At 48.4% G+C, this 115,343-nt stretch carries 105 protein-coding genes, 1 pseudogene and 4 riboswitches (2 of these 110 only partly in view); of the genes and pseudogenes, 80 read left to right on the top strand and 26 right to left on the bottom strand.

The window, feature by feature from the left end; genetic code table 11:
- From ACKKE8_RS30200 to ACKKE8_RS30150, 11 genes are all read left to right on the top strand, one after another.
- Positions 1 to 41, top strand: the 3' end of a protein-coding gene (locus tag ACKKE8_RS30200) for a formate--tetrahydrofolate ligase (RefSeq protein ID WP_409176235.1). The gene continues 1,588 nt to the left of window position 1, outside the view; only the last 41 of its 1,629 coding nucleotides appear in the window; its start codon lies beyond the left edge, outside the window; the stop codon is at positions 39 to 41.
- A 139-nt stretch (positions 42 to 180) separates the two neighbouring features.
- A riboswitch (cyclic di-GMP riboswitch) is annotated at positions 181 to 281 on the top strand.
- A gap of 72 nt (positions 282 to 353) precedes the next feature.
- Positions 354 to 2,327, top strand: coding sequence for a methyl-accepting chemotaxis protein (locus ACKKE8_RS30195; RefSeq protein WP_409176234.1), 1,974 nt, complete (start codon positions 354 to 356; stop codon positions 2,325 to 2,327).
- 116 nt (positions 2,328 to 2,443) lie between these two features.
- A complete protein-coding gene (locus tag ACKKE8_RS30190; protein ID WP_409176233.1) occupies positions 2,444 to 3,301 on the top strand; it encodes a transporter substrate-binding domain-containing protein in 858 nt (285 codons plus the stop codon).
- Positions 3,302 to 3,554: 253 nt separating this feature from the next.
- Positions 3,555 to 5,093 (top strand): DEAD/DEAH box helicase, encoded by a 1,539-nt coding sequence (locus tag ACKKE8_RS30185; protein ID WP_409176232.1) that lies wholly within the window; start codon positions 3,555 to 3,557, stop codon positions 5,091 to 5,093.
- Positions 5,094 to 5,241: 148 nt separating this feature from the next.
- Positions 5,242 to 5,427, top strand: coding sequence for a hypothetical protein (locus tag ACKKE8_RS30180; protein WP_409176231.1), 186 nt, complete (start codon positions 5,242 to 5,244; stop codon positions 5,425 to 5,427).
- Positions 5,428 to 5,618: 191 nt separating this feature from the next.
- Positions 5,619 to 7,049, top strand: coding sequence for a PTS mannitol transporter subunit IICB (locus ACKKE8_RS30175; protein WP_409176230.1), 1,431 nt, complete (start codon positions 5,619 to 5,621; stop codon positions 7,047 to 7,049).
- Between the two features lie 63 nt (positions 7,050 to 7,112).
- Positions 7,113 to 9,218, top strand: a complete 2,106-nt coding sequence (locus tag ACKKE8_RS30170) for a BglG family transcription antiterminator (protein ID WP_409176229.1) — start codon at positions 7,113 to 7,115, stop codon at positions 9,216 to 9,218.
- Positions 9,215 to 9,649, top strand: coding sequence for a PTS sugar transporter subunit IIA (locus ACKKE8_RS30165; RefSeq protein WP_409176228.1), 435 nt, complete (start codon positions 9,215 to 9,217; stop codon positions 9,647 to 9,649). Before ACKKE8_RS30170 ends, ACKKE8_RS30165 begins: the two co-directional genes overlap by 4 nt.
- Positions 9,650 to 9,655: 6 nt before the next feature.
- Complete coding sequence (locus ACKKE8_RS30160; RefSeq protein ID WP_409176227.1) at positions 9,656 to 10,816, top strand: mannitol-1-phosphate 5-dehydrogenase; 1,161 nt, start codon at positions 9,656 to 9,658, stop codon at positions 10,814 to 10,816.
- Positions 10,817 to 10,833: 17 nt separating this feature from the next.
- Positions 10,834 to 12,555, top strand: a complete 1,722-nt coding sequence (gene ptsP, locus ACKKE8_RS30155; RefSeq protein ID WP_409176226.1) for a phosphoenolpyruvate--protein phosphotransferase — start codon at positions 10,834 to 10,836, stop codon at positions 12,553 to 12,555.
- A gap of 18 nt (positions 12,556 to 12,573) precedes the next feature.
- A complete protein-coding gene (locus tag ACKKE8_RS30150) occupies positions 12,574 to 12,831 on the top strand; it encodes an HPr family phosphocarrier protein (RefSeq protein WP_015893797.1) in 258 nt (85 codons plus the stop codon).
- A 66-nt stretch (positions 12,832 to 12,897) separates the two neighbouring features.
- On the opposite strand, the pseudogene ACKKE8_RS30145 reads toward ACKKE8_RS30150, so the two are convergent.
- Positions 12,898 to 14,573, bottom strand: a pseudogene (locus tag ACKKE8_RS30145) (sulfatase-like hydrolase/transferase).
- A 136-nt stretch (positions 14,574 to 14,709) separates the two neighbouring features.
- Complete coding sequence (locus ACKKE8_RS30140) at positions 14,710 to 15,777, bottom strand: YeiH family protein (protein WP_409176225.1); 1,068 nt, start codon at positions 15,775 to 15,777, stop codon at positions 14,710 to 14,712.
- Positions 15,778 to 15,905: 128 nt separating this feature from the next.
- Here ACKKE8_RS30140 and ACKKE8_RS30135 point away from each other — a divergent pair, with 128 nt between their 5' ends.
- Complete coding sequence (locus tag ACKKE8_RS30135; RefSeq protein ID WP_409176224.1) at positions 15,906 to 16,802, top strand: LysR family transcriptional regulator; 897 nt, start codon at positions 15,906 to 15,908, stop codon at positions 16,800 to 16,802.
- A 46-nt stretch (positions 16,803 to 16,848) separates the two neighbouring features.
- Here ACKKE8_RS30135 and ACKKE8_RS30130 read toward each other — a convergent pair whose 3' ends face one another.
- The 3 genes from ACKKE8_RS30130 to ACKKE8_RS30120 all read right to left on the bottom strand — a co-directional run bounded on the left by ACKKE8_RS30130 (position 16,849) and on the right by ACKKE8_RS30120 (position 19,972).
- Positions 16,849 to 18,411: an ATP-binding protein gene (locus tag ACKKE8_RS30130; RefSeq protein WP_409176223.1), complete on the bottom strand. Its 1,563-nt coding sequence runs from the start codon at positions 18,409 to 18,411 to the stop codon at positions 16,849 to 16,851.
- Entirely contained in the window at positions 18,401 to 19,078 is a 678-nt protein-coding gene (locus tag ACKKE8_RS30125) for a response regulator transcription factor (protein ID WP_409176222.1), read from the bottom strand. The genes ACKKE8_RS30130 and ACKKE8_RS30125 overlap by 11 nt, the downstream gene beginning before the upstream one ends.
- A 207-nt stretch (positions 19,079 to 19,285) precedes the next feature.
- The gene (locus ACKKE8_RS30120) at positions 19,286 to 19,972 is read right to left on the bottom strand and encodes a hypothetical protein (RefSeq protein ID WP_409176221.1); all 687 of its coding nucleotides are present in this window, start codon (positions 19,970 to 19,972) and stop codon (positions 19,286 to 19,288) included.
- Positions 19,973 to 20,301: 329 nt separating this feature from the next.
- On the opposite strand from ACKKE8_RS30120, the gene eutL reads away from it, so the two are divergent.
- From eutL to ACKKE8_RS30005, 23 genes are all read left to right on the top strand, one after another.
- A complete protein-coding gene (eutL, locus tag ACKKE8_RS30115; RefSeq protein WP_409176220.1) occupies positions 20,302 to 20,952 on the top strand; it encodes an ethanolamine utilization microcompartment protein EutL in 651 nt (216 codons plus the stop codon).
- A gap of 35 nt (positions 20,953 to 20,987) precedes the next feature.
- The gene (locus ACKKE8_RS30110) at positions 20,988 to 21,473 is read left to right on the top strand and encodes a BMC domain-containing protein (RefSeq protein ID WP_409176219.1); all 486 of its coding nucleotides are present in this window, start codon (positions 20,988 to 20,990) and stop codon (positions 21,471 to 21,473) included.
- Complete coding sequence (locus ACKKE8_RS30105; RefSeq protein WP_409176218.1) at positions 21,473 to 22,966, top strand: acetaldehyde dehydrogenase (acetylating); 1,494 nt, start codon at positions 21,473 to 21,475, stop codon at positions 22,964 to 22,966. Before ACKKE8_RS30110 ends, ACKKE8_RS30105 begins: the two co-directional genes overlap by 1 nt.
- Before the next feature lie 49 nt (positions 22,967 to 23,015).
- On the top strand, positions 23,016 to 23,303 hold the full coding sequence (gene eutM / locus ACKKE8_RS30100) for an ethanolamine utilization microcompartment protein EutM (RefSeq protein WP_007720104.1): 288 nt from the start codon (positions 23,016 to 23,018) through the stop codon (positions 23,301 to 23,303).
- Positions 23,304 to 23,312: 9 nt separating this feature from the next.
- The gene (gene pduL, locus ACKKE8_RS30095; protein ID WP_041749711.1) at positions 23,313 to 24,089 is read left to right on the top strand and encodes a phosphate propanoyltransferase; all 777 of its coding nucleotides are present in this window, start codon (positions 23,313 to 23,315) and stop codon (positions 24,087 to 24,089) included.
- Between the two features lie 15 nt (positions 24,090 to 24,104).
- Positions 24,105 to 24,929 (top strand): hypothetical protein, encoded by an 825-nt coding sequence (locus tag ACKKE8_RS30090; protein WP_173619837.1) that lies wholly within the window; start codon positions 24,105 to 24,107, stop codon positions 24,927 to 24,929.
- A 4-nt stretch (positions 24,930 to 24,933) separates the two neighbouring features.
- Entirely contained in the window at positions 24,934 to 25,221 is a 288-nt protein-coding gene (locus tag ACKKE8_RS30085; protein ID WP_007720099.1) for a EutN/CcmL family microcompartment protein, read from the top strand.
- A gap of 2 nt (positions 25,222 to 25,223) precedes the next feature.
- Positions 25,224 to 25,565, top strand: coding sequence for an ethanolamine utilization microcompartment protein EutS (gene eutS, locus ACKKE8_RS30080; protein WP_088909882.1), 342 nt, complete (start codon positions 25,224 to 25,226; stop codon positions 25,563 to 25,565).
- Complete coding sequence (locus ACKKE8_RS30075) at positions 25,562 to 26,005, top strand: EutP/PduV family microcompartment system protein (RefSeq protein WP_409176217.1); 444 nt, start codon at positions 25,562 to 25,564, stop codon at positions 26,003 to 26,005. The genes eutS and ACKKE8_RS30075 overlap by 4 nt, the downstream gene beginning before the upstream one ends.
- Before the next feature lie 93 nt (positions 26,006 to 26,098).
- Positions 26,099 to 27,559, top strand: a complete 1,461-nt coding sequence (locus ACKKE8_RS30070; RefSeq protein WP_007720095.1) for a sensor histidine kinase — start codon at positions 26,099 to 26,101, stop codon at positions 27,557 to 27,559.
- Complete coding sequence (locus ACKKE8_RS30065) at positions 27,531 to 28,121, top strand: ANTAR domain-containing response regulator (RefSeq protein ID WP_047069979.1); 591 nt, start codon at positions 27,531 to 27,533, stop codon at positions 28,119 to 28,121. Before ACKKE8_RS30070 ends, ACKKE8_RS30065 begins: the two co-directional genes overlap by 29 nt.
- A gap of 141 nt (positions 28,122 to 28,262) precedes the next feature.
- A complete protein-coding gene (locus ACKKE8_RS30060; protein WP_409176216.1) occupies positions 28,263 to 29,723 on the top strand; it encodes an ethanolamine ammonia-lyase reactivating factor EutA in 1,461 nt (486 codons plus the stop codon).
- Positions 29,724 to 29,743: 20 nt separating this feature from the next.
- The gene (locus tag ACKKE8_RS30055; protein WP_409176215.1) at positions 29,744 to 31,105 is read left to right on the top strand and encodes an ethanolamine ammonia-lyase subunit EutB; all 1,362 of its coding nucleotides are present in this window, start codon (positions 29,744 to 29,746) and stop codon (positions 31,103 to 31,105) included.
- Positions 31,106 to 31,125: 20 nt separating this feature from the next.
- Positions 31,126 to 32,067, top strand: coding sequence for an ethanolamine ammonia-lyase subunit EutC (eutC, locus tag ACKKE8_RS30050; RefSeq protein ID WP_409176214.1), 942 nt, complete (start codon positions 31,126 to 31,128; stop codon positions 32,065 to 32,067).
- Between the two features lie 20 nt (positions 32,068 to 32,087).
- Positions 32,088 to 33,029 (top strand): malate dehydrogenase, encoded by a 942-nt coding sequence (mdh, locus tag ACKKE8_RS30045; RefSeq protein WP_015893779.1) that lies wholly within the window; start codon positions 32,088 to 32,090, stop codon positions 33,027 to 33,029.
- Positions 33,030 to 33,457: 428 nt separating this feature from the next.
- On the top strand, positions 33,458 to 34,843 hold the full coding sequence (locus ACKKE8_RS30040; protein WP_409176213.1) for a helix-turn-helix domain-containing protein: 1,386 nt from the start codon (positions 33,458 to 33,460) through the stop codon (positions 34,841 to 34,843).
- Positions 34,844 to 35,193: 350 nt separating this feature from the next.
- Positions 35,194 to 35,484 (top strand): aspartyl-phosphate phosphatase Spo0E family protein, encoded by a 291-nt coding sequence (locus ACKKE8_RS30035; RefSeq protein WP_047069967.1) that lies wholly within the window; start codon positions 35,194 to 35,196, stop codon positions 35,482 to 35,484.
- 170 nt (positions 35,485 to 35,654) lie between these two features.
- Entirely contained in the window at positions 35,655 to 37,016 is a 1,362-nt protein-coding gene (locus ACKKE8_RS30030; RefSeq protein ID WP_409176212.1) for a helix-turn-helix domain-containing protein, read from the top strand.
- A 162-nt stretch (positions 37,017 to 37,178) separates the two neighbouring features.
- Positions 37,179 to 38,540: a helix-turn-helix domain-containing protein gene (locus ACKKE8_RS30025; RefSeq protein WP_409176211.1), complete on the top strand. Its 1,362-nt coding sequence runs from the start codon at positions 37,179 to 37,181 to the stop codon at positions 38,538 to 38,540.
- Between the two features lie 363 nt (positions 38,541 to 38,903).
- On the top strand, positions 38,904 to 39,098 hold the full coding sequence (locus tag ACKKE8_RS30020; protein WP_409176210.1) for a Spo0E family sporulation regulatory protein-aspartic acid phosphatase: 195 nt from the start codon (positions 38,904 to 38,906) through the stop codon (positions 39,096 to 39,098).
- 21 nt (positions 39,099 to 39,119) lie between these two features.
- A complete protein-coding gene (locus tag ACKKE8_RS30015) occupies positions 39,120 to 40,079 on the top strand; it encodes a hypothetical protein (protein ID WP_409176209.1) in 960 nt (319 codons plus the stop codon).
- Between the two features lie 66 nt (positions 40,080 to 40,145).
- Positions 40,146 to 40,544, top strand: coding sequence for a hypothetical protein (locus ACKKE8_RS30010; protein WP_144618637.1), 399 nt, complete (start codon positions 40,146 to 40,148; stop codon positions 40,542 to 40,544).
- A gap of 298 nt (positions 40,545 to 40,842) precedes the next feature.
- Positions 40,843 to 41,394 (top strand): DUF4309 domain-containing protein, encoded by a 552-nt coding sequence (locus tag ACKKE8_RS30005; RefSeq protein ID WP_409176208.1) that lies wholly within the window; start codon positions 40,843 to 40,845, stop codon positions 41,392 to 41,394.
- A gap of 113 nt (positions 41,395 to 41,507) precedes the next feature.
- Here the strand turns inward: ACKKE8_RS30005 and ACKKE8_RS30000 are convergent, their stop codons facing one another.
- Positions 41,508 to 42,470 (bottom strand): hypothetical protein, encoded by a 963-nt coding sequence (locus tag ACKKE8_RS30000; RefSeq protein WP_409176207.1) that lies wholly within the window; start codon positions 42,468 to 42,470, stop codon positions 41,508 to 41,510.
- Positions 42,471 to 42,773: 303 nt separating this feature from the next.
- On the opposite strand from ACKKE8_RS30000, the gene ACKKE8_RS29995 reads away from it, so the two are divergent.
- From ACKKE8_RS29995 to ACKKE8_RS29980, 4 genes are all read left to right on the top strand, one after another.
- Positions 42,774 to 43,496: a hypothetical protein gene (locus tag ACKKE8_RS29995; RefSeq protein WP_409176206.1), complete on the top strand. Its 723-nt coding sequence runs from the start codon at positions 42,774 to 42,776 to the stop codon at positions 43,494 to 43,496.
- Positions 43,497 to 43,919: 423 nt separating this feature from the next.
- Complete coding sequence (locus ACKKE8_RS29990) at positions 43,920 to 44,327, top strand: hypothetical protein (protein WP_409176205.1); 408 nt, start codon at positions 43,920 to 43,922, stop codon at positions 44,325 to 44,327.
- Positions 44,328 to 44,471: 144 nt separating this feature from the next.
- Complete coding sequence (locus ACKKE8_RS29985) at positions 44,472 to 45,044, top strand: RNA polymerase sigma factor (RefSeq protein WP_409176204.1); 573 nt, start codon at positions 44,472 to 44,474, stop codon at positions 45,042 to 45,044.
- Complete coding sequence (locus ACKKE8_RS29980; RefSeq protein ID WP_409176203.1) at positions 45,037 to 46,500, top strand: DUF4179 domain-containing protein; 1,464 nt, start codon at positions 45,037 to 45,039, stop codon at positions 46,498 to 46,500. The genes ACKKE8_RS29985 and ACKKE8_RS29980 overlap by 8 nt, the downstream gene beginning before the upstream one ends.
- Positions 46,501 to 46,538: 38 nt before the next feature.
- Here ACKKE8_RS29980 and ACKKE8_RS29975 read toward each other — a convergent pair whose 3' ends face one another.
- Positions 46,539 to 47,822: a haloacid dehalogenase-like hydrolase gene (locus ACKKE8_RS29975; RefSeq protein ID WP_409176202.1), complete on the bottom strand. Its 1,284-nt coding sequence runs from the start codon at positions 47,820 to 47,822 to the stop codon at positions 46,539 to 46,541.
- Between the two features lie 293 nt (positions 47,823 to 48,115).
- Here ACKKE8_RS29975 and ACKKE8_RS29970 point away from each other — a divergent pair, with 293 nt between their 5' ends.
- Both ACKKE8_RS29970 and cls read left to right on the top strand, forming a co-directional pair.
- The gene (locus tag ACKKE8_RS29970) at positions 48,116 to 49,060 is read left to right on the top strand and encodes an aminopeptidase (RefSeq protein WP_064200296.1); all 945 of its coding nucleotides are present in this window, start codon (positions 48,116 to 48,118) and stop codon (positions 49,058 to 49,060) included.
- Positions 49,061 to 49,142: 82 nt separating this feature from the next.
- Entirely contained in the window at positions 49,143 to 50,591 is a 1,449-nt protein-coding gene (gene cls / locus ACKKE8_RS29965) for a cardiolipin synthase (protein ID WP_409176201.1), read from the top strand.
- Positions 50,592 to 50,670: 79 nt separating this feature from the next.
- Here the strand turns inward: cls and ACKKE8_RS29960 are convergent, their stop codons facing one another.
- Positions 50,671 to 51,651 (bottom strand): Rieske 2Fe-2S domain-containing protein, encoded by a 981-nt coding sequence (locus tag ACKKE8_RS29960; protein WP_409176200.1) that lies wholly within the window; start codon positions 51,649 to 51,651, stop codon positions 50,671 to 50,673.
- A 206-nt stretch (positions 51,652 to 51,857) separates the two neighbouring features.
- On the opposite strand from ACKKE8_RS29960, the gene ACKKE8_RS29955 reads away from it, so the two are divergent.
- Entirely contained in the window at positions 51,858 to 53,207 is a 1,350-nt protein-coding gene (locus tag ACKKE8_RS29955) for a uracil-xanthine permease family protein (protein WP_409176199.1), read from the top strand.
- 77 nt (positions 53,208 to 53,284) lie between these two features.
- Here the strand turns inward: ACKKE8_RS29955 and ACKKE8_RS29950 are convergent, their stop codons facing one another.
- From ACKKE8_RS29950 to ACKKE8_RS29940, 3 genes are all read right to left on the bottom strand, one after another.
- Positions 53,285 to 53,668 carry an OsmC family protein gene (locus tag ACKKE8_RS29950; RefSeq protein WP_007720051.1) on the bottom strand — a complete coding sequence of 128 codons (384 nt, stop codon included), beginning with the start codon at positions 53,666 to 53,668 and terminating at the stop codon, positions 53,285 to 53,287.
- A gap of 94 nt (positions 53,669 to 53,762) precedes the next feature.
- Entirely contained in the window at positions 53,763 to 55,400 is a 1,638-nt protein-coding gene (locus tag ACKKE8_RS29945) for a M20/M25/M40 family metallo-hydrolase (RefSeq protein ID WP_409176198.1), read from the bottom strand.
- Positions 55,401 to 55,458: 58 nt separating this feature from the next.
- Positions 55,459 to 56,199 carry an IclR family transcriptional regulator gene (locus tag ACKKE8_RS29940; RefSeq protein ID WP_409176197.1) on the bottom strand — a complete coding sequence of 247 codons (741 nt, stop codon included), beginning with the start codon at positions 56,197 to 56,199 and terminating at the stop codon, positions 55,459 to 55,461.
- Positions 56,200 to 56,551: 352 nt separating this feature from the next.
- On the opposite strand from ACKKE8_RS29940, the gene ACKKE8_RS29935 reads away from it, so the two are divergent.
- Positions 56,552 to 57,316, top strand: coding sequence for a dimethylarginine dimethylaminohydrolase family protein (locus tag ACKKE8_RS29935; RefSeq protein ID WP_409176196.1), 765 nt, complete (start codon positions 56,552 to 56,554; stop codon positions 57,314 to 57,316).
- A 72-nt stretch (positions 57,317 to 57,388) separates the two neighbouring features.
- Entirely contained in the window at positions 57,389 to 58,798 is a 1,410-nt protein-coding gene (locus tag ACKKE8_RS29930) for an amino acid permease (RefSeq protein WP_409176195.1), read from the top strand.
- 76 nt (positions 58,799 to 58,874) lie between these two features.
- On the opposite strand, the gene ACKKE8_RS29925 is transcribed toward ACKKE8_RS29930, so the two are convergent.
- Together ACKKE8_RS29925 and ACKKE8_RS29920 are read right to left on the bottom strand one after the other, a co-directional pair.
- On the bottom strand, positions 58,875 to 60,191 hold the full coding sequence (locus tag ACKKE8_RS29925) for a D-arabinono-1,4-lactone oxidase (RefSeq protein ID WP_409176194.1): 1,317 nt from the start codon (positions 60,189 to 60,191) through the stop codon (positions 58,875 to 58,877).
- Positions 60,179 to 61,366, bottom strand: coding sequence for an amino acid deaminase/aldolase (locus ACKKE8_RS29920; protein WP_409176193.1), 1,188 nt, complete (start codon positions 61,364 to 61,366; stop codon positions 60,179 to 60,181). Before ACKKE8_RS29920 ends, ACKKE8_RS29925 begins: the two co-directional genes overlap by 13 nt.
- 292 nt (positions 61,367 to 61,658) lie before the next feature.
- A riboswitch (purine riboswitch) is annotated at positions 61,659 to 61,758 on the top strand.
- Positions 61,759 to 61,810: 52 nt separating this feature from the next.
- Between ACKKE8_RS29920 and ACKKE8_RS29915 the strand changes: the two genes are divergently transcribed.
- The 3 genes from ACKKE8_RS29915 to ACKKE8_RS29905 all read left to right on the top strand — a co-directional run bounded on the left by ACKKE8_RS29915 (position 61,811) and on the right by ACKKE8_RS29905 (position 64,015).
- The gene (locus ACKKE8_RS29915) at positions 61,811 to 63,244 is read left to right on the top strand and encodes an NAD(P)/FAD-dependent oxidoreductase (protein ID WP_409176192.1); all 1,434 of its coding nucleotides are present in this window, start codon (positions 61,811 to 61,813) and stop codon (positions 63,242 to 63,244) included.
- 182 nt (positions 63,245 to 63,426) lie between these two features.
- A complete protein-coding gene (locus tag ACKKE8_RS29910) occupies positions 63,427 to 63,765 on the top strand; it encodes a hypothetical protein (RefSeq protein WP_409176191.1) in 339 nt (112 codons plus the stop codon).
- Positions 63,740 to 64,015, top strand: coding sequence for a hypothetical protein (locus tag ACKKE8_RS29905; protein WP_409176190.1), 276 nt, complete (start codon positions 63,740 to 63,742; stop codon positions 64,013 to 64,015). Before ACKKE8_RS29910 ends, ACKKE8_RS29905 begins: the two co-directional genes overlap by 26 nt.
- 49 nt (positions 64,016 to 64,064) lie before the next feature.
- Here ACKKE8_RS29905 and ACKKE8_RS29900 read toward each other — a convergent pair whose 3' ends face one another.
- The gene (locus ACKKE8_RS29900) at positions 64,065 to 64,478 is read right to left on the bottom strand and encodes a MarR family winged helix-turn-helix transcriptional regulator (protein WP_142065830.1); all 414 of its coding nucleotides are present in this window, start codon (positions 64,476 to 64,478) and stop codon (positions 64,065 to 64,067) included.
- Positions 64,479 to 64,679: 201 nt separating this feature from the next.
- A complete protein-coding gene (locus ACKKE8_RS29895; RefSeq protein ID WP_409176189.1) occupies positions 64,680 to 65,297 on the bottom strand; it encodes a DUF3298 domain-containing protein in 618 nt (205 codons plus the stop codon).
- A gap of 155 nt (positions 65,298 to 65,452) precedes the next feature.
- On the opposite strand from ACKKE8_RS29895, the gene ACKKE8_RS29890 reads away from it, so the two are divergent.
- The 14 genes from ACKKE8_RS29890 (at position 65,453) to ACKKE8_RS29825 (ending at position 80,329) form a co-directional block, all read left to right on the top strand.
- On the top strand, positions 65,453 to 66,928 hold the full coding sequence (locus ACKKE8_RS29890; RefSeq protein WP_409176188.1) for a methyl-accepting chemotaxis protein: 1,476 nt from the start codon (positions 65,453 to 65,455) through the stop codon (positions 66,926 to 66,928).
- Positions 66,929 to 67,202: 274 nt separating this feature from the next.
- Positions 67,203 to 67,325: riboswitch (SAM riboswitch) on the top strand.
- 200 nt (positions 67,326 to 67,525) lie between these two features.
- Positions 67,526 to 68,554 (top strand): BMP family protein, encoded by a 1,029-nt coding sequence (locus ACKKE8_RS29885; RefSeq protein ID WP_409176187.1) that lies wholly within the window; start codon positions 67,526 to 67,528, stop codon positions 68,552 to 68,554.
- A gap of 104 nt (positions 68,555 to 68,658) precedes the next feature.
- Positions 68,659 to 70,188, top strand: a complete 1,530-nt coding sequence (locus ACKKE8_RS29880; protein ID WP_409176186.1) for an ABC transporter ATP-binding protein — start codon at positions 68,659 to 68,661, stop codon at positions 70,186 to 70,188.
- Positions 70,163 to 71,233: an ABC transporter permease gene (locus tag ACKKE8_RS29875; RefSeq protein ID WP_409176185.1), complete on the top strand. Its 1,071-nt coding sequence runs from the start codon at positions 70,163 to 70,165 to the stop codon at positions 71,231 to 71,233. Before ACKKE8_RS29880 ends, ACKKE8_RS29875 begins: the two co-directional genes overlap by 26 nt.
- Complete coding sequence (locus tag ACKKE8_RS29870) at positions 71,220 to 72,134, top strand: ABC transporter permease (protein WP_409176184.1); 915 nt, start codon at positions 71,220 to 71,222, stop codon at positions 72,132 to 72,134. Before ACKKE8_RS29875 ends, ACKKE8_RS29870 begins: the two co-directional genes overlap by 14 nt.
- A gap of 41 nt (positions 72,135 to 72,175) precedes the next feature.
- Positions 72,176 to 72,841, top strand: a complete 666-nt coding sequence (locus ACKKE8_RS29865; protein ID WP_251252568.1) for a sulfite oxidase-like oxidoreductase — start codon at positions 72,176 to 72,178, stop codon at positions 72,839 to 72,841.
- Position 72,842: 1 nt separating this feature from the next.
- Positions 72,843 to 73,565, top strand: coding sequence for a nucleoside phosphorylase (locus ACKKE8_RS29860; protein ID WP_409176183.1), 723 nt, complete (start codon positions 72,843 to 72,845; stop codon positions 73,563 to 73,565).
- Between the two features lie 529 nt (positions 73,566 to 74,094).
- The gene (locus ACKKE8_RS29855; RefSeq protein ID WP_409176182.1) at positions 74,095 to 74,694 is read left to right on the top strand and encodes a glycerol-3-phosphate responsive antiterminator; all 600 of its coding nucleotides are present in this window, start codon (positions 74,095 to 74,097) and stop codon (positions 74,692 to 74,694) included.
- Entirely contained in the window at positions 74,672 to 75,334 is a 663-nt protein-coding gene (locus ACKKE8_RS29850) for an HAD family hydrolase (RefSeq protein WP_409176181.1), read from the top strand. Before ACKKE8_RS29855 ends, ACKKE8_RS29850 begins: the two co-directional genes overlap by 23 nt.
- Positions 75,335 to 75,340: 6 nt before the next feature.
- Positions 75,341 to 76,408: an ABC transporter ATP-binding protein gene (locus ACKKE8_RS29845; protein WP_409176180.1), complete on the top strand. Its 1,068-nt coding sequence runs from the start codon at positions 75,341 to 75,343 to the stop codon at positions 76,406 to 76,408.
- A complete protein-coding gene (locus tag ACKKE8_RS29840) occupies positions 76,408 to 77,364 on the top strand; it encodes a carbohydrate ABC transporter permease (protein WP_409176179.1) in 957 nt (318 codons plus the stop codon). Before ACKKE8_RS29845 ends, ACKKE8_RS29840 begins: the two co-directional genes overlap by 1 nt.
- A gap of 26 nt (positions 77,365 to 77,390) precedes the next feature.
- Complete coding sequence (locus tag ACKKE8_RS29835; RefSeq protein ID WP_409176178.1) at positions 77,391 to 78,218, top strand: carbohydrate ABC transporter permease; 828 nt, start codon at positions 77,391 to 77,393, stop codon at positions 78,216 to 78,218.
- 32 nt (positions 78,219 to 78,250) lie between these two features.
- The gene (locus tag ACKKE8_RS29830; RefSeq protein WP_409176177.1) at positions 78,251 to 79,579 is read left to right on the top strand and encodes an ABC transporter substrate-binding protein; all 1,329 of its coding nucleotides are present in this window, start codon (positions 78,251 to 78,253) and stop codon (positions 79,577 to 79,579) included.
- A 30-nt stretch (positions 79,580 to 79,609) separates the two neighbouring features.
- Complete coding sequence (locus ACKKE8_RS29825) at positions 79,610 to 80,329, top strand: glycerophosphodiester phosphodiesterase (protein WP_409176176.1); 720 nt, start codon at positions 79,610 to 79,612, stop codon at positions 80,327 to 80,329.
- Positions 80,330 to 80,393: 64 nt separating this feature from the next.
- On the opposite strand, the gene ACKKE8_RS29820 is transcribed toward ACKKE8_RS29825, so the two are convergent.
- Both ACKKE8_RS29820 and ggt read right to left on the bottom strand, forming a co-directional pair.
- On the bottom strand, positions 80,394 to 82,382 hold the full coding sequence (locus tag ACKKE8_RS29820) for a methyl-accepting chemotaxis protein (protein WP_409176175.1): 1,989 nt from the start codon (positions 82,380 to 82,382) through the stop codon (positions 80,394 to 80,396).
- 80 nt (positions 82,383 to 82,462) lie between these two features.
- Positions 82,463 to 84,181 carry a gamma-glutamyltransferase gene (ggt, locus tag ACKKE8_RS29815; RefSeq protein WP_409176174.1) on the bottom strand — a complete coding sequence of 573 codons (1,719 nt, stop codon included), beginning with the start codon at positions 84,179 to 84,181 and terminating at the stop codon, positions 82,463 to 82,465.
- A 182-nt stretch (positions 84,182 to 84,363) separates the two neighbouring features.
- Positions 84,364 to 84,452: riboswitch (cyclic di-GMP riboswitch) on the bottom strand.
- 247 nt (positions 84,453 to 84,699) lie between these two features.
- On the opposite strand from ggt, the gene ACKKE8_RS29810 reads away from it, so the two are divergent.
- The 8 genes from ACKKE8_RS29810 (at position 84,700) to ACKKE8_RS29775 (ending at position 92,968) form a co-directional block, all read left to right on the top strand.
- On the top strand, positions 84,700 to 85,317 hold the full coding sequence (locus tag ACKKE8_RS29810) for an SET domain-containing protein (RefSeq protein WP_409176173.1): 618 nt from the start codon (positions 84,700 to 84,702) through the stop codon (positions 85,315 to 85,317).
- Positions 85,318 to 85,396: 79 nt separating this feature from the next.
- Complete coding sequence (locus tag ACKKE8_RS29805; RefSeq protein ID WP_409176172.1) at positions 85,397 to 87,064, top strand: glutamine--tRNA ligase/YqeY domain fusion protein; 1,668 nt, start codon at positions 85,397 to 85,399, stop codon at positions 87,062 to 87,064.
- Positions 87,065 to 87,185: 121 nt separating this feature from the next.
- Positions 87,186 to 88,520 carry an APC family permease gene (locus tag ACKKE8_RS29800; RefSeq protein WP_409176171.1) on the top strand — a complete coding sequence of 445 codons (1,335 nt, stop codon included), beginning with the start codon at positions 87,186 to 87,188 and terminating at the stop codon, positions 88,518 to 88,520.
- 536 nt (positions 88,521 to 89,056) lie between these two features.
- Positions 89,057 to 89,662 (top strand): QueT transporter family protein, encoded by a 606-nt coding sequence (locus ACKKE8_RS29795; protein WP_409176170.1) that lies wholly within the window; start codon positions 89,057 to 89,059, stop codon positions 89,660 to 89,662.
- Positions 89,659 to 90,501 carry an energy-coupling factor ABC transporter ATP-binding protein gene (locus tag ACKKE8_RS29790; protein WP_409176169.1) on the top strand — a complete coding sequence of 281 codons (843 nt, stop codon included), beginning with the start codon at positions 89,659 to 89,661 and terminating at the stop codon, positions 90,499 to 90,501. The genes ACKKE8_RS29795 and ACKKE8_RS29790 overlap by 4 nt, the downstream gene beginning before the upstream one ends.
- The gene (locus ACKKE8_RS29785; RefSeq protein ID WP_409176168.1) at positions 90,498 to 91,313 is read left to right on the top strand and encodes an energy-coupling factor ABC transporter ATP-binding protein; all 816 of its coding nucleotides are present in this window, start codon (positions 90,498 to 90,500) and stop codon (positions 91,311 to 91,313) included. Before ACKKE8_RS29790 ends, ACKKE8_RS29785 begins: the two co-directional genes overlap by 4 nt.
- Before the next feature lies 1 nt (position 91,314).
- The gene (locus tag ACKKE8_RS29780; RefSeq protein WP_409176167.1) at positions 91,315 to 92,103 is read left to right on the top strand and encodes an energy-coupling factor transporter transmembrane component T; all 789 of its coding nucleotides are present in this window, start codon (positions 91,315 to 91,317) and stop codon (positions 92,101 to 92,103) included.
- Between the two features lie 16 nt (positions 92,104 to 92,119).
- Positions 92,120 to 92,968, top strand: coding sequence for an alpha/beta fold hydrolase (locus ACKKE8_RS29775; protein ID WP_409176166.1), 849 nt, complete (start codon positions 92,120 to 92,122; stop codon positions 92,966 to 92,968).
- Positions 92,969 to 93,007: 39 nt separating this feature from the next.
- Here ACKKE8_RS29775 and ACKKE8_RS29770 read toward each other — a convergent pair whose 3' ends face one another.
- Complete coding sequence (locus tag ACKKE8_RS29770) at positions 93,008 to 93,703, bottom strand: hypothetical protein (protein ID WP_409176165.1); 696 nt, start codon at positions 93,701 to 93,703, stop codon at positions 93,008 to 93,010.
- Positions 93,704 to 93,859: 156 nt separating this feature from the next.
- Here ACKKE8_RS29770 and ACKKE8_RS29765 point away from each other — a divergent pair, with 156 nt between their 5' ends.
- From ACKKE8_RS29765 to ACKKE8_RS29750, 4 genes are all read left to right on the top strand, one after another.
- A complete protein-coding gene (locus ACKKE8_RS29765) occupies positions 93,860 to 94,606 on the top strand; it encodes a gluconate 2-dehydrogenase subunit 3 family protein (protein ID WP_409176164.1) in 747 nt (248 codons plus the stop codon).
- Positions 94,607 to 94,620: 14 nt separating this feature from the next.
- Entirely contained in the window at positions 94,621 to 96,342 is a 1,722-nt protein-coding gene (locus tag ACKKE8_RS29760) for a GMC family oxidoreductase (protein WP_409176163.1), read from the top strand.
- 220 nt (positions 96,343 to 96,562) lie between these two features.
- Entirely contained in the window at positions 96,563 to 97,771 is a 1,209-nt protein-coding gene (locus tag ACKKE8_RS29755) for a trans-sulfuration enzyme family protein (protein WP_409176162.1), read from the top strand.
- A gap of 26 nt (positions 97,772 to 97,797) precedes the next feature.
- The gene (locus ACKKE8_RS29750; RefSeq protein WP_409176161.1) at positions 97,798 to 99,252 is read left to right on the top strand and encodes a sigma-54 interaction domain-containing protein; all 1,455 of its coding nucleotides are present in this window, start codon (positions 97,798 to 97,800) and stop codon (positions 99,250 to 99,252) included.
- A gap of 65 nt (positions 99,253 to 99,317) precedes the next feature.
- Here the strand turns inward: ACKKE8_RS29750 and ACKKE8_RS29745 are convergent, their stop codons facing one another.
- The 3 genes from ACKKE8_RS29745 to ACKKE8_RS29735 all read right to left on the bottom strand — a co-directional run bounded on the left by ACKKE8_RS29745 (position 99,318) and on the right by ACKKE8_RS29735 (position 101,329).
- Complete coding sequence (locus ACKKE8_RS29745; protein ID WP_409176160.1) at positions 99,318 to 99,641, bottom strand: antibiotic biosynthesis monooxygenase family protein; 324 nt, start codon at positions 99,639 to 99,641, stop codon at positions 99,318 to 99,320.
- Between the two features lie 76 nt (positions 99,642 to 99,717).
- Complete coding sequence (locus ACKKE8_RS29740) at positions 99,718 to 100,611, bottom strand: arylamine N-acetyltransferase (protein ID WP_409176159.1); 894 nt, start codon at positions 100,609 to 100,611, stop codon at positions 99,718 to 99,720.
- A gap of 202 nt (positions 100,612 to 100,813) precedes the next feature.
- Entirely contained in the window at positions 100,814 to 101,329 is a 516-nt protein-coding gene (locus tag ACKKE8_RS29735; protein ID WP_409176158.1) for a stalk domain-containing protein, read from the bottom strand.
- A 223-nt stretch (positions 101,330 to 101,552) separates the two neighbouring features.
- On the opposite strand from ACKKE8_RS29735, the gene ACKKE8_RS29730 reads away from it, so the two are divergent.
- Complete coding sequence (locus ACKKE8_RS29730) at positions 101,553 to 102,242, top strand: uracil-DNA glycosylase (RefSeq protein ID WP_409176157.1); 690 nt, start codon at positions 101,553 to 101,555, stop codon at positions 102,240 to 102,242.
- Positions 102,243 to 102,320: 78 nt separating this feature from the next.
- Here ACKKE8_RS29730 and ACKKE8_RS29725 read toward each other — a convergent pair whose 3' ends face one another.
- Both ACKKE8_RS29725 and ACKKE8_RS29720 read right to left on the bottom strand, forming a co-directional pair.
- Positions 102,321 to 102,962, bottom strand: a complete 642-nt coding sequence (locus ACKKE8_RS29725; protein ID WP_409176156.1) for a thiamine diphosphokinase — start codon at positions 102,960 to 102,962, stop codon at positions 102,321 to 102,323.
- A 33-nt stretch (positions 102,963 to 102,995) separates the two neighbouring features.
- Entirely contained in the window at positions 102,996 to 103,400 is a 405-nt protein-coding gene (locus ACKKE8_RS29720) for a 2Fe-2S iron-sulfur cluster-binding protein (RefSeq protein ID WP_409176155.1), read from the bottom strand.
- Between the two features lie 142 nt (positions 103,401 to 103,542).
- Between ACKKE8_RS29720 and ACKKE8_RS29715 the strand changes: the two genes are divergently transcribed.
- The gene (locus ACKKE8_RS29715; RefSeq protein ID WP_409176154.1) at positions 103,543 to 104,451 is read left to right on the top strand and encodes a GNAT family N-acetyltransferase; all 909 of its coding nucleotides are present in this window, start codon (positions 103,543 to 103,545) and stop codon (positions 104,449 to 104,451) included.
- 16 nt (positions 104,452 to 104,467) lie between these two features.
- Here ACKKE8_RS29715 and ACKKE8_RS29710 read toward each other — a convergent pair whose 3' ends face one another.
- On the bottom strand, positions 104,468 to 105,274 hold the full coding sequence (locus ACKKE8_RS29710; RefSeq protein WP_409176153.1) for an Fpg/Nei family DNA glycosylase: 807 nt from the start codon (positions 105,272 to 105,274) through the stop codon (positions 104,468 to 104,470).
- 204 nt (positions 105,275 to 105,478) lie between these two features.
- Between ACKKE8_RS29710 and ACKKE8_RS29705 the strand changes: the two genes are divergently transcribed.
- Both ACKKE8_RS29705 and ACKKE8_RS29700 read left to right on the top strand, forming a co-directional pair.
- Positions 105,479 to 106,636, top strand: coding sequence for a class I SAM-dependent RNA methyltransferase (locus tag ACKKE8_RS29705; RefSeq protein ID WP_409176152.1), 1,158 nt, complete (start codon positions 105,479 to 105,481; stop codon positions 106,634 to 106,636).
- 36 nt (positions 106,637 to 106,672) lie between these two features.
- Complete coding sequence (locus ACKKE8_RS29700; protein WP_409176151.1) at positions 106,673 to 109,408, top strand: DUF4855 domain-containing protein; 2,736 nt, start codon at positions 106,673 to 106,675, stop codon at positions 109,406 to 109,408.
- 54 nt (positions 109,409 to 109,462) lie between these two features.
- Here ACKKE8_RS29700 and ACKKE8_RS29695 read toward each other — a convergent pair whose 3' ends face one another.
- Both ACKKE8_RS29695 and ACKKE8_RS29690 read right to left on the bottom strand, forming a co-directional pair.
- Positions 109,463 to 110,110, bottom strand: a complete 648-nt coding sequence (locus tag ACKKE8_RS29695) for a hypothetical protein (RefSeq protein ID WP_409176150.1) — start codon at positions 110,108 to 110,110, stop codon at positions 109,463 to 109,465.
- Between the two features lie 79 nt (positions 110,111 to 110,189).
- Positions 110,190 to 111,437, bottom strand: a complete 1,248-nt coding sequence (locus tag ACKKE8_RS29690; protein ID WP_409176149.1) for an MDR family MFS transporter — start codon at positions 111,435 to 111,437, stop codon at positions 110,190 to 110,192.
- A 572-nt stretch (positions 111,438 to 112,009) separates the two neighbouring features.
- Between ACKKE8_RS29690 and ACKKE8_RS29685 the strand changes: the two genes are divergently transcribed.
- The 3 genes from ACKKE8_RS29685 to ACKKE8_RS29675 all read left to right on the top strand — a co-directional run.
- Positions 112,010 to 113,122, top strand: coding sequence for an aminopeptidase (locus ACKKE8_RS29685; RefSeq protein ID WP_409176148.1), 1,113 nt, complete (start codon positions 112,010 to 112,012; stop codon positions 113,120 to 113,122).
- Positions 113,123 to 113,687: 565 nt separating this feature from the next.
- Positions 113,688 to 114,620 (top strand): RluA family pseudouridine synthase, encoded by a 933-nt coding sequence (locus tag ACKKE8_RS29680; protein WP_409176147.1) that lies wholly within the window; start codon positions 113,688 to 113,690, stop codon positions 114,618 to 114,620.
- 126 nt (positions 114,621 to 114,746) lie between these two features.
- On the top strand, positions 114,747 to 115,343 hold the 5' portion of the coding sequence (locus ACKKE8_RS29675) for a YhbD family protein (RefSeq protein ID WP_409176146.1). 27 nt of this gene lie beyond the right edge of the window; only the first 597 of its 624 coding nucleotides appear in the window; the start codon lies at positions 114,747 to 114,749; its stop codon lies off the right edge, out of view.

Below are 115,343 nucleotides of genomic sequence, written 5' to 3'. Positions count from 1 at the left end.
TATATGTAGACGAGGATGGGCAAGTGATCGGATTAAGCTAATCAAAAAAGTTTGACAAAAAGCTGACAACTGTAAAAGGTTGTTAGCTTTTTTTCCATTTTGAGGTTTATTAGCGGAAAGTTATGGGAAATGAAAGGTGAGATTGAAAAAAAAGTGGACTTTCATTGAAAAAACAACAAGGAATGACAAAGGCAAACCTGCTGAAAGGCAGGGACGCAAAGCCACGGGTCTAAGGACGAAAGTCAAATGACTTTCGCAGCTAGGACAGCCGGGTTGCCATACCGTAGTCATAATGGGCTGTCGGTAGGCAGTCTTTTTTTTGTTGAAAAAAGAGAAGGGAGTAGGGATTCGGTATGAAAAATAGTTTGAAGAATAAGCTAATTATCGTTTTGTGCCTGCTGTTGGTTATTAGTTTGGGTACGGTTTGCGGTGCAAGCTATTGGAGTGCTTCCAATCTTTTGGCAGATAGTCTGGACAAAGAAGCTGAGTTGTCAGCTAGCAATCTCTCGATTCGTATCGATGGTTTCTTTCAAGAAAAAATTGAGATTGTAAGAGCGGTGGGAGGGTTGATGTCGGCTGATCAAAATGTCGAACAGGACCTGAAACTCATTCAAGAAGCCCAAAAGAAAAACCCCGAGTTTGAGACGTTCTTCTTTTCGCATGACTTAAGCGGTAAGAAAGTAATCAATTTCAAGGGTGAAGTGACCGATATCTCGGATCGTCCGCATATTAAGGAAGCTAGCAAAGGGGAAGGGAAGGTTGTTGTCTCCGAGCCAGTCATTTCGAAGCGGACAGGGAATAACATCGTGACCCTTGTCGTTCCAGTGATGAAGGACAATCGTCAATACGGTTATATCGGTTCTACTATTCCTATCAATGAGATCCAAAAGAAGGTGTCCGAAGAGAAATTTGGCCAATCTGGCTACGCCTTTTTAGTAAGCAAAACAGGAACATTTATTTATCATCCGACGAGCGAGTACATTCTGAAGGAATCGATTCTCAACATGGGTGTTCTTGAACTTCAGACTGCTTTTGAAAATATCAAGCAAGGGAATCATGGAATCGCCCAATATAAATACGAGAATACAGAGCGATTTGCTTCCTATGTTCCTACCAGTTTGAACTGGGGCATATACATCACTGCACCCGTTGCGGAGCTGCATGCGCCTGTCGATCAACTGTCAGCCCGATTGATGGTGATTTCCCTCATCGTGTTGGCTATCGGGGTTGTGCTCGTTTATTTCTTAGCTGTACGCATGGTGAAACCAATTGAGCGTCTGAATCACGCAGTAAATGTAGTGGCGCAGGGGAACTTGAAAGAGACCGTAACGGTTGACGGGAAAGACGAGATTGCCGTTCTGTCACGTGACTTTAACCAGACGGTATCGCACTTGAAAAATTTGATCGAAGACGTATCTCTGTCGTCTGATCAAGTACAGCGTTTTAGTCAGGAAGTATCCGAAGGCATTAAACAAGCGACGCAAAACATCAACCAAATCGGCTTGTCAATTGCACAGATTTCTGAGGGAGCAGAGGCGCAGGCCACCAGCTCGCAGGATATCGCGTTGTCTATGAATGACATGGCAGCAGGCATCGTGAAAATCGCGGAGACGTCTGCACATGTTTCAGAGGCTGCCCAGATAGCAACAGAGCAGGCTGAGCAAGGGACTGCCGTAGTAGAACAGGCAGTTCGCCAGATGGGAAGCATTGGCGAGGGGACATCGAAGGCGACAGTAGCCATCGAGCAGCTCAACAATCGCTCCAAAGAAATCGAAGGCATTCTTGATACGATCAGTCAGTTGACCTCGCAAATCAACTTGCTTGCCTTGAACGCTTCGATTGAGGCAGCACGTGCCGGCGAGCATGGACGTGGGTTCGCTGTAGTTGCCGGAGAGGTAAAGAAACTGGCGAATCAATCCGAAGAATCCGCATCCAAGATCGCGATGCTGATCGGAGAAATTCAGGAGGATACTCGTCACGCGGTAGAGGTCATGACCGCAGGTAACCAAGACGCACAGCAAGGTATCCAACTGGTCGAAGAGGTTCGAGAAATCTTCGGGCATATTCTGGAATCTTCCCGTAACGTTGCCGCGCACATTTTGGAAGTATCCGCAGCATCTGAACAAATGTCAGCAGGCTCTGAGCAAGTGAGTGCTTCTGTGGATGAAATGCATAACATTGCGAAACATGCTTCACTCGACGCGCAAACAGTGGCAAGGGCAACCGAAGAGCAGCTTCAAGCCATCCAGGAAATTGGCCAGTCTGTCGAGCGTTTGAACGCAGTAGCAGAAGAATTACAGCAAGGAATCGGCAGGTTTACTGTGTAAGAGGCAGCTCAACAGGTTGTAAGTCCTCTTCTTTGAAAGGGGGGATGCCATTAGGGGATGATGGAGTTTGTTTCTGATAACTAAATTCATTACCGAACAACAGGAGGAGAAACCAAATGAAAAAATTTACAAAAACAATTTTGGCAAGCACACTCGCTGCTACTATGCTCATGACTGGAGGAACAGGTGCGTTTGCCGCAACGGTGGTTAAGCCTGTCCCAACCGTAGCTGCTGAAGCTGCTAAAAAACCGCAAGCGAAGAAGTTTGAGTCTCGTTTGGACGAAATCATCGCGAGAGGCTACATCCTTGTAGGTACTCCAGGGGACTACAAACCGTTTACATATCTGAATCCAAAGACGAACGAATTTGAAGGCTACGATATCGATGCGATGAAAGAATTCGCAAAAAGCCTGGGAGTAGAGGCGCGTTTTGTCCAAACCTCTTGGCCGACACTGATGGACGATCTGTTGGCAAATAAATTCGATATTGCTGTCGGAGGCGTTACGCGCAACACAGACCGCCAGAAAAAAGCACACATGAGCGATCCTTATATTATGTTCGGTAAAGCTCCACTTATCCGTGCAGAAGACAAGGACAAGTACAAAAGTGTAGCAGATATCAACAAGCCAGAGGTGCGCATTGGTGTGAATCCAGGGGGCACCAACGAAAAATTCGTTCGTGAGCACCTGACAAAAGCAACCGTGACTGTTGAACAAAACAACCTCGATATTCCTGGTCTGGTAGCAAGCGGTAAGTACGATGTGATGATCACGGATACGCTGGAAGCGATTGTATATTCCAAAGCAGATTCCCGCCTGTATGCAGCTCTGACCGACAACCCGTTCACCAAGAGTGAAAAAGCGTACATGATTCACCGTGGAGACACGATCTTCGCTAACTACTTGGATCTGTGGATGGACGAAATGAAGCTGCAAGGAAAATTTGATGAGCTTTACAAAAAATGGGTAAAATAATCCCGTGATAGACAAGCAGCCCTCTCCTGGGCTGCTTTGTTAATTTTTACAAATTGCATCATTAAAAAATCAAACAATTTGGGTATATAAGCAGTTTGCTTTTTCAGTCATTGCGTGGTACGATTACAGCTATGTTCTTTAGGGTGCTACGTACAATCGGGGATAAAAGGGCATTTTCCGGATCGTAAGGAATAGTGCCCTTTTTTTTGAGAATTTTATAGATGAAGGTATTGATAAAGGAGACTGACATTCATTGGCGACTTTTAATGATTTTGGCTTACATCACTCCATTGTTAAAGCATTGAGCAACATGGGCTTCGAAGAGGCTACAGCGATTCAGGATCAAACGGTTCCTGTAGCACTGCAAGGCCGTGACCTGATCGGTCAGGCACAAACAGGTACTGGTAAAACTGCTGCATTTGGTATTCCACTGATTGAACGCTTGGATGAAACAAGCGGAAATATTCAAGGGGTTGTTTTGACTCCAACTCGTGAGCTGGCTGTTCAGGTTGCAGAAGAGATTAATAAAATTGCCCAATTTAAAAACATCTCTGCTCTGCCAATCTATGGTGGTCAAGACATCACGCGTCAAATCAAAGCGTTGAAAAAACGTCCACAAATTATCGTAGCAACACCTGGTCGTTTCATGGACCACATGAGAAGAAGAACGATTCGTCTGGATGCCATTGAGGTTGTTGTTTTGGACGAAGCGGATGAAATGCTGAACATGGGCTTCATCGACGACATCAAGGAAATCTTGAAAGAGGTTCCAGACAATCGTCAAACGCTGCTGTTCTCTGCTACGATGCCGAGAGCGATCCAAGAAATCGCGCAGCAGTTCATGAGCGAACCAACGATTATTCAAGTGAAATCAAAAGAAGTAACCGTACCAAACATTGAACAGCAATATATGGAAGTGGCTGAAAAGCAGAAGTTCGATGTACTGTGCCGTTTGCTGGATATTCACTCCCCTGAGCTGGCTATCATTTTCGGTCGAACGAAGCGCAGAGTAGATGAGTTGTCCGAAGCGCTGACCAAGCGCGGTTATGGCGCAGAAGGTATCCACGGGGACCTGAACCAAGCGAAACGGGATAGCGTACTGCGCAAGTTCAAGGAAGGTACGATTGAAGTACTGGTAGCGACTGATGTTGCAGCTCGCGGTTTGGACATCAGCGGTGTAACCCATGTATTTAACTTTGACATTCCACAAGACTCCGAGAGCTACGTTCACCGTATCGGTAGAACAGGACGTGCTGGTAAAACTGGTCTCGCAATCACGTTTGTGACTTCCCGTGAAATCGACCATCTGCGTCTGATTGAGCGTGCTACAAACCGTCGCATGGAGCGTCGTGCGGTTCCTTCGATGGCAGAGGCATTGGAAGGTCAACAAAAGATGACGGTAGACAAAATTCTTGAAGCATCTGGAAGAGATGATCTGTCTGCTTATAAAACGCTGGCAGAGCAATTGCTGGAGGATGTCGATTCCGTAACACTCGTATCCGCAGCACTCAAGTTGTTGACCAAGGAGCCAGATGTGACTCCTGTTCGCCTGACAGAAGAGGCTCCTCTTCGTGTAGGGAAGAAAAAGCTGCCTCCAAAAGGAAAAGGTGGCTTCGGTTCCGGTTCCGGATTTGGCGGAAAGCGTCCATCTCGCCCACGCAATGGCGAATATCGTCCTCGCGGCGGCGAATCTCGTCCACGCAGTGGCGAATCTCGTCCACGCAGTGGTGACTCTCGTCCACGCAGTGGCGACTCCCGTCCACGTGGCGAATCTCGTCCACAACGCAGCTAAGAATCGAGCGGTATCGCAAGCAAAGACTGGTGTGCACATATGCACATCGGTCTTTTTTTCGTGTAGACTGCCTGCGAATATTTAGGGGAATCCGTGACAAACTAGGAGTGTTTTGGCACGAATTTTCGCGCAGGGAGAGAGTGCAAGCATGACGAAAACAGCCATTGGGAAGTGGGCTGGTATTTGGCTCGCCGTATTGGGAGGGGGGATGTCGGTTCATGCAACTGGACATTCCATTGATCAAGCAAAGGAAATCGAGCAAAATCAGGTGTTTGAGATCGATGTAGATGTGAAGACTGGAAAAGTGATCAAGGTTGAATCGGAGAATGTGTAAGGAGAAGGCTTCTGCAACAGGGCAGAGGTCTTTTTCCTATGCGCAATTAAGTTTTGGCAACAACGAGTTAGACAAATTCGCGCTTTGATTTTGTTGTTACCTCCTATGAAAACGCTTTATATTTGAGATGTACACATTACCTTTTTCAATCATGTCAACATCTCATAAATAGGGGTAAAGGAGGGTTTAGTATGGAGAGCGTGGAAACAAAAAACTCTTCAGGCGGAATACGGGTCTCGGTACAAAAGTTTGGACGATTCTTGAGTGCGATGGTCATGCCGAATATCGGTGCCTTCATCGCTTGGGGATTAATTACTGCGTTGTTTATTCCAACAGGTTGGCTGCCTAACGAAAATTTGGCCAAACTGGTTGGACCGATGATTACGTATTTACTGCCACTGCTGATCGGTTATACCGGCGGAAAAATGGTTCATGATGTTCGAGGCGGGGTCGTAGGTGCCGTCGCTACGATGGGGGTTGTCGTAGGCGCAGACATCCCGATGTTCCTGGGAGCCATGATCATGGGTCCTTTGGGTGGCTGGGCTATGAAAAAAGTGGACCAGTTGTTTGAAGGAAAAATTCGTTCCGGCTTTGAAATGCTGGTGAATAACTTTTCCGCGGGTATTGTTGGTGGGTTACTGACACTTTTTGCTTTCCAAGCAATTGGACCTGTCGTTGCAGGCTTGAGCAAGGCGCTTGCAGCAGGTGTAGAAGTCATTGTGGGTGCAGGATTGTTGCCGCTTGCCAGCATTTTCATCGAGCCAGCGAAGATTCTGTTTCTGAATAATGCGATTAACCACGGTATTTTGAGCCCGATCGGTCTGGATGAAGCGGCGAAGATGGGCCAATCCGTTTTCTTCCTGCTTGAATCCAATCCGGGGCCAGGTCTGGGAATTTTGTTGGCATACTGGCTTGCTGGCAGAGGCAGTGCCAAGCAATCGGCTCCGGGTGCTGTCATCATTCACTTCTTCGGAGGTATTCACGAAATCTACTTCCCGTATGTGCTGATGAATCCGCGTCTGATTCTGGCGGCCATTGGCGGAGGGATGGCTGGTGTGTTTACCTTCACATTGCTTGGCGCAGGATTGGTGGCACCACCATCTCCAGGTAGTATTTTCGCCTTGATTGCAATGGCTCCGCGTGGTGGATTGCTACCGGTACTGGCTGGTGTGTTGGCAGCGACTGTCGTGTCCTTCCTCATCGCATCTGCTCTCTTGAAAATGAGCGCGAAGACAGACGAAGATGAACTGGAAAAAGCGACAGAAAAAATGCAAGAGATGAAAGGCAAAAAAGCGCAGGAACAAGAAGTAGTAGAAGCTCCCGTGAAGCATGAGGTAGCAGCTGCTGACGTGAAGAAAGTCGTCTTCTCTTGCGATGCGGGAATGGGCTCCAGTGCGATGGGAGCGGCGTCCTTGCGAAAAAAGTTCAAGGATGCGGGCCTGACCGAGATTACGGTCATCAATACAGCGATCAACGACATTCCAGGCGACGCTGATATCGTCATTACGCACAAGTCTTTAACAGAGAGAGCGCAGGTCAAAGCGCCTTCTGCGGAGCATATCTCTATTGAAAATTTCTTGAATAGTCCCGAGTATGACAAGTTGGTCAAACGCCTGGGGTAAAGGGAATCAACGCTAGTGAGAGCTAGCGTCTTCCCTCTTTGGCGTTAAGGAGGGAACGAAGACATGCATGTATCCTCTCGACAGCGATCTATTATCGAGATTTTATTGAAGGAACAAAAAGGAGTTACCGTTGGTTCGATCGCCGAACAGATTGGTGTAAGCGGCCGTACCGTTCATAGGGAATTGGATGCCCTAGATTCCTTGTTTGACGAATTTGAACTGGAGTTAGTCAGAAAAACAGGTTCAGGGCTAGAAGTAGTGGGGACTGACGAGCAAAAGCGTGCACTCAGAATGTCTGTCCTGCATCACATGACGAAGGAATACACCGCGCAGGAACGTAAGGCCATCATCCTGTGTGCGCTCTTGGAGGCATCGGAGCCAGTCAAGCTGATTTCGCTGGCGATCGATTTGAAAGTGACGACAGCGACCATCAGCCATGATTTGGATGATTTAGAGACCATGCTCGCTCGATACGATCTATCACTCTTGCGAAAAAGAGGGTACGGCGTAGAGCTGCAAGGGACAGAGTCGTCCAAGCGGCGTGCTATCAGCAGACTGATTGCCGAGCATCTGGACGATCACGAGCTGATTGGCATTATCAAAGAAAATATTCAAAACAAGGCACTGCGAGACATCGACTCAATTTCGGAACGGCTGCTCGGTTTGATTGACCGGGAAAAGCTGATCAAGGTCGAGAATGCATTGAGCCATCTGGATGAGGAGCTTCCATATCCTTTGGCAGACAGCGCCTATCTCGGATTAGTCACCCATTTGGCATTGGCCATGGAACGGATTGAAAAAGGGGAAGGCATTCATTTTGACGAGAATACCCTCAGTGAATTGATTGGAACACCCGAGTACGAAATAGCCAGCAACATCATGGATCGGCTAAAGCAGATTTTCCAAATGGAGATCCCAGCGGATGAGATCGGCTATATTACGATGCATCTGCGGGGAGCCAAGCTGCGGCATTCTCCGGATGACCAGGTATGGCCCGAAAATACGGAGCTCATGGTCATTACGAAACGCTTCATTCAAGCCTGCGAAGAACGCTTGGACATTCCACTTGGCAATGACGCCTCGCTGTTCCATGGTCTGCTGACGCATTTGGAGCCAGCGTTGTACCGATTACAGCGGAAGATGGAGATTCGCAATCCGATTCTCGAACAGATCAAGCAAAACTACCCAAAGCTGTTTGCCGTAACAAGTGAAGCGGTCCATACGATTTTGCCAGAGCTACAGGTTCCAGATGAAGAGATCGGGTACCTGGTGATGCATCTTGGTGCGGCACTGGAGAGAACGCGCCATGAGCAGCAGTGGTACCGGGCATTAGTGGTGTGCTCCAGCGGAATCGGCTCCTCCAAGATTTTGGCAACGCGCATCAAAAAAGAAATACCGGAAATCGTTAGCTTGAAAAATCTGTCCATGTTCGACTTGGAAGAGGTTCCAGCAACAGATTATGATTTGGTCATTTCCACCCTTCCATTGCCGCTCGATCCAGCGGAATATGTCGTGGTCAGCCCGCTGCTTCCACCAGACGACATCCAAAAAATTAAATATCAATTGCACACGACGAGCCAGAAACGATCCCATCAGGAGAAAAGTCAGCTGGTTCCCGCAGGACAGCAGTCCATCGAACAACTGAGGGCCATGCAATACTACGCTGCGTATGCCAATGAGCTATACGATGGGCTATGGGGAATGAGATGGGATAATCGTGATCAGGACATCGCCCAGCTTTTGGGACAAATCAGCAAGAGGCTGAAAGAACGTGGAACGATCGAGGAGGTCGAACCGGTAGTCAAGCAGTTGATCGAGCGGGAAAAGCTCGGCGGTTTGGGGATTCCGGGAACATCCTTGGCCCTTTTTCACGGAAGAAATGAAGCGGTGAACAAGGCGTCTTTTACGTTTCACCAATTACGAGAGCCCGTCCTTCTACGCTCGATGGATGAAGAAGTGATATCCATTGACACGCTTCTGCTACTTTTAGGGCCGAAAGAAGTGCCGAAAGAAGGGCTGGAAGTACTCAGCGAGATCAGCTCCCTTTTGATTGAAGAAGAAATGCAAGCAGTTTTGAAAACAGGAGAAACACAGCAAATTGCTGATTATATAGCGGGCAAAATGTATGCGTTTTGCCTCAAAAAGATAGGATTGGAGAGAACGAAATGAAAAATATATTGACAGCAGAAAAAATCATGTTGAATGCAAAGGTAGCCAATAAGGAAGAAGCGATCAGACTGGCAGGACAATTGCTTGTGCGTGCAGGCCATGTAACGGAGGCGTATATAGAGAAAATGCAAGAGCGCGAGCAGTTGGCGACCACATATATCGGAAGCGGCGTAGCCATTCCGCATGGAACGAACGAATCCAAGGCAGAGATTCAATCCACGGGGATCTCCATCATTCAGGTGCCGGAGGGCGTAGATTTTGGAGGGTGTAATACAGCTTACTTGCTGGTAGGCATTGCTGCTGTAGGAGATGAGCATCTGGAGGTGCTCTCAAACATCGCGATTCTTTGCTCCGAGGAGGAAAACGTCAAGCGGATTGTAAACGCGGCTTCGGCGGAAGAAATCATTGCGATGTTCTCCGAGGAGGTGTAATCCCCTATGCTAGCTGTACATTTTGGCGCAGGTAACATTGGGCGAGGCTTTATCGGACAGCTGTTGCAAAAGGCAGGCTATGAAATTACGTTTGTGGATGTCAATGCGGCTTTGGTCGATGAACTGAATGAGCGAAAAATGTATCGTGTGCAACTAGCGACAACAGGAAAACCGGAGTCGGTCGTGGAAGGAGTTCGAGCGATCAATGGTCAGGATGTAGCTGCGGTAGCTGAAGCGATCGCCACTGCCGATTTGGTTACGACGGCAGTCGGTCCTAACATTCTTCCGCACATTGCAGGGGCCATCGCAGCCGGCATTACCCGGAGACTTTCTGTTCATGCGAAGCCACTCAATGTGATTGCATGCGAAAATATGATTGGCGGCAGCGAGAAGCTGAAGGAGCATGTGTATGAGCACCTGACGGTATCGGTTCAAGCAGAGGCAGCACAATGGATCGGATTCCCCAATGCAGCTGTAGACCGGATTGTTCCTTTGCAGCAGCATGATGACAAGCTTCTGGTTATGGTTGAACCGTTTTTCGAATGGGTGGTAGATTCGTCGCAGATGGTAGGAGAAGTCCCTTCTATAGAGGGCGTTACCTATGTGGAGGACCTCGCGCCGTACATCGAAAGAAAGCTGTTTACCGTCAACACAGGTCATGCGGTCATCGCGTACCTGGGGTATCAGTTGGGGATGAAAACGATTGATGAAGCGATGCGAGACGACCGGATTGTTCAGGCGACACGCGGGGCTCTTCAGGAGACAGGTGCACTGCTTGCTGCCAAGTACGGATTCGACTCGCAAGTTCATGAGCAGTATGTAGAAAAAATTCTCGGCAGATATACCAACCCGCTGCTGTCTGACGATATTGTCAGGGTGGCACGTTCGCCGATCCGCAAGCTGTCGCAGCATGATCGTTTGGTCGGCCCAGGGCTGCAATGCATGGAAAAAGGAATGAATCCAGAGCATTTGGGTCTGGCGATTGCAGCGGCACTGGCATTCGACTATCCCGAGGATGCGGAGTCCGCACGGATACAAGCAAGCCTGAAAGAGTTTGGATGGGAAAATACATTACACAATTGTACCGGCATTCCGGCAGGTCATCCTCTTGAGGAGATCGTGCGCGAACAGGCACGTAGATTGAAGGAATGGTCAGGTAGCCATTGAGAGAGGCTGGTGTTACGATGTCCCAAAAGATCACAGGTGTAAAAGCTTCAGCAGGTATAGCCATTGGCAAGGCGTTTTTACTAACAACGCCTGACTTACAGATTAATACCGTAGCGATTGAAGATCCGGCGGGTGAAATCCAACGCTTTCAAGAGGCATTGGCTCGAGCGAAAAATGATTTGGAGGACATCGTTCTGCGCGTGGAGCGGGAGATGGGGGCGGATCATGCAGACATTTTCAAAGCTCACCTGCTCGTCTTGGAAGACCCGGAACTGGTCGATACTGTCAAAGATAAAATCTCAAACGAAAAGACAAACGCTGAAAGTGCCTTAAATGATGTCGCACAAGCATTCATCGGACTTTTCGAGCAAATGGACAACGAATACATGCGGGAGAGAGCAGCAGATATTCGTGACGTGACCACACGTGTACTTTCTTACTTGCTCGGGGTACCGTTTGCAGGACTCGGTGAGCTGACAGAGGAAGTAATCATTGTAGCGGATGATTTGACGCCTTCCGATACGGCCCAATTAGACCGCCGCTATGTCAAAGGCTTCGTCACGGACATTGGTGGACGAACCTCTCATTCGGCGATTATGGCACGTTCCCTGGAAATTCCTGCTGTTGTCGGAACACAAGGGATTACTCGTGCAGTTCAACCCTCGACGCTCATCATTCTCGATGGGCATGAAGGAATCGCGATTATCGACCCGAGTGAAGAAGAGATCGCTGTCTACAAACGCAAGCAGGCTGATTACAAAGCGCAAAAAGCCGAACTGGCGAAGCTTGTGAACAATAAAACGGTCACGTTAGACAATCATCATGTCGAGCTTGCCGCCAATATCGGAAGTCCTGAAGATGTCGCTGGGGCAATCGCCAATGGGGCAGAAGGTGTCGGGCTGTTCCGCACGGAATTTCTGTACATGGGACGCAATCATTTTCCGACGGAAGAGGAGCAATACCTCGCGTACAAGCACGTGCTGGAGCATATGGGCGACCGCCCGGTGGTTATTCGCACATTGGACATTGGTGGGGACAAGCATCTCTCTTACTTGGCTTTGCCAGAAGAAATGAACCCGTTTCTTGGACATCGCGCCATCCGGCTGTGTCTCGACAACCAAGAACTGTTTCGTACGCAGCTGCGTGCTCTTTTGCGCGCAAGTGTACACGGCAATTTGAAAATCATGTTTCCGATGATTGCGACACTGGAGGAGTTCCGCCAGGCGAAAGCGATTTTGGAGGAAGAGAAAAAATCTTTGGTAAATGGCGGAATCGTAGTATCCGATCAGTACGAAGTGGGTATCATGATTGAGATCCCTGCTGCGGCACTGATGGCCGATCAATTTGCACGCGAAGTTGACTTTTTCAGCATTGGAACCAATGATTTAATTCAATACACAATGGCAGCCGACCGTATGAACGAGAAGGTCGCTTATCTCTACCAGCCTTATCACCCTGCCGTTTTGCGCTTGCTGCACAACGTCATTAAAGCAGGGCACGCGCAGAACAAATGGGTCGGCATGTGCGGGGAGATGGCGGGCGATCCTATTGCGATCCCGATTCTGTTGGGAATGGGTCTGGATGAATTTAGTATGAGTGCAGGGAGCATTTTGCCTGCGCGCCAACAGCTGAGTCGTTTGAGCGTAGAGGACGCAGCGAAACAGATCGATACGATTTTACAGATGAGCACTTCTGCGCAAGTAGAGGCGTTCGTGAAGGAATGGCTTGAGAGAGTGTAGAGAAGGAGGTAGATCAGAATGGTAGAGAAAAAAATAGTGGTTCAACTGGCGCACGGCCTGCATGCACGTCCTGCTGCGAACTTTGTGAAGGTGGCCACGTCTTTTTCCAGCGAAATTAAAATCATCAAAAATGAGAAAAATGTAAATGGCAAGAGCATCATGGGCATTATGGCAGCAGCGATTGGAAAAGGGGAAGAAATTACCCTGATCACGGATGGTGTCGATGAACAAGAAGCGATGGCAGCATTGGAAAAAGCATTGACCGAACAGGAATAGTGAAGAGAAAAGGAAAGTCGAAAAGCCCCTCAAGCTGAGGGGTTTTTTCTGTTGTTCCGGGAATGTTCACGTAGACAGAAGATGTGCGAAAGGGTTCGAAAAGGGTGTCAGTCGCTTTTGAGCTCGTTGTTCTTCTAAAAGCAGCTCCATTTTCAAACGAACGCGCTCTGAGTGTGTGATTTTGTAGAGGGGGATTACCAAATTCCGTGTTTCCAAAGGATCGGTCGTGAGATTGTACAGTTCGTAATCGGTCATCGTGGGGTTGTTTATGTCAGCGGCGAAATAGCGAGAGTATTTCCATAAAGCGCGATGTCCGGCGGAGTATATGTAGGCGATGACCGTTCTACCCGATTGGGAGGAATGACAGAGTCATAGGGCTGGTGTTGTAGACTCATTTGATGTTGTCCTTTTGTTACATCGTCGTCCGTCATGAAGTAGATTGGCTCGCTGGAGATAGTATCGGTATCGTGGGACAAAATGAGGGGAGTAAGATCACGGCCGACAAGAGGTCGTACCTCGCTATGTGTATCGGTCAGCTCCTCACCAAGCCTATCTGTGTCTGCTCCAGCCATGCCGAGCAGTGTCGGAAGAATATCTACATGACTGGTTAACAGCTCTGTGGAGGTTGCGTGTGGAAAAAGGAGTGGGTTGTGGATGATGAGGGGAACGTGAATCGCCTCTTCATAGGCACAGTACCATTTTTGATGCAGATTGCCGTGGGCGCCCAACAATTCGCCATGATCGGATGTGAAAACGACGAGTGTCTCGGGATAAAACGAGCTGGCGACGAGTGCTTCCAGAACACGCATGACTTCCCGATCGGCGTTTTTCTGGAGCTGATAGTACAATTTTCGATAATGGGCTTGGTCCGAAATGGGCTGGAACGCTTGTGGATATACCTCCCGATAACTCGCTTGGCAGCGCGGCTTTGTTGCTAGTGACTCATGCTGAGTAGGGGGCGGGGCAACAGTGGGAACGGACTTATCCACATGGAAGCGAAAAAACGGTGTGCCCGCAGAGATATCCCCATAGATCGCGATATCATGTGGATTGACGAAAGACGCCACGATCAGCCAAGGTTGGTAGCTTTCAACGGAGTGTTTCTCCTGGTCCAGTGCATGGAGTAGCTCAATGACTTCGCTGCTGTACACTACATCACGACCATTTACTCCGATGGCTGCGGACGAACCGGAGTTATGCGGCGCTCTCCCATGCGGTTCAGGCCCTATCCAACTGGAGAAGCCATAGCCGTCCAGCCGATCCGCGAGCAAGTATAAGCGCTCTTTATCGGGATCAGGAACCCCTGTTCCAGGGATATAGCTGGGGATAGGAAAATGGGTACCCGGTACCCAGATGTCGGCATCGGATATATGCCACTTGCCTTTATAGAAACACCGATAGCCCGCTTGACGGAAATAATTTCCCATCGTCGGGACAGTATTGCGATCGAGCCAGAACATGTCGCTGTCGGGAGAGCGTTTTGCCGCGCCGCTGGTCTGGGTGACGCCGTGCAAAGAGGGGTACTGACCGGTGAACAAGGTGGCTCTGCTAGGGCAACAGCCTGTGGAGCCGACGTAATGACGCTTGAACTCCAACTCATGCTCTCGCAAAAAAGCATGAGCATGGAGTGTATCCTCACTCCATGCACGTATCGCAGGATTTTCATAAACAGGGGGAAATCGTTCCTCATCCACGATGATGAATAAGATATTCGGTCCTCTCCTCAACCATTTTCTCGACATATAGATCCCCCTCGGCAAAGATGTACACATCTTTATCAACATATGGGGATAATCTTTGTCCTTATCCACAAAAAAACTCGCCGATCATCAAGAAATCGGCGAATTCAAATTCGGATGTTTGGTTATCCACAGCTGTTTATACCAATGCAAAGGAGAGTACCGACAAAAGAATCGAGGTAATACTCATGGCAATCAGTGGGCGCGCCGCTTTTGTCCGCAGTGCACGCAGATTGACATTGAGGCCAAGCCCAACCATCGCCATGGTGAGCACAAAGGTTGTGACATGGGCGACACCATTATGGAACGCTTCTGAGACAGGAATGGATGTGCCGAGAACGTAGCTTCCAAATACACTCATGGCGAGGAAGCCGATCAGGAACCAAGGGAATTCGATCTTGGTGCCACTTTGTAATTTCCCGGAGCGTTTCATCCAAACCATCAGGATAAAACAGAGCGGGACCAACAGAAGCACACGCCCCAATTTTGCCAGCAGTGCAATCGCTAGCCCATCTTGACCCGCTGGTGCAGCAGCCAATGCGACATGAGCAATCTCATGCAGACTAATTCCTGACCACATGCCGTATTCGACCGCGGACAGGGGAAGGAATGGACGCAGGATCGTGTAGGCAATAGCAAATAAGGTTCCGACGAGTGCGATCATTCCTACCCCAATGGCGGTATCTTCATCCTTGGCAGCAACGATAGGAGAGACGGCTGCAATCGCCGCTGCTCCACAGACGCCTGTACCGACTCCAAGCATGAGGGAGAGGGAAGAGTCTGCTTTCAGCCACTTGGCTATCAGCATCGTGGCCGCGATGGCAAAAATAATGACACCAGCGTCATAGACGAGAAGCCCGAGCCCTTGATTCAAGACGACGTCGATATTGAGCTTAAGCCCGTACAAAATAATAGCCAGACGCAGTAAACGTTTGGCGGAGAATTGAATCCCTGATCGCAATGCTTCCGGATATCCACGAAAATGCCGGTATGCAACCGCGATCAGGATCGAACAGGCGAGGGGGCCAACTTGTTGAAAGCCAGGTATTTTCGCTAAGCCGTAGCCTGTCAGGGCGATGAAAAAAGTAAATGCGATTCCAGCTATCCACTGTGGGAAGGATGCGGGGCTGCTTTCGTTGTTTTTTGCAGGCTGTACACTGGCACTGCTTTCATTCAATGGCACGCTGCTTTTGATCGGAGTTGCCATTGCCATCACTCCTCGAAAAGATTTACAAACTCAGCATACGGCAACTGTTATAATAAGAAAAATAAATCATTGCGATGATCATCATAAGTGAAATGAATGGTTAGTGGTGGAAAGGAGAGTGAAGGCAGTTGGATCAGCATTTGCTTGTGTTCGTGACCGTTGCAGACAGACAGAACTTTTCCCGAGCCGCAGAAGAGCTCCATATGACGCAGCCTGCCGTCAGTCAGTATATTCATGCCCTGGAGCGCACGATAGGGACAAAGCTCCTGGAGCGAAGCAACAAATATGTTCGCTTGAATAAAGCGGGGGAGATTGTCTATCATCACGCTCGGGAGATCTTGGGCTTGTACACGCGGATGCAGAGCCTTGTGGATGATTTGATGAATACACCGAGTGGGCATTTGACCATTGGCGCCAGCTACACATACGGAGAGTATGTGCTTCCTCATGTCATTGCGCGTCTTCGTCAGTATTACCCAATGATTACCCCCACGATTACGATCCACAATTCCACAGTCATTGCTGAGCTGGTGGCGAAGCGACAACTCGACGTCGGGATAGTTGAGGGGGAGTATGTGGACGAAAAAATGTGCGTGGAGCCATTTGCTGATGATCGTATGTATTTGATTGCTTCTCCAGAGCATCGATTGGCCGGGCAGACTGAGGTCAGTATTGACGAGTTGACGAAGGAAACATGGATTGTGCGGGAAGAAGGGTCGGGCACGAGGGAAGCGGCTGAAAAAATGTTTCGCCAGCTGCAATTCACACCGCAAAAGCGAATGGAGTTCGGCAGTACACAGGTGATCAAGGAATCAGTGGAGGCTGGCCTGGGAATCAGCTTACTCTCTTATTGGGCCATCCGCAAAGAACGCAAGCTCGGCACGCTCTGTACACTGAAGGTGACGGGGACACCGGTTACCCGTGACTTTTCGCTCGTCACGAAATCTGACGAGTTTCATACCAAAGCATTGGACATTTTCATGGATCTTATCCGCACGCATGTACCGGAGGGGGCCCATACGTAAAAGAGGAAGCGGCACGAATGATCGGTGCTGCTTCCTCTTTTCATTTTCATGCGGACGAGTATGGATGGGCGAGTGTCAGACGAAAGGTTGTTCCTTCTGGAGATGTCTGAACCAATTCGACATTGCCGCCGTGTGCCTTTGCCAATAGGCGGGAGATCGTCAGGCCCAGCCCTAGGCCTTGCTTCTTTTTGCGTTTGCTATCTCCGCGATAGTACCGTTCGAAAATGAAAGGAACCTCTGGCTCAGGAATTCCTTTTCCGTTGTCGGTTACATCGATGGAGAGGAAGTCGCTTTGGTTGTAGACGTCGATCTTGATTTGCGTTGCATTTGCTGCAGCACTGTTCCCCAATAAATTGAGCAAAATTTGTTTGACATGTGATTCATCGCCAATCCATACGATTTCACGTCCAGTCGAGTTAACGGTCACAGATACGTCTGCAAATGAGGGCAAGGTTTGCACCTGTGCGACGATCTGATCTAATGTGCATTCTATCCGTATGGACTGCTTCTCGACGAATACCTCACCTGCTTCCATCGACGAAAAATCGAGCAGGTCATTGACCATTGTCTGGAGTCGTTTGGCTTCGTCCATGCTGATTTGCATGAATTCATCCGCATCCGCACCCTTCACAACGCCGTCTTTCACCGCTTGAATCATCCCGCGGATCGAGGTGACAGGGGTACGCAGCTCATGGGAAACACCAGCCAAAAGGTCGGTGCGCATCCGCTCCAGCTGTCCGAGTCGGTTAGCCATTTCGTCAAAGGAATGGACCAGCTGGCTGATTTCTGCCTCTTTTATTTTGGCGGTATCGGGCAGTGAGGGCGCATAGTTTCCGGTAGATATTTGCTCGGCTGCCATTGCCAACTGCCGGAGTGGCTGCGTCAGGGATCGAGACAAAACATAGACGATGGCCCAACCGCACAAGGTGATGATGCCAATGGAAACCATGATCGTGATATAGGTGTGGACCAAATCATTGTTAAGCGGCGTGCTCATATAATAAGTGCCTGCGACTCCGTTTTGTTCATAGTAAGGTACACCTACCCGCAACCACGTAGCTTCCCCTGCGGAGATAACCTCCCGTGTTTCCTTTGTGTTGTCTACAGGCTGGATAGGTGTAGGCAACTTGGTAATGGTAGCAGCCGCCTGATTGACCATTTCCTTTTTGGACGTCTTGCCCGCAACATCGTAAATCTGTACCACGTGATCCATTGGCACAGTTGGCATGACCCTAAGAGCGATCGTGGTGGTAGCTGCTGCGGGCAATGTGGTGTCGGTAATAGAAGGTGACGTAGGGCCAGTTACAGCAGCTACAGTAGTGAGGGTCTGGCCAGGGATAGCAGCAGTTACTTGCGCCAACTCCCCTTTCCTTAAAGGAGTAGCTGTGTCGCTCTTGGTAAGCAACACCTTGGTATACGAATCCGCGAGCATCTCTGTTCTTGCTTCCAATACTTGAAACTGCTGTTCTGTAGCTGCTTTGTTAATCCAATAGATTCCAAAAAAGCCGATGCCGAGTAGGATAACTGACAAAATCAAGGCGTAGCGCCACGTCCAGTAGCGCAAGAGAGGCACAGCTGTTCTGGTAGAAGTAGATCGTTTAGTAAACACGCAGGCTGTACCCCATTCCTCTGATCGTGCTGATCTCCCCTTCGGAAGTCGGCCAAGGCGACAAGCTTTTGCGCAAACGTTTCACAGCGGTATCCACAGAACGATCCCCTCCTTCAAAGTCCATTCCCCACACTTGATCCAGTAATTGATCGCGGCTAAAGCATTGGTTGGGATGTCGCGCCAGAAAAACGAGCAGCTGCCAATCCCGTGGCATTAAGGAAAGGGGAGTTTTCCCGATTAACGCATTCTGTGCCGAAACATCTATCGAAAGCGTGCCGAGCCTGATCGTATCCGCTTCTGAGAGATAAGAGGAACGGCGGAGCACGGCTTGGACACGAGCGAGCACTTCTTCAGGATCAAAGGGCTTGGCGATGTAGTCATCAGCACCTTGGGCCAGCCCTTGGAGCTTGTCCGGCACAGTTCCACGCGCCGTGATGATAATGACAGGGCAGCTGCCGTATTGGCGAATCTGATCGAGTATATCCAAGCCGTCATGATCGGGAAGCATCAGGTCAAGTAGGACAAGATCCGGTTTCCAGGAGAGAAAAGTCGGAATTGCCTCGTGATCACCCTCATTCCATTTTACCTCATAGCCAGCCCGTTCCAGGTAGACGTGGACAAGCCGGGCAATCGGCATTTCATCCTCGATGAGCAGAATTCGTTTCACGAAGAAACACCTCCTATCTATCTCAAATCAATTTGTACTTATCATAGCAATGATGGACATCATTTGGACTTACATCATTTGTAAAAAACGTTCTTGTTTCAGTTGTTTAGCATAATGGAGTTATGTGTCCGTTAAATGGCGAAGGGTATATTAAAACCTCTGGCAGTTTCCCGTCAGAGGTTTTTGTGTGTGCTTGAAAGGCAACGCTTATTTTTTGATGGCAGCTACTGAGACTGTTGCACCTTTTGTGATCTTGCCTTCTTTTTCGAGCTGTTTGATCAATTCGTCAACGGTGATTCCTTTCTCTTTTGCCATTTGCTCCAAGCTGCTTCCCTCTTGAAAGGTGACCACTTGGTTGCCGTTTTCATCGATTTTGACAGATACTGTAGCACGATCGGTGATGGTGCCTTCTTTTTTCATTTGCTCGATCAGTTCTTCCACAGAGATGCCTTTTTCTTTTGCTACTTCTACCAGATTGATAGCTGGCGTGGAAATAGTCATTGCCAGTTTGCCTTCTTCTTTAAGCTGCTCGATCAACTCTTCTACGGAGATCCCTTTTTCTTTCGCCATTTCTTCCAGATTCATAGCAGGGTCCAGAGCGATGAATGCTCCGCCTGAATTGGTGCCGTCTGGACTGCTGGTAGCAACTCCTTTTGTGATCTTGCCTTCTTTTTCAAGCTGCTCGATCAACTCTTCCACAGAGATACCCTGTTCCTTTGCCATTTGCTCCAGGCTAAAAATTGGTTTTACAAGATCTTCTGTACCATTTGTGTTCACCATTTTCAGTGGAGCAGAAACACCGGTCGTTGTCGCCGTTTCATTTGCCGCAAACGCGGAGCCTGCCATTGCGGATACTGCCAGAGCCATTACTGCCATTGCCATTTTCTTCTTCATTGTAAAATTCCTCCTTGGGGTTCTGTATATGGTGGTGAGCCTTGTTTGCGGGCTTGCCCGTCTCGGCTACAACACAAATTTAATGGGGGCGTGTGTCCGTAATATGACCGGAATATGGAAAAGTGACGGAATGCCGAAAACGCTTGCATTTTTCCCTGCCTTGTTCTACATTAGAGACAGGTAAAAGACCACGTAAATAGCGTGTAATCTTCTACCCACAAGTGAATAATCAAAAGGCAAAGGTGCCCTTGAACACGGCTTATTTTTTCGTGTTTAGGCACCTTTTTTTGCTTTTGATCAGGGATGTTGTCTTGAAAGGAGTGACACGCATGGAAAAACCAATTCGAGCGACGCCGCTTGCGATCCGACTGATTCCCAATGTCGATCCTCAATTTGCGGAGAAGCTGAACCTGCCTTCTCATATCCGAAGTCTGGGGCTATTGACCTCCACGATTGACGATGTGGGGTATACGGCCATTGATGAAGCGACCAAAAAGGCAGTGGTGGAAGTTGTGTATGCCAAGTCGTTTTATGCAGGCTCAGGCCATGCGTCTGGACCGTTGTCCGGCGAGTTCATCGGGATGATCGGAGGCGCGACGCCATCGGAGGTGCAGAGCGGACTGGATGCAGCCGTTGCATTTATGGAAAGCGGAGCATGCTTTTACTCTTTGAATGATGAAGGGACGCATGCGTATTACGCCCATGTTGTGTCGCGGACGGGCAGCTACTTGTCTCAAACCGCCGGAATCCGCGAAGGTGAGCCGCTTGCTTACTTGATCGCTCCGCCGCTGGAGGCCATGTATGGTATTGATGCCGCCCTCAAGGCTGCGGATGTACAAATGGTTCAATTTTTTGGTCCACCGACAGAAACGAACTTTGGGGGAGCGCTACTCACTGGCAGCCAATCGGCATGCACGGCAGCCGCCGATGCTTTTGCCGATGCCGTAAGAAGTGTCGCCCAACAGCCTGTCAAACGATAATAGGGATTTTCCCTCTTGAAGGGGAGGTAATGTAAATGCGCGCTACAACATATTCACTCGGCATGATCGAGACGTTGGGCTTGCCTGCTCTCATCGCTGCCGCAGACGCTGCTGCCAAAGCGGCAGACGTCAAAGTCGTCTCTTATGAAGGAGCGGACGCAGGGATCGTTACCGTGTATGTAATCGGAGATGTCTCCTCCGTACAGGCAGCAGTAGATGCTGGCGCTGACGCTGCGAGACGTGTTGGAAGATTGCTGCACTCACACGTGATTCCACGTCCTGATGAAAATGTTCCAAGAATGATTAAAAACCTGCTAAAACCGGAAGTAAAAGAAGAGGTTAAGGCAGAGCCGGCTAAAGCGCCAGTGTCCGGATTGCAAGATCAATCCATCAATGACCTGCGCAAAATGGCGCGTTCGTATGTGGACTTCCCGCTGACAACGAACGAAATCAACATGGCGAAAAAAGAAGATCTCATTCGTCTGTTGGAAGAGAAACAAGGCGGAGGTGACAAAGCCTAATGACACTCGACGCTGATCTGTATTCCATACAGGAAGTGCGTACCTACCTCGCACAAGCAAAGGAAGCACAGGCCAAATTCGCTACCTACAGCCAAGAGCAAGTTGACCGAATCATCGAGGCCATGTCCAAAGCGGGCGTGGAGCATGCAGATCGACTGGCAGCAATGGCTGTAGAGGAAACAGGCTTTGGTAACGTCGCTGACAAGCGGATGAAAAACCTGTTTGCTGCACAAGATGTGTACGCATCTGTAAAAGATGTAAAAACGGTTGGCATCATCCGTAAGGACGAAGAGAACAAGGTATGGGAAGTGGCGCAGCCATTTGGTATCGTAGCAGGGGTTGTACCTTCCACTAATCCGACGTCCACGGTTATTTATAAATCGATGGTCTCCCTCAAGGCGAGAAATGCGATTGTCTTCAGCCCGCATCCGTCGGCAGCCAAATGCACGCTGGAAGCAGCGCGACTGATGGCACAGGCGGCAGTAGCGGCTGGAGCACCAGAAGGCTTGATCCATTGCGTTACGAAGCCTACGCTTCCTGGAACAAATGAGCTGATGAAGCACAAGCTGACCAATCTGATTCTCGCGACTGGCGGAACTCCGATGGTACGCGCAGCATACAGCTCCGGTAAGCCGGCATACGGTGTGGGACCTGGTAACGTACCAGTTTACATCCACCACACTGCTGACTTTGCTGCTGCTGCCAGACGCATCGTGCAGAGCAAGACGTTTGACTATGGTACGATCTGCGCTTCTGAGCAAGCATTGGTAGTGGAGGAATCCACCAAACACCAATTAATTGCTGCCCTGAAGCGTGAAGGCGCCTACTTCCTGAACGAGCAAGAAAAGGAAAAGGTAGCTGCCATCGTCACGATAAACGGCTCGCTGAACGCGAAGATCGTTGGCCGCTCTCCACATGTGATCGCTCAAATGGCGGGTATTACTATCCCTGCTGATACGCGTGTCCTCGTTGCGGAGGAGAACAATGTAGGCAAAGCTTATCCGATGTCCGTTGAAAAACTGGCACCGATCCTTGCCCTCTACACTGTTCAAGGCGACAGCGAAGCGTTTGCTCGTTGCCGCGAATTGCTGGAGCATGGTGGTCTTGGACATACAGCGGGTATTCACGCCCAGGATGACAATGTCATCGCAGCGTATGGTCAAGCAATGCCAGCATCTAGAATTCCGGTAAATACGGGTACGACCTTCGGAGGAATTGGTGCAACGACTGGATTACAACCGGCGTTTACGCTTGGATGCGGTTCTTTAGGCGGCAACATCACTTCCGATAACATCGGTGCGAAGCATATGTTCAACATCAAGCGTGTTGCATTTGGCATCAAAGAAATGCCGCAATCAACGCCAGTATCAGCAGCTCCTGCGACACAAGCGGAAGAAGCTGTCCTACAGGCTGTCTCTTCCATGAATGTCGGCTTGAGCCGCGATGAGATCAAAAACATCATCAAATCCGTGTTAACAGAAATGACGACTTAATGTCGTAAAACACTAAAATTTTGGAGATATAATTAAGGAGGAAATGAAAATGGCTGGAGAAATGTCCGCATTGGGAATGGTAGAAACAAAAGGTTTGGTAGGAGCAGTTGAAGCTGCTGACGCAATGGTAAAAGCAGCTAACGTAAAACTGATTGGTAAAGTACACGTAGGTGGCGGTCTCGTGACTGTTATGGTACGTGGTGACGTAGGTGCAGTAAAAGCTTCCACAGACGCAGGTGCCGCTGCTGCTGAAAAAGTAGGAGAGCTCGTATCTATTCACGTTATCCCACGCCCTCATGGAGACATTGAACTGATTCTGCCTAAACTCGAAGGGTAATAAATCCTTATGGCAGTGATTACAGAAGCATCCTTGAGAGCCATGCATAAGTCAGGCATTCCAAACCCCTTTCTCGTTGAGAAAGGGGATAAAATAACACCAGCAGCGGCAGATTTCTTGAAAGGAAGAGGGATTCAAGTGAAACAAGTTGATCAGAACCAGCAGCCTTCCACCAATCAAGCTGCCGAGGCAGTGCGAGAAATTCCTTTGGGCGTATCTAACCGTCACATTCATTTGTCGCAAGCAGATGTCGAGAAGCTTTTCGGAGCCGGACATCAATTGACGCCAATGCGTGATTTGTCGCAACCGGGCCAGTTTGCTTGCCAAGAAACAGTCACCATCGTGGGACCAAAAGGCAGCATCCACGGGGTTCGCGTTTTGGGACCAGCTCGTGGCGCGACACAAGTGGAAATTTCCCGGACAGACGGCTTTGCAGTAGGTGTTCAAGCCCCTGTGCGTATGTCTGGAGATATTGAAGGAACACCAGGTATGGTACTCGTTACGGCAAAAGGGACAGTCGTGATGGACAAAGGCGTAATCGTAGCGAAGAGCCACGTTCATATGTCTCCTGCAGATGCCGAGCAATATCAAGTGAAGGATGGCGATACGCTGATCCTGGCGACGCAAAGCGATCGTCCTATCATCTATCCAGATGTAGTCGTTCGTGTGCATCCGCAGTTTGCACTTGATTTCCACGTTGATACGGATGAAGGTAATGCCGCTAATTTGAAAACGGGCGACCGGGTAAAAGTGATCGGCAAGAACGGGCAATTTTACTCCGGCTAACGGAGGTTGAGCTTGATGGACATCAGAGAAATGGTGGCGTCGATTACAAAAGAAATTTTGCAATCGATGAATACGGAAAAGCAAAGCACAGCGCCTCGTGTCCTGTACGTTTTTTGCGACAGCCAGGCTCATGAGGCGTTTCAGGATCATTTTATCCAACTGAAAAACCACGGGATCTGCCATGACATTCTCTTCCTGGACGGAGAAACCTCCTCTTGGTTGGGAATGCACAAGATCGAATGTGGGGGAGCAGGCAGAATTCTTACAGCAGATGAGTACGCTCCTGCCCCGTTGGAAGTGCCGAAAGATTATGTCGGTATCGTGATTCCAGAAATTGATTTGGATAATGCAGCGAGAATTGCTTCCGGTCTTAAAGGAACGATCAAAGCGGAAATCGTCTTTTCCGCGTTGGTGACGGGTAAATTCGTCATCGCTGGTTCCGATGTGCCAGGAATCAAGCGCGCAGACCGTCGTACCCTGCAAACATTGACACTGACACCTGCTTATGAAAAGCTATTCAACCGTCACGTTGAGGGCATGAAAGAACTGGGTGTGGAGTTTGCAGAGCAACGCCGTCTGGCTGATCGCGTGGTTTCTAAGCTGAAGTCTCAGCTGCAAAAAGTGGAGACTACTACCAAGACAGAACAACCGACATTGACTCCTTTGGATGAGCAAGAAGCCGTCTTTTCCGGGAAGCTGTTGACAGCGGATTGGATCAGATCTCAGCCTGAGCTTCGCGATACGACTTTGATCGTGAAAAAAGGTGCAATTGTTTCTCCACTTGCTTATGACAGCATGAGAGAACGCGGCATTACGGTCAGCTATTTAGGAAAAGGGTGATCGCATGTTTTTGGGAAAAGTGATCGGCAGCGTCTGGGCCACGCAAAAAGAAGCAGGCATGGAAAATCTCAAGCTCATGGTGGTTCAGCCGATTGATTGGCGTGGCGAAGAAGGCGGACAAACCGTTATCGCAGCGGACAGGATCGGTGCGGGAATCGGGGAGCAGGTTATCGTCTCTCGTGGGACGCCTGCCCGAATCCTTTTCTCCGGCACCAGTGTGCCGATCGATGCGATCATCGTAGGCATCGTGGATTCGTTTGAGGTGCCGGGTGCCGCAGGAAGAGAGGAATAGGAATGGAACAGGAACGTTCACGAGTCATCCAGGAATTCGTACCAGGGAAACAGGTCACGTTGGCTCATGTAATTGCAAACCCTGACCCAATGCTCTATACCAAGCTAGGTATCAATGAGGCCGGTGCGATCGGCATTTTGACTTTGACGCCTACCGAAACAGCCATTATTGCCGCGGATATTGCGACAAAGGCTGCTGACGTCGAGCTTGGGTTTCTCGATCGTTTTACAGGTTCACTGATTGTCGTAGGCGATGTATCCGCTGTTGAGATGGCAGTCGAAGCGGTCAATCAGGTACTGAGCGAAAAACTGCGGTTTACACCGGCGTTGGTGACGAAATCATGACCGGCCGTGTAATGATTATCGGTGCAATCGAAGCAGGAAAATCTTCTCTGGTGCGGGCGCTGTTCAATGACGAACAGCCTGCCAGGAAGACACAAGCGCTCGAATATCGGGACTGGGCGATTGACACTCCGGGTGAGTACAGCGAAAACCCGATGTTTTACCGCACGCTTATGGCGACCTCTCTTGAGGCGAAGGTCATTGTGATGGTGCAGGATGCTACGCGGGAGCGCAATTATTTCCCTCCTGGCTTTTCGCAAGGGTTTCCGCAATCGTGCATCGGGGTCATTACCAAAATGGATCATCCTGATGCAAATGTGGAGAGGGCAGAACAATACCTGCGTCAATCGCTCGGCAATGCGAAGATTTTCCGGACCTCCTCGCTCACGAGTGAGGGAGTGCCAGAATTGCGAGCGTATTTGCAAGAAATTGTCAATGAGTAAGCGTGATTAACCAGTATTACACCCCTTTCCGCCGTAGCGTGTCTGTGAGAAAATGAGGTCATATCAACTCCTAGCAGGTGAAAAGAGGTTCACATGCAATCAATACGAGAAGTGTGCAAAGCGTCCACGACGTTGAGTGATGACGACATTCGGATTGTGGAGGATCTGGCTTCCAAGCTTCAGATTTTTGCTGATCTGTCTCAAGCGGACATGTTTATCGATTGTCCGACGGTAGATCGGAGCGCTGCGATGGTAGTCGCACAAGCTGCACCGAGTACGGCACGCTCTATGTACAGTGGATCGGTCGTAGGGCATTTGGCGACGGCGATTAATGAGCCGGCCGTTATGTATTGTCTGACTACAGGCAAGCCCGTCATCGGTTCACGTGGGGTTTCACAGGAGCAGGTCGTGATGCGACAAAGTGTCGTACCCATCACGAATGCGGCTGGAAAAACAATCGGGACCTTGATAACTGAACAAGATATATCCAAACAGGTGGAACAGGAAAAGAACGTCGAAATGCTCAAGGAAACAACGGAGCAGTTAAGTGAGACGCTTATCCAGTTCGCTGTACCTGATCTGCCCATTTCGTCGCTTTTGCACGAGGGCATGATTTTGTTTGATCAGAGTGGGGTTATCACGTACGCCAATGGCCGTGCCCACAAACTGCTCTCCTTGATTGGCTTTGAACGGCCGGAAAAAGGCGAGAGTATCGAACGTATTTTTTCCTGGAGAGTTTCCCCGGAGAATTTTGTACGCAACGGGGGTTATATTCAGGAGGAGCTGTCAAAAGGCAAGCATTTTATCATGATGAAAGCGGTTTCGTCCGTCCGCAAACAAGACATCATCGGGGGATTCATTCTCCTGCGAGACATATCGGACATTCGGGAAAAAGAAAAGCAATTAATGATCAAATCCGCGGTGATCAAAGAGATTCACCACCGGGTCAAAAACAATTTGCAAACCATCTCTAGTCTGTTGCGCCTGCAAATGCGGCGTTCGCAGTCCAACGAGATTGAAAAGGTATACCGGGAAAGCATCAATCGCATCAACAGCATCGCCATTATTCACGAATACTTGGCACAGGATGGTCTGGAGCAGATTGACTTCAAAGAGATTTTAACCAAAATATCGAAAATTATCGTCTCTTCGATGAGACGTTCTGAGCAAGCCATACACGTCGTGGTGACCGGGGAATCGGTGTATCTGCCGTCCAACAAAGCAACATCGTTTGCCTTGATCGTCACCGAGCTGATTCAAAATTGCATGATTCATGGTTTTCATGAGCAGCAAGAAGGGAAAATCTCTATTGCACTCGTCGCCAAGGAAGACTTCGTTAGTTTGTCTGTGACAGACGACGGAGTAGGAATCGAGGACATGGAGCAAATCCACAAAAAGGGCCATCTCGGCCTGAAAATTGTCGATACGCTGGTCAGGGAAGACCTCGAGGGCACGATGCATTTCCGCAACACTGGGAACGGAACAGAGGTTACCATCCTCTATCCGATCCAAAAGGAGGATGAAGATGACACAGCCGAAGATTATGGTGGTTGATGACGAGCCGATTATTCGCATGGATTTGCGCGAGATGCTCGAAAATGAAGGGTATTTAGTGGTTGCCGAGGCGAAAAACGGAGAAGAGGCAGTCGAACAGGCCCATCGTCACAAGCCCGATCTGATCATCATGGATGTGAAAATGCCTGTCTTGAATGGAATCAAGGCAAGCAGTATCATTCGTTCCTTTTCAGACAGTTCCATTCTTCTTTTGACGGCTTATAGCCAAAAGGAACTCGTCCAGGATGCCAGAAAAGCGGGTGTAACGGCTTACTTGGTGAAGCCGGTGTCGGAGGATGACTTGATTCCCGCAGTAGAAATCGCCCTCAGTCAAAAGGAAAAAGTCGTTTCACTGAAGAAGGATATCAATGATCTGAAGCAAAAGATCGAGGATCGCAAAGCAGTGGAAAAGGCAAAAGGAAAGCTGATGAGTGCCCTATCCTTGGAAGAGGATGCGGCTTACAAATGGATGCAGCAAGTAAGCATGCAACGGCGCATGCCGCTTGTGAAGCTGGCAGAGGAAATTTTGTCGGGCGAGCAGGCCATTTTTACGCAAGGCTAGTACTGACGTTTTCATAAAAAGCAGTGACAAGTAGATACGAAGAGAGCAAAGGCGCTTGAATCAGACCGGGAGCAAGGAACCGGCTGTTCAAGCGTTTTTTCGTAAGCCCGTCTGGCACGCCAATGGTTCAAGGAGGTTCATATGGACGAACAATGGATCCAAAGCGTCGGGATCGATGTGGGAACAAGCACGACCAAAATGATCGTAAGCCGATTGCGATTGGGTCGCATGTCCAGCACGTTTTCGCTGCCGCGTTATCAGATTGTGGAGCGACAATTGCTGTATGCGAGTGAAGTACATTCCACACCGCTCATCGGATTTGATGAAATCGACGCTGACGGAATCGGATCGATTCTTGCAGCCGAGTACGACAAGGCACAAATCAGCTTGTCTCAAATCAAGTCCGGGGCGGTCATCATTACCGGAGAAACAGCCAGCAAAAAGAACGCACAGCATATCGTTCATCTGCTGGCTGAACGCTCCGGGGATTTCGTGGTAGCGACAGCAGGTGCTGACCTCGAAGGCGTGCTGGCGGGCAAGGGCGCTGGCGCAGAAAAGCGCTCCCAAGCCATGCAAGGTGTAATCGTCAATGTCGATATTGGCGGAGGAACAGCGAATGCAGCCTACTTCCAACGTGGTCGAGCGATTGCGACGGTTACGTTCCATGTCGGAGGAAGACTGATCCGTCTCAGTCCGCAAGGTGTCGTTCAATACGTGTCGCCGAACATTCAACAATGGCTGTCGGCAAAAGGACTGCGTATTCAAGTCGGACAGGAAATCGGATTCGCGCAGCTCACAGAGGTTGCCGAACAGCTGGGACGCAGCATGCTCGATTATTTGACGGGGAAAGAGCGCCAAGTATCAGGCCTGCTCGTAGTGGGGCCGCATTTGCGCGATTCCATCCCTGTTGACGAATTGACTGTCTCAGGCGGTGTGGGTCTGCTCATGAGCGGACCTCCCGTCAGAAATATATCGGATGCGAGTCGATACGGTGATTTCGGCCCACTGCTCGGATATGTACTCCAGCAGGAGCGCGAAAAAGGAACGTATCCGGTACAGTGGCTAGACCCGGATCAAACAGTACGGGCAACGGTAATTGGCGCGGGGATGCAGAGCACGGAGATTAGTGGTTCAACCGTGCATATCAAGCCGGAGCTGTTGCCGATTAAAAATATTCCGATTCTCAAGCTGGAGCTTACCGAGGAACAGTTGGCGGATGCCACACGACTGCGACAGGAAGTGGCTTCGATCTACCAACTGGGTGAGCGCCTGTTTGAAAAAACGACAGGGATTCCTTTCGCACTCGCGATCTCCGGCATCGGGTACTGCTCGTACGCTCTGCTACAGACGCTGTCCCAGGAGCTGTCGGAGCAATACCGGGCCACTTTCCCTGAGAGTCAAACCATGGTCGTAATCTGTGAAACAGATATGGCGAAAGCGCTCGGGCAGGCCTTGGCGCTGCGTTGCAAAGGGGAACCGGAAATCATTTGCATCGATCAGGTGCGTGTGGAATACGGCGATTACATCGATCTCGGTGAGCCGATCTCGGGAACGATTATTCCCGTCGTCGTCAAAACACTCGCGTTTGATGAAAGGCCGTAATGTAAGAAGGGGTGGACGTGATGAACACGAAAACGACTGTGCTTGGACATACCTATCAATTTCGCGATTTGAAAGAAGTTTTCGCGAAGGCTAATGAAGATAAATCAGGCGACCAGCTGGCTGGTCTCGCCGCTGCTGATTCCCGGGAACGTGTAGCTGCCAAGCAGGTTTTGGCTGATCTGACGCTGGCGGATATCCGCAACAATCCGATGGTTCCGGCAGAAGAAGACGAAGTATCGCGTGTGATCGAAGAAGGCATCAACGAAAAAATTTACAATGAAATCAAAAACTGGAGTGTAGCAGAACTCCGCGAGTACATTTTGAGCCATCAAGCAGGCGATAATGAACTCAAGCGCATCAGTCGCGGCTTGTCCAGTGAAATGATCGCAGCAACCGCCAAGCTCATGAGCAACCTGGACTTGATTACGGCTGCGTCCAAGATTAAAGTTGTGACGCATGCCAACACGGCAATCGGTCAGAGAGGTGTATTGGCTTCTCGTGTACAGCCGAACCATCCATCCGATAACGTACAAGGCATCAAGGCGTCTCTGTACGAAGGATTGAGCTACGGAATCGGCGATGCGGTTATCGGAATCAACCCGGTTATCGATACAGCGGACAGCGTCAAGGATATTTTGAACATGACCAAAGACGTGATGACCAAGTTCGATATCCCGACCCAAAACTGCGTATTGGCTCACGTATCTACGCAAATGCGTGCCATCCGTAATGGGGCACCAGCAGACTTGATTTTCCAGAGTTTGGCGGGTAGTGAAAAAGGAAACAATGCATTTGGTATTGATGTAGCGCTGTTGGATGAAGCAGACGAGCTGATGCGCAAAGAGGGTACTTCCTATGGACCGAACTTCTGGTACTTCGAGACAGGCCAAGGCTCTGAGCTGTCTTCCGAGGCGCATCACGGCATGGACCAGGTAACGATGGAAGCACGCTGCTACGGTTTGGCTCGCAAATACAATCCATTTATCGTGAACACAGTAGTTGGATTCATCGGACCTGAGTATTTGTACGACAGCCGTCAAGTAATCCGCGCAGGATTGGAAGACCATTACATGGGTAAAATGCACGGTTTGCCAATGGGCTGTGACGTATGCTACACGAACCACATGAAGGTCGATCAGAACGACATGGACAATCTCGGTATTTTACTCTCGTCGGCAGGCGTTAACTTCGTGATCGGCGTAGCCATGGCAGACGATGTCATGCTCAACTATCAATCGACGAGCTTCCATGATATTGCGGCATTCCGCGAAGTGATGGGACTGCGCCCGGCGCCTGATTTTGAAAAATGGTTGGAGAAAATGGGCATCATGGAAAACGGTAGGCTGACTGCAAAAGCAGGCGATCCGACAATCTTCATGTAAGATCAGGAGGTGAAAGACGGATGGAACAACAATTAGATTTCTTGGTAGATAAAGTAGTAGCAGAGCTGCAAAAGAAGCTGGGAGAGGCCACAGAACAAGCTCCGTCACCAAAAGCAGAGACAGGCTTGATTCAACTGAGATCGGAGCCAAAGACAGAGCCGGTAGCGAGTGCGACGACGGCTCCAACCCCAGCTCCAGTGGTGAATGAGCAGCTTGCTCCAATAGCAGAACCTGAGAGAACATCACATGTACCGAATCCGAAGTACAAGGAAGGCTTGGATGAACTGCTGTCCAGCACGCCAGCGCGCATCGGAGTTTGGCGTACAGGTGTGAGACCTTTGACCAAAACTATGCTCGAATTGCGTCGCGACCATGCTGCGGCTGTAGATGCTGTATATGGCGAAGTCAGTCAAGCGGTGCTCGACCAGTTCTCTTTGTTCACAGTGGAAACACAGTATGACAACACGGAAAACTATTTGAAGCGCCCAGACATGGGACGTATCCTCACTGAGGAAGGCGTACGCATGCTCCAAGAGCGCTGCCAAAAGAAACCGCAGGTACAAATCGTGGTTTCGGACGGCTTGAGTGCTGCTGCGGTGGATGCGAACCTGAAAGACGTGCTTCCATCCCTGATGGACTCTCTGAAAAGCTACGGACTGACCTGCGGCACTCCGTTTTTTATCAAGGGCGGACGCGTAGCCAGTATGGATCACGTCGGCGAGATTTTGGAGCCAGAAGTATTGGTGCTCTTGATCGGAGAACGTCCAGGATTGGTTACGGCACATTCCATGAGTGCGTACATGTGCTACCGTCCACGCAAAGGTATGGTAGAATCAGAGCGTACAGTGATCTCGAATATTCATCGTCAAGGTACATCTCCGGTTGAGGCGGGTGCCCACATCGGGACTATTCTCTCCAAAATGCTGGAGCAAAAAGCAAGTGGTGTAAAACTAGTCTTGTAACATGACGAGGAGGATTCAGCATGACATTTCGCAGAAAAAAAGTAGCCGTAATCGGTAGTGGTTTTACTGGAGCGACAACTGCGTTCATCATGGCGCAAAAAGAGCTGGCTGACATCGTATTGGTCGATATCCCTCAATTGGAAAACCCAACGAAGGGGAAAGCACTCGACATGATGGAAGCTTCTCCAGTTCTCGGCTTCGATGCTAGCATCACAGGTACTTCTGACTACAAAGACATCGAAGGCTCCGATATCGTAATCATCACAGCAGGGATTGCACGCAAGCCAGGTATGTCCCGCGACGACTTGGTAGCAACGAATGCAGCCATCATGCGCTCGGTTGCTGAGCAAGTGAAAACATATGCACCAAACTCCATCGTACTCATCCTGTCCAACCCGGTAGATGCGATGACCTATACATTCTACAAAACGTCCGGCTTCCCGAAACACCGAGTAATCGGTCAATCCGGTGTACTCGATACAGCTCGCTTCCGTACGTTCGTAGCGATGGAACTGAATGTATCCGTGAATGACGTAACAGGCTTCGTATTGGGCGGTCACGGTGACGACATGGTACCACTCCTGCGTTACTCCTACGCTGGCGGCATCCCACTGGAAAAATTGATCCCACAAGATCGTCTGGACGCTATCGTCGAGCGTACACGCAAAGGCGGCGGCGAAATCGTAGCTCTCTTGGGCAACGGTTCCGCTTACTATGCACCTGCGGCAGCTCTGGTAGAAATGGCAGAAGCGATCTTGAAAGATCAGAAGCGCATCCTGCCATCCATCGCTCTACTCCAAGGTGAGTATGGCTACAACGATATCTACCTGGGCGTACCAACTCTCTTGGGTGGAAACGGTATCGAGCAAGTCATCGAGCTGGATCTGACTGCTGCTGAGAAAGCAGCCTTGGATAAATCCGCAGATTCCGTTCGTGCGGTTATGAAAGTAGCTATGCCATAAGCACAGTATGAAAATGAAAGCTTCGCCAGATATCTTGGCGGAGCTTTTTTTACAATGTGGATGGAGTAGCCGTAGTGGAGGGAAGAAGCGGATTTCCAGTCTACGCTTCGGCCTACGCCCTGCTGAGGGCGGGTACTGTTCGCTCCGAAATAAATAGCGGGAGCGCTTCAAAAGTAGAGTTTCGAGGATGTTTTTTCAGAGGTTGAAGCTGAAAACCCCCGCTATTTATTTCGGAGCTGGGTAGGGCTCCAGAGGCGCTAGGACTGGAAATCCGCTTCTTCCTACGAGGCTGTATTCGCAAGACATTGGAGGAATTGTGCGAAGAGTGACGAACTAGATTACTGGAATGTTAAGAATTGTAAAGAAAAATCTTTCAAAAAAATATATTTTATTGTAAAATAAAGGAAAAATGTAGGGGTTGATTCTTTATGGGGGGGCTGCAAGGGACAATGCACTGGTCGCTGCGGTCGGAAATTGAAAGACACCGTAGAGAGTGCGGCTATACCTTGAGTAAATTAGGTGAATTAACGGGAATCAACCATGGGAGTTTGAGCGAGATTCTGAACGGAAATCCACCGCGGGCTATGACCATTGGTCAATTAGATGCGCTCGCTGCGGTGTTTGGTCGCGAGCCAGGTTGGTTGTACGAATTGTATACAGAAGAATGCATATCAGAGGGGAGAATATCGCGCCCTCGGTTGATACCATATTTAGTTCGATGTGCGGAGGTTGGGCGAAAAGATTGCATAGAAGAGGTTGTTCCTAAATTATTGGACAACCCTAAAAATATTTCGACCCTCTTTTTAGTGGCAGAACAGCTATATGAAAGCGGGAAACTAAAAGAGTCCGTACCTTTTTATCAGGCTGTCGTTGATAGCGAGAAAGATGGACATTCTGACCAATTCGTAATGAGTCAGTATCGATTGTTTCGGGCTGCACTCGGGACTAATTCAGAAGAAAATGGGGAGGCAGTTATTCGGTTTGCCCCCTATCGTAATCGGCTTCCTGAAAACTATCAGCTGGATGCTTTATTTCAATTAGCGCGGGTTTCTTATGCTTTGCAAAAATGGAAGAAGTCTGAACAGTACGCTGATGAATTACGGTATCTTGCGGAAACGATTTACATATATGAGTTGGACAGATTGAAAAGAGAAAAAAAGAGCGAGCTGCCTGAGACAGAACGTCACTTGGTCTATTATTATGCAATAGGACATTTATTCAAAGGCGCAGCATTGGAAATGCAAGGGCTGTATGTACAAGCGAAACCATATGTACATGCTTACGCTGATTTAGGATGGTTTGAATTGCTGGATGAAGTCGGGCACCAAGAGGTTGAAAGATTTAGGGTTTGGGCAAAGGCTAACTTATACACATTAGAGGTACTAGCTGGCAATACAAGCATCATTGAGGAGTACGCAGACTATCTTGAAAGTCTTCCTACGAATGAAATACTTGCTGGTTTAATTTCTATTATGAAGTCAGCTAATACGTACCAATTTTGTGTGGATGAGATATTAGAACGCTTTTCTTCGCACATTGCCAGTTTTGGTCAATTTAAAGAAGCTATTGGATTGGACAGGCAGCTTCGGTTTCGGTACCAGATAGCCATTTATGAATTCGGCAAAGGGCGTATAGGGAAAGGAATTGAAGAAACGTTAACTTGTCTTTCTCTGGCAGATTCCGTGAGTCGGTATGAGGATGTTCTTAAATGCGTCTCATTATTCGAAGAGTATAGACAGTATGCGTCTGCATCACAAGTCGAGCAATATCAATCCATTGTAACGGGCAGAAAGAGGGCAAATCTCCCAAAATAATTTGATGGAAATCCGCAAACTCTCATTATATGCTAAATTTTGGTGGGCATATACAAATTAAGGGAGGTTTAACTTATGAAAAGAATTATTTTATCAGTGGTTATGGTTTTAGCTATATTTACTGGATCTCCATCTATAGAAAAGCCCAATAACATCAGTATAATTATGTATGAGCATGGAACAGATTCCTAGAGAATTGAGATTCAAGGAATAGTTAGTTAAATAGATCGTAACCGAAAAAACATCCCTCCGATGGGATGTTTTTTTCTATTCAATTTTTCTTAGTCGGTGAATTTCTGCACATCCCTGTATAGTAAATATATGTAATAAATTGTAAAAGAGAGGGGGCGTTGGACATTACTGCTATCGCAAATATTTTAGATAGGGATGTTTCTTTCCATCCTGGAAACTCCCCCAAAAAAGGCGCAGCATCAGCCCCTAAAAGTAAGTGTACGATCCGGGGCATGGTAAAGGAAATCGGTTGCCACTTAGAGTTGGATAATAGAATCGAACAGCTACGACGGGAAATGATGGAGTTGGCGGGAAAGTACGGTCTCTCACATGATAAAGTTTTGGCTGTGAGCCAACAATTGGATAAATATATTGTTATTGCACAAAACAGATTGAAAACGGAAAAGTAAGTCCTTCTCACACCTCAAGTCCTCCAAAACCCTCCATTAAACTATTATCTATCTAGGTAATTGCCGACTCTTGACATATTTGAATCATAGTTTCGAACTGGATTACGAATTGATAAGAAGACCAAGTGGTATATTTTTAAAAATAGTAAAATGGAGGACGGGTCCAAGAGATGATTCTTTATGGGGGGCTGCAAGGGACAATGCATCGGTCGCTGCGGTCAGAAATTGAAAAATGCCGGAGAAAGCACGGTTATACATTAAGCAAGCTAAGTGAATTAACAGGCATTAACCCTGGTAGCTTGAGTGAGATTCTTAATGGAAATCCGCCGCGGGCTATGACTATAGGGCAATTAGATGCGTTCACCAAGGTATTTGGACGCGAGCAGGGTTGGTTATATGAATTATACCCGGAAGAATGTTTGTCAGAGCAGAGAATTTCGCGCCCACGATTAATACCGTATTTGGTTCGATGCGTGGAGGTTGGGAGAAAGGATTGCATAGAGACTGTTGTTTCCATATTGTTAGAGAATCCGAAAAACATCTTGATTCTGTTTGCCCTTGCAGAGCAACTATATGAGAAAGGGCAACTGAAAGAGTCAGTGCCCTTTTATGAATATGTCATTGAGAATGAGAAAGATAGCTATTCTGACCACTTTGTAATGAGTCAGTATCGGTTATTTCGTGCTGTACTTGGGACAAATGCAGAAGAAAATTGGGAGAATGTAATTCGGTTTTCTCCGTATCGCAATCGGCTTCCAGAGAACTACCAACTCGATGCTTTATTCCAATTAGCACGGGTTTGTTTTGCTTTGCAAAAGTGGAACAAATCAGGGGAGTACGGTGACGAATTACGGCTTCTTGCAGAAACTGTTCACATGCATGAATTGGACAGGTTGAAAAGAAACAAAAAAGGGGAACCCTTGAAACCAGAGCGCCCTCTTGTCTATTATTACGGAATGGGACATTTATATAAAGGTGCAGCACTGGAAATGCAAGGAATGTATGAAGAGGCGAAGCAGTATGTACGAGTTTACGCTGATTTAGGATGGTTTGAATTACTTGATGAAGACGGACGTAAAGAGGTAGAAAGATTCAAGGTATGGGCAAAGGCGAACTCCTATACATTGGAGGTATTATCTGGGAATACAGACGTCTTAGAAGAGTATGTAGACTATCTTGAAAGTTTGCCCACCAATGAATTACTTGCTGGTATGATTTCTATTATGAAATCAGCAAATACCTACCATTTTTGTGTAGATGAGATATTGGATCGCTTTTCTTCGCAAATTGCCAGTTTCGATCAATTTACAGAAGCAATAGGATTAGATCGGCATCTCCAGTTTCGGTATCAGACTGCCATTTATGAGTTTGGTAAAGGGCGGATCGAGAGAGGGATTGAAGAAAGTATATATTACCTTTCCTTAGCAGATTTGATGAATCGACATGACGAGGCTCTTACATACATAGCATTGTTTGGATGGTTAGGGAATTTGAATAAGCGAATAGCTAACCAAAACGAGTTAGGTAACTAGTATCTAGTCAAAGTTTCTTGTAAATATATTGTAGATGGTTTTAGCTGTAAGCCAACAATTCTGAGTCAAAGTTCCGAGCTGGATGACGAATTGATAGGAAGGAAAAGTAGTGAATTTTGGGGAAATAATCAAAACTGTAAAATAGAGGAAAAGGACGAAAGTATGATCCTTTATGGGGGGCTGCAAGAGACAATGCATCGGTCACTGCGGTCAGAAATTGAAAAATGCCGGAGAAAGCATGGCTACACAATAAGCAAGCTGGGTGAATTAACGGGCATTAACCCCGGAAGCTTGAGTGAGATTCTTAATGGAAATCCGCCACGTGCCATTACTATTGGTCAATTAGACGTACTAGCTAAGGTATTTGGTCACGATCCGGGTTGGTTATACGAACTGTATACAGAAGAATGTTTATCAGAGCAGAGAATATCGCGGCCCCGATTAATACCGTACTTGATTCGATGCGTAGAGGTAGGGCGAAAGGATTGCATAGAGGCTGCTGTTCCCCTTATGCTGGAGAATCCGAAAAACATCTCGATTCTGTTTGCCCTTGCAGAGCAGCTATATGAGAAAGGGCAACGGAAAGAGTCGGTGCCCTTTTATGAATATGTGATTGAGAATGAAAAAGATAGCTATTCGAACCACTTCGTGATGAGTCAGTATCGGTTATTTCGTGTTGTACTTGGGACAAATGCAGAAGAAAATTGGGAGAATGTAATTCGGTTTTCTCCGTATCGAAATAGGCTTCCAGAGAACTACCAACTCGATGCTTTATTCCAATTAGCACGGGTTTGTTATGCTTTGCAAAAGTGGAACAAATCAGGGGAGTACGGTGACGAGTTACGGCTTCTTGCAGAAACTGTTTGCATACATGAATTGGAGAGGTTGAAAAGAAACAAAAAAGGGGAACCCCTGAAACCAGAGCGCCATCTTGTCTATTATTACGGAATGGGACATTTATATAAAGGCGCAGCACTGGAAATGCAAGGACTGTATGAAGAGGCGAAGCAGTATGTGCAAGTTTACGCTTATTTAGGATGGTTTGAATTACTTGATGAAAACGGACGTAAAGATGTAGAAAGATTCAAAGTATGGGCAAAGGCGAACTCCTACACATTGGAGGTATTGTCTGGCAATACAAGCATCATTGAAGAGTATGCAGATTATCTCGACATTCTTCCCACCATTGAAGTTCTTGCTGGTTTAAATGCCATTATGAAATCCGCTAACACCTACCACTTTTGCGTGGATGGGATTTTAGAGCGCTTTGCCTCCCAAATTGATAGTTTCGATCAATTTACAGAAGCAATTGGATTGGATCGACATCTTCGGTTTCGATATCAGATGGCTATTTATGAGTTCGGTAAGGGAAGGATAGAGAGAGGAATTGAAGAAACGATATATTGCCTTTCTCTAGCGGATTTGATGAATCGACATGACGAGACCCTTACATACATAGCATTGTTTGGATGGCTAGGGAATTTGAATAAGCGAATAGGTAACCAAAACAAATTAGGTGACTAGTATACTGTTAGGTCATTGTGAATATATCGTAGGTTGATGAAACATCCTTTGTCAGGATGTTTTTTTTATTCCATTTTTTGCAGTTGGTAAAAACCTGCATATCAATTTATGGTTAATTATGTAATAAATCTCAAAATGAAGGAGGTGGGATATGAAGATATTCCATAAAGCAATAGAAATCTAAGAACATCTCTAAAAAGAGGAGCCACAGGTGCACTAAAACCAAGCGAATAATCCGGTGGTAAAGGAAGTAGGGTGAGTCTTATAGCAGCTATTGCATTTAAAAAGGGCGTTCCCCCCCTTCGACAGGTTAAAGGAACGCCCACAGGAGGAGCAGTTACGGCTCCTATAAGTAAATGTATCATGCTACCTCTAGATCGAGAAGGAGTAACCTATCACGATATTGATCATTTGAAAAAAATTGTGGAAGAATTGCGAGAACAATTGGTGCAAATGTATTTAGAGAAGAATGATTTCTTGGATGATAACGTCGTGGAATTAAGCCAGCAGTTGGATCAGTACATTCTGGTCATTCAATCAAAAATGATGGGAATCTAAATGGAAAAGATGGTGATAATTATGATTAAGAAATTAAGATCATTGGTATTGTTTTTATCACTCGTTATGTCTTTATTTGCAGTTCCAACATTTGCGAGTACTGAAAAAACTATGGATATTGATATAGGTGAAGATTATGAGGTCAAAAAATTCGAAGATGGTAGAATTAGTCCAGTATCATTCGCTGAGGAACTGACTGAAAGCCAGTTAGAAAATATTTTAGTGGAAATGGGTTTTTCTAAAGCCGAGATTTCTGATATGAGTATTGCTCTAAAGACAAGACTAGTATCCGACGGCGGTAAAAGAGTAAAGACAACTCCAGTACATGCTACATATCGCACTGGAGATGAAAAAGATGAAGTAACATTTGAGGGTGAGAGCATTGATGAAATAAAAGAACAGTTAAAATCCGATAAGGAATATGTTCAACTCAAAACTGCCTGGGACAAAGAAGATGAGAATTGGTATGGAAAGACTTATGTAACTTGGGCCGGATTAACTGGAAATGGTAAGGAATTCAAATATAATTTTTATATAGAGTTCGAGTGGAGTAGTACCCCTTTTCAAAAAATGACGGATCACTTTGCACTTCATTGGGGAGATAAAGGAACAAAGTATGCATCAGCAGACTGGACAGTCGTACAGTATCTGGGACGAAATGGTAAATATGGAGGAAATAGCTGGCATGATGTCCCGGTGACGAATGAGCAAAACAATCTAGCGGGAACTGAGTGGTCTTTCAGATGGTATGATATTCAAGGCGCATTAAAAGTTAGAGGAACGGGGCATGAAGAAATTAGAGTTCCTGTAAGTAAAGCTGGTGAAACTTATACATATGCTGGAGCGTATTTTCACCCTCATTGGACACATGATATTCAAATAAGTCTTGGTCCAGCAGGAATTACATTTAGTGACGACGCTGGTGATAAGTGGACATGGGATGAAAGTTTTGAAATTGGTGATGATCGACCGAATAATTAATATAATAATAAGAAGGGAGGGCTTCCTTACCTTCTTATTGTATTTTTAGTAAGGGGCGGATGTATCATGAAAAAAAAAGTAGTACTAGGTATTATGCTCCTGTTTTTGCTTAGTATGATTGGGTTATATATGAATTTTCAGGCACATAGTAAAACGTATGGGTGGGTTGTAGTAACAAACAAATGGGTAGAAAATGACAAATATTTTCTTAGTATCAAGCATATTTGTTTAAATAACGAAACTGAATTTTGTAGCAATGAGAAGACAATTAGAATTGGAGATGAGGTAAGCTTGTTAAGCTCCTCTCCTGTAAAGAGTAATACACTTAGCGCTAAAGAGGCATATGATCAAATCGAACAAAATGGTAAGTATGTTTTTAGCTATATTTTCATTGAGGGAAGAATGTGGCCATTAAATATGCCTAATACATTAGTTGAATTTAAACAATACAACCAAAAAATATAATCAAAGTATTTTGTTGTTACTTTTAATTTAAGATTAATGCAAACAATGGAACATGGGATTACGAAAAGGAAGAATAATCTCGAATTTGCTTCCAGATAGCCGGTTAACACTAGCAGCATAACCGGCTATTTTTTGTGTCTAGCACTCCTTAACCTTGTAAACGCACATGTTCGTTTTTCTTGTGGCATCCATATTAAAGTGTGTTAAAGTGCGTTTATATAATTACCCATAAATCACTAGCCATACGATCTATTTTTTCAGCATCTCGGATGGACTCTTACCACCGACTAAACAAATTATGAGGAGTGTGGTTGATCTGCCTAAAATATGTCGTAATGCTTTGCTTGTTGTAGTTCTTAGCTCAATGACTTTACTTGGCTGTTCCAATATATCTGAAAAAACTGAAGATATTACTGTTAATTCTGCTCAATCGGACACTTTGGAGAAAGTAAAAAATGGGCAATTAGAAGGTGTCTTAATTGGCATCGGAGCAACAAAGAAAGAGGTTCTAGATAAAATCGGAACCCCCGTCGAGAGTGGAAATTCTGAGTATGGATTCACAATATACTATGAGGGTTTTAATTTACAATTCGAAGACTATGCTAACTCAATTGATGAAGTAAAGGATACGAATAAAGTCGTCCTAATGAATGCCGAACCAAAGACTGTAGGAATGACTGGAAAACCTGAGGAAATCAAAAAAGAAATAGGAGAACCCTCTAGAGAGTTTATGGATGACTCAGGTGATCATACGTTTATATTGGAATATGAAAACAATGGAAACCTACTAAGATTTACGTTTGATTCAAAAGAAAGTCCAGTAAAGTATGTTACCCTTCGAGTCCAATAAACCAGACTATCTGGCTTATTGTGGCCTGAATTCTGAAAAATTAGTCCATAAAAAAAGAGACGGTTCTCCCGCCTCTTCTCTTTTACTTGTGTACCCCAGTTGACTCTGTTTTTCTACCATTCCGTTTCCGTTTTGTGTTCAATTATGTGTACGACTTTTGGTTCAACTTCTTTCATCATTTGTTTCAGTGATTGCTCGGTGACCGGTACTCCATCACCTTGAAGTTGTCCTCTAGCCTGTGTTTCTGCAATCACATCAATCACTTGTTGTTTCGTGACATTTTTAGATGCTGCAATCTCCACAACAGTTTTACCTTTTGCTAATTCTTGTTTTAATTCTGTCGGGCTGATTTTTAGTAAAGCAAACAGTTTTTCATCGTTTAAAAAGTTGTCAGCACTATAATCAGGCTTACCATTTATAGAGAATAGGCCCTCTACTTTAATGTTTGAAGGTGTATCAGAAGGTGTATCAGCTGTAGGAATACCTACGATCTTAGTAAGACTAATGGTATTGTCCTGAACAAAAACCTGGTAGACCGGTTTATCGAACATCTCATTGGTGTAATTCAACATCCATGTTTTTTGGTTTAGATTCTCCATTTGCTCGATAGCAACCTTGTATTGTTCGACGTTGCCATACATTTTATCAATAAGATCATTTACCTTCGCCTTGATTTCCTGATCGGTTAACGTAATGAGTGACTTCTCCTTAGGCTCCCAATTCTCTTGAATCACGTGTTCAATCTCACCCGTACTACCGTTTGTATGGAGGGTAATCTTTTTGCCGGTTCCTCCTTTTTCCTGTAGTACGATACTTGTTTGCTTCACGTTGATTACATTGTTCCCTTTGGATACATCACCTTGAACGTTGCTTGCATCGATAATCTCAAACGATTTTGTTTCAGGATATGCGAGATACAGCTTCTCAAGCGTTGATTTGCCAACCTCATCCACCTTGACTTGTTCAGAAGTCATCGGTGTTCTTGTAGGCATGTCAATCACGCCAGAAGCCGCAAATGCTGCAACTGGAATCAAAATCGCAGTAGCAACGATTCCACCAATTAATCGTTTTTTCATAATTACTTCGCTCCTTTTTTGTTGTAAATAATGAGAATCGGATTGTTCTATTTGTTCGCTGAATAAGCAGCTTACACACTATATTGCCTCTTTAGCGGAAAAAGGTTCGGTTCATATCTTATTTTTTTTTATCGTGAGCAGACCCCATGCCCATCAAGCGAAGGAATTTGCTACCTCCTCAAAAGGAAATACGCTATTCTTTCGGTAGACTGACTAACGAACTTCTACTACTGATCAATCGCTTTAGTAACTTAGATGGGTTCAAACTATTCTATCTATCATTTTGTAGAAAGGAGAATACTAATGATTAGCATTAAGAATTTAAAATCCACAAAAAAAATAGCATTGGCTACTATTGGTTTTATAACAATTGCAGGACTTGCTGTTTACTATATAGGTGACTTGAAAAAACAGAGTTTTCTTTATTCCAGTGATACAGATTATAGAATAGTTTCTGGTGAAGCAATGTTTACCGAGACATTCACTGACGTGGAGGGTCTAGCTGAAAATGCAGATATCATAGCCGAAGCTGAAGTTATTTCTCAAGAAAATAACCCTAATTATGAAAGACTAGATGTATATACAGTCTCTGAATTAAGATTAACGAAAGTCTATAAAGGTGATGTAGAGATAGATGATACAGTATCTGTACTGGAAACTGGAGGGGAATTCGATGAAAGAGAGGCGGCCAAATATTTCGCAGGAAAGCCAGGATCTAAATTAGTGAATGATGATAATGGTGAACCCAGAATGACATCGGTAGGGATTGAAGGAAGTATTCCTATGAAAGAAGGAAATAAATATTTTGTTTTCTTAACAGAAGATAAAGATGACGTCTATAACATAGTAGGGTCAGTTCAAGGAAAGATTAAAATTAATAGCGAGAACACTCTGGTATCGCAAGTTTCTCTAGAGACAATAGATCAGCATGGTGATCTTTATTTCCTCCAGGAAAGTTATTCAGGGCAGAATATTTCGGAACTTAGAAACGAAGTTGAACAACTCATTGCATCCTCTCCCAATTAGCCCCCCAAAATCTCTCTCAACCGAAAGATCATTACGAAGTAGACAGGAAGAGAAGATAGCTGATATTACAATGGAAATCTGGGGCTTAGGTGCTCTCTGTTTCGTTTTAATTACATGGGGGAGGTTGTTTCCATGCAATACTATTCATTCCTCGTCTTTGTGATTTTCCTTCATATCACGAAAGTGTATAACTTCATCGAGAGCAGACTCAGCCCGTTCGATTTCGCCATAGTCGTTGGTATGGGAGTTTTTTGGCTATTACTTAAATGTTGTGAATACTTATCGGGCGTATTGGAAATGGTATGTATCAAATTCAAAATGAAAGTATGGCAATTGTATGTGGTCGCATTGATTTTGTATTTTTTATTTTAGTTTCTTACTGTATTCCCTACTCTCTCGACTTGTTATAGAGGAGGAATGGAAGTGAAAAAATTACGAATAGTCATCGCGATTTTCATAATATCTATTGCAGGATGGTTTATCCTAAAAACTCTAAACTCTCCTGAAAATACAGTAAGGACCGTCATAGACAATATAGCAAATGGCGCACAAAATCACGTGCAAATGGAACAAGATCAAATTGAATTAATTCGCTCCTATTTTGAATTTGCCGCTAAGAATAATCTAAAATCACCCGAAATTTCAGTTAGACAAGTCGAAGGAACCGGAGATCATATACAGCTAATCGCAGAGTTTCTAATGATAGATTACGATGAAAATAATAGAATTCGAAAAGTGTATGCAGGAAATCTCCTTTTCACCTTACAGAAATCTTCGTTTTATAAGTGGGAAGTAATAAACATCGAGGAAAAAATGAAACTTAGCCTTTAGGTGGAAAGGTTTTGTAATAGTATTCACCCGTTTCTGTTCAGGGGACGGGTTTTTCCATGTTTCATATTTTTTCGCCTATGTATCGTGAACCAAACTCCGCGTTCTCGTGAATATACAGTAGAGAAAACGAGGGGAGGGAACGCTGTGGATGAGTGGGAGTTGATTGCTAAATGCCAAGAGGGCGAGCCTGAAGCTTTCGAACAATTGGTCAAGCCCTATCTGGCGATGGCATACCGGACAGCGTACTTGATCATTCATGACAAGCATCTGGCACAGGACGCCGTTCAGGAAGGGCTCATCGAAGCGTATCAGCACATAGACCGACTCGATAAAAAACGGGGAGTGGCCTTTCGCAATTGGTTATACCGGATTATTACGTTTCGGGCTCTGAATCTGGTACGCAAGCAGAAGCCTGTGGTGGAATACGAAGAGATGATCCCGGAAGAAGCGTTAACGCCGCTGGACAACGTGATCCAGCGAGAGGAGCAGCATCAAATATGGCAGGCGATTCGCAGCATGAGGGCGGAGCATCGCGCGGTCATTATTCTTTACTATTACGAGGGCTTCAGCGTGTCGGAGATCGCCAAAATTACGGGCTCCTTTGAGGGGACGGTCAAATCGCGCATGTATAAGGCGAGAAAACTGATTGCACAGCAATTGGACAAGGAATGCAATCAATCGGATTTTTTGCGGGAAGGGGCAATGACTCATGACTAACGAGGAGAGGCAAATCCAAGAGACGCTTAGGAAAGTAGCGGGAGCTGTCGAGATACCGAGTTTTCAAATGCCATGCCAGAATAACGCGTTGCAGGTGAGAAGGCGTCCATTTTACCGTAGCAAAAAATGGACATCCATCGGCATCGCTTCCGCTGTCGTACTCGGGCTGCTCGGAAGCATGCAAGTGTCCCCAACGTTTGCGGCCTATGTCAAATCGATCTTTGCTCAAGACGGGTTCGATGAAGGAGTGCAACAGGCGGCGAGACAAGGCTTCTCCGAAACATCGAATCTTTCTGTTACCGATCAGGGGATCACCTTGGAGGTAAAGGAAATTATTGCTGATTCGGCGCAGGTAATGGTAGCTTTAATGATAAAACAGTCGGATGGCAAGCAGTTGCTCCCTACCTATCCGACAGCGACAAACGCAGAATCCGATGCCGTTGAATTGCTGGATGCCAAAGGGGCGGTCATTTCTGAAGAGTGGGGAACAACCTTTGAAAATAATGCCGGATTCATCCGGTTTCTCCTTGGTAAAAAAGGACAGGAGCCCCTTCCGAAAACGTTGTCGATACATTTTGATGAAATCGGTGATAGAAAAGGAAACTGGAAGCTGCAAGTTCCGATCACGATGGCAAAAGCAACGGCCGCAACGACTGTGCTGCCTGTCAATCAAACGCAAGTGACGAAGCATGGATTGAAGATGACCTTGCACCAGATCGTCAACACGCCAACGACCACCCGAATTGAGCTGGAAACACAATGGACAGAGGCGGCCAAAAAACAACTGGAACAAGAAGCAAAAAAGCTAACCGGAAAGACGACGGACCCGGATTATGCTCCATTTCTTCCGTATCAGCAATATATGCTGGGATATTACTACGAGGGAGCAGATGGAAGCAAGGGGAAGGAAAGCCGCAAAGAAAGAACTCATTCTATTGATCGCTATGGGCATTTCCGCTGGATCATGGACGACGATCCGTTACCAAAAGGGAAAGCAAAGACGCTTGTCATAAACAGCTTCCACAAGGCAATACCGTATGATATGAGTGTCACCTTCCATCCCGATGAGTTGAACAAGAAGCCCGTAATCAAACAAGTGGGAGAAGATATCTTCACAGTGAAAGGCATCAAGCTGGCAAAAGATGAGTTTTCGGAAAAGCAGCAAATGGTAATGGAGGTAGAGGTACTATCCAAAGATATTTCAGATATTTATTTGCCTTGGTGGGTAGCCCAAGATGGGCAGGGAATCACTTACCGTGCTAGAAGGAGTACTCAATCAACAGGACCTGCTGACCAGTCAGGACGCGAGCGAGTAACGTACAAATTTTGGATAGTGGACAGCAAAAGCTGGAAAGAAGACGAAATCGACAAGCTCCCGGAGAAGCTCACCCTACGACTGGATGCTGTTCAAAAAAAATATCCACTCGAGTGGAGAATTCCCGTTACTCATCCATAAAGAGAAAACCGCCCCGTACAAAGGGCGGTTTTTCCTGTTTATTTCGCGACCAACTGCGGCTCTTTTTGCCCGAGTCGGATCGTCGCTTCGCTCGGAATCCACATGCCTGTGTTCTCGTCACGTCCTTGCAGGACTACCGTCGGGTTTGCTTTGCCCATCTGCTCAGCACCTTTGGTAATTTGCTGCCCAATTTTGCCGCCTTTGACGCGGTTTACGACGAGCGAGAGCTGCACGCTGTCCAGCTCTGTCATCATCTCGAAATCACCGTTGCTATCGCCCGCGATGAAGATAGGGCCATGACCATACTTTTTCACCAATACATCCTGGATCACTTCCGTCTTGCCGTGGGCTACCGTGATCGGGTAGTCAGGCAGATACACATTCGTGATCCGTCCGTTTTCTGTTTTCAAACGCATGCCGATGATGTTCTCCGCTGGGAGATTGTAGCCATATTTCGGGAGGGTGGCGAAGACACGAACGACATCCTCCAGGGAGGCACTCACGACATATACGTCGATGCCATTGGCACGCAGTGTGTTCATCAGGTTTGCTACTTCGGAAGTGAGGCGCAGGCCTGTTGTATGAGAGGCTTTTACCACACCTGCTTTGCCTGCCAACGATTTCGGGCTCGTCCAGCTTACTTTTTCAATCGCCATGCCCAGGCTGTGATCATTGGATGCTTCCGCCAATTGTTGCACTTCTTCCACTGTCATGTTCGTGAAGAGGTAGAGGATCCATGGATAGCCAATCGAGGTGCTGTGCGTATCGTTGATCGCTTCATACAAGAAAAACAGTTTGGCTTTGAAATCTGCGAATTGCTCTGTTGCTGTCACTTCCTCCAGCGACTTCGTTCCTTTAAAACCTTGATAATTTTGATATAAGTACGTGTAGTCGGCTACGAGATCAGTCGCGATGGCATCGAGTGTGACAGGCTTGCCGTCGACATTTTTATACGAATCGGAAAACGGTCCCTCTGGTACATTCGTACGGATGACCTTCCCGAATTCTTCTGGAGTGAGCTTGTAAGCCAAATGGTTGATCTGGTAAACAAACAGCGCTTCCTCAGTGTCATGCATGATGCTCGTATTGTCCCAGTCAAAAACGGCATACGGCTTCTTTTTGGCATTGTAGGAGGCACTCTTGATGCCGTTTTTCTCAATCAATTCGTGGACGGCTTGATAAGTCGCAGGTGCCCATTTCCCCTTGTCGAGCATCTGCACGTTGGTGTCCTTGGCCAAAGCTGGCATCTGCATCGCGAGCAGAGCGACGATCATCAGCATGGTCAGCCACCACGTTTTGGGTTGTGCTTTTCTGTGTGACATGGTTGTCATCCCCTTCTTCTTTTTCTCGATCCCCCAAATGAAAACGCTATCATTTTTTCAAAAGAAAAAGGCCTTCCCCACGCCTATTGATAAAGCGCGGGTAGAAGACCTCATTGTCTTAAGCGTTTTCATTTGTATTCTAATCATACTAAATTTAACAGTAAAAGCAAGAAGATTCCGATAAACAGGGTAAGGGCAGGACTAACGATCCAATTTAGCGAAGACAGAAGAGTTTGCAAGAAAAAAGTGGATATAATCTAACCATTAGATAGACGTAAAGGGATGATTCTTACATGACATTGATAGAATCAAGCAAAGCCATTTTGATGAATTGCCTTGCATTACAAGCAAATGAGACCTTTTTAGTGGTGGCCGACGAGCGGAAGCGGGACATCGGTGAAGCGATCTGGGAAGCCGGTAAACAGCTAGGGGCAGAAGCGATGCTGATGGTCATGAAGGAGCGGGAAAAGTCCGGTCAAGAGCCTCCTGCGGCTGTTGCAGCGGCGATGAAGAGCGCAGATGTGGTGGTATGTGTGACCCAGCACTCTTTGACGCATACAAAAGCACGCAAAGAAGCAGCAGCAAATGGTACGAGACTGGCTACCATGCCAGCTATTACGGAAGACATGTTCCTTGCAGGAGCGATTTCCGCTGACTATACACAAGTAAAGGCACTCACCGAGCGAGTGACCGAAATGCTTACGCGAGCAAGTACCGTGCGAATCGAAAAAGCGGGCAAGTCACTGACGTTTTCCATCGCAGACCGCAATGGGGTGCCGAGTACTGGCATGTACGTCAATCCTGGAGAATCGGGCAATTTGCCTTCCGGCGAAGCGTATATCGCCCCATTGGAAGGGACAGCGGAAGGACAAATCCTCGTCGATGGCTCCATCGCGGGTATCGGAAAAATTGATTCGCCACTGTTGCTGACGGTCCAAAATGGTCGGATCACAGAAGCAGAAGGAACATCGGCTGAACGCCTCCTGCAAATGCTTGGAGACCAAGACGGGCGGATGCTGGGTGAATTCGGAATCGGAACGAATGACAAGGCGCGTATTACGGGAGTTGTGCTGGAGGACGAGAAGGTATACGGAACGATTCACGTAGCCTTTGGTAGCAACAATACGTTTGGCGGGACGATTGTCGCAGGGGTACATATTGATCTGGTTGTCAAAGAGCCGGATGTGTATTTGGACGACAAATGTATCATGAAGAACGGAAAACTATTGGCAACATAGGATAAACTAGATGGATAGGAAGGATGAATCCCGATAGTAAATGTTGTAATATGGGAGGAATCCTAGAGCTGGATGTGGTGTGATGGCGTTGTCTGAAAAGATAATTGCGATAGTAACAATAGGTAACCTGATTTTGGGTGCCGTTCTTATTTTCATGGAGAGGCGTAACATTGCGGCAACCTGGGCCTGGTTGATGGTTTTGCTGTTTTTGCCGGGCATCGGTTTTATTATTTACCTGATTTTTGGACATAAGCTGAGCAAGAAAAAGCTGTATCGGCTCAAGGAAGGGGAGTTTTCCCATTTTCGAGCTGCGGTCGATAGGCAAAAGCAGTTGCTTGCCCATGGTGAACTGCAGGTCAACGACCCTGAGATGGAGAGACACCGCGACATGATTTTCATGAACGTGGTAAGTGATGGAGCGTATTATACGCAGGATAATACCATTCAGGTTTTTAAGGAAGGCCATAGTCTGTTTAACCTCATGTTCAAACAGATGGAAGAAGCACGCGAGCATATACATTTGCTCTACTATATTTTGAATGACGATGATTTAGGGAAACAGCTCATTCAACTGTTGACGAAGAAGGCAAAGGAGGGCGTCGAGGTTCGACTGCTCTATGATGCGGTAGGTTCTTCTGGTATCTCATCCAAGTTTCTGCGCCCATTGGTAGAAGCAGGGGGAGAAGTCGCCTCTTTTTTCCCGGCGAAGATTCCGTTCCTGAATTTTCGGGTCAACTTCAGGAATCATCGCAAGCTGACGATTATTGATGGCAAGATTGGCTATATCGGAGGCTTCAACATCGGGGATGAATACTTGGGCAAGGATAAGAAGCTGGGGTATTGGCGTGACACCCATTTGCTGATAGAGGGAAGAGCGGTGTACATGCTGCAAGCACGCTTTTTCCTGGACTGGAATTTGTCTGCACCGAAAAGAATGCATGAGTCACTCGCGTATTTTCCGGAGATGCATGAGGCCGAGGGCACGATTGGCGTTCAGATCGTATCGAGTGGGCCAAACTCGGAAAAAGAGCAAATTAAGCATGCTTTTTTGAAGATGATTTACAAGGCACGGAAGAAGATTTACTTGCAGACGCCGTATTTCGTTCCCGATGAAAGTATGCTGACCGCGCTAAAAATGGCGGCAATGTCCGGGGTAGATGTACGGGTGATGGTCCCGGGAAAGCCAGATCATTTGTTGGTATTCTGGGCGACTCACTCTTATCTCGGTGATTTGTTAAAGAGTGGTGTGCGCTGCTTCCTCTACGAAAAAGGCTTCATGCACGCCAAAACAATCGTGGTCGATACCCAGTTGTCGTCTGTGGGAACGGCCAATGTCGATATTCGCAGCTTCAAGCTGAATTTCGAGACGAATGCGTTTATGTACGACTCGCAGATGGCAGAGGAGCTGGAGGAACTGTTTGTCTCCGATCTGGCTGATTCCCGGGAGATGACACTGGGAGAGTATGTAAACCGACCACTGCGTTTGCGCTTGCTGGAATCGTTGACGCGGCTGTTGTCTCCGCTTTTATAAAATCGGGACTGGAAAGCAAAAGAGGACCTGTTGGCCTATGTGAACAAACACGGGCTGGCAGGTCCTTTCTGTTTACCCTTTATGCCGTACCGAACGTTACACCCATCTCCGTCAAGTATTGACGATAAACGATGCTCGCGCGGTCACATTTTAAGGACAGCTCTACTTGCAGATCAAGTGGCAGGTCCTCCGGCTTTTGATTTTCCACGATCGGTTTATCTTGTGCAAAGATGAGGTTTTGGAAGCTAATGATGTCCTCATCGGAAAGGTTCGTCTCATAATTGAAAGAAAGTACGCCATAAGCTACGCTTCGCGCTTCATCCAGCGGCATCACAGTCAGCAAAATGGACATCAGATTGCCGTTTTCCGCATCGCGTTTCGTAAATTTAACCGTGAGCGGACGGAGGATTTCGTACGTGTAATAGACGTGCTTCGCTTGACCAGTACCGTCCGGGTCAGGCTGAAAAATCTTGATCTCATCCGTGCGAATGACACCGTTATCGTCGCGGTGAACGCGGTAATCCCCGATTTCCATGTGCGTTTCGACGCCCAAATAACCCTCATGAACGACAGCCAAGTGGCCTACATCCAAAAAGTTCTCTACGACGCGTGGAGGCTTGGCCATCACTGTCTGTGGCCCCCAAATGACATTTCGAAAACGTTCATCCTCAAATTCCGGCAGAGCAAAAAACTCAGGAGATTGGTTGGCGAGATTCACCCACACGAACCCATAACGCTCTGTACAGCCGTATAAAATAGCACGCGCCTTGCCGGGAATCGCTTGCTCGGCAGGCAACTGAGGGATTTTTACACAGGCGCCAGATGCTTCATATTCCCATCCGTGATACGGACAGACCAGCTTTCCATCTCGGACACAGCCCAGAGACAGGGCAGCGCCTCTGTGAATACAGAGGTCTTTAAACGCATGGATTCCTTCTTCGTTGCGGAAGAGAACGACCCGCTCGCCCATAATGGTGACCTGGATCGGGCGGTCTTGCACATCCACCGAACGACAGGCGACGATCCACTCATTACGCAGCACGGTATCTTGCACGATCATTGATGAGACACTCCCTTTGTCGATGCTTCGGTTATTCACCCATTGTAGCGGGAGAGTAGAAAGGAAGTCAACAGAAAACACGAACATTATAAAACGATTCTACCTATTTATTACGTGAATAGTTGCTTAAAAACGTAATTATCCGTTATAATCCCACTTATATCGTTCGTGATTAGCTAAATTACCACTAGGGAGGCCTTTTGAAAGTGGAACAACATCGAGAAAGCAATCAGCTTGTTGTGGGCGTCGATGACAAAATCAGTGTGGGCAAGGCGTTTTTACTTGGTTTGCAGCATGTGTTAGCTATGGACTTGTACATTGCTCCTATTATTATTGCTGGGCTACTGACCATGGACGCTTCAAGCACTTCTTTCTTTATTCAAATGTGTTTTCTCGCAACGGGTATCGGGACGTTGATCCAGACTGGCTTTGGATTGCGTTTACCTGTCGTGCAAGGCCCTTCCTATGTACCCATCGGTGCGCTGGCTGCGATCGGCAGTAAGCTGGGGATGGGCGCAATGATTGGCAGCATGATTCCTGGAGCGCTGTTTGTGGCCCTGATGGGTTATCCATTGAAATGGTTTGCCAAAGCAGTTCGCAAATTCATTCCTCCGCTCGTAGGCGGGACGGTGATCATCATCGTGGGCATTGCCTTGATGCCAACAGGGATGGGAAACATTTATCACTCCCCAGGAAATATTTGGACAAACATTTTGATTGCCGCCGTTTCTGCTGGTGTGCTTGTCATCTGTATGCTGCTTGGCACAAGAGCAAAGGTTGCGGGTGCGTTTTTTAGACTTGTATCTGTCCTGATTGCGATTTTCGTCGGAACGGTAACCGCTGCTTTTTTTGGAACGGTAGATTTTAGTCCGGTTGGACAAGCACCGTGGCTGTCCATGCCGAAGCTGTTTCCGTATGGAGCTCCAGTATTTGATCTCAGTGCTGTTTTGACGATGCTTTTTGTTTATTTGATTATCATGATTGAAACAACAGGGACTTGGTTCGTCGTCTCTACAGTAACGAACAGTGAATTGACGGAGGAGCGACTGAATCGCGGTGCTGTCGGTGAAGGCTTGGGGTGCTTTGTCGGGGCATTGTTCGGAGGTACACCTACGACTGGCTATTCCTCCAATGCTGGGTTGATTGCGGTGACAGGAGTAGGAAGCCGGATGGCGATTATGGCTGGAGGATTGATCTTGATTGCCCTTGGGTTGGTGCCGAAGCTGTCGGCGGCGATTACCTGTATACCGGAGCCAGTCATCAACGGAATTTTTGGGATCGTGTGTGTAGCGATTGTGGCTAACGGAATCAAAGTCATTCAAAACATTACGATTGATGATCGGACAATGATGGTCATCGGTTTGCCGATCCTGCTGACAATGGCGGTAACGGTCCTGCCAAAAGATGCGCTCGCAGGAGTACCTGATTTCGTGAACTACATTTTATCGTCAGGCATTACAGTAGGGGCCTTGGCAACGGTGCTTTTAAATATGCTCATTCCAGAAAGCAAAAAGAACAGAGTGAAGGTTCCACAACAACAGCCCGTAAGTCATTAAGTTAGCAAATAGTAAAACAGCCCGGTCACTTCACATCGGGCTGTTTTATTGTTTTTCGATATGGTTTTGGACCGCTGTTATGATACCAATTCGAAGGACTCGGTTACGACGATGCTTCCTTTGACAGATTGGACCATCGGGCAGTTTTTGCTCGCGGCTTCAATGGCTTTTTGCACTTTTTCTTCTTTCATATTTTCACCCGTAATGATGAAGTGGAGATGAATTTTTTCAACCCGATTTGCCTCTGCCTCATTTCGCTGAACATCTGCTGTTACTTTCATATCCGTGCACGGCATTCTCATCTTGTCCAATACTTTTCGCAAAACACCACCACTGCAAACAGCGATGGAAGAGACCAAGAGCTGGTAGGGGCGAAAGCCATACTGTTCATCACCTGATACGTGCAGCTCACCGTAGGATAGTTGAGTGACAAAGCCATTTTCTTTCGCTTGAAATTCCATGCGTAACCCTCCCTTGAAATGGTTTTTCTTCATTATAAGGAAAAAGGCTCCTGTGCGACAGTAATCTATCGGTACAGGAACCTTTTCCTATTTGCTATTCCTTCAATGCTTTCCCATTTTGCAAGAGAGACTGGATACAACGAGGAAGCATGTCTTTTAACGTATCGAATGCATAGTCGATGTCCAGACGCTCTGTCCACTGATGGGCGTCACGTCCGACTGGACCGAGGTTCATGACAGGTACATCAAATGTTTCGAGCTCCTGAAGCGGAATGGAGTAGCCGTTGTCCCATAAAGGCATGTTTGCTACCAATGGCTGCATGGATGCCGCCGGATATTGGAGTCCGACGTAGCTCAAGTCAGAGATACCGCCAAAGTAGTTTTGCTTGACCAAATTGACCTGGTGTTGATCTCTCGCGTATGCTTTCATCTCTTCCATCGTTTGCTGGATCAGAGGATGATTGCGCGAGCTGACTGCCGGGTAAAACGGTGGAGCGAAGAACAAGATCATCATCGGTGACAGCTCTTTGCACAGAATCGCTAATTGATCGACCAGCTCGATCGTGGTGTCGCGATCGTCCTTGTCGCCGCGGTTGGCGATCACATCTGCTTCCAGCTGGCGCAGTTTTTCTTCCCCGTACGTTTTCTTCGCATAGGCATACAGTTCTTCGTAAGTCATGACGGAAATGGACAGATCACGCGGGCTAAAAGGCGCAAAGTTGGCAAACTGGCTCGCGTGCTTGAGGTAGTTTTGCTTCATGCGCTCTGCCACATTTCTTGCCGATTCCAGCAACGGTTCTACGACATCCTCCATCTGCTTCTCCAGCAGGAACAGGTTGAACAGTGTCACGGCACGATGCGGAATTTGGACAGAGTACTCTTTTTTCAGATCCTTTTGAATCAGGTTCGTCGGTGGAGGAGATGCTTCCCCCTCAACGACCTCGCAGAAGGATGTGTTCAGCTCCAGCTCACATGTAATTTGAGAGGCCATGTAATTGCCGTTTAACCCAGCAAAAGGCTCGCCGACATGTGTTTCTTTGCCGTAGCAGAGGAAGCCTGGCAGCACTTTTCCGATGGAGCCTGTGTACAAGTACGTATTCGTATCCCCTGGATAGCGGGTAAACATCGGCTCGGAGTTGAGCACGGTCGTGTAGCTCAGGTCGAACTCTTCGGCGATTTGCAACAGCGCTGGGACTGCTGCACGCATCCCGACAGAATTCACCTCTTCGTCAGGGACGGTCAGAAGCAAAATGTTGCCGTCGAACTCTCCAGCAATTGCTTTCTCAATCATTGACATGTGCAGCGTCAGTCCGCATTTCATATCCATGGTGCCACGGCCAAACAGCCAGTTGCCGGTACGGATATCCTGTTGAACGTCTGCTGGCATTTCCGCTTGATTTTGCTGGAAGAGAGGAGTGAGGGTCTTCGGATCAAAAGCATGCTTCATCCAGGCGCCGTAATCCTCGACATCGACCACATCAAAATGGCTGACGAGAATGACAGTGTCCCGTACACCTTCTTTTTTAACCAGAGCAGTGACAAAGTGGCGCCCGTCCCCAGTCGGATTCGCACGCACATGATCGAAATTGGCTTGATAATAAGGCAGGGTACGCAGCTGATCGACGACGTAGCCAGGCAAGTCCTTCTCGGCAGATGATCCTGTAATGCTTGGGATGCTTACCAAATTGCACAAGAGATCAACGAGCTGCTCTTTTGTTTGCCATTTTTGCATAAAAAACGCCTCCGTTTTCCGTATAGTGAAAACCGTTTCCGGTTAGTGGGCAAAAAAATTAAGGTAAGGCACCGATCTTGTGGGAAATTTCTTTGGCACTTTGTTGGGCTTGTTCAATGAGTGAGGACAAGAGTTGCTCGTTGATCCGATAGCTCGGAACGCCGATACTCAAAGCGCCCACGACCTTTTGGTTGACACCGAAGATAGGAGCGGCAATGGATGCGGTGCCCTCGGTTTTCTCACCGTAGCTGACTGCATAGCCGTTTTGTCTGATTTCTGGCAGTCGTTCTAACAGCTCGCGACGTTTTTCTGCATCCGGGATTAAACCGGTCACGATTTGCTCTGCTTCGGTCGGATTCATGCTGGCGAGAATCGTTTTGTTTGCCGCACCAATATGTAGCGGAATACGCTCGCCCAGATTATCCATGCTTCTGACAGACATGGGACCCTCCACTCGTTCGAGTACGATGGCATGAGAGCCCTGTGGAATGTTCAGATAGACGGTTTCTCGTACATCAGCTGCCAATTGTTCCATGACAGTTCGGGCGACAGCGCGCATATCCATCTTGTCCAGGATGCGCAGCCCGATTTCCATCCACGTATAGCCGACCTTGTACTGCTTGCTCTCAGGAACCTGGAGGATGAGTCCATGCTTGATGAGGCTGCTTATTAAACGGTGTACCGTACTCAGTGGCAGGTTCGTTTGTTCAGCAATTTCTGAGATGGACCAATGCTGCTTGTTTGGATCTGATACCAGGACGGAGATGATGCTCATCGCCCGGTCAATCGATTGTACCAACGTGGGTTACCTCCTGGCTTTGTTGCATAGTGACTGCTCGTTGAATGTCACGCCAGCTTAATATGACCTCAATCTATCAGAATTTTTCAGCCGAATCAATATAATTTAGACCAGATAAAAATTTATTGACAAAAAATTTGAAACTATTTTACATTAAGAGTGTAATTTTGTATTGCAGAAGTGATTCCACAATGCGGAATATTTCTGGGTGATTGCTCAGAGGAGAATGAATCCAACATGGTGGCGATGAACAAGCAAAAGTAGTAGAAGTGGAAGCGTTTACATGCTCGTTACTCTGTCGCCCACTGTTAGACAAAAGCAAGATTCGAAAACAGAAGGGAGATCTATCATCATGAAATTTTCACGTGCGATTGTAAGAAAACCGGGAAATAGCTATGTAAATGGTTTGACGACTTCTGATTTGGGTACACCTGATTTTGAACTTGCTCTTAAACAGCATGCCGCTTATGTAGAAGCGCTGAAACAGACAGGTCTGGATGTAACCGTTCTGGAAGCGGACGAGCGTTTCCCGGATTCTACGTTTGTGGAAGATACAGCTGTCCTCACGGAAAAGTGCGCCGTCATCACCAATCCTGGTGCAGAAAGCCGCAATGGTGAAATTGAGGATATGAAATTGGTGCTTCCTCGTTTCTATGACACGATTGAATATATTCAGTCCCCTGGCTTCCTCGATGGTGGAGACGTCATGCAGGTAGAAAACCATTTCTATGTCGGTCTGTCTACACGCACAAATGAAGAAGGAGCCATCCAGTTCCGCGAGATTCTGTCCAAATACGGATATGAAGTCACCATTGTTCCGTTGAAAGAGTTTTTCCACCTGAAAACAGGTATTGCCTACCTTGGCAATGACTTGCTGGTTCTGGCTGGGGAGTTCATCGATTCTGAAGTGTTTAGCCAATACAAGCATCTGATCGTGGAAAAAGAAGTCGAGTACTCTGCGAACTGCATCCATATCAACGACTACGTCATCATTCCAAAGGGCTTTGAGAGCACGAAAAAGCAAATCACTGACGCTGGCTACAATGTGATTGAGCTGGATATGTCTGAATTCCGTAAACAAGACGGAGGATTGAGCTGCCTGTCCCTGCGTTTCTAGCGCAGGCAGTTCTCTCTTCTTTTATAGACCCTTGATAGACCTCTTAATAAGCTAGTGAAAGAGAGGAATCATATGAACACTGGGAATGAAAGAGACACGCAGCTACAACGCTCCATGAAAAGTCGCCATTTGTTTATGCTGTCGTTAGGTGGCGTGATCGGGACAGGGCTCTTCCTCAATGCTGGCTTCACGATCAATCAGGCGGGGCCTGGCGGGGCCCTTCTCGCCTATATTGTCGGCGGGGTTCTGCTGTATCTGGTCATGACGTGCCTGGGTGAGCTTTCTGTAAAAATGCCAGTAACAGGCTCTTTCCAAGCCTACGCCAGCCAGTATATTGGTCCGGCCAGCGGGTTTACACTGGGATGGATGTATTGGCTAGGGTCAGCTACAACTGCCGGGGTAGAGTTCACTGCCGCGGGCATGGTCATGCAAAGGTGGTTCCCGGATACGCCGATCTGGATTTGGTGCGCGCTCTTTATCGTTTTGCTCTTTGCCTTCAATGCGCTGACGACAAAAGGGTTTGCAGAAACCGAATACTGGTTTGCCGGAATTAAAGTATTGGCTGTACTTATGTTTATTATTGTCGGACTAGGTGCTATATTCGGTATTGTCAGTATGGAAGGAAGACCTGCCCCGTTTCTCTCCAACTTCTCGGCAGATGGGGGACTATTCCCGTTTGGCATTGCGATCGTATTTGTGACGATGATGAACGTCGTATTCTCTTATCAAGGCTCTGAACTGATCGGAATTGCAGCCGGGGAAGCAGAAGACCCGCAGAAGACCATTCCGCGGGCGATCCGCAACGTTGTGTTTCGCATTCTCGTGTTCTATGTGGCGTCAGTCACGATCTTGTCCGCACTCTTTCCATCGAGTGAGCTGGGACTCTTGGAGAGCCCGTTTGTGACGGTGTTTGATTCAGTGGGGATTCCATTTGCAGCGGATATCATGAACTTCGTTATCTTGACGGCCCTGTTGTCTGTTGGTAACTCATGCTTGTACGCAGCCACTCGCTTGTTGTGGTCACTTTCCCATAGTAATATGGCGCATCCTATTTTTGGAAAATTAACAAAACGTAAAGTGCCCTTGAACGCACTCTTGGCGACGCTGGCGTTCTCGCTTCTTTCTCTGTTAACCAGCGTGGTTGCAGCGGATACGGTATACGTACTGCTCATGTCTGTATCCGGTATTGCGGTTACCTTCACGTGGATGGGGATTGCTCTCTCTCAATTCAATTTCCGCCGTCAATACTTGCGTGAGGGTGGGAAAATAGAAGATTTACAGTTCGTCGCACCCTTTTACCCGGTGATGCCGCTCATGTGTCTGGCTCTTTGCACATTCATTCTGATCTTCCCGGCGTTTGACCCGACACAGCGAATTGGACTCTACTACGGAATTGGTGCGCTCGTGCTGTTCTATACCTTCTATTATGTGCGCTATGGACGCAAAAAGGCGCATAAACCGAATCTCCCAACGCAAGGATAAGCCGTCCTGCTCGATAGAAAAATGCCCCTGCCATGAATGATGTGGTCGGGGCATTTTTGTAGCGTAAGGATGGTCTTCAGGAGATGTCGAACAGCTCGGCTAGATACGGGTTCACGAACAAGCTGTCAGGGTCGAGCTCAGAGCGAATGGCGAGGAAATCGGTCAAGCGCGGATAGACCTGATGAAGCCTCTCGGCGGTCATGCTGTGCATTTTGCCCCAGTGTGGACGTCCACCATATCGGGCGAAAATCTCCTCCATCCGGGTAAAGTATGCTTCGTATGGCATGCCCTTGTACATGTGGACGGCAATGAAGGCACTATCCCTTTCGTAAGCGGGACTGAGCCAGATGTCGTCCTTTTTGACGTACCGGCATTCCAGCGGAAAATGAACGGCAAAGCGTTCCTGTTCAATCGCCTGACGCAGCTCCTGTATGGCATCACCCATATGCTCAGCGGGTATGCAGTATTCCATTTCGTAAAAACGAACAAGGCGAGGGGTGGCGAAAAGCTGATGGCTGTAGCCGCTCTCATGGACAGAGGGAACGCTTTGGGCGGACAGCCTGCTGACGCTTTTGGTGAGAGAAGGGCGCAATCGGCAGCTCTCGGACAAGAGCCAAAACAGTCCGTTTTCCACCACCATTTTTTTCAAATAGCTCCATTGTTGATTGCCGCTGGGGGGATCGCTGGTCTCGTTCATGAATTTCACCTGAACGGTGTCCGAATACGGGAAGATAAAAAATTCGAAATGCCGATGCTCGGTTTTAAATGTCTCCAGAGAGGACAGGCACTCCTCTAGCTGCATGCGACGGCTTTGGTAGCGCAGGCGATAGGCTGGAAGGACACGCAGCTTGACGCGTACGATGATGCCCAAGAGACCAAGAGAGACTTGCATGGCTTTGAACAGCTCCGGCCGGGCCTGCTCGGATACTTCCAAAACCTCCCCGGCTGCGGTCACGACTGTCAGCCCGACGACTTGCGTGGAGATGCTGCCAAAATGAATGCCTGTGCCATGTGTTCCGGTGCTGACGGCCCCTGCAATAGACTGGGCGTTAATGTCGCCGAGGTTTTCTTGAGAGTAGCCCGCTTGATGCAGCAGGTGTCCGAGTGTCTTGAGCTTGGTGCCTGCCCAGACTTCAACGGTATCAGAGGCAGGGTCTACACCGACGATTCCTTGGAGATGATCCAGGGATAGCAAGCAGTCTTCTGTCTGGACGAGCCGCGTGAAGGAATGACCAGAGCCGACGACTCGAATCCGTGTACCTGCCTTCTTGCAAGCAAGGACGAGCTGCACGACCTCATCCACGGACCCTGGCATCGCGATTTGCTTCGGCTGGCTTTGTACATTTCCTGTCCAATTGGTCCAGTGATTCGCATGCTTCTTTACAGTGAGCATAATCCATCCCCCCGATAGGTGGTCACTTCCTCGATGATTTTCCCGCCAGAGATGCAGTACAGCCGGGTAAAACGTTCGCAGAGCTCTCCTGCTTTGGCATGGCGAAAAAAGATCGGGTCTCCCAGCTCCAGCGTTTCCATGCCTTGATAGTGGATCGGTGTCTGTACTTCACCTGCTCCTTCGTTGGGAAACAGCTTTGCTCCCACTGGCAAGTAAGGCTTGGGGAGTCTGTCACGCCCAGCAGAACCAGAGGCGATGTAGCCTCCGCCGGCACATGTGTAGATATGCTCTGTGGGCTTGCGGATAATCTCCAGTGCAAATCCGGCAGCAGGATGAAACCGAAAATCTTGAAAGTAGTCAAAGAGCCCAGGCGAAAAAAATCCGGAGCCTGCTGTAACCTCTGTAACGGAGTCTTCTTTCCCGGTCAAGTGCAAGCTGCCCGTTCCTCCACCGTTTACGAAGCGAAGAGAAATGCCTAACTCGCGAATGGCATGCACCAGTGTAGCACGTCGAGAAGCCACTTCTTTCACGGAATATTGCTTGAGGAGACGAATGATGCTGTTTTTCAGGAATTGACGAGGGTATCGATCACCTACGCCAGCAATTTGAGCTTCGTACCCCATGACACCATCTAGGTAGAGATGATCGGAGGAAGCAACGCGCTTGGCAAGGGAGAGGGACGCCTCGAGAGAGCGAAGAGGGGAGCGCCAGACGCCGAAATGCAGCCCCAGCACATCAGACGACATGTCGATATCGAGACAGACTGGAAGCCTGGTTCCTGTTTCCCGGGCGATATGTTCGAGCTGTTCGACATGAGGGAGAGAGTCGATCATCAAAGTAATGGAGCGCCCGTTCTTAATCTCAGAGGCGATGGACAAAAGCCAGCTTTTTTCCCAGAGCGGATAGCCTAGCAGCAGGTCATCGAAGCCTGCCTTGCACAGGTGAAGCACCTCAGGAGCGGAATAGCACATGAGACCACGAAAGCAATCGTCCAACTGCAATACATGTTTGAGAATGGCAACGCTTCGGATCGACTTGCTCGCGATTCGAACGGGTTTTCCATTGCTTTGCAAACTGATTTGCTCCGCATTTTCCTCCAGCAGATCTAGGTCGACGAAAGCGAACGGCTTGGGAACACCGGCAAAGGCAGACTGATAATAGCGATAATCCCGCATGTACAGGCCTCATCCTTTTTTTAGAGAAATAAATAATGACCGGAAAATATTTTGTAAAATTCTTTCTATTCTACTCGTTTGTGACGGATTCCTTCCCGAGAAGATGAGCGTCATGTACAGAAATAACGAATGTTCGCCTTTTAATGTTCGGTTTTTTATGTATTTACGGATTGTAAAGGCATGTTTACGATAAATTTAACTTTAAAAGACGAATAAATAAGCTGTTTCCGGTTGACTTGATTCACCTTATAAGCTACTATACATATTGTTGAAGAACAACACAGGCTTGACGAATGAAATAGTGAATTGTATTCGTATATCCTCAGAAATATGGTTTGAGGGTCTCTACAGGGAACCGTAAATTCCCGGCTACGAATAGGGCAGGTTTGGTATACCCTATTCGTCGGCCGGGAATTTTTTGCATTTCTTTGGGGAGGGAACGACATGAATAAGTATGATGTAATCGTTGTAGGAGCAGGACCAGCAGGGATTTTTACATGCTACGAGGTAATGCGAAAAGCACCGAATGCCAAGGTGCTGTTGATTGATAAAGGGCATGACATCTATAGCAGACGCTGTCCGATCTTGGAGGAAAAGATCAAGCTCTGCCCGCCGCCAGCAGGAAAAAAAGAATTTGCAGGCTGTTTGCCGGCCTGTTCGATTACCAGTGGTTTTGGTGGAGCAGGCGCCTATAGTGATGGCAAATTTAACATCACCACCGAATTTGGTGGTTGGATGACAGACTATCTCAGCCCTTCCACTGTACTTGGGCTGATCAAATACGTAGATGAAATCAATTTGGAGCATGGGGCTACCCAATCGATTACGGACCCGACTACAGAGACGATCAAGAGCATCGAGCAGCGCGGCTATGCAGCTGGACTCAAGCTGTTGCGAGCGCAGGTGCGTCACTTGGGAACGGAGCAAAACCTGGAGATTCTCCAGTCGATCTTCGAGCATTTGAAGAAGCATATCGACATGATGTTCAAGACAGAGGTCGCGGACATCATTACGGTGAAAGAAGCAGACGGACATCAGGTAAAAGGTGTCGTCTTGAAAAATGGCCAAGAGTATGAAGCTGATTACGTGGTAATCGGACCAGGCCGCGATGGCTCCGCATGGTTGACGGATATCCTGAAAAAGCGCCGCCTGAAAATGTACAATAATCAAGTCGACGTAGGCGTACGTGTGGAGACATCCGATGTCGTCATGCGCGAAATCAATGAGCATTTGTACGAAGGAAAATTCATTTTCAATACATCTGTCGGAACGCGTGTACGGACGTTCTGCAGCAATCCATCCGGTCACGTGGTGGTGGAAAACCACAGTGGAGTGATGGCGGCAAACGGGCACTCTTACAAAGACCCAGCGCTGGGCTCGATGAATACGAACTTTGCGCTCTTGGTATCTCATACGTTTACAGAGCCGTTTGACAAGCCGAATGAGTATGCGAGAGAAATTTGCAAGCGGGCGAATGATCTGTCAAACGGTGGGGTTATCGTGCAAAAGTACGGCGATATCTTGCGCGGTCGCCGTTCTACAGAGTCGCGTATTAAGGAAGGCTTCCTGGAGCCTACTCTGAAGGAAGCAGTACCGGGTGACTTGGGACTCGTGTTGCCTTACAACACGATGAAAAGTTTGATCGAGATGGTGGAAGCACTGGACAAGGTAACGCCGGGAATTGCTTCCGAGCATACATTGTTCTACGGAGTGGAAGCGAAATTCTACTCGGCTCGTCCGAAACTGACTGAGGAATTCGAAACAGAAATCAAAGGATTGTTCTGTGGCGGGGATGGTGCCGGAATTACGCGTGGTCTGGCACAGGCCGGAGCTGCTGGGGTCTGGATGGCTCGCAATATTGCGAAACGCATGCAATAACGAATACGATCATAACAAATAGGCTTCTTGCTGGGCACGCTTGTGCTTGGTGGGAAGCCTTTTTCATGACAGAACAACATCAGGAAAGTAATGATCGCGATGTCACGAGGAATTAGGCAGAAGCGTATTGTATAGAAGGGCCAATAATCAAACCACGACTTTTTGTTGGCATGGAGGTATCTATGTTTTTTTGTGATGATGACGATACCGCTGTAATAGCACTTTGGATTATTTCGATTGGCTTTGTCATACTCGCCATTGATAAAACAACCAGATTAAGTCAAAAGCCTGCCTGCGATAATGAGAAGTTGATGCAGCCGCTCATCCAATTGAACAAGCAAATCAATGGGAGCAATAAGAATGGCAATGGCAATGACAACGATGACGATATGCAATTTAAACGAATTGAACAGCAAATTGCTCAATTACGAGACAGTCTTCAAGATATAAAGAAGAATTTACAGGAGGATTCATCTAAAAACGGAGGGAAGAAGAATGATCGAAAAAAATCTGGCGAATGAGCTGGTAGCGGTAGGCGGGTGGATCGCAGTTCTCGGTGCCTTCCTGGCTGCTATAGGCTCGACTGGTCAGGTGGAACCGGACGAGGATACTTCTTCAGCGAACCAAACCAATGACAAAGAATCAAATGATTTGAAAAAACAAGTGCTGCAACAGAAAAAACAATTGCAAAAGCAACAGATACAGATTGAACTGATTCAATTGGAACAAGAGCTCAACACCATCATCCATAGCGCAAGGAAGAATGGCTAACAAAAAATGACTTCACCAAACTGCTTTGGGCGAAGTCATTTTTTACTTGCTACGACGGCTGCAAATTATCGTTCATTTTCTTCAATACGCGGTTAAAGATAGCGAGTTCTGCTTCGTCAAGGCCGCGGAGTGCCAGCTCTTCTTGCTCTTTGGCAGCCTCCAGCCATTCCGGGAACCGTTCGACTGCTTGCGGGGACAAGGACACATAGCGCTCACGCTTGTCATCACCCTCTGAGCGAATGATCCAGCCCATCTCTTCCAATCGGGTGAGTGTCCGGGTAATCGTCGGCGCTTCCACATTCAGGTAGTTGCTCAATTGAACCTGGGTGAGCGATTCACGATAATGCAAGCAAAGGATAATACCCCATTGCGAGCTGTATAATCCCATGGGAGCCATAGTCCCATTTAACGTTTTACTGAATATTCTTGCGGTTTGGCTAATTCGATGTCCATAATATTGCATGAGTATATACCTCCAGGAAAGCTGGTTCGATATATCGTACACTTTATTGCTTAAGTAAATATGTACAATAACATACTAGCAGTTTCGGACATATAAGTAAACGTTTATTCGATGGCGAAATAATGGATTTTCTGACACAAATAGAATCAGGCGAGTGTCATGGAAGAAGACACTCACCTGGCTGATCAATACAATGATGCACTAATCCGCGGACAAGATACTCAGTGGTCCTTTTTCATTGATTAGCGGCTCCAGTTCATAAACCGAAATGGGGAACATGGGGAAACCGACGTAGTAAGGCGTAATTTCGTACAACTGGAAGTAGATGACCAGTGCTTTGTCGGCGACGTAATAATCCTGATCGGGCTTAATCGAAGTAAAGCCATTAAGTGTGGGGATGCTTCTTTCTTTGATTTGACGCTTGATGTTTTCGGAAATCACCTTGACGTAATCGCTTCCTGGCTTGAATAATTCACGAAGCGTATACAGCTTGCCCGTTTGGATATCTGCGGTGATCGACCCGAGGAAGGTCATGCCGTGAGCCATTTGCGGAGTGTAGGCGTAGTTGCTCAACACGACACTGAAAATACCGCGTTCGTTTGTCTTGATTTCGTAGCTTCCTTGCATTTGTGTATTTCCCGGTACCTGGACCCGTTGCTGCTCGTGAATTAAGCCTTGAACCGTTTGAGAAATCGCCCGGTTGATATCTTTTTCTGCTTGCTGGTTGGCTAGACCCGCCAATTGCGGGTAGTAAATGGTGGTGTTCGGACGGCTAATCGTCCGTGTCAGCACAGTAGCTGGCAATTGATTGAGTTCCACTTTTCTCCGTTTGCCTCCTGTACGTGTGAGTTGTGTAATAGCCTATTCGAAATTGTTTTTGGCTGTTCTCACTTTTTTCACAAATTTGGCAAAGGTTTGGCTATATAATGGGGAAAGAATCCGATACATAAGTAATAAGGAAAAGGGGGGCAATTATGATTCAATTGATTCGCAATACCTTGACTGACAAAGAAGGCTTTATGATTTTCATCCTATGGAATCATTTGTGGATGGCGGGACTCATTGCCTACCAAGTGGATGTGAACTTCTGGAAAGTGACGTCCTTGGGATTGCTGGTCACTTTAATTGTTTCGCCGTATTATTTCATTCGCAAAGATAGTCATGTGATTCGTTATCTGGTAGGAATCGGACTTATGTTTTATGCTATTTCCTTCGATCACTTTACCGATTACCAAGAGGTTACCTTCCTCGCCTTTATCGTCATGGGCTTTTTGGCAGCCTATTTGGACTGGAAGCTGGTAGTAACAGCGGGAATTGCCCAAATCATCGTTACGATTGTCGGGTTTTATACGGGAACCTACGAGATTTTCGAAGGTGATTTTTCGGAGCTCAATTTGCTTATGCGTATTGTCACGCTTCTCATGATGATGGGAGCTGTCACGTATCTGTGTCTGGCCGGACAAGCTTCCTTGCGAAAAGCTGATGACGCTAGGCAGGAAGCAGAAGAGAAGGAGCGCCGTCTGGGAGAAATGCTTTTGAACATCCAGCAAATGACGGAGCAGCTGGATCGTACAAGCGATCATGTGCATGAGCATGCGGAGGGTACGAAGCGCAATACAGATGAAATGATGGTAGCCTTCAAGGAAGTCGCCACAGGTATGGAATCGCAGGCGAATTCTACGGTGAAGATCGAAGAAGAGGTTCAATCCATCGATCAGGAAATCGAGGCAGTCACAACGCAGACCAACGCAATGAAAACGGAATCGCAACAAAACAACCGTCGTCTGACAGAAAGCGTTCAGATGATGAACGAGCTGTCCTCGCAGATGGAGCAAATTGTGCAGGCAGTCAATGTAGCAGCCTCTACGATTCACCAGCTCAATCGGCAGGCGAATCGCGTAGAGGAAATTGTCGGCGCTATTAATCAGATCGCGACACAAACGAATCTCTTGGCACTGAATGCGGCGATTGAATCGGCGCGTGCAGGCGAGCATGGACGGGGATTTGCTGTTGTAGCGGATGAGGTCCGCAAGCTGGCAGAACAAAGCGCGACAGCTACGCAGGAAATTACCGACATTCTGAAATCTCTCCACCAGGAAAGTGAGAATGCGGTGCAGCATATGAGCAATGGGGAAACGTCTGTTGCAAAAGGCCAAGAGCTGGCTGTGAAAACAGTGGCCTCCATCGAAGCAGTGCGTGCCGGGATGATGGCCTTCCTGGAAGCAGCTGATCAAGTAAGCTCCAGCATGGACCGGGTAAAAGTGCGTTCCGGAGAAGTTGCCATCGAGATGTCGACCATTACAGCCGTAACCGAGGAATCGGTAGCCAACTTAGAAGAGCTGTTTGCGACAGCAGAAAACCAGCATCAAAAAGTGCGTGAGATTACGGAAGAGCTGGGCGAGCTGAATACATTGTCTCATCGTCTCCAGCAAACCTTCCACGTAAATTAGTTAGAGGTTGTTTAAAAAGTCGTCTTTTGATCACGAAGTAGTTTTGAAAGCTGATTCGGCATCGAAATTGACGTTCACCTTCGAAGTCCGGTGCTCATGTAGGTCCCCTACACTCCGCTCCTCCTTCTTCAGATCTCGCCAATTTCTCGGTGCTGAAAAGACGACTTTTTAAACTTCGATTTACTTTTAGAAGTGTTTGGAATTGAGAAAAAAGAATTGCATTTTTGAACCGTTCTGCTAGAATAAATTCCATTGTAACTAAATATATTCACCTACCTTATCAAGAGCGGCGGAGGGACTGGCCCGATGATGCCCGGCAACCACTGATCATGTCTATACATGAACAGAAAGGTGCCAATTCCTGCAAAACCTGTACCATGGTTTTGACAGATGAGGAAGAGAACGGCTACGTACGCAAACTCTTCCTCCGGGAAGAGTTTTTTTGTTGTATTTGTAAAAGGGAGGAGGAAATAAACGAACGATAAATTAAATTCATAAGAGAATATTCGTAAATAGTATTGAAAAAATGGGTAAAAAGCCGTACATTACCTAATAGGATAAAGAAAAACGTAAAGTTCGGATAGGGAGAGATACATCATGAAGAAGCTATTGCTGGCATTAACGACATTCGCAGTATTGGCAACAGGGTGCTCGACTGGCACAAGCGCACCTGCAGATCAGCCAGGAGGACAAGCAGCAGGACAAGAGGGCGCGGACAAAAAGCGAATTGCCTTGATTTTACCCGAGAAAATCGGTGTGAATCCGTTCTTCCAACAAATGGATGAAGGTGCGAAGAAAGCCGCGCAAGAGCTGGGCGCAGAAGTGAAAACGATTGAATCTACCGACCATGGAGCGATTGAAGAGAATCTGCGCGTGGCTGTTGCAGAAAATTATGATTTGATCATCACCTCTTCCTTTACTTCAGAGGATGCATTGAAAAAAGTAGCAGCCGAAAATCCTGACCGTAATTTTGCGATTATTGATACGGTAGTGGATTTGCCAAACGTGCGCAGTGTTACCTTCCGCGAGCAGGAAGCGGCTTACCTGGTGGGAGCAGCAGCAGGTCTGGCAACGAAAACGAACAAAGTGGGTATGGTTGTCGCTCTTGATATTCCGCAGTTGAAAAAATGGACAGTTGGCTTCGAAGAGGGCTTGAAAGCGACGAATCCAAAAGCAGAGCTGATGGTCAACTATGTAGGAAGCTTCACTGACCCGGCAAAAGCAAAGGAATTGGCCTTGCTCCAAGCTTCCAAAGGCGCTGACTTCATTAACGGTGCAGCAGCAGTAGGTGACCTCGGCGTTTTCGAAGCGGCGAAGGAAAAAGGCTTCTTCACAGCAGGTCAGGACGTTGACCGTACGACGATTGATCCAGAGCATATTGTTCTGTCCCAATTGAAAGGGACCGACGCGGCAGCTTATGAAACCGTGAAGAACTTTGTAGAAGGAACGTTCAAACCAGGTGTTGTTGCGTACGGCTTGAAAGAAAAAGGTGTTGGCGTAACCTATGTCACGCACGAAAGCAAAACGCCGCTGAACTCATTTATTGGACAAGAAGTGGTAGATAAAGTGAAAGCGATCAACGATGAGATTGTAGCGGGCACTCGAAAAGTACCAGATAAATTCTAAACACGCACGTAAAAAGCTTGTGCACAGTGATGGATGTGACCGACTACGGCTGTGTAGTCGGTCTTCCATTTTCATAAAGGACGTACAGAAATGAGGGAGTGGGAATGACCGATCGCTTGGAAATGAGGGCCATGACCAAGAAGTACGGAGATTTTACCGCAAACGACAAGGTGTCGTTCTCACTGGCAGCAGGAGAAGTCCACGCGATTGTCGGGGAAAATGGAGCGGGCAAAACGACACTGATGCGGATGCTATACGGGATGGAGCAGCCGACGTCGGGAGAGATCGTGTTAAACGGCAAGCCAGTTGTTTTTCGCGGACCAGAGGATGCGATCCGAAATGGAATCGGGATGGTTCACCAGCACTTTATGCTCTTCGGAGAATTCAGTGTGACTGAAAATATCGTGATCGGATACGAGCCGAAGCAAGCAGGTTTTTTCAAAAGAAATGACGCGGAGGACAAGGTGCGTGCCCTTAGTGAGCAGTATCGCATTCCGATTCATCCGCAGGCCAAGGTAGCGAATTGCTCGATTGGGGAACAGCAACGGGTCGAAATTCTTAAGGTCCTCTATCAGGGAGCGGATATCATCGTGCTGGATGAGCCGACCGCTGTACTTACCCCGCTGGAGGTACGCGACCTGCTGCAAACGATTCGAAACCTGGCGGAGAGCGGCAAGAGCGTCATTTTGATTACACATAAGTTGCAGGAAGTCATGGAGGTAGCCGATCGTATTACGGTACTGCGCGGAGGCAAGGTGACAGGAACAGTTTCGCGGAATGAGACAAATGCGGATGATTTGGCAAGATTGATGGTCGGACGTGAATTGCAGGAGCTAGCTGAGCGAATTCCTCTGGATAAAGGCCCCTTGTTGCAGGTGGAGAATCTCACGGTTCGAGAAAAGCAGACACTGCTCGATCAAGTCAGCTTTACCGTGCATCACGGGGAAATCGTAGGAATTGCAGGTGTTTCCGGGAATGGTCAATCCGAGCTGCTGCAAGCGATCAGCGGTTTGCGAGCGGCACAGGAGGGTACGGTGCGGTTAGGCGGCAAGGACGTGACGAACAAATCAGTAGCCACCATTCGGGATGCCGGCTTGGCGCATATTCCGGAGGATCGCTATCTGTGGGGAACGGCCAAACTCTCAAGCGTCGAGGAAAATGCGTTGATGGGCTATCAGCGAAAGTCTGCTTACAACCGCCGCGGCGTCGTTTTGCGGGAGAAATTCCGCCAAGTCATAAAAGGCTGGGTTGATCAGTTTGCCATCAAGACAGGCTCCCGACAATTGCAGGAGCTGGCAGGGAATCTGTCAGGAGGAAATTTGCAAAAGCTGATCGTAGCAAGGGAGCTGGGACATGAAACCCCGTTTTTGATTGCGGCTGAGCCTACGCGAGGGGTGGATATCGGTGCCATGGAGTACATTCATCAGGCGCTGATCGAAAAGCGCAATCAGGGAGATGGGATCTTGCTCGTCTCCTCCGAGTTGTCCGAAATTCTCGCCTTGTCTGACAGGATTTTGGTCATGTATAAAGGGCGAATCGCTGGAGAGCTTTCACGCCTGGAGGCAACCGAAGAAAAAATCAGCGTGATCATGGCGGGAGGAAGCATTCATGGCAGCAATCAAAGAGCTATCTAAGTCATTGGTTCAACCGTTCTTGGCTGTCGTCATCGGTTTGTTGACCGGGGCGCTGGTCATTGCTGCAGTTGGCGAATCGATCTTGGGCACCTACCAGGAAATGTGGAAAGGGGCCTTTGGCAGTTTGTATTTCTTTACGTCTACATTAGCGAGAGCCACGCCTATCATGCTAATTGCCCTGGGTCTTTCCCTCGCATTTCGGGCAGGGGTATTCAACCTGGGGGCGGAAGGGCAAATGGTGCTGGGTGCTGTCAGTGCTGCGTTAGTCGCGATCTACTTGCCAGCACCGGGAATGATTAAAATTGTGGCGGGGATTTTCGCAGGAATGGCAGTCGGTGGGTTCTGGGCGTTATTGCCAGGCTTTATGGAAGCCCGCTTTCGCATTCCGTTGCTCATCTCTACGCTGCTCTTTAACTACATCGCGGTTTTGTTTGCGAGCTATCTCGTGACAGAGCCATTCCGGGATCGCTCGGGTTCTGCGGCACTGGCACAGACCGTCATGCTGGAGAAAAGCGCTTGGCTTCCGAAGCTGTTTGCCGGGATGAGCGTGCACGCAGGGTTTTTGTTTGCGATTGTTGCGGCGCTGCTGTTGTTCTGGGTGCTTCGTTTTACGCCTTTTGGCTATGAAGTGAAGATGCTGGGTCAAAACTCGTTGTTTGCTCAATACGGAGGAATTAATCGCATTCGGGTCATGCTGACCGGGATGTTTGCCAGTGGTGGACTGGCTGGGTTGGCGGGAACCGTCGAGGTAATGGGGGCGCATTATCGTTTTGTTGACGGAGCCCTGACTGTACCAGGGTTCGCCTGGACGGGCTTGATGGCCGCTCTACTTGCGAACTCGCACCCGCTTGGCATCATTGTGACTGCGATCCTGCTTGCTGCTTTTCAGACTGGAGCCATGGGTGTAGAGCGCAATACGGATGTGCCGCTGGAGCTGGCAAGTGTTATACAAGCCGTATTGATATTGTTCATCTCCGCCAAGTTCAGCTACGACTGGTGGAAAAAGCGGAAGGCAAAAGGAGGGGAATCGCATGGAGCTCTTTGATTGGTCCCTCCTCAGTTCTACCATTCGGATGGTCACGCCGATCTTGTTGGCAGCTTTGGGTGGAGCGCTCTGCGCACGTGTCGGAATTTTTAATGTTGGCCTGGAGGGATTGGTACTGGTCGGTGCCTTTTCCGCGATTGTCGGCAATCATTTTACCGGGAATCTCTTTCTGGCCGTTTTGATTGCAGCGCTGGTCAGCATTGTCTTTTCCCTCTTATTCGCGTACATGACGATCAAGCTTAGGGCGAATGAAATTGTCGTCGGTGTGGCGATTAACTTTCTCGCGCTGGGGTTGACGACATTTGCACTGCGGGCGATCTTCGGTGTCAAAGGGGCGTTTTACGATAAGGATATGGCTGGCTTGCCAACCGTCGAGATTCCTTTCATTCACGATATTCCGGTCATCGGAGGCATTGTCTCTGGTCATTCGCCGCTCGTGTATTTTGCGTTTTTGGCTGCGATTCTGTTATATGTGTTCTTTTATCGGACGGTTACGGGCTTCCGCGTCCTCGCAGTTGGTCTGAATCCCGTTGCGGCACGCAGTCTCGGTCTGAAAGTGACGGGACTTCAGGTGCTGGCGATTGTGATGAGTGGTGCTTTGTGCGGGGTTGCAGGGGCACAACTTTCACTGGGGCAAGTCACGATGTTTACAGAAGGGATGACGGCTGGTCGGGGCTTTATCGCATTGGTAGCGATGATGATGGGGCAGTCGCATCCACTCGGTATTTTGGCTTCGAGCTTTTTGTTCGGGTTGATGGATGCCCTTAGTATTCGTTTGCAGGGCTTTTCACTTCCAACGCAATTTACGGCCATGCTGCCATACGTGCTGACGATTGCGGCGATGTTCTTCTTGAAGAACAAGAGTCAGATCGGCAGCAGCAATCAGCAGAGCACCCGTTAAACACAGGCCATATAGACAGCGAAGACAGGGGGAATTGCGATATGAACAAGGCAGATCGAATCAAAAGAATGAAAGTACCCGCCCCAGTGGGACCGGGACTCGCCAGACGACTTCCGCCAGGACAAATCCTGACAGAGCGCTTTCCCATTTTGCATGAGGGAGACGTGCCAGTGTATGACATGAACGAATGGACACTGCGCGTTTTCGGAGAGGTAGACCGGGAAGTAACGCTCACCTACGAAGAGATCATGGCGATGCCACAGGTGACAGTGACGAGCGACATTCACTGCGTGACGCGCTGGTCCCGTTTTGACAATGCATTTACAGGCGTGCGTTTTCGTGATTTTCTACAGGCAATTGGTGTGACTCCGCGAGCGAACTTCGTCATGCTGCACGGTGATCACGACTATACCGCCAATGTGCCGCTCGCTGATTTGGAGCGTGATGATGTATTGCTGGCTCACTCCTTTGATGGAGAGCGACTGACGGACAAGCATGGCTGGCCGCTTCGCCTGGTTGTTCCTCATCTGTATTTCTGGAAAAGCGTGAAGTGGATCAGAGGAATTGAATTTATGACCGAAAACAAGCCCGGCTTCTGGGAGCAAAATGGTTTTCACCTGATCGCAGACCCGTTCCGCGAAGAGCGGTTCTCCGGTGAAGCATTGCCGATACCAGAGGATGAGTGGGAGAAAAAGGAGTTCGATTGAGATGTTGACGAATCTAAAGATAGATCCAGAACAACTGCCGAAGCGCGTCATCGTGTGCGGTGATCCAAAACGTGCAGCCTTGATTGCTTCGAAACTCGACGATCAGCGTCAAATCGGGGAAAATCGCGAGTATCACAGCTATGCGGGTACGTGGAAAGGCGTCGAGGTAGCGGTAGTGAGCCATGGGGTAGGGGCACCGGGGGCAGCCGTATGCTTCGAGGAGCTGGCAAAGGGCGGCGTTCAGACCGTCATTCGCGTAGGAACTGCCGGGTCATACCAAAAAGAAATCGAGACAGGCAGCCTCGTCATCAGCTCCGCAGCGGTTCGCCAAGACGGCTTGACCAGTCAGTTGGTTCCGGCGGGCTTCCCGGCTGTTGCCAATCGCCATGTCGTGGACGCACTTGTACAAGCAGCAGGAGCAAACGCATCAGACTTGAAGGTATTCGAAGGAATCACGCTGACACTCGATGTCTTTTACAGTGGGGTGTTGGAATTCCCACACAAGCTGTACCAAAAAGCTGGCGTTTTGGCAGTCGAGATGGAAAACACCGCTCTCTTCGTGATTGCGGCACTTCGCGGTATGAAGGCAGGCTCTATTTTGGCAATTGACGGGTATGCAGATGCAGACCTGCTCGAATCGTATAACCCGCACACCGATGTGATGGCAAAAGCCATTGAAGCGGAAGCGTTGATTGCATTGGATGCAGTCATTGCGGTTTCGTAAATTCTTTTAAAGGAACACCCGGAACTGATTTAGGTTCTGGGTGTTTTTATTTTTTAGCTAGTAAGCTTGATAGAGAACCAGTAGCTGTAGAGAGGAAAAAGGAGAAACCGACGAAGGATCTTTGGAACACCAACCGAGGTGGAATGGAAAAAGCGAAACCGTTTTTAGCGGCCACCTCTGAACCTGCTTCGTGAGCTGGCTACTTTGGCCGCGGGTTTCGCTTTTTCCATGGAACCGGCCAGTCATACCTCCAGCAGGTGGGACAAGAATCCTGAGTGGTTTCTCCTTTTTCCTCTCCTCCACCAAAGTCTCGACCAACGATTGTAAACCAGATCTTTTCCCATTTTTAACATTCCCTTTAAGCTTCCTTAACGCTTGTACAGTACCATTCAAAGTAACAAGTGAACAATCCCTTCGGTTGGAGCCATGGAGAAACCCCCGACAGCCTTACCAAGCACTTTCATCGAGAGTTCTTTGGCATTGTCATGTCGCAGGGTTTTTTGTCTTGGGCATAAGGAGGCTTAAGCGAGTGAACCAGGAACAATTTCACGCAAGACTGGCACAGTACAAGCTGATCGCTTCCGTAAAAGAAGCGAAGCACCTGGAAAAAGCGGCAGAGGCAAATTTGAGTGCTGCGGTACTCTCGATCGGCAACATTGGTGTGATCAAAGGCTACGTCGATTATTTTAAGTCGAAAAATATCCCTGTATTTCTTCATTTGGAGCGGATTGGCGGAATCAGTCATGACCGGGAAGGAATCGCATTTCTGGCGCATTACGTCAAGCCAGACGGGATCGTCACTACGCGCAACACACTGGTCAAGCTGGCGAAAAAGCAAGGCCTGCTGACGATTCAGCGTTTGTTTTTGGTCGATAGCGACTCGATTAAATCAGGCCTAACCTCCTTGCAGGATACACAGCCTGACGCCGTTGAGCTAATGCCTGCTTTGCTGCCGGAGTTTATCGAAGAATTTCGAAGTGTGATCGATACCCCGATCATTTCTGGCGGGCTGATTCGCAAGCGGGAACAGATGGAGGAAGTATTAAAGCATGGAGCGACAGCTGTTTCAGTCGGAAGTCCCCTGCTGTGGAAGGAGTGTAAGAACCTTGATTCAAGCGTTGTTATTTGATTTGGACGGGACCTTGCTGGACAGTCGGGATGCGGTCGTGGATGCCGTTGCTTTTACGGCTGAGCAGTACGCACCGGGACATTTTAGCAGGGAAGAGCTCCTCGCACGTTTTGGCGAATCGTTTGATGATTTTATGGCGGCAGTTGCTACAGCAGCAGGCGTCTCTGACAAAAAGGAAGTGCTGCAGAGATACTTCGCCTATGTACGGGAGCATCATGAAGAACACGTCAAACTATTTCCGTTTGTTCGCGAAGGGTTGGAGAAGCTGAAGGCGGCTGGCTTTACGATGGCGATCGTCACGAACAAGCAACGGGAGTTTACATTGGCTGGTTTGGAGATGGCGGGGATTGAGCATCTGTTTGAGGCCATCGTCACTGTCGATGATGTATCACGAGGCAAGCCGTCGGCTGAGCCTGTACAAAAAGCACTGGTGGCGCTGGACAAACGTCCCGAGCAAGCCATGATGATCGGTGACAGTCGCTATGACGTACTGGCTGCGGTAGGAGCCGGTGTGCAATCTGTCGTGCTGGAGTGGTACGGACAAGAGAACTGGCCCTACGCTTTTCCCGATTACCGCTACGCCGATTTCGAGACATTCGTTACGGAAATGCTGGCCGCAAAGGCACAAGGAGGGAAATAAAAACAGATGGCACGTGTGGTGTTGGAGCAGGTAACGAAAGCCTTTCAGAATCAAAGCGTGGTCAAAGGATTGGATTTGGTCATTCCAGACGGCTCCTTTACGGTTCTGGTAGGTCCGTCCGGCTGTGGGAAATCAACCACACTCAGGATGATCGCTGGCTTGGAAACAGTGACGGACGGAAAAATCATGATCGGTGATCAAACGGTGAACCAATTGCCACCTGGCAAGCGTGATATTGCGATGGTTTTTCAAAATTACGCTCTCTACCCAACCATGAATGTGTATGACAATATCGCCTATGGCTTGAGAAACCGCGGAACGTCGAAAAAGGAATGTCAGGTGCTGGTAGAGGAGATCGCGGAAATCGTCGGGCTAACAGATTACCTCAAGCGCAAGCCTTCTCAGCTCTCCGGTGGTCAAAGGCAGCGTGTTGCACTCGCGCGGGCCATGGTGAAAAAGCCAAAGGTCTTCCTGATGGACGAACCGCTCTCCAATCTCGATGCGAAGCTGCGAAATCAGATGCGTGTGGAATTGACCAGCCTGCACAAGCAGCTCGGCAGCACCTTCATCTACGTGACACATGATCAGGTCGAGGCGATGACCATGGGCGATCAGATTGTCGTCATGAATGACGGACACATTATGCAAGTAGCGGCCCCGATGAATTTGTATCAGGAGCCGGAAAATCTGTTTGTCGCCCAATTTATCGGTTCTCCGCCGATGAACATTGTTTCTGCGGAGGGCAAGAGTGAGCATGTATGGGGATTCCGCCCGGAAAAAGCAGTGTTGCTGCCTCTGACTGTCTCTGCCATCACGAGCGAAGAGATGTGGAACGCACGAGGACAGATCGTATCCAGAGAAATTCTCGGCTCAGACACGCTCCTTCATGTCGAGACGGAAAAAGGCAGGGTCATCGTCAAAGCGGACTCGGAGGTAGCGATGCAGGTCGGCTCCTCGGTTACGGTCACTGTACCGTGGGAGTACATGTATGTGTTCGAAAAAGGGAGCGGAAAACGAGTGGGTCGCATGAGTGGACGAGAGCCTGTATCGACACGTGCAGGAGGGGATAGCTGATGCGAAAAGCGGCAACTGTACAGGAGTTGCCGGGTGTCAGCCAGTCGAAAACAGAAGTGCGTCGGTCGGCATTTGCCTGGTCTGACCTCGCATCCCGACTGCGTCCGTACTTGTATCTGGCACCCGCATTGATTTGCTTTGTCTTGTTCTTCTTTTATCCGATTGGCTCGATCATATATTTGAGCTTTCAGGACTGGTCATTGATCAATTTGGAGCAAATGGAATGGGTAGGCTTGCAAAACTATCAGGACTTGATGGGGGACGGAGATTTTCATCAAGTATTGGGAAATACCGCGGTCTTTACTATTGCAACAGTGGGGATTGGCCTGACGCTATCCTTCCTGCTCGCACTATGGCTGAACAAAAAGGCAAAGGTGTACGGCATTATTCAGGCGACTGTTTTCAGTCCTCACATCATTTCGTTGGTATCTGTCTCGATGCTGTGGATGTGGCTGATGGACCCGCAGTTTGGCCTGTTGAACGCAGGACTGGAAGCGGTCGGATTGCCTGCGTATACGTGGCTGACTGACCCGAAAAGCTCCTTGCTGTCACTGATTATCGTCAGCATTTGGAAAGGTGTCGGCTATAACACGCTCATTTTCATCGCAGGATTGCAAAGCATTCCGGGCGATATATATGAGGCAGCAGAGCTCGATCAATCGCCGTGGTGGCGGACGCTGAGGCGCATTACCATACCAATGCTGTCGCCGACGATTTTCTTTTTGCTCATTATCAATACGATCTCATCCTTTCAAGCGTTTGACACGATTGCCATTATGACGCAGGGTGGTCCAATCAATAGTACGAACATGCTTGTCTACTACATTTACGAGCAAGGCATGGACTTCTACAATGGCGGGATTGCTTCGGCTGCCTCTGTCATTTTGCTGATACTGGTAGGGATTTTAACAGCTGTGCATTTCCTGGTGATGTCCAAGCGCGTGCATTATCGCTGATGAACCCGTGAGAAAGGAGGAGCAGCATGTATCGAGTGGTTTTGGCTTCACGCAAGACGGTGGAATGGATTGGACTTTTGATCGTGGCTTTCCTGTTTGTGTTCCCGTTTCTGTGGATGGCATCGACAGCTTTCAAAACGATGCCAGAGGTCCGGCAATTTCCCCCGACGCTTTTGCCTGAGTCGTGGGAGTGGAGCAACTTCGCCCAAGCGTGGGAATCAGGTCCGTTCCTTATGTATACGTGGAACAGCATTCTGGTTGCGGTAGGGATTTTAATCCTTCAGTTTTTGACGGCGGTGCCCGCGGCTTACGCTTTTGCACGCTACAAGTTTCCCGGTCGCAATCTGTTGTTTGGTCTTGTCTTGATCGTCTTGATGATTCCCGGACAAGTCATCTTTTTGCCGATCTACGTGCAATTGAGCGGTTGGGGACTCGTTAATACGCTGTGGTCGCTCATCCTGCCGTACGCAGCCAGTGCCTTCGGAATCTTCCTGCTCAGGCAAGCATTCATGCAGGTGCCCGATGAAGTGATCGAGGCAGCACGTCTGGATAACGCGTCCGAGTGGAAGATCATGTGGACGATCATGGTACCGATGGCGAAGCCTGTACTGGTCACTTTCGGACTATTCAGCTTTATTTACCATTGGAACGACTATTTCTGGCCGCTGATTATGACCAACAGCGACGAGGTACGCACCTTGCCGATCGGAATCTCCAGCTTGCACATGTCCGACGGCGGAACCTTGTGGAACGTCATGATGGCGGGCAACATGATTCTCATTCTACCGATTCTCGTGATTTTCTTCGTGGCACAACGGCATATTATCAAAGCGTTCATCTATCAATCCAAATAATAAAAGATCGCTCTTAGGGAGGAAACCAAACCATGTTTTCCATGAAAAAGACTGGAACGATTCTATGTGCATTGACTATCGGTTTGTCAGGAGTGTTGGCTGGATGCGGATCATCTGGTAAAGAACAGTCCGCAAGTACAGGCAGCACTTCTCAGCCAGCAGCGTCTACAGCATCCAGCGGCCCTGTCGAAATTGATTTCTGGTATGCGTTGGGTGGCGTTCGCGGGAAAACCATTGAGGATATGGTCAAAAAATTCAATGAAACACATAAAGATATTATCGTCAAACCAGCTTACCAAGGTGCGTATCAAGAGAACCACTCCAAAGTACTGGCATCTGTAGCAGCGGGTAACAATCCAGATGTTACGATGGTCGAGATCGCTTCGATCGCAGCATTTGCGGATGCAAAAGTTTTGGAAGATTTGACGCCTTACTCTCAAGGGGATGAAAAGAAGTACATTCCAGGTCTCATGAAAAATTCCTATTGGAATGACAAACTATACGCCGTGCCATTTAACCGCTCCACTCCATTGCTGTACATCAACCGCGATATGTTAAAAGAAGCAGGGCTTGATTCAAACGGTCCAAAAACATGGGATGAGCTCGTTAGCTTCTCGCAAAAGCTGAGCAAAAAAGAGGGAGACAAAATTACCCGGTACGGCTTCTCGACGCCTGTTGATATCTGGTTCTACGAAGCGCTTGTTTTCCAAGGTGGGGGCAACATCCTGAGCGAGAACGGCAAGGAGCTCACGATCAACAACGAAGCAGGAAAAGCACCACTTGAGCTCTGGTCCAAAATGGTGAAGGAAGGCATCATGAAAAACCCTCCAGGAGAGAACTACAATGCGTGGGATGTAGCGGAGCAAGACTTCCTGAATCAAAAAGTGGGCATGATTTTTACCTCGACAGGTTCCTTGACGGAATTGAAGAAAAATGCCAAATTTGACATGGGTGCTGCCTTCCTGCCAGCCAATAAAACGTTTGGTACGCCAACCGGAGGCGCGAATCTCGTAATGCTGGCGAAGTCGACTGATGCGGAGAAAAAAGCAGCGTGGGAGTTCATGAAGTGGATGACCGACACCGAGCAAACAGTTCCGTGGTCAATTGCTTCCGGTTACATGCCTGTCACGACAGAAGCAATTGATTCGGCTGAAATGAAGGCATTTTATGAAAAAGAGCCAAACTTCAAGGTCGCGGTAGATCAACTGCAATACGGCTATCCTCGTCCAATGGCTCCAGGCTACAAAGAATTGCAGGATGTGATTCAAAAAGAACTGCAGCGTGCGATGCTTGGCCAAGCGACAGTAGATGAAGCGATGCAGGCGGCGACGGAAAAAGGCAGCAAGCTTTTGAAAAAATAACAGAAATGAAACGATAGAGGAGCTGGCGAAATGAACATTTGTATGGCACATCGCGGGTGGTCAGGCAAAGCCCCGGAGAATACAATGACAGCGATTCGACTGGCTTTGGCAGAGCCAGCTATCAAAGCAATGGAAATTGATGTTCAACTGACGCGTGACGGTGTTCCGGTGCTAATTCACGACTTTACACTGGAACGCACGACCAATGGCCGCGGAATGGTCATGGAGCATACCTTGGCAGAGCTGCGTGAGCTGGATGCGGGGAGCTGGTTTGGCGACAAATTTGCGGGCGAAAAAATCCCTACACTAGAGGAAGTGCTGATCGCAGTAAAAGGTCGCTGCATGCTAAATATCGAATTGAAAGCAACTAGTGAGATGTACCCGGGTATCGCAGAGAAGGTGCTCGCGCTTGTAGAAAAGCATGGAATGAAGCAAGAGGTGTATCTGACTTCATTTGACCACGATTTGATCCGTCACGTCCGCACACTTGATCAAGAAGTGCAGACAGGCCTGATTGTATATGGCCGCCCTGTACTCATGCTGGAACAGATGGAGGCAGCAGGTGCCACGATCCTCTCCATGGGATATCCGTTTCTGAATCGTGAGCTAACTGTAGCCGCGATTGAAAAAGGCTTCAAAGTCATCGCGTGGACGCTGGATGATCCGAAGCATATCCGCGAAGTCATTTCGTGGCATCCTCAGGTTCAAATTTGCACGAACCATCCTGACCGGATGTGGGAGTTTGTGTAAGCACAAGCAGGAAAGAGCCGCCGGGCAACATGCGAGGCGGCTTTTCTTGTTTTCGTTGTTCGGACTATATCTTGAATTTGCTTACATGAGATTGCAGTTCTTCGGCTATTCTTGCCAGAGAAGTAGCTGATGAACTGACTTCTTCCATAGCTGCCAGCTGTTCTTCTGTGGCGGCCGACACGCTTTGTGTTCCGTCAGCAGAATTCTCCGCTACTTCTTCAATGACACTGACCAATTCTACCACCTGCTTGGTGCCAAAAGACATTTGCTCAGAATAAGCCTTTACTTCTTGAATTTGACTTGCCACCTGCGTGACAGCATCTTGAATCTGTTCGAAGGACTTGCCTGCATTGTTAACGACCGTAAGTCCAGTGGCGACCTCTTTGGTGCCCTGTTCCATCGAAAGGACAGCCTGGTTTGATTCGAGCTGGATCGTTGTAATCAACAGTTTGATCTGTTGCGCTGATTGTGCGGACTGCTCAGCCAATTTGCGTACTTCGTCTGCCACAACGGCAAATCCGCGCCCCTGTTCACCAGCTCTCGCTGCTTCAATAGCTGCGTTAAGTGCTAACAGATTTGTTTGTTCAGCTATGGCGGTGATGACTTGTACGATTTGTCCGATTTCCTGAGAGCTGTTTCCTAATCGTTTGACGATATCGGCAATGTTGCCAACAGTGTTCTCGATCGATTGCATCTGGCTGATAACGACCTGAAGGGCCTGATTTCCTTCCACTGCAATTTGGGAAGCGCCCAAAGCTGATTCGGCAGCTTGCTGTGCATTCGTGGCAACCCGCTGAGCCCCTGTCGATACACCTTGAATTGCGGTGACACTTTCCTCTACACTCTTCACTTGCTTTTCCGCACCGTAAGCTACTTCCTGAATCGTTATTGCGATTTGCTCGGTAGCCTTGCTCGTATGGTCGGAGTTGACAGACAATTCCTCTGCTGAAGAAGCAAGATCTGAAGCTGTATCATTTACTTGTTGAATAATCGTTCGCAGGTTGAGCACCATTGTGTTTACTGATTGGGATAGCTGTCCAACCTCATCCTTGGTTCGAATTTGCAAGGGTTGTACAGTCAGTTCACCCTCGGAAATTCGGTTAGCCACGGAGGCAACTGCCGCAATAGGGCGGGAGATTTGCCGGGAAACAGCGTATGCGATTGCGATCACGACAGCAATAACAACGATGACAATGATCGTAACCATGGTGGTAACGGATGAAACCGCAGACGTTATGGATTCAACAGGGATATGCAGATACAAACCAAAGTTGGTCTTGGGAATGGGGGAATAGGTGACAACGTATTCCTTGCCATTGTCCGAGTAGCTGTATGAGCCCTTTTCCGTTTTTCCTGATTTAAGGATTTCCATTAATGGTTGCGGCAGAGCGGATTCCGCAAGCGGTTTTCCGATCAGATCCTGGGTAGGATGGTACTGAATCTGGTCCTTGTTATCAACGAGAATCGGATAACCATCGTTGCCTACTTTCAAATCCTTGAGAAATGTAGTTGCGAAGTCATCTACATTGACGAGCCCGGTCAAGACGCCAAGCTTCTCATTGTTTTTAGCTTTTACAGGGGAGGCGACGATGATAGAGCGATTGCCCGTTGTCTTCGCAACAAGAACATCGGAGAAGCTGGGCTTGTCCTGCATACCGTCTTTGAAGAATTGGCGCTCGCTAAGATTGATTCCAACGCTTTTGGGGAACGTATCAGCCGTTACTTTTCCATCGCTTGCGATAAACGTATTTCCGTCATACAGTTTCATTTCCTCGGTAAATTTGCGGATGAATTCATTTTTTGCCGCTGCATCATCGGATTGAATATCCGAGGTACGGGCTAAAATCTGAATTTCTGTCATACGCCGGTCCAGATATTGATCCATAGCTATGGCTGTACTGGAAGTAAGGTCAACATAGGATGATTTTTGTTTATCAATCAGAATGGAAGAAAAGCTGCTTGTGATAAACAAAGAAACGGCAGTAAGTGGAATGACGGCCACGACGAGAAACCAAAGGATCATTTTGTTCCTGAGTTTGTTGAACAAAAACATAGGTTTTTCCACTCCTAATCCGTGATTGCGAAATAGAAACAGGTAGACTGCTGAGATTTACTCAGCAGTCTGACAAAATATCAATATCCCATTGCTGCGCCTTCACCGCGAGGGTCAGCACCGCCAAATTTTACATTGGTTTTTGGGTCAATCAGGATTGCGCCGGACTGTCCCATCGTATCGGTATAGGCTGCTTCCAGCTTTTCGACTGGATGCCCACGTTTAATTAACTCGTCCAGGACTTCTTGTGGGATGCGGCTTTCCACCTTGAGATTGTTGGAAGCAGATCCCCAGTTGCGTCCATGTAGCCATCTTGGCGCTTCGATTGCGTCTTGCACGCTGAAACCAAAGTCGATGATACGCGTGACGAGAGCAGCTTGCGTTTGTGGCTGTCCTTCTCCCCCTTGTGTTCCGTAGAGAAGATAAGGCTTGTCCCCTTTAAAGAGCATAGCTGGGTTAATGGTGTGGAAGGTGCGTTTTCCTGGTTCCAAGTGATTGATGTGTTTGGAATCCAAAGAGAAGTAGCTTCCGCGGTTTTGCAAAAGGATGCCCGTGTCTTTCGCTACGATTCCGGAACCCCAGTCAAAATAGTGACTCTGAATGATGGACACTGCATTTCCATCTTTGTCGACGATCCCGAACCAGGTTGTATCGCCTTTTGGATCAAGCGGTTCTACGGATTTGGCGGCTTGCTTCATATCAATGCGCGCAGCTAAATCTTTGCCGTGCTGCTTGGACAACAGCTCATCCACAGGGATATCCACAAAGGCAGGGTCAGTCAGCCATTTGTCTCGGTCAGCAAAAGACTGTTTGGTAGCTTCCACAATCGTGTGATAGTAATCGGGTGTTCCTTCACCCATGCTCTTGAGGTCGAAATTATTCAAAACATTAAGAATAGAGAGAGATGCCATGCCTTGGGAGTTAGGCGGAACGTTGTACGCTGTATAACCGCGGTAGTCTACCGAAATTGGATCTGCCCAAGTAGAGGTGTGCTTCTCAAAATCTTTCAACGTGAGCAATCCGCCGTTGGCTTGCATGTCTGCTACGATTTTTTTAGCAACTTCTCCTTTATAAAAACCGTCAGCACCTTTTTTTGCAATGATTCGCAAAGTATTGGCAAGATCTTTTTGTTTGAGAATTTCACCTGCTGCATAGGGATCGCCGTTGGGCTTCAGGAATGTTTTACGGAATCCATCAAAACGTTGAAGATTTTTCAAGTCATTGTCAGTTGGATCTGTCGCGTATTTCGTCCAATATACTTGGTTGGGGGAGACTGGATATCCGTTCTCGGCGTATCCAATGGCAGGCTCCAGCAGTCTGTTCCATTGAAGCTTACTTTTACCCATGCTTTTATGGGCGTAGTTGTACGCCTCCCACCAGCCGGAGACGACACCAGGGACAGTATTTGCCGATTCATAACCGCGGGACGGGATTTTTTCGTAGCCTTTGTTTTTGTAATAGTCGATGGTTGCCTTTTCGCCTGCGCGGCCACTGCCGTTCAGCGCCTTCAGCTCTTTTGTTTTGGCATTGTAGATGAGCCAGAAGTTATCTCCACCAATGGTTGTGTAATGAGGATAGACGACAGCTAATGTGGAAGCGGCAGTAATAGCAGCATCTACTGCGTTTCCACCGTCTTCCAAAGTCTTCAGGGCCGCAGCCGTAGCCAGATAGTGAGGAGTCGTCACCATTGCGTTCGGTGACATCGATGTTGGACGGTTAGCAGCTTGTGCCCCAGAGAATGTTGATAGCCCGAAGACAGCAGTCAGCGCGACGGTCGAGAGTTTCTTCCAGAATGACATTCCTATGAAACCTCCTTCATGATGAATAGAATAATGAATTCTTTAAACCGGCTATCCGCTGTTGCCTCACCTCCTTTAAAAGCTAAAAATACACAAACATACAAAATCAGACAAAAATAGACATTGTGAGCGCAAAAAAAGACCAATGATATAGGATCATTGGTCTCGTCCTACATCAATACTTCGGTAGCTGGCAAGCGTGTCCGCTGTTGCGGAGGTAGCCCCTGTAGCTTTGCGTCGCCGGATTTCCCCGGGTATGCCGTTTCGATATCAATGGGTGAAGTAGATAATTGATACATATACTGATTCGATCGTTGTGGGAAAATGTTCCTAAAAAGCCGTTTGCCAATAATATAGACTATTTACCATTTGTGGTAAATAAGAAAAAATATTTTAATCCAGAAAAATAGTCAGGAATACGATGGAAAGGTTGTTTTTGCAGACATTCACACACCTCCTGGGGCTGAACTGCTTATGATGATAAAAAGGCACATTCGCCAAGGAGTGAAACAAAGGCTATGATGCATCCCGATACAGAATTGCGCTATATCAACGATGAGATCGGGTACGGTGTGTTTGCGACAAGGTTTATCCCAAAAGGAACGATTGTATGGGCACAGGATAATTTGGATCAGGTATTGGACCCTGCATTTGTGGAAAAACTTGACTCATTACGAAAACAGGACGTGCAAAAATATTCGTTTAAGAACCAGTTCGGAAAGTACATTCTTTGTTGGGATAAGGCAAGGTACGTGAACCACAGCTTTCATGCGAATTGTGTGCCGACCATGTATGATCTGGAATTGGCTGCACGGGATATTTTTCCGGGCGAAGAGCTGACTGATGATTATGGAACGTTAAATCTGGATGAACCCTTTGATTGTTTGCCAGAGTCTGACACGGACCGCTCCAGGGTGATGCCTGATGATTTGCTTCGGTATTATCCGCAGTGGGATCGGATAGCTGCGGAAGCATTCCAACGTTTCAATCATGTTGAACAGCCTTTGCTGCATCTGATTTCCCCGAAGCATCTCGAAACGATTCGAGGGATCGCGGAGCAGCGCTTAGCCATTGATTCTGTCATTCATCTGTATTGCAGGCCACAATGGCAAACGAGGCAGCAATGGAAGACGTGAGCGGGTCGGTCAACGACCCGATTTTGTTGAACTCTGGGTAGAGAATCAGTATTATGGAATGTAAAGGTGAAGTGAAAGGTTGATTTCATTGGAAAACAAGGTAGCGGCATCCAATTTTATCCGCAATATCATGATTGATGACTTGCAAGAGGGCAAAGTAAAGGAAATCATTACCCGCTTTCCCCCAGAACCGAACGGGTATCTTCATATTGGACATGCAAAAGCGATCTGCCTCAACTTTGAGTTGGCACGTGAATTTTCCGGCAAGGCCAACCTACGTTTTGACGACACCAACCCGGTGAAGGAAGACATCGAATACGTAGAGGCCATCAAAAGGGACGTTCAATGGCTGGGCTTCGAATGGGACGGGCTGTTTTTTGCATCTGATTACTTTGAAGAGATGTACAACCGTGCGGTGCTGTTGATTAAAAAAGGTCTGGCTTACGTAGACGATCTGTCTCCCGAAGACATGCGTAAAATGCGTGGAACATGGACAGAGCCAGGCACAGATAGTCCGTTTCGCAACCGATCTGTGGAGGAAAACCTGGACCTGTTTGCACGGATGCGCCAAGGGGAATTCAAGGACGGAGAAAAGGTGCTGCGTGCGAAAATCGATATGGCTTCTCAGAACTTCAACATGCGTGATCCGGTTCTGTATCGAATCTCTCATGCAACGCATCACAACACGGGCGACAAATGGTGCATCTATCCGATGTACGACTTCGCTCATCCGTTGGAGGATGCCATTGAGGGCGTGACACACTCCCTGTGCTCACTGGAATTCGAAGATCATCGTCCGTTGTACGACTGGGTAGTCCGCGAGTGCGAAATGGAGAGTGTACCACGCCAGTACGAATTTGCCCGCTTGAATCTCACCAACACCGTTATGAGTAAACGCAAGCTGAAACAGCTTGTTGATGAGAATGTAGTAGACGGCTGGGATGACCCGCGCATGCCAACCATCGCAGGCTTCCGTCGTCGCGGCTATACACCGGAAGCGATTCGTACATTCGCTCGCGAAGTAGGGGTAGCGCGCGCTAATAGCACCGTTGACGAGAAAATGCTGGAGTATTTCATCCGTGAGGACCTGAAGCTGAAAGCACCACGTACGATGGCTGTTTTGAATCCATTGAAGGTCGTTATCACGAACTATCCGGAAGGACAAGTCGAGATGCTCGAAGCGGAGATTAATCCAGAGAACCCAGAGATGGGCAATCGTCAAATTCCGTTCTCCCGCGAAATCTACATTGAGCAGGACGACTTCATGGAAAACCCACCGAGCAAGTATTTCCGCCTGTTCCCGGGAAATGAAGTGCGTCTGAAGCACGCGTACTTCATTAAATGCAATGACGTCGTGAAGGATGCAGACGGCAACGTGATCGAGATCCATTGTACGTATGACCCTGAGACGAAGAGCGGCAGCGGTTTTACAGGTCGTAAGGTAAAAGGTACGATTCACTGGGTGGATGCAACTAATGCGGTTCCTGCTGAATTCCGTTTGTATGAGCCATTGATTATGGATGATGAAGATGCAGAGGGCACGTTCCTCGACAACGTTAACCCGAATTCGTTGGAAGTGCTGCAAGGCTATGTGGAGCCAAATATGAAAGAAACCAAGCCACAAGACAAGTATCAATTTTTCCGTCATGGCTATTTCAATGTGGATCCGAAGCATACGACAGATGATAAACTCGTATTCAACCGAATTGTATCGTTGAAGAGCTCCTTTGAACTGCCAAAAGCATAGGAAATACTCATATAAATCAAGCGCTGCTGTGCATGGAGAACCCGTGTGCAGTAGCGCTTTTTTCTTTCGTGATTATAAACCAACGTGTATAATTATTCTGTTACATAAAGGGGGACAGGCAGTGAACGGGAAAGCAGAACTAACACGTAGTTTAAAGTTGCGGCATATTGTCGTAATTGGACTGGGCTACATGGCCCCGATGGCCGTTTTTGACACCTTTGGCATTGTTTCTGGAGAAACGGGGGGGCACGTTCCTGCTGCTTATGCAGTCACACTTCTTGCGATCCTGTTTACGGCGGCAAGCTACGGAAAGATGGTACGGCTATTCCCTTCAGCAGGAACCGCGTATACGTATACGCAACAAACGATTCATCCCTATGCAGGATTTTTGGTAGGCTGGGCGTCCTTGCTGGATTATTTGTTTTTACCGATGATTAACGCCTTGTTGACGGGAGTATACCTATCATCCGTGTTTCCTGACGTGTCGACGGCATGGTGGATTATAGGTTTTATTGTATTGGTAACGGGGTTAAACGTATTTCGCGTAACGGTAACCGCATCCGTCAACTCGATTCTGGTGCTGTTTCAAGTCGTGGTCGTCGTGTTATTTGCGGGATTGGCAATCCGTGGTCTTATGCAAGGTGACGGGCTTGGGCAAGTATTCAACCTGCGTCCATTTGTGTCACCGGATATGTCTGTCATTGCACTGCTTTCCGGTGCGTCGATTCTTTGCTTTTCCTTCCTTGGCTTTGATGCAGTAACTACGCTAACGGAGGAAACCGTCGATGCGAAAAAGACGATTCCTCGCGGGATTATGCTCGTAGCAATCGCAGGAGGAGCGTTGTTTATTACAGCATCTTATTTCATGCAATCATTATTTCCTGATGTTTCGGTATTGTCTGATCCAGAAGCGGCCTCTGCGGAGATTGCTTTGTTTATCGGTGGGACAATTTTTCAATTGGTATTTTTGGCGGCAGCGTTATCTTCGACACTGGCATCCGGACTCGTATCTGTCACGAGCGTAACACGCTTGTTGTACGCAATGGGACGAGATGGGTTTTTGCCGCGACGCTGGTTCGGTTATGTACATCCGAAGCTGAGAACACCTCTGCTTAACGTCCTGCTGGTCGGAGCGCTGATGCTGTTCGCTTTGTATATGGATTTGTTAACGGCAACTTCCTTTATTAACTTCGGCGCACTGATCGCCTTTAGCTTTGTGAACATCAGCGTAATGGCGTACTATTTCCGCAAGCAAAAGAACAAGCATATCAAGGATTGGTGGGGCTTCGTGTTGTCTCCACTCATCGGGACAACGTTCATCGCCTTTCTGTGGGTCAACTTGGAAGCAACGTCCATGATGCTCGGCTTGCTCTGGACCTTTGTCGGCTTGATCTATTTGTTGTACTTGGTGAAGGTCAAGAAAACCAATTTGGAAATGGTGAAGTTTGAGGAGTGAAGTGGCTGTAGAAACCCCCGCCATTTATTCCGGAGCTAGGTTGGGTTCCAGAGGCGCTTGGACTGGAAATGCACTTCTTCTAACGTGGCTTTGGTAACAATATTTGAAAGTGAATTCAGGAGGGAGAGAACAATGATTCTCTCTCTTTTTTATTTTCAATCATTCAGATTTGCCCCAATCAAAGCAGGGGAAAAGCAAACAGCTCGCAGAGGAAACAGGAGAAATAAGCGAAGATCTTAGGGACACCGACCGAGACGGAATGCAAAAAGCGAAACACGCCCTTAAGCGTCCACCTCTGAGATACATCCTGATTGGACCACTTTGGACGCGGTTTCGCTTTTTGCATGGAGTCGTGCAGTCAATTCCCCCAGCGGGTGGCCCTAGAAGCTGAGCGTTTTCTCCTGTTTCCTCCCCACCACTACAGCCAGAACCAATGCTTTTACCCACCCTCTTCTAGACGATCAGGTAAAGAGAGAGTAAACTGGCTACAGGAATATTCCAAACATTAACACTTGACACGAGGAGGGTTTATTCTGATGCTTTCGACTCTATTTCAACGGAAGTGGACGACAGTAGATTACGTCCTGATTGTCGTCACTGCCGCGCTCTACGCTGTTGCCATTATTATGCTTGCCAATATCAAGCTCATTCCTTCCGTACCGATCCGTCCCGCCAATGCCCTTCAGCCCGTTTTTGGCATGTTATTCGGCTTGCCGGGATGCATAGGCCTTGCCTTTGGAAACATGGTCAGTGATTTGTTAACCGGAAGCGCACCACCACATGCGATCGCGGTCGGTTTCTTTTCTAATTTTATGGGGGGCTTTATCGGGTGGCTTGCTGTGAGTCACCCTGCACTCAAAACAAAGCGCAGCCTCCTTCAATATATCGTGTTTGTCGTTATCATCAGCTCGATTGTGGTAGCGTGCGCGATTTTGATTAACGTGGCACTGGGTCTGACACCAAAAGAAGTCGCGGTCTGGTACATCCCAACCGTATTCTTGAACCAGGCCATTTCAACGGCGATTCTGGGACCAATCCTTTTAAAGCTGTTGTACCCATTCGTGAAGCGCTCTGGACTATACCGTGGCCGTCCCTTGCAGGATTTGAACTATCTCGGAAATGAAAGCAGGATCGCAAGGTGAAAACAGAAGCATTGCTGCGAGTAAACGGAGTCTATTGGCACTATGAAGAGGGAGCACTGCCTGCGCTAGCGGACATTCATCTGGCGCTCTATCCGGGGGAAGTAGTCGGCGTAGTCGGGCCTGCTGCCGCAGGGAAAACGACGCTGCTATTGACCATGTCAGGTCTGATTCCGTCCAACTATGGTGGACACTTCGTGGGGAGTGTCGAGTCCAAAGGCGAGCAAGGCATCGTCTTTCAGGACCCCGAGACCCAGTTCATCGGGCTGACTGTCGAAGAGGAGCTTGCCTTCTCGCTTGAGAATGCCGGGTGGTCGGACGAGCGAATCGAAAAAAGAATGGCAGAGGTACTCGAGCTGATCGGATTGAACGGCTTTGCTAATCGTTCACCTCTAGAGCTGTCGGGCGGAGAAAAGCAGCGGGTGGCAATTGCATCCGCTCTCTCCCACAGTCCACAGGTACTCATTTTGGATGAGCCTACTTCCGAGCTGGACCCGGTGGGAGCGCGGGAGGTTTTCTCCCTTCTATCACGGTTGAAGCAGGAAAAAGAAATGACGATTGTGGTATCGTCCCATGCGACAGAAGAGCTCGCGGCCTTTTGCGACCGAATGATTCTGATTGCAGAGGGGAAAATCGTGTTGGACCAGCCGACTCGCCAATTTTTTGACCAAGTAGACGTGTTGGAAGAGTATGGCATATTGGTCCCGGATGTCATCCGACTCTATCACATGCTATGCCAGCAAGGCGTCATGTCGGCGTCCTCTGTTGGTGTGCCTCTGACTATTGAGGAGCTGGCACTCCACTACAAGGAAGCACAGCTTGTTCAGGAGGGAAGCGTGTGAGTGTCGTCATTGAGTTCGATGAGGTCTGGTACGGCTATGAAAAGGAAAAGCAGGTGCTGCATGGCGTTTCGCTCCAATTGAAACAGGGAGAATTCGTCGCCATCATCGGGGGAAACGGTTCTGGTAAAACGACGTTGGCCAAGCATTGTAACGGTCTATACAAGCCAACACAGGGTACCGTCAAAGTGAATGGTCTTGATACCATGACGATGAGCGTTGCCCAGCTATCGAGAATCGTGGCCTATTGCTATCAAAATCCTGATCATCAAATCTTTCATTCGACCATAAAGGCGGAGGTAGCATTTGGGCCCAAAAACATGGGCTGGCCGCCTGAAAAAATAGAGCAAGCTGTCGCGGAGGCGTTGGCAGCAGTAGGGTTATCCGACAAGGGTGACGAAGAACCCCATTTTTCGAGCAAAGGCACGCGGCAAAAGATTGCGGTGGCTTCGATTTTGGCGATGAAGCCGCAAGTGATCGTACTGGACGAACCTACGACCGGTCTCGATTACCGTGGCATGCAAGAAATGATGGAGCTAGTGCGGCATTTGCATGCGGAAGGCCATACAATCATCGTCATCACGCATGATATGCGTCTTGTAGCGGAGTACGCCCAGCGAGTGATCGTGATGCATAAAGGAAAACTGCTATGCGACGGGGACCCCCAGCACGTATTTTCGCAACCGCAAGTATTAGCTGCTGCCCAAGTAGAAGCACCTGCCATGTATCGTTTCGGAAAGGCTGCGGGGATAGATGACCCGATTCCCCTCACGCTGACAGCGATGAAAAAACAACTGCTGGGAGAGGGGATCTAAGATGAAGAATGCCCATCCGAGCTACACGCTGCTTGTATTCGTGCTGCTGGGCTTGCTCCCTTTTTTATTCCAGGACCCGCGCGCGCTAATTGTTCTGTTGGCGATAAACGTCGCACTGATTGCCAGGCTGGGCTGGGAGCGCTCCATGATTAAGGCGTATGTATTGGTTGGTGGAATCGGTTCGTGCTTTGCTGTGATTACGTGGCTACCGTTTACCACCGTGGGCAATCCGTACTGGAGCAGCACAATTCCTTTGATCCACTATCCCGTACAAATCACGGATGTTGGTGTCTTATGGGCATTAGGAATGGGACTACGACTGGCAAATGTAGCATTATTGTCGATGTACTATGTGTTTACGACTTCGCCTAGAGAAATAGCGATGGGACTTCGCGGGATTGGCGTTCCGTTTTCGATTAGTTATTTGCTTTCGCTCATTTTTCGCTTTATCCCCCTCGTCAAAAATGATTTAGCGATCATTCGGGAAGCGCAGATGGTACGAGGGATGTCGACCAGTGAAGGAAATGTTCCAGAACGCATCAGGAAATACAGCTACCTGCTCGTACCGCTCATCTTCAACTCACTCAAGCGTGTGCAACTGATCGCCAATGCATTGGATGCCAAAGGCTTTCGCATGCGTAACAGTCAGCATCGGTTTTACCGCAGCAAACGGTGGAAAAAAACAGAAGTACTCACACTCGTGGCTGGTGTATGTATCGTCGCTGCACTGTTTTACATTGCCCGATTACATCCAGATCATATAGGCGTGCTGATTCCAGGGCGTATTTAGTAAGGAGGCAGTCAGAATGGACGAAGCATTGTTTTCACAAGTCAATCGATTGCAGGTAGAAGGGGGCACGCTGGAGTACGGCGTAGCAGGAAAGCCAGATGCACCTGCACTGCTGCTTTTGCATGGCATTCGCAACACCAAGCTACTGTTTGCGCCCATCCTGCCAGCATTGGCAGAACGAAATCGGGTGATTGCGGTAGATATCCGTGGTCATGGGAATTCTGTGAGCCATGGTTCCTTTTCGTTTGAGCAGATCGTAACGGATTTGATTCAACTTTTGGAGAAAGAACAGCTCGAACAAGTAACGATTGTCGCAGCGTCCTTTTCTGCTGTGCCTGCCCAGATGCTTGCGATTCGCGAGCCCAAGCGCGTAGCTTCGCTCGTCCTGCTGGATGGAGGCTATTATTCCTTGGGAGAAGTGCCCGGATTCAATAGGGAGAAGGTTGTCGAACGACTGGCTACCACGCGGTTTTCTTCCGTGGAGGAAGCGGAAAGGCAGTTCGCAGAGCGGTATGGTACGAGAGTGATGCCAGCGGGCTGGATGCGAGACGAGCTTTTGAAAAGGGAAGACGGCAGCTACGGATACCGTTTGCCGAGGGAGGCGTTTTCGGCCTATTTCCAAGAGTACTGCGTCCATAGCCAACCGGAATTGTTCCAACAGCTAACATGCCCCGTGCTATTACTGCTGGCTGACGACGGCTTATTGTCAAAAGATGAGCAGCAGTTTCATCGACAGGCAGTCGCCAATTATCAGCGGATTGTGAAGCAGGCCAAGGTGAAAATGATACCGGACGCACAACATTTGCTGATGGTGACGCATCCGCAAGAGACCGTTGACGAAATTCATGATTTTTTATCGAAATAAGGAAGGGACAAGCGAGTATGCTTGTCCCTTTTTCTTTGTTTACCGCTTCGCTTCGCGCATGAGTACGTTCAGCTGTTCTGCCATGGCTTGCTGATCCTTTTGATCTCTCATGTGCTTTTTCACCGTTTCTAGCGCTTTGATACCTTTTTTCGAGCTCACGACCTTCACGGGTGTATCCGTTCCATAGATACGCTCGATTTGGGCGCGTGCTTGTGCGAATGTGTTCTTGTGATCACTCGTACCCAATGTCCCTGCGGTTCCGCTCCCTGATTTTGTACGGGCAGCATCATGCCCTCGACTGGAGCTACCAGAGTAATTGCTAATGAGATGGGACTGCATCGGGTCCATTTGATTGATCGATTGTGCATTGGCAGTAGAAGGGGCCAAGTAGATGGCATCATTTAAGATCAACGCCTGGACGCCGTGAACGCCCGCTGCCTTCAGTTGGGCTTCCAGCTTTGTAGAAGGACCGCCTGTGTGCAAGTGTGAGCTGCCCATGGAGCTGTAAAGAGTATTGCCCATTCCGCTATACGTATGGCCGTGCGAATTTGTCGTGAATTTTTTGTCGCGGTCCACGCTGGGAATAACCGTTGCGTCATTTGGATTTTGTGCCAATGACTGAGTACGTGCTGGCGGTTGTGGTACCGGAGCCGGAGCCGCTTGATTCATACAGGCCGTCAAAAGAAGAACAGCCCCTAATCCTGCGGTTCCTACCCATGTATGGAAGTGCTTCATTACGATCCCTCCAAGTCTTCCTGCCTAGATAAGCTTATCCTTTGTTCGCTGCATGAAGTTATGAGTGGAGCATGTTGGAAAAAATTCCGTTGATCACGAGTATCTTGTGGAAAAAATGCACAAAACAAAGGAAGGAAATCACTGGAGGTGTAAGTTTTGGCAGATTCAAACAACGTGAAAGAGCAGCCAGTATCCCGAAGGAACTTTTTGAAAAACTCCGGGCTGGTGCTCGGCGGTTTGGTCGTAGGGGGAGTGGCAGGGAGCTTGCTCCGCAGACCGGAAACTCCGCCGCAACCGGGAGCAGCACCGGCCCCTGCCGCCGATTACAATCAGGCACTCATGTTTTTTACGCCTGAGCAATTCAAGGTGGTGGATGCCGCCTGTGAGCGCATTTATCCTGAGGATGAGCTGGGGCCAGGCGCGAAGGCACTCGGTGCCGCTTATTTCATTGACCACCAGCTAGCAGGTGACTGGGGCTTTAACGCTCGTGAATACATGCAAGCGCCCTTTTTTCCGGGTGAGATCACACAGGGCTATCAAGGCAGGTTGAAACGTAGGGAAATATTCGATATCGGCCTTCAAGAGATGAACAACTACAGTAACAGTACCCATGGAAAGCGGTTTTATGAACTCCCTCCGGAACAGCAGGACGCTGTTTTAAAGGCTTTTGAAACCGATGAAGTAAAATTGACGACCATTTCGGCGAGCACTTTTTTCAATATGCTGCGGGCCAGTACGATCGAAGGCGTTTATGCAGACCCTCTGTACGGAGGCAATAAAAATATGGACGGCTGGAAAATGAAGAATTTCCCAGGTAATCAGATGGCGTATACACAGCTGATCGATAAACCTGAGTTTGTGAAGATGGCTCCCTTAAGTCTGCGGGATCATCAACAACATTAAGGGGGACTGTACATATGGCCAAAAAGCTGCCGAAGGTTGACGTCGTAATCGTGGGGGTGGGCTGGGGTGGAGGCATTATTGCTTCTGAGCTAACCAAGCAAGGTCTGACAGTAGTGGGGCTAGAGCGAGGCAAGGAGCGCAAAACCGAAGACTACTTCATGGTACACGATGAATTGCGTTACGCTCTTCGTTACGAGATGATGCAAGATTTGTCCAAGGAAACGATCACGTTCCGCAGTAAAATGAACGTTCGCGCGCTTCCCATGCGGTCATACGGTTCCTTTTTGATCGGGACAGGACTCGGGGGAGCTGGTATCCACTGGAACGGACAGACCTTCCGCTTCCTGCCGTATGATTTCGAGATCCGCAGCAAGACAATTGAACGGTATGGAGCAAACAAAATTCCAGAGGGAATGACGATCCAGGATTGGGGCATTACCTACGATCAACTGGAGCCGTACTTCGATAAGTTTGAAAAGATGGCAGGAATCGCAGGCGAGGAGAATCCGTTGGGGGGAAAACGCTCCAGTCCTTATCCGGTACCTCCGATGCGTACTACACCGAGTATGAAAATGTTTGCGGATGCGGCGAAAAAGAAAAACCTCCATCCATACATCCTTCCATCAGCAAATCTCTCGCAAGCGTATACCAATCCAGACGGGGTGGCACGGGCTGCGTGTCAGTACTGCGGCTTCTGTGAAAGGTTTGGTTGCGAGTACGGAGCAAAAGCCGATCCAGTGGTGACGGTGATCCCGGTAGCCAAGAAGACAGGGAAGTTTGAAATTCGCACGCATTCCCATGTTCGCAGAATTTTACATACAGGGAACAAGGCGACAGGCGTCTTGTATACGGATGTCACGACAGGGGAGGAATTCGAACAGCCCGCCGATATTGTGGTGATGACCAGTTATGTATTCAACAACGCGCGCATCCTGCTCATGTCCAAGCTGGGGAAACCGTATGATCCAGCAACGGGAAAAGGCGTGATCGGTAAAAACTACGCCTACCAGGTCATGAGAGGAGGCGCGGTCGGCTTCTTTGACGACAAGGAGTTTAACCATTTTGCAGGCGCAGGATCGTTGGGAATGTGTTTGGATGACTACAACGGTGATAACTTCGATCACTCCGATTTGAAATTTATCCACGGGGCGAATATCGCTGTCACACAAACCGGCTTCCGACCAATCGGCACGAACAAGGTGCCACCGGGAACGCCTAGCTGGGGCAAGGATTTCAAGGCTGCATCGATCAAATACACGAATCGGTTCATATCCGTAGGCGCCCAAGGAGCTTCCATGCCATTTCGACAGCATTTCCTTGATCTGGACCCGACCTACAAGGATGCATTCGGTGATCCGTTGATGCGCATTACGTATGATTTCGTCGATCAGGACAGGGAGCTGGCGGCTTTTTGTGCAGATAAGTGCGCGGAAATTGTGAAAGAAATGGGTGCGAACGAGAAGCTCGAAATCAACCGCAAGCTCGGACCCTACGATATCACACCATACCAATCGACGCACAATACAGGTGGCGTCATCATGGGAGCTTCTCCAGAAACCTCGGCCGTTAACAACTACTTGCAGATGTGGGATGCGGAAAACGTATTTGTCGTCGGGGCTTCTGCCTTTGCTCACAATAGCGGCTACAATCCGACTGGAACGATGGGGGCGCTCTCCTATCGAGCGGCAGAGGGTATTTTGAAATACAGGAAAAGCGCGGGTGGCATGCTCGTCTAGGATGTTTTTCTAGTTGTGCAAAACCCAATTGCAACTATGCGAAAAGTCGTTGGGGCAACTAACGGCTTTTTTTCGTGAATTCGAAAAAATTCATTTGCATGATTGCGAAAGTCTATGAGCGCAAAAAAGGGAAAAGCACTGGAATGATGCGGTTTCTCACCTTGGCATGCTCCTTGCTATATCCTTTGGTAACAGCACAAGCCAAAGGGAGAGACGAGAAATGACGACAAACAAGTGGAAGATGGACACCTCCATTATTCATACCGCACAAAAGCCTTGCCAAAAAACAGGAGCAGTCGTATCCGCGGTGGTGCCCGCTGTGGCCTACGCGTTTCCAGATGCAGACTCCGCAGCGGCGTGCGTGGCTGGCGAGCGGGAAGGAACGTACTACGGAAGATACGGTAACCCTACAATCACCACCTTGGAGCAAAAAATCGCTGCATTGGAAAATGGTGAAGCTGCCTTGGGCGTAAGCAGTGGGATGGCAGCCATTTCGGGAGCTTTGCTCGCCTTTTTGAAGCAGGGTGATCATGTGGTGTGTACGCGAGATGTGTACGGTGGTAGCTACAAGTTTCTTACGACCATGGCCCCGCGCTATGGCATTACGACGGACTTCGTCGATTGTACCGATTTGCAGGCAGTCGAGAGCGCTTTTTTGCCGAACACAAAAGTCCTGTACATCGAAACACCCTCGAACCCGTGCCTGACTGTTTTAGATATCTCAGCGTTGTCACGTTTGGCGCACGCTCATGGCATTGTGGTCATCGTCGATAACACCTTCTTAACGCCGTATTTGCAGCGACCGCTTGAGCTTGGGGCGGATGTCGTCGTGCATAGCGCCACCAAATATTTGAACGGACATGGAGATGTCATCGCGGGCTTCATCGTTGGGAAGCAGGAGCACATCCAATTCATGCGCAAAAACGTCATGGGAGACTTGGGACAAAATTTGAATGCTTGGGATGCTTTCTTGATCTTGCGTGGGCTTAAGACACTCGGCTTGCGTGTCAGACAGCATGGGAAAAACGCGCAGGCAGTGGCGGAGTTTTTGGCGCAGCACCCTGCAATCTCGCACGTCTATTACCCTGGTTTGCCTTCGCATCCACAGCATGAGCTGGCTAAACGGCAAATGGCCGGAATGGGCGGGATCGTTTCCTTTGAAGTAAAGGGTGGCTACGAGGCAGCCAAATCTTTCATTAACGCTCTGCGCTTGGCTATGATATCGTTTAGTCTAGGAGATCCCGAGACACTGGTACAGCATCCTGCCTCGATGACGCATTCCTCGATTCCTGCTTCTGAGAGGATCAAGTTCAACATTACGGACGGTCTGATTCGCTTATCGACTGGCTTGGAGGATGTGGAGGATATCATCGCGGATTTGGAGCAGGCGTTAGCTAGTGTGCCAATGGCGGCAGCGTCCAGGGGATAAAGGAACGTGAAACTGGAGGATTGGGCATGACAGAGTTTTCCCGGATTGAGGAATTCATTCAATCGTACGCCGACAATATTTCAAAGGTGCTGGGACTCGATGTCACCATCCTGGATGAACAAGGGATACGTGTGAGCGGAACCGGCTACTATCAGGAGCTGATTGGATTGCCTGCGCCGGAGGGATCGTTTTTCCGAATGATCCTGCAAACCGGACAGCCGGGAATGATTTTTGACATGAAAAAGAATGAGTCGGAGTGCGGCAATTGCAAGTTCTTGCAGCAATGCCGGGAGCTGGCGACGATTGGATTTCCAGTTCACAAACGGGAGAAGACGGTAGGGGTCATCGGAATTATCGGCTTTTCCCCTGAACAAAAAGAAAAAATGCTGCACCATTCGGAAAAATGGATGCCGTTTTTGCAGCATACGAGTTCCTTGATTGAGCACAAGTTGCTAGAGCTGGATACGGAGCGGGAGAAGAGCTGTAACATTCAAGAGGAAATGCCCCAGGCCTCGGTTCATCCGGTGTATTTCGCCCAGCTGATTGGGGCAGAAACAGGCTTGCGCGATGTGATTGCCAAAGCGAAAAAAGTGACGAACAGTATTTCTACTGTTTTGATCCGGGGAGAGAGCGGAACGGGCAAGGAGCTGTTGGCAAAAGCCATTCACTGCGAGAGCGGGCGCAGCAGACAGCCATTTGTCGCCGTCAATTGCGCGGCGATTCCCGAGACCTTGCTAGAAAGCGAGCTATTCGGGTACGAAGGTGGCGCATTCACAGGCTCCAGACGCGAAGGGAAGCCGGGGAAATTTGAATTGGCCCACAAGGGAACGATTTTTCTGGATGAAGTAGGCGATATTCCGTTGTCCCTCCAGCCCAAGCTGCTGCGCGTTCTTCAAGAGAAAACAGTAGATCGGGTGGGCGGCGTGAAGACGCTAGGCGTGGATGTACGTGTCATTGCTGCTACACACAGAGATTTGGAGAGCATGGTCAGGGAAGGAACGTTTCGTGAGGATTTGTATTATCGACTCAACGTCATCCCCCTGCGGTTAAAGCCGTTGCGTGAACGCACGGAGGATATCGCGCTTTACCTGCAGCACTTCCTGTATCGGTACGGGACGTTGTTGCAAAAAGGCAGACTGGAGCTCGAAGCCCAACTCGTCCAACGACTACAGGCATACGAGTGGCCGGGGAATATTCGTCAGCTGGAAAATGCCGTCGAGTATATGGTCAACATGGCAGAGGGGCCAGTCATCGGCAACGACGAGCTTCCCGAGTATTTGCTGTTCGAGGATGAACCGACGACAGTAGGCAGCGATTTGGGATTGGAAAAGCTGGTGGCAGAATATGAACGCTCCATTCTCCAGCGCTATTTGAACGCAGGCAAGTATGGACAGGACAAAGCCGCGATTGCCAATGAGCTGCAAATCAGCTTGTCGACCTTGTACCGGAAGATGGAGAAATACGGTTTGGAAAAAGGATAGAGGAAATAAAAAACCAGCCTGACTTGATCGGAGTTTTTCCGAGGTCTGGGCTGGTTTGTTTGTATTTACGAAGGCTGCGGTTCTTTTTTCGCTTTCAGCTCGTAATGGCCGGTATTGCCGCTAATGTACCACTCAGGGGTTTTTTCTTCACGCGCTTCGCGGTGACCTGCCAGATGAACATCACTCATCTCCCACTGCTTCCACGCTTCTTTTGATTCCCAGCGGATTATGACGACCACTTCTTCTTCACCTTTGCGTGGCTTCTGTACCAGCACGCTCAAATCTACAAAACCAGGAGCCTTCTCAACAGCACCAGGCTCGCTAAAGCCTTGTACAATTTTGTCAGAATGACCTTCCTGAACGACGTATGTTTTTATCTCCATCATCATGAAGTGCGACACTCCTTATATCCCATTTCCCTACTTTTCCATATTATTGAGAAATATTATCATTGTCAACCAGATATTAGCAAATGGTAGGGCGATCGAGAGCTTCGTTTTCAAGTGGAACTTCTTCTTTCTTGGGGGCAGTGAAAATATCAATACCGCGTTCGAGCAGGATTTCTACTGCCTCGCGAACAGGGAGAAGTGGCAATTGCATTTCATCGGCTACGGCAGCTTCTATATCAGAGACAGTGTGGAGAGGTGTTATCTGGTCTGTGCCATCTGAATAACCGATGTGGAGAGTGTTGTTTTTGAGGAGCACGAAGCGATCTTGCTCCAGTTGGAAACGGTGTATGTGAAGTCGATTCAAAAAGAAGGCGTCTGGTAAATAAGAGGAGCGGATGACTTCCGACAAATCGGACAGTTCTTTTCGTTCATTCGGATGAAAATCCCACGGAGGAAGTGCCACTTTCCCGTTTTCATACCGCGTAAAGCGATAGTGTTCAGGGTGATCGGGACTTTTGGTCAAATCCATCGAAACAGTGCCAAAAGGCCTGGCATGGTTCCCGTCTTCCAGAAAATGAATCGGCTCAAAGATAGGAGCGGTAGCCCCCGTATCCACATAGACGGGTGTCTCTCCAGTGTTCGGGCCATCGATCAGGATGGCAGCATGCCCACCGCCTGGCAAGATGAGGTGACCGAAGAAGCCAAGGGTGCGAAGCAGTGCGAGAAAGCTGTGATTGTTGGTATAGCATGTGCCGCCGAAGTTATAGTGGATCGCATTGTGTACATATTCCTCAGGGGTCGGTACCTCATGTTTTCCGTCACGGAAGAAGAGCAGCTTGCTTACATTTTCATAAGGGAAGGTCTGCAGATGCGAGCGACAGAGCTGACTGAGATAAGAGAGGCTAGGGGACTTGCGGTCTAGCTGTAAACGTTGAAGGTATAAACTCGCCCAGTTCGGTAAGGTAGACATAAACAAGTTCACTCCTTATATAAAATAAATAGTAAATAAAAATGTTTATTAATTATCGGTATGGAGATAGTATCACAACGGACAAGTGGTAATCAATCTAAATTTTTCCAAGAAACAAAAAAGGCACCGGAAGGATATCCTCCAGTGCTAGCGGGTCCCTAGTCCGCTGTCTTTTTCGTACGAATAGATAAGTGCAAAAGAATTATAACAACGACTTAATTTCCCCATTATTCGGGTTCACTACGAACCAGCCATACGTACTGGTGTAGCTGTCGCCAGATTGGAAGTTGTTTACGACCGTTTGGTACACTTGGATGACATAGTGACCTTTTTCGTCGTCATGAGCGTACTCGACTACATGTGTTGGCGAGAGTTTGCCAGCGAATTTCTTTTTCACCAGCTCGATCGCTTCCATTTTGGAGTACATTTTTGCTGTTGGAATTTTACCGATGAAAATCGATTTGGTTCTCGCATCGTAAATGACCGGTTTGTTCAGGTTCTCTGCTACGAAGCGGATTGGCACATAGACGGAGTTTTTGTACATGATGCCTTGTACGTCGCTGCTTGGTGATTTCGGCAACCCGTCAAAGTAGTAGGTGAACGGTGTTTTCATTCCTTCTTCCGCGTCTGGAAAAGCGGGTGCTGCAATAGCAATTCCGGAAAAGAGCACCGAACCTACAACAATGCCCCCCAAAAATGACTTGATGTCCCATTTCATGATGTGAAACCCTCTCCCTTTCTCTTTTCTCTAAATCTTCCCAGCAATCATTATGTCAAAGATCATAGGAGAAAAGCTATCAAACGAGGGTACTAGGAAATAAAGACTAGGAATTATAGGAAAGATAGGACTAAATCAGAATAGTCCTAGTTCTCGAATCAGTGGTTCAGTGATTGGGAGGTTTGTGGTAAGGTAGAAAAAAACAGCGGACAAGGTGAGGAACATGACTAGCATATTGCAAAATGACTGGGCCCCCGTATTGGCCGATGAATTCGAGAAGCCCTATTATGTAAAGCTTCGTCAGACGTTGAAGGAAGAGTATCAGTCGCAGACTATCTACCCAGATATGTATCATATTTTCACAGCGCTGCACCTAACTGAATATCAGAATGCAAAGGTTGTGATTTTGGGGCAGGACCCGTACCACGGACCGGGACAAGCACATGGATTGAGCTTTTCGGTCAAGCCGGGAATCAAGCCGCCGCCGTCTCTGGTCAACATTTACAAAGAGCTGAAAAGCGATGTCGGTTTTGAAATTCCCCAGCATGGTTACCTGAACCATTGGGCGAAGCAAGGCGTCATGATGCTGAACACCGTTCTGACGGTTCGTCGCGGTACTCCGAATTCGCATAAGGACATTGGGTGGGAGACATTTACGGATCGAATTATTCATTTGTTGAACGACCGGGAGACTCCACTCGTTTTCATCCTGTGGGGAAAGCATGCGCAGGAGAAGGCGGCCTTCATTGATCGAAACAAGCATTTCGTCATCGCCTCCCCGCATCCGAGCCCATTTTCGGCGAATCGCGGCTTTTTTGGTAGCCGTCCTTTTTCGCGGACCAATGAGTTTTTGCGTTCGCGCGGGCTTCAAGAGATTGATTGGCAGTTGCCGATGCAGGTAGAGGAAGAGTAGCCTGGCATTTGTGAAGGAAAAGGAAAAGGATCTCCATTGTTTTGCATCATGCAGGGAGATCCTTTCTTTATCTAGCGATTAGTCTTTGCTTTTGACAACGAGCAGCTTGCCCGTTTGAATCGTGATCGTTCCGGTCGGTTCCGTTAGGAGGTTGCTGATGCCAAGCGTGTCGCCGATCCGCAGGGTCGCGTCCTTCAACGGATAGAGGAATCCGGTTAAGGTAATCCCTGTGACTTCCGGTGTAAAAGGCAGCAGGGAGATATGATCAAAATGATTCTGCTCTATCGTACTCTGGTGGTCAATCAGACGGATTTCATTGGTCTCATCCAGGATGCGGCAGTTGATGCCCGTCTGCAACGCTTTGTTCAGCAAGTGTACGTTTGCCAGCATATGGTCAAAACGAGAGCCGAGCACACCGAGCAGCACAATTTCCTCGGGCTGTTGCTCGATTGCCCAAGTAAGGGCCATCTCTGTATCGGTCAAATCTTTCATAACGGGATCGCAGGAGGAGACGTGCGTACTGTGGCGTTCAATTTCTGCCATTTCCTCGGAACTGACAGAATCAAAGTCACCGATCGACAATCTTGGCAAAAGACCGTTGCGAACGAGGAACAAGGAACCTCTGTCAACACCGACAAGCCAATCATTTTCACGAATCTCTTGGATCGCCCAGTTGCCCAGATTGCCTCCAGCGAATAGTAGGATGCGTGTAGGATTCATGCTACGGCCACCTTTTTCTATTGGAAATACCCTCTATGTAGGAATCGAAGAGCGAAATGTGCTCTGACAAGCGAGGCGATAGCCTGTAGCGAGTTTTTCTCCCAGCTTTGCTTTTTCCTGTCCGGTTGGGGTGTCGAGTAATGATGCACCAGCTACGATCTGTACGCTGCACTTGCCGCAATGCCCTTGTTGGCATTTGTAAGCGATGGGTTGATCTTGCGTGAGCGCAGCTTGTAATAGTGTCTCGGAGGGAGTGTACCGGACTGGCATCGTTTGTGAGCGCTGCTTCACCTGTACGAGCTTTTGCTCTGATTGGGGGCGAGTCGGGCTCATTTCTGTTTTTTTCAACGACGTATGCAAGGGAACGGGAGCTGGATTCGACATCTGTACGTCAGTTCGTCCAGGAATGAGCGAGCCGACCGTAAGCTGTTTGCGCATAGGAACCTCCCGAGTAAGTGATTATTTAATTTTACCATGTCAGGCGTGTGGGTGACAAAGCTGGAGAAAGTGCTTGTAAATGATTGAATTTTTAGATTTTATCGATTAAAATAATTTTATCAAAAACCAGGAAGGTGATACCATGATTACCATCAAACGGATGAGCGACTGTACCTTTGCAGAAGTGACCAAAGCGTGGAACAGAGGATTTGAAGGCTATTTTATCGAGTTTACGATGACAGAAGAAATGCTTGTCCAGCGATTGGGGGGCGAGGGATACGTGCTGTCCCTGTCTGTCGTTGCTTTTGACGGCACGGAGCCAATTGGCGTAGTAGCCAGCGGGATGAGGACCATTGCAGGGCGAAAAGTCGCGTGGAATGGTGGAACGGGTGTCGCCACGGAATATCGTCGACAAGGAGTAGGGAAGCTGCTGATTGATGCGACATTGGATTTGTACCGGGAAGCTGGGGTGGAAGTAGCTACCTTGGAGGCATTGAGCCAAAATACCAAAGCGATTGCTTTGTATGAGCAAAAAGGCTATGACGTCGTGGATCGTCTGTTGTTTTTGCAGCAGAGTGGGCCGCTGGCAGAGAATGCCTTTCAGACAAATGTACAGGCTGATTATCGGGTTCGGCGCATTTTGGCACAGGAAGCTGCCATGTTGCCGTTTTACGTGACCGATGTCCCTTGGCAAAATTACTGGCTGAGCTTGCGAGATGCACAGGCCGTGCTTGTAGAAAACAAAGAGGGTCAGGCGGTCGGCTACGCGATGTACAAGTGTTCGGTAAACGAAGAGGGCAAAGTGAGCGGGATCGTGCTACGTCAATGTGTAGCACAGCCAGAGCATCCTGATGCGCAAGACATTTTGAAAACCGCACTCGCGCATGTGTATGGGCCGCTTGCACACGATTGCCGCCGTTCTACGTTTAATTTGCGCGCGGCTGATACCTTGCTTGTCGAAATACTGCAATCGGCGGGATTTGATCCTTCCGAGACGGAGCAGGTGTTTATGAGCAAGCAGATGGAAGCCGCAAAAACCCCTGTCGTCTAGGGAGTGAAAACGTCTGTCAATGCTGGCAGTTCGTGCAGGCGAATACTTTGCGGGAGGAGAGCTCACTCTTTTCTATAGGCTGACCACAGCGCGGGCAAGGCTCTCCGCCGCGATCGTACACCTGGCAGCGTTCATCGAAGCCGCCTGTCAGGGAGTCGCCAGAAAAAAGCGGCTGCATGTAACCGCCGAATCGAATCGCTTCTTTGAGCACGGTTTGCATGGAATGATACAGTCGTTTTTGTTCCTCGAACGAAAGCGTCGGGATCGTCCGGGTAGGCAGGATGGCGGCATGAAAGCAGATTTCGTCCGCATAACAGTTGCCGATGCCCGCCAGCCAATGCTGATTGACTAATGCTGTTTTTAGGACACTGCGCTTGTCAGCGAGCAGCTCCGTAAATCGGGTAAAGGTAAACAGCGGGTCCAATGGCTCCGGACCGAGTGGAGCCAGTTTTTCGTCGATCTGAACGTTGGTGAGCAAGTGCAGATAGCCTAAACGGAGGCCGTGAAAATATAAAATGCGTTCTCCAAAAGCAAGAGTCACTTGGGCAGTTCGCTTCAGCTTGTCTTCCGCAGAGCCTAGGTATAGAAAGCCGCCGAGCATCAGATGAAGCAGCAGGACATGTCCACTTTCCAGATGGAAGAGAAGATGCTTGCCGCGTCGGTCGACAAGTGTCAGGCGATTGCTTTGCAAAAGACGAGCAAATTCCGCAGGCGGCAGATTGATCGTTTTTTCCCGCTGAACATGTGTGGCAGTAATATTTCCGCCACCGACATTCTCCTGCAGCAGTCGGCGATAGGTCTCCATCTCAGGTAATTCTGGCACGCTGACTCCCTCCCGTACGCAAAGTTTTTCGTAGGATTTCCCAAATGGATGGTCCACATGCCGTACCCGTCACTGTTTTTCGGTGATGGGTCGTTTCAATTTAGAGAAGTTTACCAACCCTATTACCAAATGGGGTAATATAATATGTAGGTAGTAGGACAGGGCATTTGCCCGAAGGATTATTGGACGGACAGGAGATTACATATGCAAAAAGTAGAATTGATCGCTACGGCGACTTTTGGGTTGGAATCAGTAGTAGCAGAAGAGGTAAAGGCACTCGGATACGGTCCGGTACAGGTGGAAAACGGCAAGGTAACGTTCACCGCAGATATTTCTGCGATTCCCCGCACAAATTTGTGGTTACGAACTGCCGACCGCGTGCGTCTAAAGATAGGGGAGTTCAAAGCGACTACGTTTGACGAGCTGTTTGAACAGACAAAGGCACTGCCATGGGCCGATTGGATTACAGAGGACGGGACGTTTCCTGTGGAAGGGAAATCGGTCAAATCTACCTTGTTCAGTGTGCCGGATTGCCAAGCGATCGTGAAAAAAGCAGTCGTAGAAAGTCTGAAAAAGACCTACAACCGCGAGTGGTTCGATGAGCAAGGACCGCTGTACAAGATCGAGGTGGCACTTCTCAAGGATGTGGCGACGCTGACGATTGATACGTCAGGACCGGGCCTGCACAAGCGCGGCTACCGGGAATTGATCGGACAAGCGCCACTGAAGGAAACCATGGCTGCGGCGATGATTATGCTGTCTCGCTGGAAGCCTGATCGGGTATTCATGGACCCATTCTGTGGATCGGGTACACTTCCGATTGAGGCGGCGTTGATCGGACAAAACATCGCTCCGGGGATGAACCGGGAATTCGTTTCCGAGACGTGGCCTATCATTCCGAAAACAGCTTGGCGTGAAGCGCGCGCAGAGACCCATGATTTGGCTCGTTATGATCAAAAGCTGGAGATTATCGGGACAGATTTGGATGACGAGATCTTGAAAATTGCCCGCCACAACGCCACTGAGGCTGGTGTAGATGACCTGATTCATTTTCAGCGCATGGATGTGCGGGATGTGCGAACCAAGCGCAAGTACGGCTACTTGATTTGCAACCCACCTTATGGGGAGCGCTTGGGAGAATGGAAGCAGGTTGCCAAGATGTATGGAGAAATGGGGAAAACCTTTGCTGCCATGGATACGTGGTCTTTCTACATTATTACATCCGACGAACAGTTTGAGGAGCATTTTGGTCGTACAGCAAGCAAAAAGCGTAAGCTCTACAACGGAAATATCAAGGTAGATTACTATCAGTTTTTCGGACCTAGACCGCCGCGCGGGCCAATGGTTACCCCGACCGAGTAGACATAAGAGTGGGGCATAATTGGAGGAGAAAATGCAATGAGCAAGAAAAGATTCGGGAGCAGAATGCTGGCTGCGCTATTGGCAGCAGCTACATTACTGGTCCAAAGCACGCCGTTGACTCATGCTGCAACAGAGCCAGAGAAACCGGCGGTGGAGAGCGAGAAACCAGCAGGAGAGACCAAAAAGCTGGAAGATCAGTTCAAAAAACAAGAAGAAGCGCACACGGAGTTTACGGATTTGGGCAACAGCTACGCCAGTAAAGCCGTAAACAGACTCGCAGCCCTTCATATGATCAGTGGTCAGGGAGAAAACCGCTTCAACCCGCAAAACACGATTTCTCGACAGGATATTGCAGTGCTTTTGACAAAAGTAATTGGTCTTCAACCAACAGAAATCGAGGATGCCGCTTTTGAAGATGTACCATTGGAAAGTCCTTATGCACCGTACGTATATGGACTCTCTGAGTTAGGTGTGATGAACGGTAGAAGTGAGCACACCATGGGTGCTCTAGACCCGCTTACACGACAAGAGTTGGCCGTCATGCTGTCTCGCTTGATGAAAGAGGGCGCTGTGACCAAAGTGGCAGGTCAGACTCCTGTTGCATACAGCGATGAAGTAGAAATCGCCGACTACGCCAAAACGGCCGTGGAAGAAGTAACGAATCAACGCTGGATGCAAGGTGCAGGCGGCAAGTTTAATCCGACAGGAACCGTCACGCGTGCGGAGGCTGCTGTGATCGCTGAGCGTGTCTTGGATGCACGCTATCAGCAAGCAGAACAGGTGAAATACAAGGTAGATGTCGAGCGGCTGAGTTTGGCTGCTGGCACGAGCCAACGCTTGAAGGTAAGCAGTATCAGCGGAGATGAGCTGCCGTTTACACCTATTTTCGCTTTTGACCGTCCCGAACTGGGAACTGTTTCGGCCGACGGAACCTTTGTTGCTGGTCCCACTGCGGGAAAAGGGAATCTCACGGTGACAGTCGGCTACAAAACGACGACAATTCCGGTTGAGATCAAGGACGCTGGTAAGCCAGCTGTTGAAAAGGCAGAGGACACACCAAAGTCTGCACCTGTGACTTCCTCTAATGACTCGGCAACGAAAGTCGATGAAAGCAAGACGGTAGTAGAGGGAGAAAAACCAGACGCAGACACAGGAGCAACAGAAACGGATGCTACGAAGCCTGCTGATCCGAAGGAAGAGTCGGAGGAGCCAGCAGAGAAGGACGAACTGGTCAATATCGCACCAGGCAGTTATACATCGGTTACTACTTTTGGAGCGCCAGACTCGTATTTCCAAGAGCTGGAGAAGCAGTATCCGGGTCCAGTAGGGGGGCTTGTTACGCCTACAGAAGACTGGACGGGATACCACCGTCAGTTTGGGCGCAAGGTGACCGTTGAGCTCGACGAGGCGAAGCCATTGGAGAGAGTTGCGCTGACGTTTAAGCAGCAGAAGACCTCGGGCATCACGATGCCAGAATACATGGAAGTCGAGGTATCTCGCGACGGGAAAGTGTGGTCGTATGCGGGAAGAGCCGTTCACGATGTTTCCGCCAAAGAGGACAAGCTGGTTACACGCACATTGAGCGTGACCTTGCCAGACGTCAACACCCGTTATGTCCGGGTATCGTTCCCGGTGAAAGTATTTACGTTCGCTCGCCAGCTGGAGGTATGGGCAAAAACGGATAGCGAGTGGAACAATGGCGCTGTCATGCTGCCGCCACCAAACCCGGCGAAGCTGGAAGAAGCTAAACAAGCAGGGCGTCGTGTGGAAAATATGCTGCTCGCTTATAGCGGAGAGCATGGCGAACTTGGGACATGGACCAAAGAGGATTTCCTCCCGATGGTTGGCTACCGCACCGTAGATGGTTATATGCGTGACCAGATGTTTGACACGATTCTGTTCCTGCCGTATCAGACCATTCCTGCTACGAAGGAAAGCTGGACAAAGTATATGAATGATTTGTTCGGCTCGAACAAGCAGCTCGACGCTCTCAACCAGGCAATGCGGGAGTACAACCGCCTACGCGGAACGCTGTATACGACACCGACGCAGGAAAATGTCGTGCTGGCGCTGCCGTATCCAAATGCCAGTCAGACCAATTTTGGTCAGTTGGATGAAAAGAAACCGTCTCTCTCCTTCAACCCTGCGGGAATTGGGGAAGAGCAAGCGTATCTGAATCGCAAAGCTGCGTTGGAATGGTACTTCCAGGAGCTCATGAAGCGCTGGAACAAGGAAGGATACGCCTATCTGAAGCTGGAAGGAATCTATTGGTTCCATGAGCTGGTGGAGGATAGTGCACCGAAAGAGCGCCAGCTGATTCGCGACATGGGGAGCATGGTGCATGACGAGGCGTTGCGCTACTATTGGATTCCGTATTTCGGTTCACCGGGAGTGTCCGAGTGGAAATCTCTTTATTTCGATAAGGCGTTCTTACAGCCGAGCTATTACAGCGACAAGCCGGTGGGAATTGACCGTATTCAAGGGGTACTGGAGGTCGTCAACAAGTACAACATGGACATCGAGATCGAAGGCGACTGGAAGATGTACAACGATCCGAAGTTCTATCAGACCTACTACAATCAGCTAGTTGCCACCCACAAGCTGGGGATGGATAAAAACAACGTACACGCTTACTACTTCGGCTCCAAGACATTGCTAGAGTCTGTCAAGAGCACAGACCCTGTCAAACGCGCCATCTATGATGATACGTACAAATGGATGCGCGGTCGTTTTGACAGAACGGAATTTTTCGAGGGCAGCGAGATGCCGTAGTGAATGGAAAAGAGTCTGTTTCCCGCTTTGAGGGGAGACAGACTCTTTTTTTATCTAAAGCGGATGGGCAGACTTTCGCCCAATCCTTTTCCTATAGATCTCCACCAGTTCCCCCAGGATCATTTCTTTCCTCGCGTATAGAGGCGGACTCGGATGGTAGTAATCGATTCCCCTGGGGCAGGGCTTGCCAAAAGTCGGTACCCCTGCTGCTGCGACCCGTTGTTTCCACAGTTTCTTGAGCGAAGAAAAATGCTGGCAGGAATGGTGGTGTGAAAGCCCCCACCCCAGCAGGAGCCACGGATGCTTTTGCAGTTCCTGCGTAGATGCGAGCTGAGCTTCGAGCGTCGTTTCTTTCTCATGAATGAGCTGCTCGAAATGAGAAATGGCACTCACGGCAGCGGCATTTTGTACGGAAAACAGGTTGTAAATATGAAATCTGCCTGCCAATGCCCGTTTTCCGTAGATCGCCTCCACCAGCCGGATCAATTGTCGCATTGTGGGATCGAGTGTGGTTTGACCCATGATGCTATGACCCGATGCAGGTCTTTCACGAAAAAGCTTGGCACTACCTGGGTTCAGTAAGAGACAGCTCCCAAGAGAACGATGACCCTCTGAATTGGTGCCCCATTGAAGATAGGTAGAAGTTCGATAGACGACTCCTCGATGCTCTCTAAATGTAGCAAAGGCATTCGGCTGGTTCATGACGATCCCCTCCTGGTCAAGCTATCTATGACCCATTTATATGAGAGGAGGGGATTTGGTAGAACGGACATACTCTACTCTAGCTACTTTTGCTAACTTCTTTGGCACCAATCATCCGGAACAAAATGATATACAGATAAGCACTGACTAGGGTTAAACCCAGGATGACACCGAATACACCAACAGGAGCGAGCCATTGGGATAGACCGATCGTCAGGGGAGCGATGAAGCGACCAATCGAGAACTGGAGCGAAGAAGCTCCCATGTACTGACCGCGTGCGTCCTCCGGTGAGTATTTACTGATGAAGCTCTGGGCGACTGGTGTGCGCATCAGCTCGCCGAATGTCAAAATCGCCATACAGCCGAACAGGAGCCAAATATTTGTCGTAAAGGCCATCAAGAACAGGCCGAGACCGAACAAGATGGAGGAAATGACGAGGCTGTTGCGATCGCTCCAGTTTTCAAACCAGCGTGTGACCGGCAGTGTAAACAGAACCACCAAAAAACCATTTAAAGCCATGAGCCAGCCGAATGCGCTGGTTCCGCCGACAGAATAAGTCCAATTGCCCCACGAAAATAATGGTTGCTGCATGACATGCTCTTTGACATACAACGCCATGTAAATATCCAACTGCATGAATCCAATGGCGATTAAAACCCCTGCACCAATATACAGGGCAAATGCTTTATCTCGGAAAATAATGGCGTAACCCTTGAATTGCTGAATCAGGGAAAAACGTTCCTTTGCCTTTTCCTGTCGCACGTGTTCAGGCAGCGTTTCTTTGATCAGGAAAAAGACGGTGATCGCAAAAAGCAACTCAACGATGGTACAGAACATCAACAGCTGCGGGCGATAATGAACAAAAAAGACAGAACCCAATACGGGACCCGCGACCACCCCGACGTTCATCGCTGTGTAAAAGGTAGCAAAGACAATTCTTCGATCTTCTTCTGTGGTCAGATCAGCCACCATGGCGGAGCTGGCAGGCCAGTAGAGAGCCCCAGCGATCCCGATCCCGATGAAGGCAATATAGTCGACCCAAGGGGACTGGGAGAAAGCAAAGAGCGCGAACATCACGGTCGATGTACAGAGCGAGAGCAGCATGGTGAACCTGCGCCCTACCCGGTCAGCCAAATATCCGCCAAACAGGTTGGACAGCATCCCGAGCAGCGGCGGCACCATCAACAGAAGACCTGCTACATCCTTCCCGAACGTATCGCTAAAATAAATCGCCATAAAGGGAAAGTACATCCAAAAGAAGGTATGCGTAATCAATTCACCAAAGAGACGTACCTTCAAGTTAAGATCCCACGAACGCCAAATCATGACAAGAATTCCTCCATTCCATTTCTGCAGGTGCCTTGACCTCGATTCTCTCCTTGGAAAAATTCCACGTAAAAAAGCGCAAACGGGGTAGAGACACTGCTCTTCCGCTTGCGCTTTATCAAACGATACAAGGGTGGCGGGAAATAACCAGTTCAACGGGGTACAAAAGAGAGACGGTTACCTACCTATGATTTTAGGTACAGTAAACCGACTTTTCACCCGAGAAGAATATGGCCCGCAATTCATATCGAGAAAAAGACGGAAGCGGTTCAGGCATCCTGCAGCTTCTAGCTTTTGATAGGGTTGTAAGAGGCAGTGCCCCTTAGCAGAGGCCCTACCTAAGCGAAGATAACTACAGAAAACACCATGAACTCAGCACTCCCGTCTTTCAAATTTTTTACATAGGTAAACTCTTGTTGATTAGAATACTCGAAAGAGTCGAATTTATGCAAGATAATTTTTGGGTTTTTTTTGAATAGTACCAAGAACATCGAGAATTGAAAAAGGTACCTTCATTCGGTAAAATATTTTTTAACAATAACCAATCATGTTAGGAATGTGGGGGATATCGCATGCTGGATGCACGCATCGTCAAGCTGGCTACAAATTTGCTGAGCCATTCTGTACGCCTGAAGGAAAAAGAAAGCTTGTTGATTGAAGTTCGTGGCGAGGGTCACGCTTTGGCAAAAGAGTTGGTTAAGCAGGCGTACGACTTGGGAGCTTATCCGTTCGTACGGATTATTGACCCGTCTATCCAACGTGAGCTGATGCTCGGTGCAAGTGCAGAGCGTGCGACTCATTTGGCGAAGTGGGAAGAGCCAATGTACAAAGATTTGGATACATATATCGTGATCAATGGTCCGTCCAATGACAGTGAGATGGCCGATGTCCCAGTAGAACGTCGTCGTGCACACCAAAGTGTGATGCAAGAATTGAATGACTACCTGACCAACAATGTGCGCTGGACACTGCTCAACTACCCGACCACGGCTTTGGCGCAAAATGCCAACATGTCTACCGTTGCTTTTGAAGATTTTTATTTTGACGTATGTTCTGTTGATTATAAAAAGATGCACGAAGCCTTTTTGCCTTTGCAGCAATTGATGGATCGCACGGACAAAGTGCGTCTGGTTGGACCGGGAACGGATCTTCAATTCTCGATCAAGGACATCCCGAGTATCATCTGCTCCGGGCTTCGCAACATCCCAGACGGTGAGATTTTTACAGCCCCTGTGCGTGACTCCGTAAATGGAACCATTACGTACAACACAGCAACAAGCTACATGGGCACGAAATTCGAAAATGTGTGTCTGAAGTTTGTAGACGGAAAAATCGTCGAGGCGACTTCTAATAACACAGAGAGACTCAACCAAATTTTCGATACAGACGAAGGAGCGCGCTATATTGGGGAATTCGCAATCGGCGTGCATCCATACATTCTGCATCCAATGAATGATATCTTGTTCGATGAAAAAATTGCCGGCAGCTTCCACTTCACACCAGGCCGTGCATACGACAACGCAGATAACGGCAACCGCAGCCAAATCCACTGGGATATGGTAAACATCCAGCGTCCTGAGTACGGCGGCGGCGAAATCTGGTTTGATGATGTGTTGATTCGCAAAGACGGGTTGTTCGTTTTGCCAGAGCTGCAAGTACTCAATCCGGAAAACTTAAAAGGGTAAAGCGAAATTACAGGGCCATCATGCTTAGCATGGTGGCTTTTTTGTTTGTTAAACGTAGCTGTCGTGAGGGAAGAAGCGCATTTCCAGTCTACGCTTCGGCCTACGCCCTGCAAGGGGAGATTGACTGTTCGCTCCGGAATAAATGGCGGGAGCGCTTCAAACGTAGAGGTTTCGAGGAAGGATTTCATCAGTGAAGCTGAAATTCCCCGCCATTTATTCCTACGCTAAGATGGGCTCCAGAGGCGCTTGGACTGGAAATGCGCTTCTTCCTACGTAGCTTTTGGTTAACTTCTTGAAGCTACTGATTTTGTTATCCTAGCCCCCCTGAGTAACATACAAGCCGCTCTAAAAGCACGAAGTAGACACAAGCTGTCCGTAAGCACTGTCACATGTCTGGAAGGAGACCGCCCGAACGAAGAGAGGATACAGGCGACTGGAAGACATGTGGCAGGGCTTCCCCCGACCACCTTCGTTTGAGGACAACCGTCTTTGCATTAGGACAGACGAGCATCTCTGACATCCTTTTGCTACAATAAGAAAAAAGCATGGAACAGAGGGATTAGACGTGAGCCGCAAAGATTGGATCGAATACATCGTCAGTGAACAAGACACGGGAATGAACGTGGAACAAATCGTCCGGCAAAAGCTCAACGTGTCGGGTCGTATGATGCAGCGGCTGACGAGAAGTAAAGGGATTTTGCTCAATCGCAAGCAGCCCTTCCTGCAAAGACAAGTTAAAGCAGGGGATACAATCGCTGTTCGTGTCATCGACAGACAAGAGCAAGCTCCTAGGCAGCCCCAGCATGATACGAAGCCCGAGGGACAGACCACACCAATGCCGTCCATCGACATTTTGTACGAGGACGATCATCTCTTGATTGCAAACAAACCGGCAGGCATGATGGTGCACCCGCTTAAACAGGAGACCGACACGTTGGTACATGCACTTGCTGCCGTGCTTGCTGCACGTGGCGAGCAGGCGAGCGTACATCCTGTACATCGGCTCGACAAAGATACGTCAGGTGCTATCCTCGTGGCAAAAAGCAGCTATGGTCATCAACTAGCTGACAGGCTGCTGCGAGAAGGAGGCATTCATCGCGAGTATCTTGCAGTTGCAAGTGGCGTGCTGGCAGAAGGAGCGGGAACGATCGATGCGCCAATCGGCAGAGATACGCGTCACCCTACGAAGCGTCGTGTCGTGGACAGCGGCGATCCTGCCATTACGCATTACGAGGTACAACAGACCTCAGAGGGAATGACGCTCGTTCGTGTCTGGCTGGAGACGGGGCGTACCCATCAGATTCGGGTCCACTTTTCCCATATCGGACACCCGCTTGCTGGCGATACGATGTACGGGGGAGCGAGAGGTTTGTTACGCCGACAGGCTCTGCATGCTTCGAAGTTATCGTTTTTACATCCCCTTCTCGAAAAAGAGGTTGTGGTCGAAGCGCCGATACCATCTGATATGAAACGCTTGCTGCAAGCGGAGTTTAAATAAGAACGGCCCAGAGGGACTTCTACGACAGAAGTCCTTTTTTCTGTGCAATAGTCCTCCGAGTGTCAAACAGTCTGTAGTTGAATAACGTAACAGTGTTATGTTACATTGTTTTTGGAGGTGCTTCACTTGGACACAAATGTAATCTCGAAGAAGGACCTGCTGGAGCTTACTGGCATTTCGTACGGACAATTGTACCGTTGGAAACGAAAGAACTTGATTCCAGAGGAGTGGTTCATTCGACGAGCAACTTTTACAGGGCAAGAAACCTTTTTTCCGCGCGAACAGATTTTGGCTCGAATCGACAAGATCCTGAACATGAAAGACGACTTGTCGCTAGATGAATTGGCGGATATGTTTTCACCGAATATGAGTGAAACGTCGTTGTCCGCAGATGAACTATTGGCACGAAACATTGTTTCAACTACTTCTTTAGAAGTGTTTAACGTTTTTCTCGGGAGCTTACGGACCTTTACCTTCCAGCAGGCGCTTTACGCCTATGTGTTGGAAAAGCTTTTGGCAGCAGGAGACTTGAGTGTAGAAGAAGGCGGCGGATTGCTGCAGGTACTGGCTAGCCACTATCCCAAATTCGAAGGGAAGCCTTGCGAGCTGATCTTTATGCGGAAGATGGGGATTTCCACGTTCGTGTTGGTGTCTGGCTCTACCGAAATGTATTTTGACAGCGGTGTAAAGGTAGTGACGCGGCTCATTCTAGCCAATTGCATC

Source organism: Brevibacillus fortis (assembly GCF_046196545.1).
In the GTDB taxonomy this organism is placed as follows: domain Bacteria; phylum Bacillota; class Bacilli; order Brevibacillales; family Brevibacillaceae; genus Brevibacillus; species Brevibacillus fortis_A.
The sequence above is the reverse complement of the archived record's forward strand: the minus strand, read 5'-3'. Positions and strand labels throughout refer to the sequence as shown.

Bases quoted from the DNA above. Each gene is read 5' to 3' on its own strand.
- ACKKE8_RS30195 (WP_409176234.1), top strand. From the start codon at position 354: ATGAAAAATAGTTTGAAGAATAAGCTAATTATCGTTTTGTGCCTGCTG.
- ACKKE8_RS30190 (WP_409176233.1), top strand. From the start codon at position 2,444: ATGAAAAAATTTACAAAAACAATTTTGGCAAGCACACTCGCTGCTACT.
- ACKKE8_RS30180 (WP_409176231.1), top strand. From the start codon at position 5,242: ATGACGAAAACAGCCATTGGGAAGTGGGCTGGTATTTGGCTCGCCGTA.
- ACKKE8_RS30175 (WP_409176230.1), top strand. From the start codon at position 5,619: ATGGAGAGCGTGGAAACAAAAAACTCTTCAGGCGGAATACGGGTCTCG.
- ACKKE8_RS30170 (WP_409176229.1), top strand. From the start codon at position 7,113: ATGCATGTATCCTCTCGACAGCGATCTATTATCGAGATTTTATTGAAG.
- ACKKE8_RS30165 (WP_409176228.1), top strand. From the start codon at position 9,215: ATGAAAAATATATTGACAGCAGAAAAAATCATGTTGAATGCAAAGGTA.
- ACKKE8_RS30160 (WP_409176227.1), top strand. From the start codon at position 9,656: ATGCTAGCTGTACATTTTGGCGCAGGTAACATTGGGCGAGGCTTTATC.
- ptsP (WP_409176226.1), top strand. From the start codon at position 10,834: ATGTCCCAAAAGATCACAGGTGTAAAAGCTTCAGCAGGTATAGCCATT.
- ACKKE8_RS30150 (WP_015893797.1), top strand. From the start codon at position 12,574: ATGGTAGAGAAAAAAATAGTGGTTCAACTGGCGCACGGCCTGCATGCA.
- ACKKE8_RS30140 (WP_409176225.1), bottom strand. From the start codon at position 15,777: ATGGCAACTCCGATCAAAAGCAGCGTGCCATTGAATGAAAGCAGTGCC.
- ACKKE8_RS30120 (WP_409176221.1), bottom strand. From the start codon at position 19,972: ATGAAGAAGAAAATGGCAATGGCAGTAATGGCTCTGGCAGTATCCGCA.
- eutL (WP_409176220.1), top strand. From the start codon at position 20,302: ATGGAAAAACCAATTCGAGCGACGCCGCTTGCGATCCGACTGATTCCC.
- ACKKE8_RS30110 (WP_409176219.1), top strand. From the start codon at position 20,988: ATGCGCGCTACAACATATTCACTCGGCATGATCGAGACGTTGGGCTTG.
- ACKKE8_RS30105 (WP_409176218.1), top strand. From the start codon at position 21,473: ATGACACTCGACGCTGATCTGTATTCCATACAGGAAGTGCGTACCTAC.
- eutM (WP_007720104.1), top strand. From the start codon at position 23,016: ATGGCTGGAGAAATGTCCGCATTGGGAATGGTAGAAACAAAAGGTTTG.
- pduL (WP_041749711.1), top strand. From the start codon at position 23,313: ATGGCAGTGATTACAGAAGCATCCTTGAGAGCCATGCATAAGTCAGGC.
- ACKKE8_RS30090 (WP_173619837.1), top strand. From the start codon at position 24,105: ATGGACATCAGAGAAATGGTGGCGTCGATTACAAAAGAAATTTTGCAA.
- ACKKE8_RS30085 (WP_007720099.1), top strand. From the start codon at position 24,934: ATGTTTTTGGGAAAAGTGATCGGCAGCGTCTGGGCCACGCAAAAAGAA.
- eutS (WP_088909882.1), top strand. From the start codon at position 25,224: ATGGAACAGGAACGTTCACGAGTCATCCAGGAATTCGTACCAGGGAAA.
- ACKKE8_RS30075 (WP_409176217.1), top strand. From the start codon at position 25,562: ATGACCGGCCGTGTAATGATTATCGGTGCAATCGAAGCAGGAAAATCT.
- ACKKE8_RS30070 (WP_007720095.1), top strand. From the start codon at position 26,099: ATGCAATCAATACGAGAAGTGTGCAAAGCGTCCACGACGTTGAGTGAT.
- ACKKE8_RS30065 (WP_047069979.1), top strand. From the start codon at position 27,531: ATGACACAGCCGAAGATTATGGTGGTTGATGACGAGCCGATTATTCGC.
- ACKKE8_RS30060 (WP_409176216.1), top strand. From the start codon at position 28,263: ATGGACGAACAATGGATCCAAAGCGTCGGGATCGATGTGGGAACAAGC.
- ACKKE8_RS30055 (WP_409176215.1), top strand. From the start codon at position 29,744: ATGAACACGAAAACGACTGTGCTTGGACATACCTATCAATTTCGCGAT.
- eutC (WP_409176214.1), top strand. From the start codon at position 31,126: ATGGAACAACAATTAGATTTCTTGGTAGATAAAGTAGTAGCAGAGCTG.
- mdh (WP_015893779.1), top strand. From the start codon at position 32,088: ATGACATTTCGCAGAAAAAAAGTAGCCGTAATCGGTAGTGGTTTTACT.
- ACKKE8_RS30040 (WP_409176213.1), top strand. From the start codon at position 33,458: ATGGGGGGGCTGCAAGGGACAATGCACTGGTCGCTGCGGTCGGAAATT.
- ACKKE8_RS30030 (WP_409176212.1), top strand. From the start codon at position 35,655: ATGATTCTTTATGGGGGGCTGCAAGGGACAATGCATCGGTCGCTGCGG.
- ACKKE8_RS30025 (WP_409176211.1), top strand. From the start codon at position 37,179: ATGATCCTTTATGGGGGGCTGCAAGAGACAATGCATCGGTCACTGCGG.
- ACKKE8_RS30020 (WP_409176210.1), top strand. From the start codon at position 38,904: ATGCTACCTCTAGATCGAGAAGGAGTAACCTATCACGATATTGATCAT.
- ACKKE8_RS30015 (WP_409176209.1), top strand. From the start codon at position 39,120: ATGATTAAGAAATTAAGATCATTGGTATTGTTTTTATCACTCGTTATG.
- ACKKE8_RS30010 (WP_144618637.1), top strand. From the start codon at position 40,146: ATGAAAAAAAAAGTAGTACTAGGTATTATGCTCCTGTTTTTGCTTAGT.
- ACKKE8_RS30005 (WP_409176208.1), top strand. From the start codon at position 40,843: ATGAGGAGTGTGGTTGATCTGCCTAAAATATGTCGTAATGCTTTGCTT.
- ACKKE8_RS30000 (WP_409176207.1), bottom strand. From the start codon at position 42,470: ATGAAAAAACGATTAATTGGTGGAATCGTTGCTACTGCGATTTTGATT.
- ACKKE8_RS29995 (WP_409176206.1), top strand. From the start codon at position 42,774: ATGATTAGCATTAAGAATTTAAAATCCACAAAAAAAATAGCATTGGCT.
- ACKKE8_RS29980 (WP_409176203.1), top strand. From the start codon at position 45,037: ATGACTAACGAGGAGAGGCAAATCCAAGAGACGCTTAGGAAAGTAGCG.
- ACKKE8_RS29975 (WP_409176202.1), bottom strand. From the start codon at position 47,822: ATGTCACACAGAAAAGCACAACCCAAAACGTGGTGGCTGACCATGCTG.
- ACKKE8_RS29970 (WP_064200296.1), top strand. From the start codon at position 48,116: ATGACATTGATAGAATCAAGCAAAGCCATTTTGATGAATTGCCTTGCA.
- cls (WP_409176201.1), top strand. From the start codon at position 49,143: ATGGCGTTGTCTGAAAAGATAATTGCGATAGTAACAATAGGTAACCTG.
- ACKKE8_RS29960 (WP_409176200.1), bottom strand. From the start codon at position 51,651: ATGATCGTGCAAGATACCGTGCTGCGTAATGAGTGGATCGTCGCCTGT.
- ACKKE8_RS29950 (WP_007720051.1), bottom strand. From the start codon at position 53,668: ATGGAATTTCAAGCGAAAGAAAATGGCTTTGTCACTCAACTATCCTAC.
- ACKKE8_RS29945 (WP_409176198.1), bottom strand. From the start codon at position 55,400: ATGCAAAAATGGCAAACAAAAGAGCAGCTCGTTGATCTCTTGTGCAAT.
- ACKKE8_RS29935 (WP_409176196.1), top strand. From the start codon at position 56,552: ATGAAATTTTCACGTGCGATTGTAAGAAAACCGGGAAATAGCTATGTA.
- ACKKE8_RS29930 (WP_409176195.1), top strand. From the start codon at position 57,389: ATGAACACTGGGAATGAAAGAGACACGCAGCTACAACGCTCCATGAAA.
- ACKKE8_RS29925 (WP_409176194.1), bottom strand. From the start codon at position 60,191: ATGCTCACTGTAAAGAAGCATGCGAATCACTGGACCAATTGGACAGGA.
- ACKKE8_RS29920 (WP_409176193.1), bottom strand. From the start codon at position 61,366: ATGCGGGATTATCGCTATTATCAGTCTGCCTTTGCCGGTGTTCCCAAG.
- ACKKE8_RS29915 (WP_409176192.1), top strand. From the start codon at position 61,811: ATGAATAAGTATGATGTAATCGTTGTAGGAGCAGGACCAGCAGGGATT.
- ACKKE8_RS29910 (WP_409176191.1), top strand. From the start codon at position 63,427: ATGTTTTTTTGTGATGATGACGATACCGCTGTAATAGCACTTTGGATT.
- ACKKE8_RS29905 (WP_409176190.1), top strand. From the start codon at position 63,740: ATGATCGAAAAAAATCTGGCGAATGAGCTGGTAGCGGTAGGCGGGTGG.
- ACKKE8_RS29900 (WP_142065830.1), bottom strand. From the start codon at position 64,478: ATGCAATATTATGGACATCGAATTAGCCAAACCGCAAGAATATTCAGT.
- ACKKE8_RS29890 (WP_409176188.1), top strand. From the start codon at position 65,453: ATGATTCAATTGATTCGCAATACCTTGACTGACAAAGAAGGCTTTATG.
- ACKKE8_RS29885 (WP_409176187.1), top strand. From the start codon at position 67,526: ATGAAGAAGCTATTGCTGGCATTAACGACATTCGCAGTATTGGCAACA.
- ACKKE8_RS29880 (WP_409176186.1), top strand. From the start codon at position 68,659: ATGACCGATCGCTTGGAAATGAGGGCCATGACCAAGAAGTACGGAGAT.
- ACKKE8_RS29875 (WP_409176185.1), top strand. From the start codon at position 70,163: ATGGCAGCAATCAAAGAGCTATCTAAGTCATTGGTTCAACCGTTCTTG.
- ACKKE8_RS29870 (WP_409176184.1), top strand. From the start codon at position 71,220: ATGGAGCTCTTTGATTGGTCCCTCCTCAGTTCTACCATTCGGATGGTC.
- ACKKE8_RS29865 (WP_251252568.1), top strand. From the start codon at position 72,176: ATGAACAAGGCAGATCGAATCAAAAGAATGAAAGTACCCGCCCCAGTG.
- ACKKE8_RS29860 (WP_409176183.1), top strand. From the start codon at position 72,843: ATGTTGACGAATCTAAAGATAGATCCAGAACAACTGCCGAAGCGCGTC.
- ACKKE8_RS29845 (WP_409176180.1), top strand. From the start codon at position 75,341: ATGGCACGTGTGGTGTTGGAGCAGGTAACGAAAGCCTTTCAGAATCAA.
- ACKKE8_RS29840 (WP_409176179.1), top strand. From the start codon at position 76,408: ATGCGAAAAGCGGCAACTGTACAGGAGTTGCCGGGTGTCAGCCAGTCG.
- ACKKE8_RS29835 (WP_409176178.1), top strand. From the start codon at position 77,391: ATGTATCGAGTGGTTTTGGCTTCACGCAAGACGGTGGAATGGATTGGA.
- ACKKE8_RS29830 (WP_409176177.1), top strand. From the start codon at position 78,251: ATGTTTTCCATGAAAAAGACTGGAACGATTCTATGTGCATTGACTATC.
- ACKKE8_RS29825 (WP_409176176.1), top strand. From the start codon at position 79,610: ATGAACATTTGTATGGCACATCGCGGGTGGTCAGGCAAAGCCCCGGAG.
- ACKKE8_RS29820 (WP_409176175.1), bottom strand. From the start codon at position 82,382: ATGTTTTTGTTCAACAAACTCAGGAACAAAATGATCCTTTGGTTTCTC.
- ggt (WP_409176174.1), bottom strand. From the start codon at position 84,181: ATGTCATTCTGGAAGAAACTCTCGACCGTCGCGCTGACTGCTGTCTTC.
- ACKKE8_RS29810 (WP_409176173.1), top strand. From the start codon at position 84,700: ATGATGCATCCCGATACAGAATTGCGCTATATCAACGATGAGATCGGG.
- ACKKE8_RS29795 (WP_409176170.1), top strand. From the start codon at position 89,057: ATGCTTTCGACTCTATTTCAACGGAAGTGGACGACAGTAGATTACGTC.
- ACKKE8_RS29780 (WP_409176167.1), top strand. From the start codon at position 91,315: ATGAAGAATGCCCATCCGAGCTACACGCTGCTTGTATTCGTGCTGCTG.
- ACKKE8_RS29775 (WP_409176166.1), top strand. From the start codon at position 92,120: ATGGACGAAGCATTGTTTTCACAAGTCAATCGATTGCAGGTAGAAGGG.
- ACKKE8_RS29770 (WP_409176165.1), bottom strand. From the start codon at position 93,703: ATGAAGCACTTCCATACATGGGTAGGAACCGCAGGATTAGGGGCTGTT.
- ACKKE8_RS29760 (WP_409176163.1), top strand. From the start codon at position 94,621: ATGGCCAAAAAGCTGCCGAAGGTTGACGTCGTAATCGTGGGGGTGGGC.
- ACKKE8_RS29755 (WP_409176162.1), top strand. From the start codon at position 96,563: ATGACGACAAACAAGTGGAAGATGGACACCTCCATTATTCATACCGCA.
- ACKKE8_RS29750 (WP_409176161.1), top strand. From the start codon at position 97,798: ATGACAGAGTTTTCCCGGATTGAGGAATTCATTCAATCGTACGCCGAC.
- ACKKE8_RS29745 (WP_409176160.1), bottom strand. From the start codon at position 99,641: ATGATGATGGAGATAAAAACATACGTCGTTCAGGAAGGTCATTCTGAC.
- ACKKE8_RS29740 (WP_409176159.1), bottom strand. From the start codon at position 100,611: ATGTCTACCTTACCGAACTGGGCGAGTTTATACCTTCAACGTTTACAG.
- ACKKE8_RS29735 (WP_409176158.1), bottom strand. From the start codon at position 101,329: ATGAAATGGGACATCAAGTCATTTTTGGGGGGCATTGTTGTAGGTTCG.
- ACKKE8_RS29730 (WP_409176157.1), top strand. From the start codon at position 101,553: ATGACTAGCATATTGCAAAATGACTGGGCCCCCGTATTGGCCGATGAA.
- ACKKE8_RS29725 (WP_409176156.1), bottom strand. From the start codon at position 102,962: ATGAATCCTACACGCATCCTACTATTCGCTGGAGGCAATCTGGGCAAC.
- ACKKE8_RS29720 (WP_409176155.1), bottom strand. From the start codon at position 103,400: ATGCGCAAACAGCTTACGGTCGGCTCGCTCATTCCTGGACGAACTGAC.
- ACKKE8_RS29715 (WP_409176154.1), top strand. From the start codon at position 103,543: ATGATTACCATCAAACGGATGAGCGACTGTACCTTTGCAGAAGTGACC.
- ACKKE8_RS29705 (WP_409176152.1), top strand. From the start codon at position 105,479: ATGCAAAAAGTAGAATTGATCGCTACGGCGACTTTTGGGTTGGAATCA.
- ACKKE8_RS29700 (WP_409176151.1), top strand. From the start codon at position 106,673: ATGAGCAAGAAAAGATTCGGGAGCAGAATGCTGGCTGCGCTATTGGCA.
- ACKKE8_RS29695 (WP_409176150.1), bottom strand. From the start codon at position 110,110: ATGAACCAGCCGAATGCCTTTGCTACATTTAGAGAGCATCGAGGAGTC.
- ACKKE8_RS29690 (WP_409176149.1), bottom strand. From the start codon at position 111,437: ATGATTTGGCGTTCGTGGGATCTTAACTTGAAGGTACGTCTCTTTGGT.
- ACKKE8_RS29685 (WP_409176148.1), top strand. From the start codon at position 112,010: ATGCTGGATGCACGCATCGTCAAGCTGGCTACAAATTTGCTGAGCCAT.